At 64.7% G+C, this 104,203-nt stretch carries 102 protein-coding genes, 1 tRNA gene, 1 rRNA gene and 2 pseudogenes (1 of these 106 only partly in view); 75 read left to right on the top strand and 31 right to left on the bottom strand.

Annotated elements, in window-relative coordinates; genetic code table 11:
• Positions 1 to 76 (top strand): 5S ribosomal RNA (gene rrf / locus ACXR2T_RS04320); the annotation flags it as partial.
• Positions 77 to 213: 137 nt separating this feature from the next.
• On the opposite strand, the gene ACXR2T_RS04315 is transcribed toward rrf, so the two are convergent.
• A complete protein-coding gene (locus ACXR2T_RS04315; RefSeq protein WP_489945487.1) occupies positions 214 to 651 on the bottom strand; it encodes a hypothetical protein in 438 nt (145 codons plus the stop codon).
• A gap of 150 nt (positions 652 to 801) precedes the next feature.
• Here ACXR2T_RS04315 and ACXR2T_RS04310 point away from each other — a divergent pair, with 150 nt between their 5' ends.
• The 17 genes and pseudogenes from ACXR2T_RS04310 to der all read left to right on the top strand — a co-directional run bounded on the left by ACXR2T_RS04310 (position 802) and on the right by der (position 19,363).
• Positions 802 to 1,809 carry a hypothetical protein gene (locus ACXR2T_RS04310; protein WP_458838015.1) on the top strand — a complete coding sequence of 336 codons (1,008 nt, stop codon included), beginning with the start codon at positions 802 to 804 and terminating at the stop codon, positions 1,807 to 1,809.
• Positions 1,806 to 2,846 carry an HAD-IIA family hydrolase gene (locus ACXR2T_RS04305; protein ID WP_458813976.1) on the top strand — a complete coding sequence of 347 codons (1,041 nt, stop codon included), beginning with the start codon at positions 1,806 to 1,808 and terminating at the stop codon, positions 2,844 to 2,846. The genes ACXR2T_RS04310 and ACXR2T_RS04305 overlap by 4 nt, the downstream gene beginning before the upstream one ends.
• 147 nt (positions 2,847 to 2,993) lie before the next feature.
• A complete protein-coding gene (locus tag ACXR2T_RS04300) occupies positions 2,994 to 3,194 on the top strand; it encodes a hypothetical protein (RefSeq protein ID WP_458813974.1) in 201 nt (66 codons plus the stop codon).
• Complete coding sequence (locus tag ACXR2T_RS04295) at positions 3,187 to 4,029, top strand: TlyA family RNA methyltransferase (protein ID WP_458838014.1); 843 nt, start codon at positions 3,187 to 3,189, stop codon at positions 4,027 to 4,029. Before ACXR2T_RS04300 ends, ACXR2T_RS04295 begins: the two co-directional genes overlap by 8 nt.
• A complete protein-coding gene (locus ACXR2T_RS04290; RefSeq protein ID WP_458838013.1) occupies positions 4,026 to 4,979 on the top strand; it encodes an NAD kinase in 954 nt (317 codons plus the stop codon). The genes ACXR2T_RS04295 and ACXR2T_RS04290 overlap by 4 nt, the downstream gene beginning before the upstream one ends.
• Positions 4,976 to 6,661, top strand: coding sequence for a DNA repair protein RecN (recN, locus tag ACXR2T_RS04285; protein ID WP_458838012.1), 1,686 nt, complete (start codon positions 4,976 to 4,978; stop codon positions 6,659 to 6,661). The genes ACXR2T_RS04290 and recN overlap by 4 nt, the downstream gene beginning before the upstream one ends.
• Positions 6,662 to 6,685: 24 nt before the next feature.
• Positions 6,686 to 7,945: an AI-2E family transporter gene (locus ACXR2T_RS04280; protein WP_458813966.1), complete on the top strand. Its 1,260-nt coding sequence runs from the start codon at positions 6,686 to 6,688 to the stop codon at positions 7,943 to 7,945.
• Between the two features lie 46 nt (positions 7,946 to 7,991).
• Positions 7,992 to 9,689, top strand: a complete 1,698-nt coding sequence (pyrG, locus tag ACXR2T_RS04275) for a CTP synthase (RefSeq protein ID WP_458813964.1) — start codon at positions 7,992 to 7,994, stop codon at positions 9,687 to 9,689.
• Between the two features lie 64 nt (positions 9,690 to 9,753).
• Positions 9,754 to 10,416, top strand: coding sequence for an NUDIX domain-containing protein (locus tag ACXR2T_RS04270; RefSeq protein ID WP_458838019.1), 663 nt, complete (start codon positions 9,754 to 9,756; stop codon positions 10,414 to 10,416).
• A complete protein-coding gene (locus ACXR2T_RS04265; protein WP_458838011.1) occupies positions 10,413 to 11,417 on the top strand; it encodes a site-specific tyrosine recombinase XerD in 1,005 nt (334 codons plus the stop codon). Before ACXR2T_RS04270 ends, ACXR2T_RS04265 begins: the two co-directional genes overlap by 4 nt.
• Positions 11,418 to 11,590: 173 nt before the next feature.
• Positions 11,591 to 12,445 (top strand): ParA family protein, encoded by an 855-nt coding sequence (locus ACXR2T_RS04260; protein WP_458838010.1) that lies wholly within the window; start codon positions 11,591 to 11,593, stop codon positions 12,443 to 12,445.
• Positions 12,446 to 12,456: 11 nt separating this feature from the next.
• A complete protein-coding gene (locus ACXR2T_RS04255; protein WP_458813958.1) occupies positions 12,457 to 13,296 on the top strand; it encodes a segregation and condensation protein A in 840 nt (279 codons plus the stop codon).
• A complete protein-coding gene (gene scpB, locus ACXR2T_RS04250) occupies positions 13,289 to 14,050 on the top strand; it encodes an SMC-Scp complex subunit ScpB (RefSeq protein WP_458838009.1) in 762 nt (253 codons plus the stop codon). Before ACXR2T_RS04255 ends, scpB begins: the two co-directional genes overlap by 8 nt.
• A 201-nt stretch (positions 14,051 to 14,251) precedes the next feature.
• Positions 14,252 to 14,989 (top strand): annotated as a pseudogene (locus ACXR2T_RS04245) (pseudouridine synthase); the annotation flags it as partial.
• A 959-nt stretch (positions 14,990 to 15,948) separates the two neighbouring features.
• Positions 15,949 to 17,043 (top strand): prephenate dehydrogenase, encoded by a 1,095-nt coding sequence (locus ACXR2T_RS04240; RefSeq protein WP_458813954.1) that lies wholly within the window; start codon positions 15,949 to 15,951, stop codon positions 17,041 to 17,043.
• Positions 17,028 to 17,786, top strand: coding sequence for a (d)CMP kinase (cmk, locus tag ACXR2T_RS04235; protein WP_458813952.1), 759 nt, complete (start codon positions 17,028 to 17,030; stop codon positions 17,784 to 17,786). Before ACXR2T_RS04240 ends, cmk begins: the two co-directional genes overlap by 16 nt.
• A 101-nt stretch (positions 17,787 to 17,887) precedes the next feature.
• Positions 17,888 to 19,363, top strand: coding sequence for a ribosome biogenesis GTPase Der (gene der, locus ACXR2T_RS04230; protein ID WP_458838018.1), 1,476 nt, complete (start codon positions 17,888 to 17,890; stop codon positions 19,361 to 19,363).
• 110 nt (positions 19,364 to 19,473) lie between these two features.
• On the opposite strand, the gene ACXR2T_RS04225 is transcribed toward der, so the two are convergent.
• From ACXR2T_RS04225 to ACXR2T_RS04215, 3 genes are all read right to left on the bottom strand, one after another.
• A complete protein-coding gene (locus tag ACXR2T_RS04225; protein ID WP_458838008.1) occupies positions 19,474 to 19,884 on the bottom strand; it encodes a DUF4190 domain-containing protein in 411 nt (136 codons plus the stop codon).
• A gap of 490 nt (positions 19,885 to 20,374) precedes the next feature.
• A complete protein-coding gene (locus tag ACXR2T_RS04220; protein WP_458838007.1) occupies positions 20,375 to 21,907 on the bottom strand; it encodes an MFS transporter in 1,533 nt (510 codons plus the stop codon).
• A gap of 82 nt (positions 21,908 to 21,989) precedes the next feature.
• Complete coding sequence (locus ACXR2T_RS04215) at positions 21,990 to 22,565, bottom strand: TetR/AcrR family transcriptional regulator (protein ID WP_458838006.1); 576 nt, start codon at positions 22,563 to 22,565, stop codon at positions 21,990 to 21,992.
• Between the two features lie 180 nt (positions 22,566 to 22,745).
• Between ACXR2T_RS04215 and rraA the strand changes: the two genes are divergently transcribed.
• Positions 22,746 to 23,228: a ribonuclease E activity regulator RraA gene (rraA, locus tag ACXR2T_RS04210; protein ID WP_458813945.1), complete on the top strand. Its 483-nt coding sequence runs from the start codon at positions 22,746 to 22,748 to the stop codon at positions 23,226 to 23,228.
• A 107-nt stretch (positions 23,229 to 23,335) separates the two neighbouring features.
• Here rraA and ACXR2T_RS04205 read toward each other — a convergent pair whose 3' ends face one another.
• Positions 23,336 to 24,247 carry an NUDIX domain-containing protein gene (locus ACXR2T_RS04205; protein WP_458838005.1) on the bottom strand — a complete coding sequence of 304 codons (912 nt, stop codon included), beginning with the start codon at positions 24,245 to 24,247 and terminating at the stop codon, positions 23,336 to 23,338.
• A gap of 45 nt (positions 24,248 to 24,292) precedes the next feature.
• On the opposite strand from ACXR2T_RS04205, the gene ACXR2T_RS04200 reads away from it, so the two are divergent.
• The 3 genes from ACXR2T_RS04200 to ACXR2T_RS04190 all read left to right on the top strand — a co-directional run bounded on the left by ACXR2T_RS04200 (position 24,293) and on the right by ACXR2T_RS04190 (position 25,755).
• Complete coding sequence (locus ACXR2T_RS04200) at positions 24,293 to 24,730, top strand: pyridoxamine 5'-phosphate oxidase family protein (RefSeq protein ID WP_458813941.1); 438 nt, start codon at positions 24,293 to 24,295, stop codon at positions 24,728 to 24,730.
• 114 nt (positions 24,731 to 24,844) lie between these two features.
• Positions 24,845 to 24,918 (top strand) — tRNA-Pro (locus ACXR2T_RS04195).
• Positions 24,919 to 25,008: 90 nt separating this feature from the next.
• Positions 25,009 to 25,755 carry a group I intron-associated PD-(D/E)XK endonuclease gene (locus ACXR2T_RS04190; protein ID WP_458838004.1) on the top strand — a complete coding sequence of 249 codons (747 nt, stop codon included), beginning with the start codon at positions 25,009 to 25,011 and terminating at the stop codon, positions 25,753 to 25,755.
• A gap of 59 nt (positions 25,756 to 25,814) precedes the next feature.
• Here ACXR2T_RS04190 and ACXR2T_RS04185 read toward each other — a convergent pair whose 3' ends face one another.
• The 3 genes from ACXR2T_RS04185 to ACXR2T_RS04175 all read right to left on the bottom strand — a co-directional run bounded on the left by ACXR2T_RS04185 (position 25,815) and on the right by ACXR2T_RS04175 (position 28,642).
• Entirely contained in the window at positions 25,815 to 26,675 is an 861-nt protein-coding gene (locus ACXR2T_RS04185) for a Fic family protein (RefSeq protein WP_458838003.1), read from the bottom strand.
• Positions 26,668 to 27,411 carry a helix-turn-helix transcriptional regulator gene (locus ACXR2T_RS04180; RefSeq protein WP_458838002.1) on the bottom strand — a complete coding sequence of 248 codons (744 nt, stop codon included), beginning with the start codon at positions 27,409 to 27,411 and terminating at the stop codon, positions 26,668 to 26,670. Before ACXR2T_RS04180 ends, ACXR2T_RS04185 begins: the two co-directional genes overlap by 8 nt.
• 208 nt (positions 27,412 to 27,619) lie before the next feature.
• Positions 27,620 to 28,642, bottom strand: a complete 1,023-nt coding sequence (locus ACXR2T_RS04175) for a LacI family DNA-binding transcriptional regulator (protein ID WP_458838001.1) — start codon at positions 28,640 to 28,642, stop codon at positions 27,620 to 27,622.
• Between the two features lie 128 nt (positions 28,643 to 28,770).
• Between ACXR2T_RS04175 and ACXR2T_RS04170 the strand changes: the two genes are divergently transcribed.
• From ACXR2T_RS04170 to ACXR2T_RS04130, 9 genes and pseudogenes are all read left to right on the top strand, one after another.
• Positions 28,771 to 30,060 carry a sugar ABC transporter substrate-binding protein gene (locus ACXR2T_RS04170; RefSeq protein ID WP_458838000.1) on the top strand — a complete coding sequence of 430 codons (1,290 nt, stop codon included), beginning with the start codon at positions 28,771 to 28,773 and terminating at the stop codon, positions 30,058 to 30,060.
• Positions 30,057 to 30,971 (top strand): carbohydrate ABC transporter permease, encoded by a 915-nt coding sequence (locus tag ACXR2T_RS04165; protein ID WP_458837999.1) that lies wholly within the window; start codon positions 30,057 to 30,059, stop codon positions 30,969 to 30,971. Before ACXR2T_RS04170 ends, ACXR2T_RS04165 begins: the two co-directional genes overlap by 4 nt.
• Positions 30,972 to 31,036: 65 nt before the next feature.
• Positions 31,037 to 31,831 (top strand): carbohydrate ABC transporter permease, encoded by a 795-nt coding sequence (locus ACXR2T_RS04160; RefSeq protein WP_458837998.1) that lies wholly within the window; start codon positions 31,037 to 31,039, stop codon positions 31,829 to 31,831.
• 33 nt (positions 31,832 to 31,864) lie between these two features.
• Positions 31,865 to 32,797: a nucleoside hydrolase gene (locus tag ACXR2T_RS04155; RefSeq protein WP_458837997.1), complete on the top strand. Its 933-nt coding sequence runs from the start codon at positions 31,865 to 31,867 to the stop codon at positions 32,795 to 32,797.
• Entirely contained in the window at positions 32,794 to 33,078 is a 285-nt protein-coding gene (locus ACXR2T_RS04150; protein WP_458837996.1) for a hypothetical protein, read from the top strand. Before ACXR2T_RS04155 ends, ACXR2T_RS04150 begins: the two co-directional genes overlap by 4 nt.
• Before the next feature lie 366 nt (positions 33,079 to 33,444).
• The gene (locus ACXR2T_RS04145) at positions 33,445 to 35,079 is read left to right on the top strand and encodes a BCCT family transporter (protein ID WP_458837995.1); all 1,635 of its coding nucleotides are present in this window, start codon (positions 33,445 to 33,447) and stop codon (positions 35,077 to 35,079) included.
• A gap of 32 nt (positions 35,080 to 35,111) precedes the next feature.
• Complete coding sequence (locus ACXR2T_RS04140; RefSeq protein WP_458837994.1) at positions 35,112 to 35,762, top strand: TMEM175 family protein; 651 nt, start codon at positions 35,112 to 35,114, stop codon at positions 35,760 to 35,762.
• Between the two features lie 225 nt (positions 35,763 to 35,987).
• Positions 35,988 to 37,397, top strand: a pseudogene (locus ACXR2T_RS04135) (MBL fold metallo-hydrolase); the annotation flags it as partial.
• 39 nt (positions 37,398 to 37,436) lie between these two features.
• Entirely contained in the window at positions 37,437 to 37,694 is a 258-nt protein-coding gene (locus ACXR2T_RS04130) for a rhodanese-like domain-containing protein (RefSeq protein ID WP_458838017.1), read from the top strand.
• Positions 37,695 to 37,793: 99 nt separating this feature from the next.
• On the opposite strand, the gene ACXR2T_RS04125 is transcribed toward ACXR2T_RS04130, so the two are convergent.
• Positions 37,794 to 38,252, bottom strand: a complete 459-nt coding sequence (locus ACXR2T_RS04125; protein WP_458837993.1) for a MarR family winged helix-turn-helix transcriptional regulator — start codon at positions 38,250 to 38,252, stop codon at positions 37,794 to 37,796.
• A gap of 44 nt (positions 38,253 to 38,296) precedes the next feature.
• Here ACXR2T_RS04125 and ACXR2T_RS04120 point away from each other — a divergent pair, with 44 nt between their 5' ends.
• A complete protein-coding gene (locus tag ACXR2T_RS04120; protein WP_458837992.1) occupies positions 38,297 to 38,584 on the top strand; it encodes a hypothetical protein in 288 nt (95 codons plus the stop codon).
• A 140-nt stretch (positions 38,585 to 38,724) separates the two neighbouring features.
• Here the strand turns inward: ACXR2T_RS04120 and ACXR2T_RS04115 are convergent, their stop codons facing one another.
• Positions 38,725 to 39,867 carry an FAD-dependent oxidoreductase gene (locus ACXR2T_RS04115; protein ID WP_458837991.1) on the bottom strand — a complete coding sequence of 381 codons (1,143 nt, stop codon included), beginning with the start codon at positions 39,865 to 39,867 and terminating at the stop codon, positions 38,725 to 38,727.
• 106 nt (positions 39,868 to 39,973) lie between these two features.
• On the opposite strand from ACXR2T_RS04115, the gene arfB reads away from it, so the two are divergent.
• Entirely contained in the window at positions 39,974 to 40,396 is a 423-nt protein-coding gene (gene arfB / locus ACXR2T_RS04110; RefSeq protein ID WP_458837990.1) for an alternative ribosome rescue aminoacyl-tRNA hydrolase ArfB, read from the top strand.
• A 57-nt stretch (positions 40,397 to 40,453) separates the two neighbouring features.
• Here the strand turns inward: arfB and ACXR2T_RS04105 are convergent, their stop codons facing one another.
• Entirely contained in the window at positions 40,454 to 41,143 is a 690-nt protein-coding gene (locus tag ACXR2T_RS04105) for a DsbA family protein (RefSeq protein ID WP_458813907.1), read from the bottom strand.
• A gap of 209 nt (positions 41,144 to 41,352) precedes the next feature.
• Here ACXR2T_RS04105 and ACXR2T_RS04100 point away from each other — a divergent pair, with 209 nt between their 5' ends.
• Complete coding sequence (locus tag ACXR2T_RS04100; protein ID WP_458813905.1) at positions 41,353 to 41,880, top strand: carboxymuconolactone decarboxylase family protein; 528 nt, start codon at positions 41,353 to 41,355, stop codon at positions 41,878 to 41,880.
• 91 nt (positions 41,881 to 41,971) lie between these two features.
• Positions 41,972 to 42,967: a pirin family protein gene (locus tag ACXR2T_RS04095; RefSeq protein ID WP_458837989.1), complete on the top strand. Its 996-nt coding sequence runs from the start codon at positions 41,972 to 41,974 to the stop codon at positions 42,965 to 42,967.
• A 31-nt stretch (positions 42,968 to 42,998) separates the two neighbouring features.
• On the opposite strand, the gene ACXR2T_RS04090 is transcribed toward ACXR2T_RS04095, so the two are convergent.
• A complete protein-coding gene (locus ACXR2T_RS04090) occupies positions 42,999 to 44,570 on the bottom strand; it encodes an SDR family NAD(P)-dependent oxidoreductase (protein WP_458837988.1) in 1,572 nt (523 codons plus the stop codon).
• A 95-nt stretch (positions 44,571 to 44,665) separates the two neighbouring features.
• Here ACXR2T_RS04090 and ACXR2T_RS04085 point away from each other — a divergent pair, with 95 nt between their 5' ends.
• The 3 genes from ACXR2T_RS04085 to ACXR2T_RS04075 all read left to right on the top strand — a co-directional run bounded on the left by ACXR2T_RS04085 (position 44,666) and on the right by ACXR2T_RS04075 (position 47,142).
• A complete protein-coding gene (locus ACXR2T_RS04085) occupies positions 44,666 to 45,403 on the top strand; it encodes an HAD family hydrolase (RefSeq protein WP_458837987.1) in 738 nt (245 codons plus the stop codon).
• 198 nt (positions 45,404 to 45,601) lie between these two features.
• Positions 45,602 to 46,561 carry an NADP-dependent oxidoreductase gene (locus ACXR2T_RS04080; RefSeq protein WP_458837986.1) on the top strand — a complete coding sequence of 320 codons (960 nt, stop codon included), beginning with the start codon at positions 45,602 to 45,604 and terminating at the stop codon, positions 46,559 to 46,561.
• 5 nt (positions 46,562 to 46,566) lie between these two features.
• A complete protein-coding gene (locus tag ACXR2T_RS04075) occupies positions 46,567 to 47,142 on the top strand; it encodes an NADPH-dependent FMN reductase (RefSeq protein WP_458837985.1) in 576 nt (191 codons plus the stop codon).
• Between the two features lie 87 nt (positions 47,143 to 47,229).
• Here the strand turns inward: ACXR2T_RS04075 and ACXR2T_RS04070 are convergent, their stop codons facing one another.
• From ACXR2T_RS04070 to ACXR2T_RS04060, 3 genes are read right to left on the bottom strand one after another with little or no spacing between them, the layout of a single operon-like run.
• Positions 47,230 to 48,120 carry a nucleotidyl transferase AbiEii/AbiGii toxin family protein gene (locus ACXR2T_RS04070; protein WP_458837984.1) on the bottom strand — a complete coding sequence of 297 codons (891 nt, stop codon included), beginning with the start codon at positions 48,118 to 48,120 and terminating at the stop codon, positions 47,230 to 47,232.
• Between the two features lie 11 nt (positions 48,121 to 48,131).
• Positions 48,132 to 48,665 carry a type IV toxin-antitoxin system AbiEi family antitoxin domain-containing protein gene (locus tag ACXR2T_RS04065; RefSeq protein WP_458837983.1) on the bottom strand — a complete coding sequence of 178 codons (534 nt, stop codon included), beginning with the start codon at positions 48,663 to 48,665 and terminating at the stop codon, positions 48,132 to 48,134.
• A 60-nt stretch (positions 48,666 to 48,725) separates the two neighbouring features.
• A complete protein-coding gene (locus tag ACXR2T_RS04060; protein ID WP_458837982.1) occupies positions 48,726 to 49,430 on the bottom strand; it encodes a FadR/GntR family transcriptional regulator in 705 nt (234 codons plus the stop codon).
• A gap of 134 nt (positions 49,431 to 49,564) precedes the next feature.
• Between ACXR2T_RS04060 and ACXR2T_RS04055 the strand changes: the two genes are divergently transcribed.
• The 8 genes from ACXR2T_RS04055 to ACXR2T_RS04020 all read left to right on the top strand — a co-directional run bounded on the left by ACXR2T_RS04055 (position 49,565) and on the right by ACXR2T_RS04020 (position 58,962).
• Positions 49,565 to 51,166 carry an ABC transporter substrate-binding protein gene (locus ACXR2T_RS04055; RefSeq protein ID WP_458813891.1) on the top strand — a complete coding sequence of 534 codons (1,602 nt, stop codon included), beginning with the start codon at positions 49,565 to 49,567 and terminating at the stop codon, positions 51,164 to 51,166.
• Positions 51,167 to 51,228: 62 nt separating this feature from the next.
• On the top strand, positions 51,229 to 52,185 hold the full coding sequence (locus ACXR2T_RS04050) for an ABC transporter permease (protein WP_458837981.1): 957 nt from the start codon (positions 51,229 to 51,231) through the stop codon (positions 52,183 to 52,185).
• A gap of 1 nt (position 52,186) precedes the next feature.
• Positions 52,187 to 54,238 (top strand): dipeptide/oligopeptide/nickel ABC transporter permease/ATP-binding protein, encoded by a 2,052-nt coding sequence (locus tag ACXR2T_RS04045; protein ID WP_458837980.1) that lies wholly within the window; start codon positions 52,187 to 52,189, stop codon positions 54,236 to 54,238.
• Entirely contained in the window at positions 54,235 to 55,080 is an 846-nt protein-coding gene (locus ACXR2T_RS04040; RefSeq protein WP_458837979.1) for an ABC transporter ATP-binding protein, read from the top strand. The genes ACXR2T_RS04045 and ACXR2T_RS04040 overlap by 4 nt, the downstream gene beginning before the upstream one ends.
• 127 nt (positions 55,081 to 55,207) lie before the next feature.
• Entirely contained in the window at positions 55,208 to 56,158 is a 951-nt protein-coding gene (locus ACXR2T_RS04035; protein ID WP_458837978.1) for a dihydrodipicolinate synthase family protein, read from the top strand.
• Positions 56,159 to 56,160: 2 nt separating this feature from the next.
• Positions 56,161 to 57,246 (top strand): ROK family protein, encoded by a 1,086-nt coding sequence (locus tag ACXR2T_RS04030; RefSeq protein WP_458837977.1) that lies wholly within the window; start codon positions 56,161 to 56,163, stop codon positions 57,244 to 57,246.
• Between the two features lie 55 nt (positions 57,247 to 57,301).
• The gene (locus ACXR2T_RS04025; RefSeq protein WP_458837976.1) at positions 57,302 to 58,021 is read left to right on the top strand and encodes an N-acetylmannosamine-6-phosphate 2-epimerase; all 720 of its coding nucleotides are present in this window, start codon (positions 57,302 to 57,304) and stop codon (positions 58,019 to 58,021) included.
• Positions 58,018 to 58,962 (top strand): alpha/beta hydrolase, encoded by a 945-nt coding sequence (locus ACXR2T_RS04020; protein ID WP_458837975.1) that lies wholly within the window; start codon positions 58,018 to 58,020, stop codon positions 58,960 to 58,962. Before ACXR2T_RS04025 ends, ACXR2T_RS04020 begins: the two co-directional genes overlap by 4 nt.
• Positions 58,963 to 58,978: 16 nt before the next feature.
• Here ACXR2T_RS04020 and ACXR2T_RS04015 read toward each other — a convergent pair whose 3' ends face one another.
• The gene (locus ACXR2T_RS04015; RefSeq protein ID WP_489945486.1) at positions 58,979 to 59,941 is read right to left on the bottom strand and encodes a formylglycine-generating enzyme family protein; all 963 of its coding nucleotides are present in this window, start codon (positions 59,939 to 59,941) and stop codon (positions 58,979 to 58,981) included.
• Positions 59,942 to 59,994: 53 nt separating this feature from the next.
• On the opposite strand from ACXR2T_RS04015, the gene ACXR2T_RS04010 reads away from it, so the two are divergent.
• Positions 59,995 to 60,429 (top strand): VOC family protein, encoded by a 435-nt coding sequence (locus ACXR2T_RS04010; RefSeq protein ID WP_458837974.1) that lies wholly within the window; start codon positions 59,995 to 59,997, stop codon positions 60,427 to 60,429.
• 48 nt (positions 60,430 to 60,477) lie between these two features.
• Here ACXR2T_RS04010 and ACXR2T_RS04005 read toward each other — a convergent pair whose 3' ends face one another.
• The 3 genes from ACXR2T_RS04005 to ACXR2T_RS03995 are packed head-to-tail and all read right to left on the bottom strand — an operon-like array spanning position 60,478 to position 62,894.
• Positions 60,478 to 61,167: a methylated-DNA--[protein]-cysteine S-methyltransferase gene (locus tag ACXR2T_RS04005; protein ID WP_458837973.1), complete on the bottom strand. Its 690-nt coding sequence runs from the start codon at positions 61,165 to 61,167 to the stop codon at positions 60,478 to 60,480.
• Positions 61,154 to 62,251 (bottom strand): AlkA N-terminal domain-containing protein, encoded by a 1,098-nt coding sequence (locus ACXR2T_RS04000; RefSeq protein WP_458837972.1) that lies wholly within the window; start codon positions 62,249 to 62,251, stop codon positions 61,154 to 61,156. Before ACXR2T_RS04000 ends, ACXR2T_RS04005 begins: the two co-directional genes overlap by 14 nt.
• A 25-nt stretch (positions 62,252 to 62,276) precedes the next feature.
• Positions 62,277 to 62,894, bottom strand: a complete 618-nt coding sequence (locus tag ACXR2T_RS03995; protein WP_458813868.1) for a dihydrofolate reductase family protein — start codon at positions 62,892 to 62,894, stop codon at positions 62,277 to 62,279.
• Between the two features lie 240 nt (positions 62,895 to 63,134).
• On the opposite strand from ACXR2T_RS03995, the gene ACXR2T_RS03990 reads away from it, so the two are divergent.
• The 3 genes from ACXR2T_RS03990 to ACXR2T_RS03980 are packed head-to-tail and all read left to right on the top strand — an operon-like array spanning position 63,135 to position 66,023.
• Positions 63,135 to 63,743, top strand: a complete 609-nt coding sequence (locus ACXR2T_RS03990; RefSeq protein WP_458813864.1) for a helix-turn-helix domain-containing protein — start codon at positions 63,135 to 63,137, stop codon at positions 63,741 to 63,743.
• Positions 63,740 to 64,618, top strand: coding sequence for an EamA family transporter (locus tag ACXR2T_RS03985; protein ID WP_458813862.1), 879 nt, complete (start codon positions 63,740 to 63,742; stop codon positions 64,616 to 64,618). The genes ACXR2T_RS03990 and ACXR2T_RS03985 overlap by 4 nt, the downstream gene beginning before the upstream one ends.
• Before the next feature lie 34 nt (positions 64,619 to 64,652).
• On the top strand, positions 64,653 to 66,023 hold the full coding sequence (locus ACXR2T_RS03980; protein ID WP_458837971.1) for a methyltransferase: 1,371 nt from the start codon (positions 64,653 to 64,655) through the stop codon (positions 66,021 to 66,023).
• Positions 66,024 to 66,188: 165 nt separating this feature from the next.
• Here ACXR2T_RS03980 and ACXR2T_RS03975 read toward each other — a convergent pair whose 3' ends face one another.
• Positions 66,189 to 66,812 carry a Fic family protein gene (locus ACXR2T_RS03975; protein WP_458837970.1) on the bottom strand — a complete coding sequence of 208 codons (624 nt, stop codon included), beginning with the start codon at positions 66,810 to 66,812 and terminating at the stop codon, positions 66,189 to 66,191.
• A 280-nt stretch (positions 66,813 to 67,092) separates the two neighbouring features.
• Between ACXR2T_RS03975 and ACXR2T_RS03970 the strand changes: the two genes are divergently transcribed.
• Positions 67,093 to 68,238: a carboxylate-amine ligase gene (locus tag ACXR2T_RS03970; protein WP_458837969.1), complete on the top strand. Its 1,146-nt coding sequence runs from the start codon at positions 67,093 to 67,095 to the stop codon at positions 68,236 to 68,238.
• A gap of 72 nt (positions 68,239 to 68,310) precedes the next feature.
• On the opposite strand, the gene ACXR2T_RS03965 is transcribed toward ACXR2T_RS03970, so the two are convergent.
• Positions 68,311 to 68,583 carry a hypothetical protein gene (locus ACXR2T_RS03965; RefSeq protein ID WP_458837968.1) on the bottom strand — a complete coding sequence of 91 codons (273 nt, stop codon included), beginning with the start codon at positions 68,581 to 68,583 and terminating at the stop codon, positions 68,311 to 68,313.
• 776 nt (positions 68,584 to 69,359) lie between these two features.
• Here ACXR2T_RS03965 and ACXR2T_RS03960 point away from each other — a divergent pair.
• The 10 genes from ACXR2T_RS03960 to ACXR2T_RS03915 all read left to right on the top strand — a co-directional run bounded on the left by ACXR2T_RS03960 (position 69,360) and on the right by ACXR2T_RS03915 (position 80,457).
• Positions 69,360 to 70,937: a hypothetical protein gene (locus ACXR2T_RS03960; protein ID WP_458837967.1), complete on the top strand. Its 1,578-nt coding sequence runs from the start codon at positions 69,360 to 69,362 to the stop codon at positions 70,935 to 70,937.
• Positions 70,938 to 70,971: 34 nt separating this feature from the next.
• Positions 70,972 to 71,196, top strand: coding sequence for a hypothetical protein (locus ACXR2T_RS03955; RefSeq protein WP_458837966.1), 225 nt, complete (start codon positions 70,972 to 70,974; stop codon positions 71,194 to 71,196).
• A gap of 18 nt (positions 71,197 to 71,214) precedes the next feature.
• The gene (locus tag ACXR2T_RS03950) at positions 71,215 to 71,550 is read left to right on the top strand and encodes a helix-turn-helix domain-containing protein (RefSeq protein WP_458837965.1); all 336 of its coding nucleotides are present in this window, start codon (positions 71,215 to 71,217) and stop codon (positions 71,548 to 71,550) included.
• Positions 71,551 to 71,562: 12 nt separating this feature from the next.
• A complete protein-coding gene (locus ACXR2T_RS03945) occupies positions 71,563 to 72,351 on the top strand; it encodes an ImmA/IrrE family metallo-endopeptidase (protein WP_458837964.1) in 789 nt (262 codons plus the stop codon).
• Positions 72,352 to 72,365: 14 nt separating this feature from the next.
• Positions 72,366 to 72,995 carry a PIN domain-containing protein gene (locus ACXR2T_RS03940; protein ID WP_458813844.1) on the top strand — a complete coding sequence of 210 codons (630 nt, stop codon included), beginning with the start codon at positions 72,366 to 72,368 and terminating at the stop codon, positions 72,993 to 72,995.
• A 36-nt stretch (positions 72,996 to 73,031) separates the two neighbouring features.
• Positions 73,032 to 73,226: a hypothetical protein gene (locus ACXR2T_RS03935; RefSeq protein WP_458837963.1), complete on the top strand. Its 195-nt coding sequence runs from the start codon at positions 73,032 to 73,034 to the stop codon at positions 73,224 to 73,226.
• Positions 73,227 to 73,327: 101 nt separating this feature from the next.
• Positions 73,328 to 74,113 carry a GIY-YIG nuclease family protein gene (locus tag ACXR2T_RS03930; protein ID WP_458837962.1) on the top strand — a complete coding sequence of 262 codons (786 nt, stop codon included), beginning with the start codon at positions 73,328 to 73,330 and terminating at the stop codon, positions 74,111 to 74,113.
• Between the two features lie 35 nt (positions 74,114 to 74,148).
• On the top strand, positions 74,149 to 75,363 hold the full coding sequence (locus tag ACXR2T_RS03925; RefSeq protein WP_458837961.1) for a DUF6361 family protein: 1,215 nt from the start codon (positions 74,149 to 74,151) through the stop codon (positions 75,361 to 75,363).
• On the top strand, positions 75,356 to 77,230 hold the full coding sequence (locus ACXR2T_RS03920; protein ID WP_458837960.1) for a phospholipase D family protein: 1,875 nt from the start codon (positions 75,356 to 75,358) through the stop codon (positions 77,228 to 77,230). Before ACXR2T_RS03925 ends, ACXR2T_RS03920 begins: the two co-directional genes overlap by 8 nt.
• Positions 77,227 to 80,457 carry a helicase-related protein gene (locus ACXR2T_RS03915; protein WP_458837959.1) on the top strand — a complete coding sequence of 1,077 codons (3,231 nt, stop codon included), beginning with the start codon at positions 77,227 to 77,229 and terminating at the stop codon, positions 80,455 to 80,457. Before ACXR2T_RS03920 ends, ACXR2T_RS03915 begins: the two co-directional genes overlap by 4 nt.
• 94 nt (positions 80,458 to 80,551) lie before the next feature.
• Here the strand turns inward: ACXR2T_RS03915 and ACXR2T_RS03910 are convergent, their stop codons facing one another.
• A complete protein-coding gene (locus tag ACXR2T_RS03910) occupies positions 80,552 to 80,923 on the bottom strand; it encodes a DUF2695 domain-containing protein (protein WP_458813832.1) in 372 nt (123 codons plus the stop codon).
• 610 nt (positions 80,924 to 81,533) lie between these two features.
• Between ACXR2T_RS03910 and ACXR2T_RS03905 the strand changes: the two genes are divergently transcribed.
• The 4 genes from ACXR2T_RS03905 (at position 81,534) to ACXR2T_RS03890 (ending at position 84,750) form a co-directional block, all read left to right on the top strand.
• Positions 81,534 to 82,688 (top strand): DUF998 domain-containing protein, encoded by a 1,155-nt coding sequence (locus ACXR2T_RS03905; protein WP_458837958.1) that lies wholly within the window; start codon positions 81,534 to 81,536, stop codon positions 82,686 to 82,688.
• Between the two features lie 34 nt (positions 82,689 to 82,722).
• Positions 82,723 to 83,082 carry a metallopeptidase family protein gene (locus ACXR2T_RS03900; protein WP_458813828.1) on the top strand — a complete coding sequence of 120 codons (360 nt, stop codon included), beginning with the start codon at positions 82,723 to 82,725 and terminating at the stop codon, positions 83,080 to 83,082.
• Positions 83,083 to 83,181: 99 nt separating this feature from the next.
• Positions 83,182 to 84,474, top strand: coding sequence for a Fic family protein (locus ACXR2T_RS03895; protein ID WP_458837957.1), 1,293 nt, complete (start codon positions 83,182 to 83,184; stop codon positions 84,472 to 84,474).
• 108 nt (positions 84,475 to 84,582) lie between these two features.
• Positions 84,583 to 84,750 (top strand): oxidoreductase, encoded by a 168-nt coding sequence (locus ACXR2T_RS03890; RefSeq protein WP_458837955.1) that lies wholly within the window; start codon positions 84,583 to 84,585, stop codon positions 84,748 to 84,750.
• A gap of 226 nt (positions 84,751 to 84,976) precedes the next feature.
• Here ACXR2T_RS03890 and ACXR2T_RS03885 read toward each other — a convergent pair whose 3' ends face one another.
• Complete coding sequence (locus ACXR2T_RS03885) at positions 84,977 to 85,951, bottom strand: LacI family DNA-binding transcriptional regulator (protein WP_458837954.1); 975 nt, start codon at positions 85,949 to 85,951, stop codon at positions 84,977 to 84,979.
• A 117-nt stretch (positions 85,952 to 86,068) separates the two neighbouring features.
• On the opposite strand from ACXR2T_RS03885, the gene ACXR2T_RS03880 reads away from it, so the two are divergent.
• The gene (locus ACXR2T_RS03880) at positions 86,069 to 87,085 is read left to right on the top strand and encodes a zinc-dependent alcohol dehydrogenase (RefSeq protein WP_458837953.1); all 1,017 of its coding nucleotides are present in this window, start codon (positions 86,069 to 86,071) and stop codon (positions 87,083 to 87,085) included.
• 16 nt (positions 87,086 to 87,101) lie between these two features.
• Here ACXR2T_RS03880 and ACXR2T_RS03875 read toward each other — a convergent pair whose 3' ends face one another.
• On the bottom strand, positions 87,102 to 87,812 hold the full coding sequence (locus tag ACXR2T_RS03875) for a GNAT family N-acetyltransferase (RefSeq protein WP_458837952.1): 711 nt from the start codon (positions 87,810 to 87,812) through the stop codon (positions 87,102 to 87,104).
• A gap of 147 nt (positions 87,813 to 87,959) precedes the next feature.
• Entirely contained in the window at positions 87,960 to 89,036 is a 1,077-nt protein-coding gene (locus ACXR2T_RS03870; protein ID WP_458837951.1) for an AI-2E family transporter, read from the bottom strand.
• A 165-nt stretch (positions 89,037 to 89,201) separates the two neighbouring features.
• On the opposite strand from ACXR2T_RS03870, the gene ACXR2T_RS03865 reads away from it, so the two are divergent.
• A complete protein-coding gene (locus tag ACXR2T_RS03865) occupies positions 89,202 to 91,079 on the top strand; it encodes a hypothetical protein (protein WP_458837950.1) in 1,878 nt (625 codons plus the stop codon).
• 4 nt (positions 91,080 to 91,083) lie between these two features.
• On the opposite strand, the gene ACXR2T_RS03860 is transcribed toward ACXR2T_RS03865, so the two are convergent.
• Positions 91,084 to 92,082, bottom strand: a complete 999-nt coding sequence (locus ACXR2T_RS03860) for a DUF4031 domain-containing protein (protein WP_458837949.1) — start codon at positions 92,080 to 92,082, stop codon at positions 91,084 to 91,086.
• Between the two features lie 106 nt (positions 92,083 to 92,188).
• Between ACXR2T_RS03860 and ACXR2T_RS03855 the strand changes: the two genes are divergently transcribed.
• Positions 92,189 to 92,311 (top strand): hypothetical protein, encoded by a 123-nt coding sequence (locus ACXR2T_RS03855; protein WP_458813812.1) that lies wholly within the window; start codon positions 92,189 to 92,191, stop codon positions 92,309 to 92,311.
• 436 nt (positions 92,312 to 92,747) lie between these two features.
• Here the strand turns inward: ACXR2T_RS03855 and ACXR2T_RS03850 are convergent, their stop codons facing one another.
• The 3 genes from ACXR2T_RS03850 to ACXR2T_RS03840 all read right to left on the bottom strand — a co-directional run bounded on the left by ACXR2T_RS03850 (position 92,748) and on the right by ACXR2T_RS03840 (position 96,083).
• Positions 92,748 to 93,467 (bottom strand): PIG-L deacetylase family protein, encoded by a 720-nt coding sequence (locus ACXR2T_RS03850; RefSeq protein ID WP_458837948.1) that lies wholly within the window; start codon positions 93,465 to 93,467, stop codon positions 92,748 to 92,750.
• 166 nt (positions 93,468 to 93,633) lie between these two features.
• A complete protein-coding gene (locus ACXR2T_RS03845) occupies positions 93,634 to 95,034 on the bottom strand; it encodes an MFS transporter (RefSeq protein WP_458837947.1) in 1,401 nt (466 codons plus the stop codon).
• A 50-nt stretch (positions 95,035 to 95,084) separates the two neighbouring features.
• Complete coding sequence (locus tag ACXR2T_RS03840; protein ID WP_458837946.1) at positions 95,085 to 96,083, bottom strand: MBL fold metallo-hydrolase; 999 nt, start codon at positions 96,081 to 96,083, stop codon at positions 95,085 to 95,087.
• Positions 96,084 to 96,176: 93 nt separating this feature from the next.
• Here ACXR2T_RS03840 and ACXR2T_RS03835 point away from each other — a divergent pair, with 93 nt between their 5' ends.
• Both ACXR2T_RS03835 and ACXR2T_RS03830 read left to right on the top strand, forming a co-directional pair.
• Positions 96,177 to 97,088: a LysR family transcriptional regulator gene (locus tag ACXR2T_RS03835; protein ID WP_458837945.1), complete on the top strand. Its 912-nt coding sequence runs from the start codon at positions 96,177 to 96,179 to the stop codon at positions 97,086 to 97,088.
• Positions 97,089 to 97,140: 52 nt separating this feature from the next.
• The gene (locus ACXR2T_RS03830; protein WP_458837944.1) at positions 97,141 to 97,848 is read left to right on the top strand and encodes an HAD-IA family hydrolase; all 708 of its coding nucleotides are present in this window, start codon (positions 97,141 to 97,143) and stop codon (positions 97,846 to 97,848) included.
• Positions 97,849 to 97,857: 9 nt separating this feature from the next.
• On the opposite strand, the gene ACXR2T_RS03825 is transcribed toward ACXR2T_RS03830, so the two are convergent.
• The gene (locus tag ACXR2T_RS03825; RefSeq protein WP_458813800.1) at positions 97,858 to 98,202 is read right to left on the bottom strand and encodes a DUF2200 domain-containing protein; all 345 of its coding nucleotides are present in this window, start codon (positions 98,200 to 98,202) and stop codon (positions 97,858 to 97,860) included.
• A gap of 49 nt (positions 98,203 to 98,251) precedes the next feature.
• Between ACXR2T_RS03825 and ACXR2T_RS03820 the strand changes: the two genes are divergently transcribed.
• Positions 98,252 to 98,953, top strand: coding sequence for a cyclase family protein (locus ACXR2T_RS03820; RefSeq protein ID WP_458837943.1), 702 nt, complete (start codon positions 98,252 to 98,254; stop codon positions 98,951 to 98,953).
• A gap of 227 nt (positions 98,954 to 99,180) precedes the next feature.
• Here the strand turns inward: ACXR2T_RS03820 and ACXR2T_RS03815 are convergent, their stop codons facing one another.
• Positions 99,181 to 100,641: an MFS transporter gene (locus ACXR2T_RS03815; RefSeq protein WP_458837942.1), complete on the bottom strand. Its 1,461-nt coding sequence runs from the start codon at positions 100,639 to 100,641 to the stop codon at positions 99,181 to 99,183.
• A 63-nt stretch (positions 100,642 to 100,704) separates the two neighbouring features.
• On the opposite strand from ACXR2T_RS03815, the gene ACXR2T_RS03810 reads away from it, so the two are divergent.
• The 4 genes from ACXR2T_RS03810 to ACXR2T_RS03795 all read left to right on the top strand — a co-directional run.
• A complete protein-coding gene (locus ACXR2T_RS03810) occupies positions 100,705 to 101,169 on the top strand; it encodes a MarR family winged helix-turn-helix transcriptional regulator (protein ID WP_458813794.1) in 465 nt (154 codons plus the stop codon).
• Between the two features lie 75 nt (positions 101,170 to 101,244).
• A complete protein-coding gene (locus ACXR2T_RS03805; protein WP_458837941.1) occupies positions 101,245 to 102,780 on the top strand; it encodes a class I adenylate-forming enzyme family protein in 1,536 nt (511 codons plus the stop codon).
• A complete protein-coding gene (locus tag ACXR2T_RS03800; RefSeq protein ID WP_458837940.1) occupies positions 102,777 to 104,126 on the top strand; it encodes a beta-ketoacyl-[acyl-carrier-protein] synthase family protein in 1,350 nt (449 codons plus the stop codon). Before ACXR2T_RS03805 ends, ACXR2T_RS03800 begins: the two co-directional genes overlap by 4 nt.
• 39 nt (positions 104,127 to 104,165) lie before the next feature.
• On the top strand, positions 104,166 to 104,203 hold the beginning of the coding sequence (locus ACXR2T_RS03795) for an acyl-CoA dehydrogenase family protein (RefSeq protein WP_458837939.1). It continues 1,228 nt past the right edge of the window; only the first 38 of its 1,266 coding nucleotides appear in the window; it begins with the start codon at positions 104,166 to 104,168; its stop codon lies beyond the right edge, outside the window.

Genomic DNA, 104,203 nt, shown 5'->3' with positions numbered 1-104,203 from the left:
GAACCCGGAAGCTAAGACTGACTGCGCCGATGGTACTGCACTCGGGAGGGTGTGGGAGAGTAGGTCACCGCCGGACACCTTTTTATAAGGGGTCGTGGGGTTTTGCACTATGATCGTGCAGAGCCCTACGGCCCCTTTTGTATTTTGCAAGACCAAACTAAACAGTGTTTTCGGGAGGCACCCATGAACGAACGTCCAGACAGGCGAGATCACTCAGATCGCGGCCCCCGGAAACCCTATAACTCGGGTGGGAGTGGCGACCAACGGCGCGGTAACAGCGATCGTGGACCGCGCCGCGACGGTGAGTTTAAGCCGCGCCGCGATGGCGAGTTTAAGCCGCGCCGCGACGGCGAGTTCAAGCCGCGCCGCGATGGCGAGTTTAAGCCGCGTCGTGATGGTGACGGCGGGCAGCGTCGAGACGACCGCGGGTACGCTCCGCGCCGCAATGACGGTGACCGCGGTCCCCGCCGCGAGGGCGAGTTTAAGCCGCGCAATGACGACCGCGGGTACGCTCCCCGTCGTGACGATCGTGGCCCGCGCCGCGAAGGTGACTTTAAGCCGCGTCGCGATGGTGACTTTAAGCCCCGTCGCGATGGTGACTTCAAGCCCCGCCGCGATGGTGACTTCAAGCCCCGCCGTGACGGAGCCCAAGGTCCCCGACAGTACGACCGTAACGACCGTAACGACCGCGGACCCAAGGAGTACGGCCGCGGGGGCACCCGAGGTGGCGGCCGCAGCGACCGAGGCGGCGCTGGTCGCGAGTTCACCGAGGCAGAGCGTCTACAGCACCAGCTGCGCCCGGTGCGCAGTGAGCATGCTGATCCGGTGCTGCCCGAAGAGATCCAGGCGAACGACCTGCACCCCTCGGCGCGCAATGAACTCAAGACGCTGCAGCCCGATGTGCAAGATCGCGTTGCAAAGCACCTTGCCATGGTTGCGTACCTGATTGACGAGGATCCCGAGCTCGCACACCAGCACGCGCTGTCGGCGAGCCGCCGGGCAGGCCGCATTCCGGTCGCGCGCGAGACCCTCGCGATCACCGCGTACCGCACGGGCGACTTTGCACTTGCGCTGCGCGAGCTGCGCACCTACCGGCGCCTCAGCGGCCGCAACGATCACGTTGCGCTGATGGTCGATTGCGAGCGCGGTCTCGGTCGCCCCGAGAAAGCTATCGAGACGGCCCAGGGCATCGACGTCGCGTCGCTCGAGACGCAGGACCGCGTGCTGCTCGCGATCGCGGTCTCAGGCGCGCGGCTCGACCTCGGTCAGACTCAGCAGGCCCTGTTTGAGCTCGAGATTCCCGAGCTCAACCCTAAGAAGGCGTTTTCGTGGAGCCCCGACCTGTTCGGCGCATACGCTGCCGTGCTTGAAGATCTCGGCCGCGAGTCTGAGGCGAAGCGCTGGTACGCTCGCGCCGACCAGGCAGCCAACGCGCTCGACTCGCTGACGGCAGGCTTCGATGAGGTTGAGGTCTTCGAGATCTTCGAAGAACACTACGACGAAGAGCCCGAAGCCCCCGCTACAGTCGGCGAGGCCACCGAGGCTGCGCCGCAGCATGATCCGGATCAAAACCCGGCAGACGAGGGCGCCGAAACCGCCGAGGCGAGTGCGCCCGCAGCAACAGCGGTGTCAGCCCAGGCTGCCGCCGAGGCGGCGGGTGCATCGGCCGATACGCCCGATGCATCGCTCGATGCGATGTCCGTGGAGGACGAGGTCGCTCAGATTCTCGCCGATGCTGGCATTACAGACACTAGCGACGATGATGCGAGCGACGACGACGCTGCGGGCAGCGAGGAGGCCGCAAAGTGAAGCTGTTTGGCGCCAAGCGCACCCCCTTGGGGGCCGCGCCAATTGCGGGCCACAAGCTGCTGCTGACCGACCTCGACGGCGTCGTGTACCGCGGGCACCTTGCGGTCGATGGCGCTGTCGAGTCGCTGACCCTCGCCGCTGATTCGGCCCAGGTCGCCTACCTCACGAACAACGCGTCGCGCACAGACGAGACCGTGGCCGCACAGCTGCGCGGTTTTGGGCTGCCAGTGACGGCGAACGATATCGTGACGTCGCCGCAGGCTGCCGTGGCGCTGCTCGCACAGACCGTCGCCCCAGGCGCGCGCGTGCTCGTGATCGGCGGTGACGGCCTGGTCGATGAGCTAACCAAGGCCGGCTACGAGGTGACGCGCAGCGCAGACGATAGCCCGGCCGCTGTGCTGCAGGGATTCGCACCCGATATTGGGTGGAAGCACCTCGCAGAGGCAGCGTACGCGCTCGCCGAGCGCGCTGACGGCAGCGCGCTACCCTGGATCGCCACCAACACCGACTGGACGATGCCCACCGATCGCGGGCTCGCGCCGGGTAACGGCACCCTCGTGTCGGCGGTGCACACGGCGGTGCAGCGGCTGCCCGAGTTCGCGGGCAAACCCGAGACGCCCATTTATGAGGCGGCGTTTGCGCGCTTCGGCACGCGCGAGGCGCTCATGCTGGGCGACAGGCTCGACACCGACACGAAGGGTGCGCGCGCCGCCGGCATCTCGGCGCTGCACGTGCTCACAGGCGTTGACCGCCCCAAGCAGCTGGTGGCGGCCTCCAAAGACATGCAGCCGAACTACATCGTCGAGAATCTTGCGGGGCTGCACGAGCCGTACCCCGAGACCGTGACGCTGAAGGACGGCACCGCTCAGGTGGGCACCGCCAAAGTACGCATGGACGGCCACGTCGCAAAGGTGGTGTCTGAGGGTGACTCAGCGCTCAACCTGCTGCGCGCAGGTTGCGCCGCGATCTGGGGCTCGGGGCTTGCGATCTACGGCCTCAAAGTGCCCGAGATTCTCTATGAGGATCACTGGCGGTAACGCCGAACGCCGCACTGAACGCCGCACTGAACGCCGCACTGAACGCCGCGCTGATCGCACTGATCAGTGCGGCGTTCTATATGACATTGGTCCCGAGATATCTCGCCCGGTCAGCGCGGCGTCGGTGGTGCTCGTTAGGCTAAGGGCATGACAGTTTTAGACGACGCCGCGCAACCGGCCGGTGAGCTTCAAGAACCGGTAGTTACCGGTCAGCTCGAGCTCATCGGTGCGTTGGCGCTCGCACAGCGGGCGGCGGGCTTCTTGCAGCTGCACGATGAACTGCTCGCAGAGCTTGAGCGCAGCGATCAGCCCGTCGTCGCATCAGATACGGAGGCCGCGCATGCCTAACTCAGTCTGGGGCGGGGAGCCTGCGCGGCTCGACCGTGTGCTCCCTGAGCTTGGTCTTGCACGCTCGCGCACGCAGGCGCAGGAACTCATCGAGCGTGGCGAGGTGCGCATCAACGGTGTGACCGCGGGTAAGCCCAGCGTGCGCGTCGGCGCGGGCGACGACGTCGCGATCGCTGAGGTAGCGCGCTATGTGAGTCGGGCTGCGCACAAGCTCGTCACGGGTCTCGAAGCGTTTGGTATCGATCCTGCGGGCCGCACCGCGCTCGATCTCGGTGCCTCGACCGGTGGGTTTACGCAGGTGCTGCTTGAGCGCGGCGCCGCTGTTGTGCAGGCTATCGACGTGGGTCACGACCAACTCGCGCCAGAACTGCGGGGCGATCCGAGGGTTCGGCTCGTGGAGGGACGCAACGCGCGCGACCTCGACCCCACAAACCTGGCCGCCGATACCGGGGTGCAAGCGGCGCCTACGCTCGTTGTCGCCGATCTGTCATTCATTTCACTGCGTCTTATTTTTCCGGCGATCGCGCGCTGCGCGGCGCCCGACGCAGACCTTGTGCTGCTCGTCAAACCGCAGTTCGAAGTGGGGCGGGTGCGCGACGGGGTCGTCACCAACCCCGCACAGTGGGCCCAGGCGCTCAAGATCGCGGCGGCAGCGGCCGCCGAGAACGGCTATGAGGTGCGCGGGCTCGCCCGTTCACCGATTGCGGGCGGACACGGCAACCGCGAGTTTCTCGCCCATTTCGTGCGCGATGCAGGTCAGTCACTCGCAGATCAGTCACAATGGGACGCGCGCATCGCGGCGCTGTGTCAAGCCGAAGGAGACGAAACCGCATGAGCAGCACAGCGAACCAGGCGGGGGCAGCTGCGAGCAAATCGGCTGCTGAGCGCCGCATCTTGATCGTGTCGCACACTCACCGCGACGAGGCTGTCGCGGCGACGGTGCAGGCGGTGCAGGCGCTCATGGATGCCGGTGTGATTCCCGTAATGGACGGGCAAGACCTCGACGAGTTCTCGCCCCACATCGATGTTGAGCAGATTGAACGGCTCGGCGCCATCACGCCGATCGGGTCGCTCGAAGTCGCGATCGTGCTGGGTGGCGATGGCACGATTTTGCGTGCAGCCGAACTGTTGCGCGGCTCGCGCTGCCCCATCGTGGGCGTCAACCTCGGCCATGTTGGCTTTCTCGCCGAAATGGAGAGCTACGATCTCACCACCACGATTGAGCGGGTGCTGGCGCGCGATTACACCGTCGAAGAGCGGCTCACGCTGGATGTGACGGCCACGTGCGACGGCGTGGTCATCGCCGACACATGGGCGCTCAACGAAGCGAGCGTTGAGAAGCGGCGGCGCATGCTCGAGGTCGAGATCGGTGTTGATGGGCTGCCCGTATCGACGTTCGCCTGCGATGGCATGGTGCTTGCGACCCCCACCGGCTCGACCGCATACGCGTTCTCGGCAGGCGGGCCGGTCGTGTGGCCGACGGTGCAAGCGATGCTCATGGTGCCAATCGCGGCCCACGCGCTGTTCGACCGGCCGCTCATGACCGGCACCGATTCAGAGCTGAGCGTGCGCATCTTGCCCGAGAACATCGGCCCTGGCGTGCTGTGGTGTGACGGCCGACGCCGCACAGAACTGCCCGCCGGATCAATCGTGCGTGCCCGCACATCGAGTGAGTCGGTACGGCTCGCGCGGCTCAACGCCGCCGAATTCTCGCACCGGCTGGTACAAAAGTTTCACCTACCGGTGTCGGGTTGGCGCGGCGCGCGACGTGAGGAGACAGCATGATCGAGCAACTGCAGATTCGCGATCTGGGCGTCATCGCAGACACGACGCTGCCGCTCGGGCCAGGCTTCACCGCTATCACCGGTGAGACGGGCGCCGGTAAAACAATGGTTGTGAGCGCACTGGGGCTGCTCATGGGGGAGCGCTCCGACGCGGGCGCGGTGCGTTCGGGCACGAAGCAGGCCCGAGTCAGCGGCATCGTACGCACAGGTGACGCTGCCGTAGAACAAATCGTCTTCGACCTCGGCGGTGATGTCGAAGACGGCGAGCTCGTGCTCACGCGTACGGTGAGCGCCGAGGGGCGCAGCCGGGTGAGCGTCGGCGGCGCAAGCGCCCCGGTCGGTGGGCTCGTACGGCTTGCCGAGCGGCTATTCGCAGTCCACGGGCAGTCAGAGCAACTGCGACTCAAATCGCAGGCAGCCCAGCGCGACACACTCGACAGGTTCGGCGGCGAGAAAGTCGCGAAAACCCGTGCCGCATATGAGACTGTGCACGCGCGCTGCCGAGATCTCGCCGCCCAACTCGAGTCGCTGCGTGACGCCCGAGACGAGCGGGCAGCCGAAGCAGCACGCACACGCGCCGAGCTCGAAGAAATCGAAGCGGCAGACCCGCAGCCCGGGGAAGAGACCGACCTCACCGAGCGCATCGAACGGCTCAGCAATATTGAACTGCTGCGTGCGGCGACGTCGGCCGCGCACGAGGCGCTCGCGAGCGAGTCCGACGACCCGATGGCACGAGACGCGGCCGGGCTCGTCGATGACGCAGTACGCGAAGCCCTACGCGCCGCGGCATACGATGCCCGCCTTACTCCCATCGCAGAGACGCTGCAGAGCGTCAGCTTTCAGCTCGCCGACGCGGCCCGCGAGCTGGCAGCCTACGCGGGTGACCTCGACCAGGAGGGACCGGGCGAACTCGCGGCTGCGAACGAACGCCTCGCCGCGTTAAACGCGCTATTTCGGCTCTACGGCGTCGACACCGTCGCCGTCATCGCGTACGCGCAGCAGGCAGCCGAACGGCTCACCGAACTCGAGGGTGACGACGACCGTATCGACTCGCTTTCCGCTGAACTGACCGACGCCGCAGCACGCGAGGCGAAGCTCGCCGCAGAGCTCACCAAGCTGCGCACGGCGGCAGCAAAACGCATCTCCAAACTCGTCAGTGTCGAGTTGAAACAGCTCGCCCTACCCGACGCCGAATTTGTCGCGAGCGTGCTGCCGCTCGAGACGCTCACCGCGTCGGGCGCCGACGAGGTTCAGTTCTTGCTCGCCCCGCACCCCGGTTCAGAGCCCAGGCCTGTCGCAAAAACGGCCTCGGGAGGCGAGCTTTCGCGGGTCATGCTCGCGCTCGAAGTGGTCGTTGCAGGTGTTGACCCGGTGCCCACGTTCGTGTTCGACGAGGTCGACTCGGGCGTGGGCGGGGCCGCCGCGATTGAGATCGGGCGCAGGCTCGCGCAGCTCTCGAAAACGTCGCAGGTGATCGTCGTGACCCACCTAGCGCAGGTCGCGGCGTTCGCGAACAACCACCTGCGCGTGCAAAAAGACTCGAGCGGCGGGTTCACTGAGAGCAGTTGTGTACGCCTTGAAGGGCCCGCGCGACTCGGCGAGATGGCCAGGCTACTGTCTGGCCTTGCCGACTCCGACAGCGCGCTCGAGCACGCCGCCGAGCTTCTTGCGCTCCGCGGGTAGCTCCCAGGTGCTACGCTCCCAACCATGAACAAGTTGTTCGGACGGAGCGCACTGCGCAAGAGGCAGCCCGACGTGACTAGTCCCGCCGAAGAAAAAGCGGCGTACCTCGAGAGTCACCCCGACGTGGTGCACGCGGATATCGAGCAGATGGACGCCGACACGCGCAAGATGTACCGCGAAGCGCGTGAAGCAAGTCGTGACGCTCAAGCCGAACAAGCGCAGTCGCGCACGCGCGAATTTGTGATCCGATCACCGTTCCAGCTGGGCTTCACGGTCACGCTGGGGGTGCTCGTCGCGATCCTCTTCGGTTCGATGGTGGGAAAGCTGAGCACCATCATCATGTATGTTGCCGCCGCTTTGTTCATTTCGCTCGGCCTCGACCCGGTCGTGCGTATGCTCGAACGGCGCCACATTAAGCGCGGGTTGGGTATTGGCATCGTGTTTGGTGGCTTCGTCGTGGTGATCGCAGGGCTGCTCGCGATTATCATCCCGATGATCGCCAACCAGGTGTCGCAGCTCATCAAGAGTGCGCCGACCCTGTTTACCGACATCACCAAACAGCCCTGGTTTCACGACATCAATACCAGGTTTGGTACGTTCATCGATTTCGATGGTCTGCTCGACATGGGGCGCAACCTGGTAAGCAAACCCGAAAACTGGGCGCAGCTTGCAGGCGGCGTATGGCAGGCGGGCATCGGTATCGCCAACGGGCTCACCGCCACGCTCATCATTTTGATCCTGTCGCTCTACTTCCTGTCGTCCCTGCGCGGCATCAAACGGGCTTTCTACCAGGTCGTGCCCAAAACGGGGCGAGCAAAAGTGATCGACATTACCGAGCAGGTCACCAAATCGGTCGGTGGCTATGTCAACGGAATGGTTGTGCTGGCGTTCATCAACGCGACACTCGGGTTCATCATGATGACAATAGTCGGGGTGCCGTTCGCGGGGCTGGTTGCCGTGGGTGTGTTCCTGCTCGCGTTGATTCCGCTGATCGGCTCGGTGCTCGCCACCGTGCTCGTGTCAGTTGTGGCGCTCTTTAACTCACCGATGACCGCGCTCATCGCCGCGGGGTACTACCTCGTCTACATGCAGATCGAGTCATATTTGCTCACTCCAAAGGTGATGAACCGTGTCGTGTCGGTGCCAGGATCCCTCGTCGTGATCGGTGCGCTCGCTGGCGGCACGTTGCTGGGCCTGCTCGGCGCGCTGATCTCGATTCCCGTGACGGCGGCCGTTCTCATGATCATTAAACAGGTTTGGGTGCCCCGACAAGAGCTGCGGTAGCTCTCTCACCGCAACCTAACGAAATCAACTGATAGGATCGAAGCCCGTGGGAACGAAGCAGAGCGCGGCACAGCCGAAAACGACCAAGCACATCTTTGTTACCGGGGGCGTGATCTCGTCACTCGGTAAAGGCCTGACGGCCGCCAGCCTGGGTAACCTGCTCACCGCACGTGGTTTGCACGTGGTGATGCAGAAGCTCGATCCCTATCTGAATGTGGATCCGGGCACTATGAACCCGTTCGAGCACGGCGAGGTCTTCGTGACCGACGACGGCGCCGAAACCGACCTCGACATCGGTCACTACGAACGTTTCCTCGGCATCAACCTGTCGCAGGCCGCCAACGTAACGACCGGCCAGATCTACTCGACTGTGATCGCTAAGGAGCGCCGTGGCGATTACCTCGGCGCGACCGTGCAGGTGATTCCGCACATCACGAACGAGATCAAGCGTCGCATGCGCCTGCAGGCATCGGAAGACCCGCAGCCCGACGTGATCATCACCGAGGTGGGCGGCACCGTCGGCGATATCGAGTCGCAGCCGTTCCTTGAAGCGGCACGCCAGGTGCGCCATGAGCTCGGCCGCGGCAACGTGTTCTTCGTGCACGTGTCGCTCGTACCGTTCATGGGTGCCTCGGGTGAACAGAAGACGAAGCCGACCCAGCACTCGGTGGCGGCGCTGCGCTCGATCGGTATCCAGCCCGACGCGCTCGTGCTGCGCAGTGATCGTCCGGTCACCGACGACAACATGCGCAAGATCGCGCTCATGTGTGACGTCGAAGAGAACGCCGTGATCAACGCGATCGACGTGCCCAGCATTTACGACCTGCCGACGCTGCTCAACACGCAGGGACTCGACGGCGTGATTGTCGAACACCTGGGGCTGTCTGAGCGATCCAACGACGTCGACTGGACCGAGTGGCAGCCGGTGCTCGACGCCGTACACGAGCCGAAGGGTGAGGTGACGATCGCGCTCGTCGGCAAGTACATCAACCTCCCCGACGCCTACCTGTCGGTCACCGAAGCGCTGCGCGCGGGCGGCTTCGCGCACGCCCAGAAGGTGAACCTGAAGTGGGTGCCCGCAGATGACTGCGAAACCCACGATGGCGCGAAGGCCGCTCTCGGTGATGTGCACGGCATCTGCGTGCCCGGCGGTTTTGGCGTGCGCGGCATCGAGGGCAAGCTCGGTGCGCTGCGCTTCGCCCGCGAGAACGGTATTCCCACACTCGGCCTGTGCCTCGGCATGCAGTGCATGGTCATCGAGTACGCGCGCAACGTCGCAGGGCTCGAGGGTGCATCGTCGACCGAGTTCGACCCCGAGACCAGCGTGCCCGTCGTGGCGACGATGGCCGAGCAGGTTGAGATTATTGACGGCGGCGACATGGGCGGCACCATGCGCCTCGGCCTGTACGAGGCGCAGTTCGCTGCGGGCTCCCTCGCCGAGCGCCTCTACGGCGCGAAGAGCGCGAGCGAGCGCCACCGCCACCGCTACGAGGTCAACAACGCCTACCGCGACGAGATCGCCGCGGCCGGCCTGTCGTTCTCGGGCATGAGCCCCGACGGCTCGCTCGTCGAGTACGTCGAGCTGCCCGCCGATCAGCACCCGTTCTACATCGCCACCCAGGCGCACCCCGAGCTGCGGTCGCGCCCCGGCCACCCGCACCCGCTGTTCGCGGGGCTCGTGTCGGCCGCGATCGGCCGCCGCGAGGCTGCCCGCCTCTTCGAGGTCGAGGGTGACGACAACTAACGATCGCGAGAAGGGCGCGGGGGCCGAGGCTCCCGCGCCCTTCGGCGCATCCGACGCAAATGGGCTGGGCGATCCGGCTCAAAAGGCGCCCGCCCATTTGCTCGCCGATGCGGCCGCGCGCGTGCACGTGCTGGAGAGCGAGTTGATCGTGCGTGGCCGGGTGTGGGACGTGCGCCGCGATCGGTTCGAGTTTGGCGGCGCCGAGCTCGTGCGCGACTACGTCGATCACACGGGCGCGGTCGCCGTGCTGGCGCTCGACGAGGCGGGGCGCGTGCTGCTGATCAAGCAGTACAGGCACCCGATCGCGCGCAGGGACGTCGAGATTCCGGCGGGATTGATGGACGCACCAGGCGAGTCGGGGCTGGCGGGCGCTCAGCGAGAGCTGGCCGAAGAAGCCGATCTCGCGGCGGGCCGCTGGGACCTGCTGCTCGACCTGTTCTTGTCGCCCGGCGGATCGAGCGAGGCCATGCGCATCTTCCTGGCGCGCGATTTACACCCGGTCGCGCACGACTTCGTGCGCGAGGGTGAGGAGGCCGAGCTCGAACCCGTGTGGGTGCCGCTCGATGACGCGGTCGCTGCGGCGCTTCAGGGCCGGATCGGCAATGCCGTGACCGTGAGCGCGGTGTTGGCGGCACACGCCGCGCGCGGTGCGGGCTGGGCGTCGCTGCGCGACCCCGAAACGCCGTGGGAGTTTCGTGCGGGCGTGCAGGGCGAACGGTCGCGATGAGCGGGCTCGCGGTCGACGCAGGCATCGATCGGTTCTTGCGGCACGTTGCGATCGAGCGCGGCCTCGCCGCAAACAGCCTGGCGGCGTATCGGCGCGATCTCGCGGCATACGCCGATTGGCTGGTAGGGCAAGACATTACCGATTTAGCCCACGTCGGCCCAGATACGCTCTCGGCGTTCGTGGCCGACCTCGCCGCGCCGGCCGGGGAGCGGGCGCCACTCGCGGCAGCGTCGATTACTCGCCGCGCGTCGACCGTGCGCGGCATGCACCGCTACCTGTTTGAAGAAGACCTGCTCGACGGGTATGCGGGGCGGGGGCTGCGCACGCCCAAGAAGCAGCTGCGCCTGCCGCAGGCGTTGTCTGTGGATGAGGTTGAAGCGCTGCTCGCGCACGCGGGCGGCGACGACCCCGTAGGGCTACGTGACCGTGCGCTTCTCGAGCTGCTGTACGGCAGCGGGGCGCGGGTCAGTGAGGCGTGCGGCATCGACATCGACGACCTGCTGCTCGAGGGCGGCCGCAGCGATGCGCTGGCTGGAGGCGCTGGCGGTGCGGGTGAGGCGAACGCCGCTGCCGAGCAGGCGCTCGCGGGCGGCGGGCTGCTGCGTGTGCTCGGTAAGGGGTCGAAGCAGCGCATTGTGCCGTATGGCAGCTACGCGGGTACGGCGATCGCGGCCTACCTGGTGCGTGCCCGCCCCAGCATGGTGGCGAAGGGCAGGGGAACCCCCGCCCTGTTTGTAGGGCCGCGTGGTTCCCGCATTTCGCGTCAGAGCGCGTGGCTCGTGATCCAGGCAGCGGCGGGGCGCGCAGGCATCACCCGTCATGTGTCGCCGCACACGCTGCGGCACTCGTTCGCGACGCACCTGCTATCGGGGGGCGCAGACGTGCGCACGGTGCAGGAGCTGCTCGGCCACTCGTCGGTGACCACCACGCAGATCTACACCCAGGTCACGGCCGACACGCTGCGCGAGCACTACCTCTCCTCGCACCCGCGCGCGAAGTAGCGGTTCACCGTCATTCTGCGGGACGCACCACCACCGTCATTCTGCGGGACGCTCCGCCACCGTCATTCTGCGGGAGCGTGCGACTCGCAGAATCCACACACCGTTGCCGACTGGGCCGCGACCAGCCCAGACAACGATAGGATGAATCGTTAGTGACACGGGAGGAGGCCCACGTGGCGAACGCGCAGGAGAAGATCGGCCCGACCGGCAGGCCGGAGCGACACATTCCGCCACCCTCATTTCTCGCCAGTCACGGCCCCGCCCGCATCATCGCGATGTGCAACCAGAAGGGCGGCGTTGGCAAGACGACCAGCGCAATTAACCTTGCGGCGGCGCTCGCGCGCTACGGCCGCAGGGTGCTCGCGATCGACTTTGACCCGCAGGGTGCGCTCTCGGCTGGTCTGGGCGTGCCAGCACACGACGTGCCCACGATCTACGATCTGATGCTCGGCAAGGTGAAAGACCCGCGCGAAGCGATTCAGCAGACCGCCACGCTCGGACTCGACGTGATTCCCGCCAACATCGATCTGTCAGCGGCAGAGGTGCACCTCGTTACCGAGGTCGCGCGCGAGCAGATTCTAGCCGGCGTGCTGCGCAAGATCGCCGATGACTACGACGTGATCTTGATCGACTGCCAGCCATCGCTGGGGCTACTCACCGTGAACGCGCTCACCGCGAGCCACGGGGTACTGATTCCGCTGGCGTGCGAGTACTTCGCGCTGCGCGGTGTTGCGCTGCTCGTTGAGACGATCGACAAGGTTAAAGAACGGCTCAACCCCGCGCTCGAGCTCGACGGCATTCTCGCCACCATGTTTGACCCGCGCACGCTGCACGCCCGCGAGGTGCTCGAACGCGTCGTCGATACGTTTGGAGACAGCGTCTTTGACACTGTCATTGGGCGTACGGTGAAGCTGCCCGACGCGCAGATCGCGGCGAAGCCGGTGCTCGACTACGCGCCAGCGAACCCTGCCTCAGAGGCCTACCTGAAACTCGCCCGCGAGCTCGTGCAACGCGGCGTCGTCGCCTAAGCGAAGCCCCCGTGACCCGCACGAGCGAAGCCGCAGGCGATCGCGACGTCGAGTTTCGGGTGAGCCTCGACGTGTTCGATGGCCCGTTTGACCTGCTGCTCAGCCTGATCGGCAAACACGAACTCGACATCACTGAGGTGTCGCTGAGTCTTGTCACCGATGAGTTCATCAGTTACCTCGCAGGGCGCGACGCTACCGGGTCTGAAGAGGGCCGCTTTGAGGCTGCCCAGCTCGATCAAGCGAGCGAGTTTCTGGTGGTGGCGGCAACGCTCCTCGACCTGAAGATCGCGAGCCTGTTGCCGCAGGGCGAAGCCGTCGACGCCGAAGACATTGCGCTGCTCGAAGCGCGTGACCTGCTCTTTGCACGGTTACTGCAGTACCGCGCGTTTAAACAGGCGAGTGCCTGGTTTCGTGAGCGGCTCGTGGTTGAGGGCGGCAGGCACCCGCGCCAGGTGCCACTCGATGTTAGGTTTCGCGAGGCGGGCCCCGCACTCGAACTACAACTTTCTCCGCATGATTTCGCGGCCATCGCCCAGTTCGCGTTTACCCCGCGTGAGATTCCCACCGTCGGGCTTGCGCACCTACACGCCCCGCTCGTGTCACTTCGAGAGCAAGCGGCGATCATCGTGACGCTGCTGCGCGAGGGAAGCGCGAAGACGTTTCGTGAGCTCATTCTCGGCGCCACCGAGCGCGGCATCATCGTCGCAAGATTTCTCGCAATCCTCGAACTGTACCGTCGCGACGCAGTGAGTTTCACACAGGTCGAACCCCTGGGAGAATTGATTGTGCAGTGGACCGGCGCAGGCTGGTCTGACGACGATCTAACGACACTGGGGAGCGACTATGAGTGAGCACGCGCCGACCGCGCACGCGCAGGCGGGGGCCACCCGCGCTGGCGAGACTCACGGCGAAGAACTCGAGGTCGCGCGCGCAGCGCACTCGCTCACCCAGCAGCTCGAAGCGCTCTTGATCGTCGCCGAAGAACCCCTCGACGCGCAGACCCTCGCCGCAGCGGTCGCACGGCCCGTACCCGACGTGCGCGCGGCGCTCGCCCGGCTGCAAGCCGAATACGACGGCGTAATTGACCCCGGAGTGACCGGCCCAGGCGCGAGCGCTGGCCCGGGCCTTGAGGGCTCGGGCGAGGCAGGATCCGGATCAAATGCGGGCGGAGGGGCCGAGCGCGTAGAAGGAGCGCAGGGCAGCTTCGCGCCGCGGGGATTTGAGCTGCGCGAGGTGCCCACGGGCTTCAGGTTCTACGTACGGGCTTCTCTCGACGCAGTTGTGGCAGACTTTGTGAGGCAGGAGCGCAGTGCGCGGCTGTCGCAGGCGGCTCTCGAGACGCTCGCCGTGATCGCGTATCGGCAGCCGGTCACGCGGGGGCAGGTCGCCCAGATTCGTGCGGTGAACGTCGATTCGGTCGTGCGGACGCTGCTCAGTCACAGCCTGGTGGCAGAGGTTGGCCGGCATGAAGAGACGGGCGCGACGCTCTACGGCACCACCGCGGTGCTGCTCGACAAGCTCGGCATCAGCGATATTGCCGAGCTGCCACACATTTCGCCGTTGCTTGATGACGGCGCCCAGGGTTTTGAACATGAAGTTTTGTAGGCGCGCTTTCGCGCCAGGGTGGAAGGTAATCACATGAATCGCGATAGCGAAGGCCTCGGCGGCTCGTTCTCAGTCGACGGCGAAAACGTCGAGGTAGACCTCGCAGAGTTCGGTTGGGAGGGGGGCGCGGCTGGCGCTGACGGCACCGATGGTGCTGCTGGTGCTGACGGCACCGATGGTGCCGACCCAGACGACGGGCGCGTGAGGCTGCAGAAGGCGCTCGCGCACGCGGGCATCGCTTCGCGTCGCGCCTGCGAGTCGCTCATCACGACCGGCCGAGTGCGCGTCAACGGCAAGGTCGAACACGAGCTGGGATCGCGCGTCGATCCTGAGGCAGACGAGGTGCGCGTCGACGGTGTCGTCGTGCAGCTCGACGTGTCGAAGCGTTACTTCGTGCTCAACAAGCCGCAGGGTGTCGTGTCGACCATGAGTGACGAGCACGACCGCCCCGATCTGCGCGAATTCACCGACAAGATCAAGGACCGGCTCTACAACGTGGGGCGCCTCGACACCGACACGAGCGGCCTGCTGATCCTCACCAACGACGGCGAGCTCGCACACAAGCTCGCGCACCCGAGCTTTGGTGTCTCGAAGACGTACGTGGCGCGCGTGCGCGGCCGCATCACCGGTGCCGTGATTCAGCAGCTCAAGTACGGAGTCGAGCTGAAGGACGGCCCGATCCACGCCGACCGCGCCCGCATTCTCTCTGACGGCGGTGGCGGTAAGTACTCACTCGTCGAGCTGACACTGCACTCGGGCCGCAACCGCATCGTGCGTCGCATGCTCGCAGAGGTCGGATTTCCCGTCATCGATCTCGTGCGACGCCAGTTTGGCCCGCTCAGCCTCGGCACGCTCGGCATCGGCGAGATGCGCGAGCTGTCTGCCGGCGAGCGCGGGGCCCTCCTGTCGGTGACGAGCGAAGACGGATCTGTCGCGGACGGTGGCGCCTCGGGCGGTTCTGCGTCAGGCGGCACCGCAGAGAATCCGACTAGGCGTGGCTGGGCTAAGAGCGCGCGCGTAAAGAACGCAGGTGCGAAGGCTGGCGCTAAGGGCGGGCGCGGTGCCGGTGGTGCCGGCGGCGCCGGTAAGCGTCGCGACGAAATCACGGCCGGGCGCCCCGGTGACGGTAAGGGCGCACGCGGCCTGCGCGGAATCGCGGCACGCGGTAACCCGCACGGCCGCCGCACGGCAGATGATGCGCGTGAGTGGCAGAGCCGCGGCGAAGCAGAAGCGCAGGAGCGTCGTGCAGGCGGTGCTGGTCGCGGTGCTGGTCGCGGTGCTGGTCGCGGTGCTGGCGCTGCCCGGGGTGCTGGTGCTAGCCGCGGTGCTGGCCGCGGTGGTTTCGAACGCAACGATCGCGATGGTCGTGGGTTCGATCGCAATGACCGCAATGACCGCAACGGCCGCAATGAACGCAGCGACCGTTCAGAACGCCCTGGTCAGGGTGCTGGCCGCGCGCGCGTCTGGTCAGATCGTGATGACCGCAGCGATCGCTCGCCCCGGGCAGATCGCAGCGACTACTCTGGCCGCGATAACTTCCGCGGTAGCAACGAGCGCAACGAGCGCAACGAGCGCCGTAATGATCGCAACGACCGCGGTGGCAGCGAGTACCGCGGCCGCACCGACCGCAACGACCGTGGCGAGCGTGGCGGCGAGCACCGCGGCCACGGCAGAGGCGACTCGGCGCGAGGCGGATCCGGCGCTGGATACAGCCGCGGCAGCCAGAGTCGCGGGCCCCAGCACGGTGGCCAAGAGCGTAACGACCGCAACGATCGTGGATACCGCGGCGGCAGCGAGTACCGCGGCGGTAACGACCGTGGTGGCAGCGACCACCGCGGACGTAACGACCGCAACGACCGTGGATACCGCGGCGGACGTGATCAGCGGGGCGGGGCGCGATGAGCGACGCGCAGCTGAGCGCGCGCACGCGCGGCACCGTACACATCATCGGATCGGGCCTGCTCGGGGCGAGCGTGGGCCTCGGCCTGCGCGAACTCGGCGTCGACGTGACGCTCGAAGACCTGTCGCCCACGACCGTTGCGCTCGCCGCAGACTACGGCGCAGGGCGGGTGCGCACAAGCGCCGATGACGAGCCCGCGCTCGTAGTCGTCGCGACCCCGCCCGACGTGACGGCAGACGTCGTCGAGGGGGCGCTCACCCGCTTTCCGGGCGCGGTCGTCACCGATGTCGCGAGCGTGAAGCTGGCACCGTTCGAAGAGCTGAAGCGCCGCGGCCTTGACCTCACCAACTACGTAGGTTCGCACCCGATGGCCGGCCGCGAACGCGGCGGCGCCACCATGGCCCGCGCCGACCTGTTCGCGGCGCGCCCCTGGGTGATCTGCCGCGACACCGAGACGCCCGCCGCGGCGCTCGCGCTCGTCGAAGCGATCGCGCTCGACCTCGGCGGTGTGCTCATCGAAATGACGCCCGAGCAGCACGACCGCTCGGTGGGGCTCGTATCGCACCTGCCGCAGGTCATTTCGAGCCTCACCGCCGCGCGCCTCGCGCCCGCGAGCGACCTTGCGATCGGCCTCGCGGGAGGCGGTCTGCGTGACACGACGCGTATCGCTCAGAGCGACCCCGAGCTGTGGGTGCAGATCCTCGGCGCGAACCGGGGCCCGGTCGTCGAGCTGCTCGAAGCGTTTGCCGCCGATCTGGCCGAGTTCGCTGAGGCTTTGCGCGATCCGGATCAGCCTGGAGCCAAGCGCCGCATCGCCGACCTCTTGGCAGCGGGCAACACCGGTGTCGCAAGGATTCCCGGCAAACACGGATCTGCCGAGCGATTCACGACGATCACAGTGCTGATCGATGACCAGCCGGGCCAGCTGGGCCTGCTGCTCACCGAACTCGGAGAACTGGGCATTAATATGGAAGACTTGCGCCTGGAACACTCTCCCGGGGCACAAATTGGTTTTGCAGAGATCGCCGTGCTGCCCGAGGTAGCTGAGCGTGCGGTGTCAGACCTGGTTGAGCGCGGATGGAGGACGCTGTGACAGAAACTGTGACGACGGTAGAAGCCGAGACGGTAACGAACGCGGTGGCGGCGCCCCTGCTGGTAGCTATTGACGGCCCCGCCGGCAGTGGCAAGTCGAGCGTCTCTCGCGCCGCCTCAGACCGGCTCGGGTTCGGCATTCTCGACACGGGCGCCGCATACCGCGCGCTCGCGTGGATCGCTCTGCAGGCCGGCGTCGACCTCGACCAAGAGGCCGCGGTGCTGCGTCTGATGGACGCGTGGGAGTACACGATCACGATGCGCGGCGAACAGCGGGTGACCGTGGGGCTTGCGGGCGCAGACCCGATCGATGCGACCGCGGCGATTCGTGAGCACGCCGTGAGTGGCCAGGTGAGCCGGGTCTCGAAGCATCCCGTGGTGCGCGAGCGGCTCAACCGCATGTTTCGTGAGCTTGTCGCCACATCGGGGCTTCCTGGCGTGGTGATCGAGGGCCGCGACATTACGACCGTTGTAGCGCCCGACGCCCCCGTGCGCATTCTCATGACCGCGTCGGCCGAGGCGCGCGCCACGCGCCGGGCGGGCGAGCTTGAGGGGCTCACACACGAGCAAGTGCTCGCAGACATCGCCGCGCGCGATGCCAAAGACGCGCTCGTGGTCGACTTTTTTAACCCCGCCCCGGGGGTGACGCTCGTGGATACGAGCGACCTGAACTTCGAGCAGTCGGTGCAGGCTGTCATCGACATCGTAGAAGCGGCGCGAGTGCCCGCAGAGAAGAGCAACTAATGACGATCGAACGAGCAGGCGACGAGTTCGCCGCCGCCCAAGAAGCCGAGGTGTTTGACGCTTCGAACGTGCCGGCTGACGAAGTTATCGAGGGCTTTGGCATGTCTGAAGACGGCGATGAATTCGACGGAGTAGTCACCGACGAAGAGCGCCTGCGTGCGATGCGCTCAAACCTCGACAGCTTCTCGCTCGAAGACGACGACATCGCGATTATCGGCGATGACGGTGAGTTCTTGGGCTTCAAGGAGCAGGCTTCTGAGACGCTGCCCGTTGTTGCGATCGTGGGCCGCCCCAACGTGGGCAAGTCGGCGCTCGTCAACCGTATTCTGGGTCGCCGCGAGGCCGTCGTTGAAGACAAGCCCGGTGTGACACGCGACCGCGTGAGCTACCAGGCCGACTGGAACGACACCCGCTTCACGCTCGTCGACACCGGCGGTTGGGAGCCCGACGCGAAGGGCATCGACGCTTCAGTCGCGCTGCAGGCCGAGGTGGCGATTGAGCTGTGTGACGTCGTCATGTTTGTGGTCGACTCACGCGTGGGCCCGACCGCGACCGACGAGCACGTCGTACAGCTGCTGCGCCGCACCAAGAAGCCCGTGTTTCTTGTCGCCAACAAGGTCGACGACGCTGTGCTCGAGCCCGAAGCAGCTCAGCTGTGGTCGCTCGGCCTCGGTGAACCGCACCCCGTCTCTGCCCTGCACGGCCGCGGTGTGGCAGACCTGCTCGACCTCGTCGTAGGCTCGCTGCCCGAAGAGTCGACGGTTGCCCAGCCCAAGCTGCTGGGCCCGCGCCGCGTCGCCCTCATCGGCCGCCCGAACGTGGGCAAGTCGAGCCTGCTTAACAAGGCCGCCGGCGAAGAGCGCGCTGTCGTGAACGAGCTCGCTGGCACCACCCGCGACCCCATTGACGAGCAGATTGAGCTGGCCGGGCGGGTGTGGACGTTTGTCGACACCGCCGGTATTCGCCGCCGCGTGCACATGCACAAGGGCGCCGACTTCTACGCTTCGCTGCGCACAACTGCCGCGCTCGAAAAGGCCGAGGTCGCCGTCGTGCTCATCGACGTGACGCAAGAGATCAGTGACCAGGATCTGCGCATCATCGACCTGGTGCTCGAGTCGGGCCGCGCGCTCGTGCTCGCGTTCAACAAATGGGACCTGCTCGACGACGATCGCCGTCGCTACCTCGAGCGCGAGATCGAGAAGGATCTCTCACACGTGGAGTGGGCGCCTCGCGTCAACATCTCGGCACGCACCGGCCGCCACCTCGAGAAGCTGGTGCCCGCGCTCGACGCTGCACTTGAGTCGTGGGACACCCGCATTCCGACCGCGAAGTTCAACGCGTTCGTGGCCGAGCTGGTGCAGGAGCACCCGCACCCGCTGCGTGGCGGCAAGCAGCCGCGCATTCTGTTTGGTACGCAGGTGCAGAACCGTCCGCCCACGTTCGTGCTCTTCACCACCGGGTTCCTGGACCCGCAGTACCGTCGCTTCATTCAGCGCAGGCTGCGCGAAACCTACGGTTTCGAGGGCTCACCGATCGTGCTGAACATGCGCATTCGCGAGCGTCGCCCGCGCACGTAACCGCGCATATGATTGTGGCCGCGTCCCCCTTAGGGGGCGCGGCCACAGTCATTTGCGCGGGCTTTTCCTTCCGTCATTCTGCGCGACGAAGGAGTCGCTGAATCCACAACCTACGCAACAAACGGTAGGGCAATCAGGCCCGCGCTCACGATGAGCACGAACACCAGCACGGCGAGGGCGGCGAGCCCAAGCATCACCCCGTTGAGCCACACGCCCCACAGAGCGAGCGTGCGTTCAGAGGTCTCGCGACGTAGCGCTTTCACTCCGAGCACGAGTCCAATGACGGGCGCGATCACCGTCCAGCCCGACACCACCGACACGATGCCCAACACGAAGCTCGCGATAGCGAAGCCGCGCTCCCGGTCTGACGAACCCGCTGTGGGCTGTGCGTTTGGCTGCTGTGCGTTTGGCTGCTGTGCGAACTGGGCGGTCGCCTGCGCGGTGCCCTGCTCGGTGGCCTGGGGTGCGCTGACACCCGCGGTGACCTGTTCTGCTGCGGGTAACTGAGCTGTGCTGTTCATGGAGGTTCCTCTCTGCGCGGTACGCAACTGTCGGTGCAAACCTGCGACCGATCTATTGGTTCCTACGCTACGCGCGTGAGCTCTGCCCCGGATCGCCCGCCGGTACCAACCTCCGGCCGCGGCACGGTACCGCAGTACCACGGTGCTCGCGGCACCGCCGCCAGTGTTTGCCGATGCTGCCGCTAGCGTCCGCCGCCCGCCCAGGCGGTCGCGGAGGCCAGCGGCTATGGCCACTGGTGCCTATGGTTTCGACCGGCGCCTATGGTTTCGTCAGCGTTACAACGCACGATCTCATAGGCGCCAGTCGAAACCATAGGCGTAGGTGGACGGGGAGGCCACGTGCACGGGCGGGCCAGCCGGCGCTGACGGGCCCGTCAGCGCGCCGCCTGTCAGCGCCGCCCGTCAGCGCCGCCCGTCAGCGCCGCCCGCCAGCGCCGTTGCCGCTAGCGCGGCCGGGCCGGTCGCGCCGACCACGGCCGGTACCTACCTCCTAGTGTTCGGCAGCCGAGATGTCGGTGCCCTTGGGGGTCATCAAGAACACGGCGACGCCGGCAGCAAACATGATCAAGCCGCCGGTGATACCCGTGACCTGCAGCGAATGCGTGAAGGCCTCGCCTGCGGCGTGGGCGAGATCCGGCACTGCAGCCTCTTCAGAGATTGCGACCGCAGCGCCCAGCGACTCGTGCGCTTGCCACGAAAGCTTGTCGGTGAGCGGTTTAAGGGCCGGGCTGAGGGTGAGCTCAGCGCGGTAGATCAGCGCCGAAACGCTGCCGAGAATCGCGACACCCAGCACCGCGCCCAGCTCGTACGAGGTCTCTTCGAGCGCTCCGGCGCTGCCGGCCTTCTCTTCGGGGGAGCCCATCATGATCATGGCCGACCCGATCGCGAGCGAGCCCATGCCCACACCGATGAGTGCGAGCGCGAGAATGATCACGCCGATGTCGAGCCCGCCGGGAGCGACCCCCAGAATGAGCATGCCGAGGCCCGCGATCGCGATGCCGCCGGCGAGCACCGCGCGCGTGCCGATGAGGCGCGTGGCGGCGGGGGCGAGCAGCGATGAGATCGCGCTCGTGACCGCGATGGGCAGCATTTGTACGCCCGCTTCGATGGGGGAGGCGCCGTTGACGAGCTGCAGCCACTGCGCGAGCAGCAGCATCGCCGCGGCCATCGCGAACATCGAGCCGAGGGCGGCGATGATGCCGGCCGAGAAGACTCGGCTGCGAAACAGTTGCAGGTCGAGCAGCGGGTGCGTGCTGCGCACCGAGCGCGCGCCGAACCAGGCGAGCAGTGCGAGGCCCGCGAGCAGCGCGATCCAGGCGTCGATTGCGGTGAGGCTCGCGGTCTTGCCAAACATTTTGATTGCCCAGATCGTGAGCGTCATGCCCACGAGCGCGAGCACAGCGGCGAGGAAGTCGAGACGGCCGGGGTTCTTGACGCGCGACTCGGGCAGGATCAGCACGCCAGCGATGAACGCAAGGACCATGAGCGGCACGTTCACGAGGAACGCGGCGTGCCATGAGAAGTGCTCGAGCAGGAATCCGCCAAGCAGCGGGCCGATTGCGGCGCCCAGGCCTGAGACGGCGGCCCAGATCGCGAGCGCGGTCGCGCGCTCCTTGGGATCCTGGAAGATCACGCGAATGAGCGACAGCGTCGTGGGCATGATCATCGCGCCGCCGATGCCGAGCAGCGCGCGCACGCCAATCACCGCGTCAGCGGTCGGCGCCCACAGAATTAGTAGCGACGCGGCACCAAAGATCAGGTAGCCCAGCAGCAGCATGCGCTTGCGGCCCCAGCGATCGGCGATCGCGGCGAACGGTACGAGCAGGCCCGCGAGCACGAGGGAGTAGACGTCGATGATCCACAGCTGCTGGTCGGAGTCGGGGTGCAGTTCGGCCGACATTTCGGGCAGCGCGATGTTGAGGATCGTCATGTCCATCATGATCACGAGCAGGCTCGCGGTGAGAACCGCGACGGCCGCCCATCGGCGCGTGCGTGAAAGTGATTGGACTGTGGCGGAGGGCATGTGCCTGGGAGCCTTTCGGGGTTAGGGCTTGGTGCTTTGGTGCTTTGTGCTTAGAAGCTTGGTGGCTTAGAAGCTTGGTGGCTTAGTTCTCAGCCGGATCGGGCATGTTGATGAGCGCTTGCACCGTGCGCTTGATCGTCTCGCGATCGAGCGGGTGCTCGTGGAGGCCCGCGTGCAGCGTGACGCCGTCGTAGTAGGTGGCGATCGCGGTCGCGCGCTCGCGGCCGATGGTGCGGGCGAGCATATCGATGAGCCGGTTTGACCAGCGCAGCGCGAGCTCGCGCAGGTGCGGGTCGGTTGACGCGGTGGTCATGAGTGCAATGTCGGCATTGACCACGCGTTCGTCTTGTAAAAACGAGCAGAACTCGTCGACGAGTGGATCGGGGTTGTGCGCGACCTCGTCAATGAACACTGCCATGCGGGCAAGTGACTCGTCGATCTCGTCGGCGAGGAGCTGCAGGGCGGCTTCGCGAATTTCGTCAATCGAGGTGAAGTGCTGCGTCGTTGAGCCGAGCGGCACTTTGGCCTGGGCGGCGATGGCTCGGTGGGTGAGCTTGGAGACGCCGTGCTCGACGACCAGCTGTGACGCGGCGGCGATGATCTCGCGGCGGCGGCCCTCGGGGTCGCGGCGCCGGGGGGCCTGGGGCTGCTCGTTCATGGGGCCTTTCTGGTGTGAGGACGAGTACGTTCTCACAGTGTACATCTGTACATGTACGTTTGTACACTTTTCAAAGTGTTGCATTTTGTTGTTGCTTGTCTGCCCGTTTGTCGTTCGTTGCGGGTAGCGTGGGGGCTAACTCGCCGCGAAGTCGCGGCGCGAACAAGGAGGACACCCGCAATGGCCGAAATCAGCACGGCTGATCTCTACGACGAGCGCGGCGCGCAGCTGCAGTCGCTCGCGCTGCAGATGCAAGACATTGGCGGCATCGTCGGATTCACGGGCGCCGTGCGTACCGTGCGCTGCTTCCAAGACAACCTGCTCGTGCGCGAGACGCTGCAGAGTCCGGGGGAGGGGTGCGTGTTGGTGATCGACGGCGCGGGCTCGCTCTCGACCGCGCTCGTGGGTGACGTGATCGCGAGCGCCGCGGCAGACAACGGCTGGGCTGGCATCATCGTGAACGGTGCGATTCGCGACCGCATGTCGCTGGGTACGCTGCCGATTGGCGTCAAGGCGCTCGGGTCGAACCCGGCACGATCGTCGAAGACCGGCGCGGGTGAGGTCGACGTGACGGTCGAGTTTGGAGGGGTGCGGTTCGAGCCCGGCGCCCAGGTGTGGTGCGACGAAGACGGGGTGCTGGTCGCCAAGCCCGCCGCGGCGTAGCACCGCGACTTGTCATTCTGCGCGAGCGTGGCTTCATGTTTTGTCATTCTGCGCGAGCGTAGCGAGTCGCAGAATCCAGCACACCGCCGCTGTTGCCGTTGCCGCTACTACGGCAGCGGCGGCAGTATGCGCAGCAGCATCTGCGCACCGTGAATACTTGCTGCGCCCACTGCGCCCACCCGCACTTTGAGCTCGGCGTCGCTCGTGGCGACAGCGACGAGGGCGCCAGCGGCGGCGCGCTGGTCGGTTTCGTGCACAATCGCGTCATCGCCCAGGAGCTCGGCGTCGATGATCTGCACGTGCTGGCCGCGGTCGATGCCGCGGGCGACGCCCTCGGTCACCATCACCCAGTCGGGAAACGCGCGGTCGAGACCGGGCACGCGGGCATCGGGCACGCCCACAAAGCCAGCGCGAATGCCTGCGGGTGACGCGGCGAGCAGCTCGAGGCGGTCGCGCAGCTTCTCGGCTGCGCCGCGGCGATCCTTCCACCAACCGTCGGGAACGCTGCCGATCACGTTCGCGGCGTCAACGATCACGGCGGGAGCAGCGGCGAGCAGCGGTCGCAGAATCTCCCAGCTCGCGGCGAAGGCCGGGTGCAGTGGCAGGCTCGTCACCTCGTCGAGCGGCACCCACGCAAGCGCGTGGCTCTCGGGGTCGGTGATCTCGGGCTCAAACGGCGAAGTCACCTCGGCGATGAGCGTGGTGTAGGCCCAGCCGCCACGGTCGAGCACATGCGTAAAGCGCGGGCGCAGGCAATTATCTGGCACGCCCGCTTCTTCTTGAGACTCCCGGATCGCGGCAGCGATGGGTGGCTCACCCTCGTGCCGAGCGCCACCCGGGATTCCCCAGGTGTCGCCGTGGTCACTCCACGTGACGCGGTGCTGCATGAGAATGGCGCCGCGGCCCTCATCGCGGTCGCGGTCAATCACGAGAAGGCCGGCGGCGCCAAAGCGGCCCCAGTAGCGCCCGCCGTCGGCGGCTGTGATCCAGGCATCGCCAGTGTTTCGGAGGTCGCTCATGTCTTCAGCGTAGCGGGCTGGCCCGGTTTGGGTAAGAATGAGGGTATGGACAGCAACGAAGTGCCCGTCATTGTGCTCGCAGAAGAAGAGTGCTGGAAACTGCTGGGTATGGAAGACGTGGGGCGGCTCGTTACCCATGTCGGTGACATTGTCGACATTGTGCCGCTGAACTTTGTGGTTGACCGCGGTTCACTCGTGTTTCGTACCGCGCCAGGCAGCAAACTCTCGGGGCTTACGGTCAATAGCTCGGTCGCGCTTGAGGTTGACCGGTTTAACTCAGAGCGCGGGTGGAGTGTTGTGGTGCACGGCCGTGCCGAGGCGCTTACCCAATCTGCCGATATTGAAGCGGCCGAGCAGCTGCCGCTCACGCCAATGGTGGCGACGGTGAAGCCCGTGTTTGTGCGCATTCACGTTGATTCGATTCGCGGTCGCCGGTTTAGATTTGGGCCCGAACCGAAGGCTGCCGATCAGCAAGAAGGCTGAGTGATTTCACCTGATGTGGCGGTTTCGACGCGCCGGGCGTCCCCGATTTCGCGTGCGCGCACGAAATGGGTAATATTAAAGGGTTGCCTCGGGCGGTTAGCCACTCGGGAACAACGGGTTGTGGCGCAGCTTGGTAGCGCACCTGACTGGGGGTCAGGGGGTCGCAGGTTCAAATCCTGTCAACCCGACAGCTAAGCCTCGGCGAGAGTTTCTCGCCGAGGCTTTTGTCGTATGTGCGCGGGTGAGTGCCTCGTGGTCCGCAGCATGTCTGAGGCTCAATGTACCGTCGAAATATGACTGGACGACGAAGTTACACCGATGCGGCACTTACGGCGGCAATCGCGGAGAGTGACTCTTGGCGCGGCGTCTTGCGTACACTTGGGCTAACCTCGCGATCGGCAGGCACCATGAGGTCCGTTCGCAGTCATGCTGAGCGCCTCGCGCTCGACTTTGAACACTTCAGAGGTCAACGCAAATGGAAAGAAGCGCAGCTTCGCGAAGCAGTTCAAACAGAAGCTAGTTGGTGTCAGGTCGTGGCGGCGCTTGGCGTAGGCATCGAGGATGTAGCCACGCTGAAGGGGCACGCGCTCCGTTTAGGTTTGGATACAGGACATCTGACCAGCCATATGGAGGCCCCCAGCGCCGCCGGTCTCCCAAATTTATCGCGTTTAGATCGTGCCGGGCCGCTTGTCGCGGCAGCGTGGTACACGTTAGCCGGCTACGACGTGTCATGGCCGCTGGAGCCCTGTAGATACGACTTGCTGGTTGTGAGCGGTGCGACGGTGCGCCGGGTACAGGTGAAAACTACTACGGTGAGGGCTGGGAGAACGTGGAAAGTGTATTTGTCATCCAGCTCGGGGCAAGGACGTCGGCGAACATATGACCCTGATCAAATAGACGAGTTCTTTATCGTTGACGGTGATCTCCGGTGTTATTTGATCCCTGTCGGAGAGGTAGGCGGACTACACGCGATTCATCTGGTCCAGTATCGGAAATTTGAATGTGAGGAGTGGTTATCGCGATGAAGTAAGGAGGTGCTGGGGTTGCTATGCTCCGAGGGTCGTCAAAGCATCACAATTTAGGCTTACCGCTGCGCGTCCGGTGGGGTACATGTGGTGAGAAAGGCCATGATCGAGGTGGCGTCCGAGTCCCTGAAGAGAGACTCCAACCCCTGATTAAATTCAAGCCTTCGAGCAACAGGGACGCTTACCGCTTCGTAACCAGAGGCGATGAGATGGCCCGTCATCATAATTCGTGCCGTTCGCTTGTTCCCGTCGTAATAGAACTGTGATCGTGTGGCCGATGCAAAGTACGCGAGTGCGCGCTCTCTGGGGTCGATGACACTCTCCAGCGCAGCGAGCAAGTTTGCGTAGTCGACCACCATCTGCTCGCCGCCCTTGCCGGGGTCGTCACCGTCGATGTCGCTGCCATCAGTGAGCCGAACGGTACCGCCACCTCCCATGACCGTGCCCTGCCCGCGAAACACCCCAGGGTCGATGATTTCGTACTGCGCTACAGCGCCGTTGATGCTCTGCGAGGTTTCGGCAGACAGATTGAAGCTACCGTCTCTCACCATCTCAATCATGGTGTTCATAGCCTCGCTGAGTGCGATGATCTGATTCGCGTCCTCAACGCGCTTTCCTCCGACGGTTACTCCGTCGAGTAATGTGCGCACCTCTGGCAGCGTGAAAAGGTTCCCTTCAAGGGCTGCTGTGTTCCAAATGAACTCTGGAAGGGTGTTCCTGAGTCGTTCGAGGGACCGTTCGATAGGTGATTCGCGAATGAGGTCAAACTCTATCTGCGACGCATCCCAGATGACGCGTCCCGAATCACCAATCTTCTGTGGTGTGACTTTCTCATGGCGGCGGAGGTAACCTGAGTGCTCGTTTACTTGGGGACGAAGGTGGTAATGGTCGCTCCCGAGACCCCACTTCTTCTTAGTCATTCTTGCCCCACTCCTTAGTGATCTCACGGGCTAGGTGCACCATGCCGAGTCCGTGAAGGTCCAGGACCGTTTGGATGGGTGACGCAAAACGCTGTTGCTGAACCACTAACGGGTCGATGAGTGTCTCACGCGGGGCTGGCGCAATAACGACTCCGGCTGGTTGGAACCGACTCGTCTCCACAAGTGTTTGCCTCATTGCTTCTGAAGCGCCGTCGGGGTCGGTCGACCACAAGATGGTTGCTCCACGGACCTCTCTATCAAGTAGTAAGGCAGCAGCCGGGGCGCCCGAAACAACGGAGTCGCTTCCCCCTGCTGAAGCCGCGTTCACCCCCAACGCAAAAGAATCTAGCCCGCGCCTGGGGGCGAAGAATCTTGCGTCCGGATGGTGCTGCGGTGCACTAAGTCTTCCGGCGGTTTCAACAAGGTGCTCAGGATCTTTGGCGATACCGTATCGCTCAAACCGCTTCAGCCATTTCAAGACTGCAGGTCTCACTACAGCATCCATTTCGGGATCCAGGAGCACTCTCGCCGCTATTGCCGCGTAAGGGTCCCCGCTCGGGTTCACGCGTACTTCGACCGCTAGGCCGAGTGCTGCAGCAAGCTCACTCAGTGTGCCCAAGGATGGCTCACCGTCACCTTTGCGAAGGCGGTTAATGGTCGCTCGAGACACGCCAGATCTTCGCGATGTGGCTGTCGGGTGCTTTGCAGCCAGCTCGAGTAGATCTTGAACATCCATGATGCGATTGTATCATTTTTAGTACAATGTACTGTTTGTAATACATCGTATTGTTTGTGGTGCCTGAGGTTGTTGCCCGGAGCTAGCCAGAGCGCCATGAGGCTGGGGCGCCGCATTGGAAGAGAGTGCTTCGGTGAGAGCATTCTCCTCATGGGCAAAGCGACACTTACGCGACACCTTCTCGAGTGGAGATGCTGATTGTGCGCGCCTAGTCGTGGTCGGAGGCCCCAAAGTAGGCACTCCGCGGCACCCGCGCGACAGAGGATTCCCGCACGATCAACTTTGGCTGGAAGATCTCGTGCACGGGCGCGCTCGTTGGCGTGGCTTCGAGGAGTATCGCTGTGATGCTCGCCGCCATTTCGGTGACCGGTTGACGTACAGATGTGAGGCTCGGCACTGTATATCTGCCCGCCGCTGTGCCGTCCACGCTCACCACAGCAAGATCGTCGGGGATGCTGAGCCCGGCGTGGTGCGCGGCCGACAGCACACCGATTGCTTGTTCGTCGCTGATCACGAAAATGGCGTCGGGCAGTTCGCCAGATTCCCACCAATTAGTAAACGCTGCGGCCGCCGCTGCCCGCGTGTAGTTCGAGGAGCGTTCGGAGGTTGAGAGCGAGAGCTCTTGGGTTGCGCGGCGAAAGCCAGCGACTCGTCCTGTGCTCGTTGATGTCTCGCCAGGGCCACTGAGTAAGCCGATACGAGTGTGGCCTTGATCCGCGAGGTGGCGTGTCGCAAGGTACGCCGCTTGTTCATAATCGATCGCGACGGAAGATGCGTCGCTATCTGGTCCCACCGCGCGCAGTGAGACCACGGGAATCCCTAACTTCTGGCAGATCTTGTCTTCGGGGTTGCTGCGCATGGATGCGTAGACGAGCGCGTCCACGCGACGCTCCACGAACGTCTCGACGAGACGCGTCTCGCGGTGCTCATCCATCGCTGCGTCTCCGATGAGGAGCAGATAGCCTTGGTCGCCCAGGGGTGCTTCGAGCTCTCGAGCCAGCTCAGCAAAGAAGGGGTTCGTGATGTCGGGCACAATGAGCCCTATCGAGCGGGACTTGCCGCCGCTCAGCGCTGCTGCGGTGCTATCTGGTCGATAGTTGAGTTTCGCGGCCGCATCAAGCACACGGCGTCGAGTTTCGGCCGCCACGGGGCGAGGGCCGTTGTTGAACACGTAGCTGACGACCGCGTTAGAGCAGCCCGCTAGACGCGCAACGTCTCTTGCTGTCGCCATGATTCTCCCTGCTATCCGGATAGAACGAACACTATCGCACCTTGCTTGTCACCAATCAAAAGTTGACGAACGGACGCAAGGCTCGTAATCTATCCGGTTAGATACCTGATACGACAGATTGGCTTCCAATGAAGAAGAACCTGCTCGCCGCGGCCGCCGCCGCTATGGCCGCTGTGCTTGCCCTCGCTGGTTGCTCTGGACAGGATGGCGCGGCGCCTTCAGAAGCAGCATCGGGCACTGTCCGATTCGTGGCCACCGATGACCCGTCGAGCTACGACGCGGTGATCGCGGCTTTCGAGAAGGCTCACCCTGACGTCAAAATCGAGTACTCGCAGATTCCGTTCGACCAGTACAGCTCGACGATTCAGCAGCGCATCGGCGCTAAGGATGAGACGATCGATATTTACGCGGTTGATCAGCCGCGCTTGGCGCAACTGGCTGCGCAGGGATACCTTGAAGACTTGTCGGCGCTCGACGAATCGACCAAGAGCGCGGTCAGCGACGTGGCTTACAACGTCAGCGTGTACGACGGCAAGCTGTACGCCCTGCCGATCACGACTTCCACGCAGCTGCTCTTCTACAACAAAGACCTGCTGGACGCCGCGAATCTCTCATACCCATCGTCAGACGTCGATGCGCGCGCGACATGGGAAGAGATCGCCGAGAACGGTGCGGCAGTGCAGCAGACCGGTGCGAAGTATGGCCTGTTGCTTGAGCAGCCCGACTCGTACTACCAGATCCAGCCCCTAGTGGAGTCGGCCGGTGGTGGCTCGGGCTTCACCGGTGATGACAACCTGGGCGTTGACGTGACCAACAAGGAGTGGGTCGAAGCGATGGACTGGTTCGCCGATATCTTTGACTCCGGTCTCTCCGCTCGCGGCATTGGCATCTTCCAGACCAACGCCGTGTTTGCAGATGGCAACGTGGCCTACTTCGTGGGTGGCACTTGGAACCTCGCCAACTTCGACGCTTCTGAGGTGAACTGGGGCGTCGCTCCGATGCCGTACTTCAACGGTGGGACCGTTGCGACGCCTACCGGATCATGGTCGTTGGGCCTCAACCCCGCTTCGCCGAACAAGGCGGCAGCGCAAGAGTTCATGGAATACATGGCGCTCGACGCCGAGGGCAGCTACCTGACGAGCGAGTCCGTCGCGAACCTGCCCGCCAACACGGCCGCGCTCGAGCAGACTCTGCCCAACCTTGACGCACTTGCGGGTGAGCGCAGTGCGGGCGCCGGTGACATTGTCGGCTATGAGGCGAACACGACTGCCGTACCGCGCCCGGTGAGTGTCGGCTTCCCCCAGTTCGAGGATGCGATCAACAAGGCAATCGCAGACATTCGCAACGGCTCAGACGTTACAGCTCGGCTTGGTCAAGCGCAGCAAGAGATCACTGATGTGTGGGCGCGGCTGAAGTGACGCACACAGCGCTGAAACGCCGTGTGAGGGTGGGGCGTACCCGCCCTCGCACGGCCCGCGGCAATCTGTGGGTGGCGCTCGGGTTTCTTGCCCCCGCCCTCATTGCGCTCGCGCTGCTGCGGCTCTTGCCCGCAGGCGTTTCTCTGGTCGAGAGTCTCTACCGCACCAGCATCCTTAACCCCACCCCGACGTTCGTGGGGCTCCAAAACTACACCGAGCTGTTCACCAATGCTGGCTTTCAACAGTCCATCTTGGTGACGCTTATTTTTTCAATCATCATCAACCCGCTGCAGGTCGTTGCCTCATTCCTGCTTGCGGTGCTGTTCACGCGCCGTACGGCAGGGTCCCGGATCTGGCGATCGCTCGTGATCGTTCCCATTGCAGTACCTCCCGCGGTTTCTGCTGTTGTCTGGAGCGTGATCTATCGCCCAGACGGTCTAGCCAACTCGTTCCTCTCGCTGTTTGGAATTCCGGATCAGCCCTTCCTGTCTTCGGCGCAGCAAGCGCTACCCGCCGTTATTGTGCTGCTGTGTTGGGTGGGTGTCGGGTACTGGATGCTGTTTCTCTGTGCAGGGATCAACGACATCCCACAGGAAATCTTTGAAGCCGCAGACCTCGACGGTGCGAGCGGTTGGCGCAAGACCTGGGCAATCACGCTGCCCATGGTGCGTCGTCCTCTCGGGTTCGTGCTTGTCGCAACGACGGTCGCAAACTTCACCGTATTCGCGCCGATTCAAATCCTCACCAAGGGTGGACCCAGCGGTTCGACGAACCTGCTCATGTACGACCTGTACAACCGTGCCTACTCCTTAGGCGACCTCAACACGGCCCAGGCTGAGGTGCTCGTTCTCGTGCTCATAACCCTGGCCGTAGTTGCGATCCAGTTCCGCATGATGAGGAGCGCAGACTAGTGGCACAAACGAATATTCGACGCGGCCCGCGGTCTCGCACCATCACATACGTCCTACTGTCAGCGTTGGCCGCCGCGGTGGGGCTGCTGTTTCTGGCACCACTGTGGTGGGCCTTCATTAATTCGCTCAGGCCTTCTGTCGAGACCTTCAGCTACCTCGACCCGCTGCAGTGGCAAACCTTCTTCACGCTGACACCTACGACACAGAACTACGGCGCGCTGCTGTCGAGCGACCTGGGTCGTGCCACCGTCAACTCGCTCCTGGTGAGCGGGCTAACGGTCATCGGGGGACTGGTGGTCTGCTCGATGGCGGCCTTCGCTCTCGCAGCAATTCCCTTCCGGGGGCGCGGCGTTGTTTTCGTCATCGTGCTGGTGAGCTTTTTGATCCCGTTCGATGCGATTGCCATCCCGCTCGCAAACATCTTCCGGGATTGGAACCTCGTCAACACTTTTGTCGGGCTCATCCTTCCCGGGATCGGCAACGGCATGGCCATTCTGCTGATACGCACGTTCTTCCTCGCGATCCCCAAGGAGCTCGTGGAGGCGGCACGACTGGATGGACTGGGGTGGTGGGGAATCTTCCTCCGGGTGTACCTGCCGCTATCGGTGCCCGCTCTCATTGGTGCGGGCTTGACTCTCTTCTTGTTCCAATGGCAGGCCTACGTCTGGCCGCTGCTGATGGGAACCGATAAGGGGCACATCCTCGCTCCGATCGCACTGGCGAATCTGCAGGGGCAGCACACGGTCGACTATGGTGTGCTCTTTGCCGGCGCGATCGTGCTCACACTCATCCCGCTCGCGCTCGTGCTCGCTTTCCAGCGTTACTTTGTGCAATCGACAGCCACCACGGGCATCAAGTAACACTCACTGCTGCGCTGCAGCACACTTCCTTCCATGAACAGGACCTTCGTCATGCCGCGACCTTTCCAAATTATTCTTGACACCGACCTGGGATCAGACGTCGACGATGCTATGGCGCTCTCCGTCATACTCGGCAGCGACGATATCGACCTCGTCGCGGCAACTACCGTCTACGGTGACGCTTTACTGCGGGCACGCATGGTGAAACGGTATGCGGCCCTGGCTGGCGTCTCGGTGCCCACCTACGTGGGTGAATCGACGCCGCTCTCGGGTAGAGACGTTTGGTGGGCGGGGGTCGAGGGCACGCTCCACACGGGGCTTGAAACCGAGACTCCGGACCAGGGGTCGGCGGTGCAGAAGATGGTCGAAGCGGTCAACGGTCGGCCGGGGGAGATCGACATCGTTGCGATCGGGCCGCTCACGAACATCGCTTCAGCAATCGCCGCATCACCACAGTTCGCCGGTAACGTCAGGCACCTGTGGATCATGGGAGGTTCATTCGACGGTGGCCCTGGCGTCGATGGGACAGGTATCGAACACAACCTGCGCAGTGATGACGTTGCCGCGGCGCGCGTGTTCGCCGCAGAAATTCCGACCACTGTGACCGGGCTTGAAGTCACCGAGCAGATTGAGATCGCGGCCGATCAGCTCGACCGCATCCGTCAAGCTGGGCCCGTCGGGGCGGCACTCGGTGCAGATATCGCCCAGTGGTGGGAGTATTGGAACCGTGACAAGAACGTCCCTCACGATCCCATCACGGTGCTCACCATGACGCGCCCTGAGCTGTTCACATTTAGCGCCAGTGGGCGCGTAGAAATTCAGGTGGGCGGTGCAGGTGGTGGCCGAAGCGATTTTCATGCCGACCAGGCAGGCACAGTCAGACTGGTTACCGGCGTGAACATTCCCGCCGTGACCGAAGCGATCGTTTCTCACATCGAACGTCTGGCGCAGCTGAACAGCAAATGAACCGCAATTTGAAGCCTGTCTGGGGGTGCGTAGGGTTTGGCGTCTTCCTGGGGTTGTTGCTGCTCACCTACGTCTTGGTGGCGACTAACGTGCTCCACGGAGGCTGGTGGATGCCGTGTCTCTTGGCGACCATGACCGCCGGGATTGCGCTCGCGACCACCTCTCTAGTTAGGCGTGAGCGCAAAGGCTTCGCGGTCGCGACACTCATCCTCGCGCTCGCCCTGCCGGCGGTGATTTTTCTAGGACTCGTGGTGTTCTTCAGTTTCATTTACGTCGGGTAGCTAGGCGTTCTGCGGTTATGACCGCGCTCCCATGGACCACATATTTCGTGGCTGCTGCGGCGCAAACGCCCCACAATGTTCGTCGCGAATACTACATGACTATCCATGCGCAAACAGGTTCACTGTCTCACGATGATGCAAACTTGGTGACGCGTATTTTTACGCCCACGCCCTCGTGCTCTATCGCGCGCAACAGCGAAGGCGAAGCCTGGGCCCTCTATGCTTCCGTGTTCATTTCTCACTGATCTGAACCAAACATCAACAATCTGACGTTGGACTGAATGATTCCGACGCGGTATTGCGTCGTTTTCATGTTCGACGACAGCACCGCAGGGGCTGCGCGCCCTCACTCAGAATGGATCTTAGTTGACTTCTCCCTCTCCTCTCACATCGAGTTCGAGAGCAGGCTTGAGCGCAGGCTTGAGCGCAGGCGCGAGCGCAGCCTCAGCTCCCGCCACTGAGCCTGATGCCAAACCAGGGGCCGCTGCGGCTCGTAATATTGATTGGCATGTTGCGGGCTGGAGCTTAGGCATTCTCGCGGCCTTCGTCATAGCCGCGCTAATCGTTCCTGACGTAGTCTCCGACGCTGTCAACGTGGGATTCACCAAGGCTGCCGCGTGGTTCGGGCTGTACTGGCAGTACCTGCTCCTTTTCACCTTCTTCGTAGCCGTAGCCTTGATCTTCACGCCGTGGTCGAAAGCGCGCTTGGGAGAGCTGAAGAGCCCCGAGTACAGTCGGTTCAAGTGGGTGGCCATGATCATGACCACGTTGCTTGCCGGTGGCGGTGTGTTCTGGGCCGCGGCCGAGCCGCTTTACCATTACATGTCGGTGCCGCCGTTCTTCGAAAACCTCGAGCAGACCCCTATGGCTGGTGTGTTTGCGGCGTTAGCGACGAGCTTTGCCGACTGGGGGTTTCTCGCTTGGGCGATTCTTGGCTCCCTCGGCGCGATCGTCATGATGATCGCCTCCGAAAAGGGACTCCCGATGCGGCCGCGCAGCTTGCTGTACCCGATTCTTGGTCAGAAAGCGGCGACCAGTCGGATCGGCGCCATCGTAGATATCGTGTGCATCATCTCGGTCGCGGCAGGCACGATCGGCCCGATCGGGTTTCTGGGGCTGCAGATCTCTTACGGGCTGAACTTTCTCTTCGGGGTCCCTGACGTCTACTGGGTGCAGCTCGCGATCATCGCCGTTCTCACCGCGGTCGCAGGGGTGAGTGTGTTCTCTGGAATTAACAAGGGCATTCAAATCCTGAGTCGTGTGAATGTGTGGATGGCGCTCGGGCTTATGGCGCTCGTGGTCATGCTCGGCTCGGCTTGGTACCTGCTCGAAGCCTTTGTGGGTGGGTTTGGCATGTACCTTTCGAATTTCGTTCCGCTGTCTCTGTACCATGGCGACAGTGCATGGCTCGCGAGCTGGACGGTCTTCTTCTTTGGCTGGTTCCTCGGCTACGCGCCGCTGATGGCTATCTTTGTGGCCCGGATCTCACGCGGACGCACGGCTCGCGACCTGCTGCTCGGCACCGCGGTGCTCCCGCCGATCGCGACCGCCGTCTGGTTTAGCGTCTTGGGCGGCACAGGAATCTATCTTGACCAACAAAATCCCGGATCAATCACCGGGGCGCTTGCAGAAGCCGGGCTCCCGGCCGCCATTATGGCCATCACCTCAGAGCTTCCGCTGTCGATGTTCCTCGCGATTACCTTCCTTGTGCTCACCATGACGTTTGTGGCGACCACGGCCGACTCAATGTCGTTCGCGATCTCCCAGTCTTGCGTGAAGGGCGACGCGCCTTCACCGAAGCTGCGTCTTACATGGGCGATCTTGCTGGGTGCCGCGGCTGCGGTTCTTATCTCGATCGGTGATGGGGGCATCGGTGCGTTGCAGTCGGCGATTGTGATCACCGCGGTACCCGTGGGGTTCGTGATGCTACCGTCGCTCATTGGAGCCCCGTTCTTGTTGCGCAAGCTTGCCATCGAACAAGGTGTTGCGGGGCGCGCGTAGACGCTCGTACGATGAGCGGTGAGGTTCTCACCATGACTCGTAATGAAATGCTCCCGCCGAGTCGCATTGAAGCGTTCTCCGACGGCGTGATTGCCGTCGCAATCACGCTGCTTGTGCTTGATCTCACGGTGCCTGACCCGAATAGCGCGGGCGCTCTGGGGGAGCGTCTTCTTGCTGAATGGCCCAGCTTTGTGGCTTATGTCGTCTCGTTCGTGGCGATCGGCATCTTCTGGATCAATCACCACACGATGGTGCGCCGGCTCGCCAGTGTGGACCACTCTGTTCTCGTGCTGAACGTGTTTCTCCTGTTGAGCATTGTGGTTCTCCCGTTCACGACCTCACTACTCGCCACCTATTTGAACAGGCCCGCGGGTGGCCATCTCGCTGCTGTGGTGTATGCGTTGTCGTTGTTCGTGGCATCATCGCTGTTCTTCCTCATGCAGTGTCACCTTCTGCTGCGACGCAGGTATTTGCTGCGATATCCCCCCACAGCTCTGCAGGTACGTTTCATATTGGTTCGTGCCGCGTTGGCCTTGCCCGCCTACCTCGTTGCGGGTGGTCTGGGGTTGGTGTCGCCCTATCTCACGCTCGCTGTTTGCATCTTGCTGGGTGTCTTCTACCTGCTGGCACCACCGTCAAGTGGGTATCCCGAGGCGCCGCCAACAGGCACGACAAGCGGCTAATGGCGAGGGCTCGCCGAAGAGCGGGCGCGGCCCCGACTTGACAGGTTGGATACCCCTGTGGGTATAGTGAGGGCGTGTAAACAGATACCCCTAGGGGTATCTGTCTTGCCGTGAATCTGTGTGTCTCACAGCATTCGCTCCCTGTGCGGCTAGCGGCCCCGCGGTACTCGCGCGTAGCCTGACTGCATCCAAACATGTTTCACCGAGAGAGTTGGAGACCCGACCATGCTGCTTGAACGCATCTATGACGAAGACCTGGCGCAAGCGAGCTACTTCATTGGATGCCAGGTGAACGGCGAAGCCATTGTGGTCGACCCGCGCCGCGACACCGATGTCTACCTCGACCTCGCCGCGAAGAACGGCATGTCGATCGTCGCCGTCACCGAGACTCACATTCACGCCGACTACCTTTCGGGCACCCGCGAGCTCGCCGCCCGCACTGGTGCACAGATATACGTTTCTGACGAGGGAGGCCCAGCTTGGATGTACGGCGCAGACTTCGACGGCGCCACCCGCATGAAGCACGGTCACCGCATCACCCTCGGTAACATCACCGTCGAAGCTTCACATACGCCCGGTCACACCCCCGAGCACATGTCGTTTCTTGTTACCGACGGGGCGCAGGCGACCGAGCCCGGGTTTATGCTCACTGGTGACTTCGTCTTCGTAGGCGACGTCGGCCGTCCCGACCTGCTCGACGAGGCCGCGGGCTTCGTTGACACCAGGTTTCAGGGGGCTAAAGACCTCTTCGCGAGCCTGCGCGACAGGTTTCTCACACTGCCCGACTATGTGCAGGTGCTGCCCGCCCACGGCTCGGGGTCTGCCTGCGGCAAAGCCCTCGGCGCGATCGCGGCCTCCACCGTCGGCTACGAGCGCAACTTCTCGTGGTGGGGTGCGTTCCTCAAAAACAATGACGAACAAGGCTTCGTCGACGAACTACTGAGCGGGCAACCCGACGCCCACGCCTACTTCGCGCGCATGAAGCTCGAAAACAAGACCGGCCCGGCCGTCATCGGTGAGACCCCCGAACTCATCGAATACACCGCGAACGACCTCAAGGATGCGCTCGCCGCAGGGACCGTGATTCTCGTCGACACGCGCCACAACAGTGAGGTCCACGAGGGCACCGTCGCGGGCGCACTCAACATTCCCGGCCCCGCGAAGGCCGCAAGTTACGGTGCGTGGGTTGTCGACCCGCAGCGCGAAGCACGCCCAATGGTGCTGCTCGCAGACTCCAGAGAAGCAGCGCAAGAACTGCGCGACCACCTGGTGCGCGTGGGCATCGACACGGTGCGCGGGTTCGTCACCTCCTTTGACGGGCTCGAGCTGGTGCAACCCGAGCTCATCGCGCCAGCAGAGCTCGACGGGTTAGACCGCGCGCTGCTGCTCGACGTGCGCAACCGCACCGAGTACCAGGCGGGTCACCTGCCCGGCGCGCACCAGCTCTCGGGTGGTCGCGTGCTGTGGCATCTCGATGAGCTGCCACAGGCGGGCGCGGGCACGATCGTGTCGTACTGCCAAAGTGGCGTGCGTAACAGCGTCGTCGCGAGCGCCCTGCGCGCCCGCGGCTACGATGTCGCCGAGCTCGACGGCAGCTACGCAGCCTGGGTTGCTCAGCCGGGCAACACCCCAGCTGAGGGCAGCTCGCCAGGTGCAATCGCGACCGGTGCGATCGTGCTCGATGTGCGCACCCCCGAGGAGTATGCGTCGGGGCATCTCGAGGGCGCCCAGGTGCTTGACTTCAACGGCGGAGACCTCGCCGCCGCGATCCCCACCCTTGACCCCGAGGCTGAGTACGTCGTCTACTGCCGCTCGGGCAACCGCTCGGGCCAGGCCATCGAGCTCATGGCGCAGGCCGGGTTCGAGCACCTCACCAACCTCGGCTCGCTCGACCAGGCCGCGGCCGCGACGGGCCTGCCCGTCGCGCGCTGAGTCGCTGCGGGCTGAGCCGGGGCACCTCGCGCTGGGCTGCCTTTCGCCCCGCTGGGCTCGGGCGGCTGAGTGGCTACGGCGTGCGGGGGCGCGGGCGTTCTATGATCCGGATCCCTCGACCGCAGCGATCACCGTGCCCAGCTCGTCGCGCAGCGCGACGAGCCGTTCGAGCGGCAGGCCGAGCCGCTTGATGACCGCGGGCGGCACACCCAAAGCTTGTTCGCGCAGTGCCTGGCCAGCCTCGGTTGTGACGAGGGCAAACGTGCGCTCGTCGCCCGCGACGGGCACGCGCTCGATGAGGCCGGCGTGCTCGAGCCGTTTGATGATCGGCGACAGTGACGCCCGGTCGAAGTGGAGGGCCTGGGCGATGTCGCCAAAACGCATGGGGGCGCGCTCCCAGAGGGCGAGCATGACCAGGTACTGCGGGTGTGTGAGTCCGAGGGGCTCGAGGATGGGGCGGTATGCGCCGATCACGCTGCGACTGGCGATCGCGAGGGCGAAGCACACCTGCTGATCGAGTTTGAGCAGGTCGTCGGGGAGGTCATCCATGTTCACCATGCTATCTCGTTAGTGCGCAAACGAACTGTGTTAGGGTTTCGTTTGTGCGCGAACGAAAAAGACGATTGTGGCATGAGACTCGCTGGGACGGGCTGCCCGGGTTTGGTAATGCGCTGCGCCGACTGCTGTACCAGTTTGAGGGTGCCGCGCAGTTGGGGGACCCCAACGAGCCGCCGTATGTGCCGCCGGCGAACCCCAAGTGCCCGGTGTGCAACGAACTGATGGCGGACCACCGGGTTGACCGTGGCGGGCCTGGCGAGCGAACGCATTTGCGGTGCCCGAAGCCCGGCGCGGCGGCGGCCAGTGCCGGCGACGGTGCTGACTCCGCTTAAATCGGTGCGGGGCCGCCGGTGCCACCACGAGGCAGCATCGAAATGACGAGTCGGCCCGATAAATGCGTACTTATCGGGCCGACTCGTCATTTCGATGCCGACTCGTCAGTGCGAGGTTGCGCTGGGCGCTGGACTGGGCGCTATGCGCGGTGTGACGCAAAGCTGAACGCTGCGGGGGCTACGCCCGCACCCACACTGAGGTCTGCGAGCACGCGGCCCACCGCGGGCACGAACTTGAAGCCCTGGCCCGAGAACCCGGCTCCCACCGTCACGCGGCCCGCGCGGTCGAGCACAAACCGCTCTGACGGAGTCATCGTGTAAGTGCAGCTCACCTCGATGGCCGAGTCTGCGTCGAGGTCGGGAAACCACTCGTCGACGTATGCGCGCAGTTGGGCACGCGCAGCATCGGGTGCCCGAAACTGGCGCTGATCGGGGTCGACGGTGTTGCCCGTCGCGTGAAACCCTACCTTGATGCCTTCGCCGGGCGTGAGCATGCCGTAGACGTTGCCCGCGTATCCGGTGAGCTCTGTGGCACGCCGAAAGTGGTTAAATGACGGCCACCCAGCGCCGTCGAAACGTTCGCGCACGGCGAAGTGCGCGGGATGCTCTTCGGTGACCCGCAGCGGCGGCAGCTGATCGGCCACCGCGAGCCCGCCGAGCACCGGCTCGCTCCACGCACCGGTCGTCACAACGACCCCGGGTGCCTCAAACTGCGCGGTCTCGCCGCCCGGCAGGGAGGCTGTTACGGTGACGCGATCCGGAGCTTCATTGATCGACGTGACCCGGTGCTCGTAGCGCAGATCGGCGCCGTCAGCGGTCGCGAGCGCGCCGATCACCTCGAGCGCGGTGCGCGCGTGAATGCGGCCCGCGTCGCGATTCACGAGCACCTCACCCTCGAAGCGCATGCCCGGCCAACGGGCGGCAGCGGCCGCGGGCGTGATGAGCTCGGTGGCGGCGTCGCGGGCAGTGAGGGCAGCGTGGGCGGCGCGCACGCGGGCGGGGTCGCCGTGCGTGACGAGCCCGCACATGGTGAGCAGCTGCTTGCCCGAGCGGCGCTCGAGCGCGCGCCAGAGCGTGAGTGCCTCGTCGTAGAGGTCGAGGTAGTGGGGCTCGGCGTAGGCGTTGTTCATGTTGCGGGTGGCGCCGTGCGAGGCGCCGCGCTCGTGGCCGGGCGTGAAGCGCTCGAGCATGAGCACGCGCAGGCCACGCACCGCGAGTTGCCAGGTGGTCGCAAGTCCCATCGCGCCGCCGCCGATCACGATGCGGTCGAAGTGTTCGGTCATGGCCCCCAGCCTAGCGAGCGCGTGCGTGGTGGGTTGCGCATTGCGCGGCGGGCGTTCGGCGGGCGTTCCGCGGGCGCGCATGCGGGATTCGTGGGATTCTTGGGGTATGGATCTTACGGTGTCGCGGGCGCTCACGATTCCGGCGGGCGAGCTGGGGTGGCGATTTTCGCGCTCTTCGGGGCCGGGCGGGCAGCACGTCAACACGTCAGACAGCAGGGTTGAACTGACATGGAGCGTTGCGGGGTCGGCCGTGCTCACCGGAGGGCAGCGGCAGCGACTGCTTGAAAAGCTAGCGCCCAGGCTTGTCGCGGGGGCCATCACGGTAGCGGCGTCTGCCGAGCGCTCGCAGTTGCGTAATCGCGAGATCGCGCTCGAAAAACTGGCTGCGCTTGTGCGCGAGGCGCTGGCCCCAGATGCTCCGACTAGGCGCGCGACCAAGCCCACGCGCGGGTCGAAGCGTCGCCACCTGGCGGCAAAAACGCGCCGGTCAGAGACGAAGAAGCTGCGGCAGCGGCCGCGCGGGGAATAGTTCGCGCCCGGAGGCTTTGCAGCCGCTTGGCGCGCGTGCTGCTTGGCGCGCGTGCTGCTACTTGTCGAGCGCTGCCTCGATCGCGTTCGGTAGATCGTTGGGATCGGTGAGCGTGAGCTGCTTGCCGTCGAGGAAGAACGTGGGGGTGCTGTTCACACCGAGGGCCGTGCCGGCGTCGAGGTCTTGTTGCACGCGCGCCTCGGTGGCGGGGTCTGCGACCGCCTTGTCGTACGCGCTCATGTCGAGTCCGAGCTCTTCGGCGTAGCCGCGAAACCGCGCTGCCTCTGAGGTCTGTTGCTCGCCCCACTCGGCCTGCGACTGCAGCATCTGGTGAAACATCTCTTCGAACTTACCTTGCTGTGCGGCCGCCTCGACCGCAACGGCAGCGTTCATCGAGTTGAAGTGCCCGCCGAGCGGAAAGTAGCGCACCACGTAGTTGATCTTGCCGTCGTAGTACTCGCGCACGTCTTCAACGTAGGGGTAGAGCGCGCCACACGCCTCACACTCGAAGTCGAGAAATTCGACCAGGGTGGGCGCATCTTTACCCGCGTCATCGAGCACGTGCGAGTTGTCGGCCACGGTCACAGCGGGCTTCGAAGGGCTCGTCACCACCTGGGTGGGCCGCGACGCAATCGACATTGAGATGACGAGACCCACCACGATGAGCACCACCGGCACGGTCACAAGCATCGCTCGCATCGACGTGCTGAGACGCCGCTTCTGGGGGCCCGCAGTTGGCTGTGTCATTGTGGTCGTCTCCTCGTGTGGGGCAGGCAACAGTAGGTTCAGCCATCAGCCTAAGCGAGGTGCAGCTGAATAAACGCGGGGGCGGCGGTGAGCAGTGAGTGGCAAGATGGGGCACAGGTTGATTCAACGGCGGGGCGACCGAGGCTTCGCGACCTTGGATGGCAGCAGCAGAAGCAACAGCCGAAGCTGACGCAGAGTAGAGGAGCACCGTGCGTCCATATATCGACAAAGTTATTCCTAAAGCGTGGAAGGCTGCCCAGCGCTTCTCAACCGAGGTTCGCGAAGCCGCACTCGAGCACGGTCTCAGCGCACAAGAGTTCGAGCTCATTAACGTGCGGGCTTCACAGCTCAACGGTTGCGCTTTCTGCCTGGACATGCACTCGCGGCAGGCGCGCGATAGCGAGCTGCCGCAGCAAAAACTCGACCTGCTGCCTGCCTGGCGAGAGCCGACAGGCACAGGCACAGGCACAGGCTCGGGAACTAGCGACACGAGCCACCCTGCGGGCGTCTTCTCTGAGCGCGAAGCGGCGCTGCTCGCGATCGCCGAGGCGGCGACTCAGCTGCCGCTCACCGAAGACGCGCGCGCAGATCTTTCGGGCGCGCTCGTTGTGCTCGGGGAAGAGACGTTTGCGGCTGCCGAGTGGGTGGCGGTGTCGATCAACGCGTTTAACCGAGTCTCGATCTTGAGCGAGCACCCGGTGCGCCCGCGCGACGGAGCGGGCAAGCTCATGCGCTAGCAGCGCCCAGCACCCAGCACCAAGCAGTACGGGCAAACGCCCAACGAACCCGGCATCGCCCAGCGAACCACCCACCGAAAGGGAGCCCACTGTGAGTAACCTCGAGCAGCACCCCACCGAAACCCTGCTCGCGCAGGGGGCGCCCTGCACCGACGTCGAAACGCTCGAAGCCCGGCCCGTTCCGCTTGGTGGGCTGCGCGCCATGACCGTGTACCGCACGCTCCCGCAGCGTCAGCGCTCCCTCGTGGGCGCCTGGTGTTTTCTCGATCACTACGGCCCCGACGACGTAGCCGCGACGGGCGGCATGGAGGTGCCGCGGCACCCGCACACGGGGCTCGCGACCGTGTCATGGCTGTTCTCGGGCCGCATCGACCACCTCGACTCGGGCGGCAACGCTGCAGCGGTGCTGCCGGGCGAACTCAACCTGATGATCGCGGGCCGTGGGATCACGCACCAAGAGATCAGCAGCCCCCAAACGTCCACACTGCACGGCGTGCAGCTGTGGTACGCGCTGCCCGAAGCGACGAGGCACAGCGAAAACCACTTCGTGCACTACGCGCCCGAGCCTGTCGATCTGGGGTCAGGCACCGCGCGCGTCTTCATCGGCGAGCTCGCGGGCGCCAGCTCACCTGTCGACACGCGCACGCCCCCGCTGCTCGGGGCCGAGCTGCTCATCAACGCCGGCGCGAGCGTGCGGCTTAAGATCCGGCCCGATTTTGAGCACGCCGCGCTCGCCGAGAACAGCGCGCTCACCGTGAACGGTCACGAGCTCGCGCACCGCGAGCTCGGGTACGTGCCGCCGGGGGCAGACACACTCGAGCTGCGCGCGGGCGAGCATGGCGCGCGCGTGATCTTGCTGGGCGGCGTGCCGCTCGGCGAGCAGATCGTGATGTGGTGGAACTTCATCGGCCGCGACCACGACGAGATTCTCGAGTACCGCAGGCGCTACCAAGCTGAGCTGGGTTTTGAAGCTCCGGATCAGCGCGACGCGGGCAAGCGCCCCCTGTTTGGCGACTTCGCGCCGGGCCAGCGGCCGCCGCTGCCCGCGCCGCCGACCCCCATCGCGCGGCTCAAACCGCGCGGGTAGCGGGGCGTGCGCCGCGGGCCGGCGCCACCCGCTACCAGGGGCTCGGCTCGTAGTCCTTCAAGAACTTGCCAAACAGGTCTTCGCCGGCCTCACCGCGCACGATCGGGTCGTAGACGCGGGCCGCGCCGTCGACGAGGTCGAGCGGGGCGTGAAAGCCCTCTTCGGCGAGCCGCAGCTTGGTGAAGTGGGGGCGCTCGTCGGTGATCCAGCCTGTGTCGACGGCGGTCATCAAGATGCCATCGGCCTCGAGCATCTCACCCGCGCTCGTGCGCGTGAGCATGTTGAGCGCGGCCTTCGCCATGTTGGTGTGCGGGTGGCCCGGGCCCTTGTAGCGGCGCGAGAACTGGCCCTCCATCGCCGACACGTTCACGATGTATGTGCGGCGCGCGGGCGACGACGCCATCGACGCGCGCAGCCGACTGATCAGCAAGAACGGCGCCGTCGTGTTACACAGCTGCACCTCGAGCATCTCGAGCGGATCAACCTCTTGCACGTGCTGCACCCAACTGTTCACGTGCGTCACATCGGGTACGAGCCCGCCCGCGTCGATCGCAGTGCCGTCGGCGTGCTTCTCGATCGACGACGAGCCCGCCTTCATTGCGGCCTCGGTCAGATCGCCCGCCGTGAGGTGCTGCGCAAACCCCTCGGCGACCGTGCCCGCGAGGCCCGCGGTCGACAGCGCGGCGGTCGAGAGCGCGGCTTCGGCCAGCGCCGGATCAGCATCGACCGATGCCTGCAGCGCCTTCGGATGCAGCTGCGCGGTGCGCCCAAACGTTTCGAGCTCGGGCATGGGCCCGTCGGGGAGCGGCTGCAGCTCGGCGTCGGTGAGCAGCGAGTACGAGCCGGGCGAGCGACGCACGGTCTGCGCGGCGTTGTTGATCAGAATGTCGAGCGGGCCCTCGGCCGCGACAGACTCTGCCAGCGCGATCACCTGCGACGGGTCGCGCAGGTCGATGCCTACGACTTTGAGGCGGTGCAGCCAGTCGGCCGAGTCAGGCAGCGACGCGAACCGGCGCGCAGCGTCTTTCGGAAACCTGGTGGTGATCGTCGTGTGGGCGCCGTCGCGCAAGAGCCGCAGCGCAATGTGCATGCCGATCTTGGCGCGGCCGCCCGTGAGCAGCGCGCGCTTTCCGGTGAGGTCGGTGCGCGCATTACGCTTGCCGTGGCTGAACGCAGCGCAGCTGGGGCACAGCTGGTGGTAGAACGCGTCGACCCGCGTGTACGGCTGCTTACAGATGTAGCAGTTGTGCGGCTTGAGCAGTTCCCCCGCAGTGGGCGCATCGGTCGACGCCTGTAGGTCGAGCCCGCGAGTCTCATCGTCGATGCGGTCGGGCGCACCCGTCGCAGTGCCTGCGATCACAGCCTGGTCTGCGCGGCGGATCGCGTCGCGTTCACGCTTGCGACGTTCACGCCTTGCCACCTTGTACATGCCCGAGGTTGCGTCGCGCACCGTCAAATAGTCGGGGTGATCCTCGGGCAGCCAGGCCGCCGCGCTGAGCACCCGCAGCGCGACCTCGAGGTCGGCCGGGTCGATGGAGGCGTGCTGGCCGGTGTCTGTAGCAGAGCTGGTCGCCTGAGCTGAATCGCTCGAAGAATCGATCATTGGGCCCATTTTACGCGAGCCACCTGCGCCAAACGTTCAGCCCCCGTTCACGCGCCGGTTTGGGCCCGGCCACACGCGCACGCCGTAATAGGGAGGTGACTATTCTTACCGCCCTCGCCGCCACGCCCGCCACCGACGACACAGCCGACGCAAGCGCTGCCAGCGTTCGCCTGGCATCGGCCCCGCTCGCCGTGATGTTCGACCTCGACGGCACGCTCGTTGACACCGAGCGCAGCTGGCTCGAGGCGGTACGCCGCACCGTGCACGGGCTCGGTGGCGCGATCGACGACGCAGCACTGCTGTCGTACGAGGGCGCCACTCTCGAACAAGCCAGCAGCCGGATCATTGCTGCGTACGAGGTTTCGCTGCCCGCCTCAGAGGTGGCGCGGCTGCTCGAAGACACCACGCTCGAAGCGCTCGAGGGTGAGGTGGCCTGGCGCGAAGGAGCGGGCGAACTGCTGCGCGCACTAGGGGCGGCCGGGGCATCGCTCGCGCTCGTCACGAGTTCAACGAAGCGGTGGGTGGACACGGTCGCCCGGCACGTCGACCTCACCTCGTTTGATCACATTGTGACGGCCGACGACGTGGAGCATACGAAGCCGCACCCTGAGCCGTACCTGCGAGGGGCGGCGCTGCTCGGCGTAGACCCGACGCTTTGTGTCGTCTTCGAAGACTCGCGCGTGGGCACGGAGGCCGCGCTCGCCGCAGGCTGCGTGAGTGTGCTGGTGCAGCCGACTGCCGCAGGGTGGGGCGAGCGCGTGCATGCGACGGCGCCGACGTTTACGGGCATTGATCCGGCATGGATAGTGAGTGTGCAAAGCAGCGCGCGCTGATTTTTATGGCGGTCACCGTCGCGCCGTGGGTGGACCCTGCGACTCCTTCGTCGCGCAGGGTGACAAGGAAGGGGGCGCCTTACCACTACCGTCATGCTGCGGCGACGGAGTCGATCGCAGTATCCACGCGACCTACAGTTGCACTCGCGCAGGGCGTCGTGGGGTTGACTGAGCGAGGAATGTTACTAGCGTGGGCGTATGAAGGCCTTTGTGATCGCCGATCAATCTGCAGGGCATGTGCAACTGGCAGAGGTGCCGGTGCCGCGCGAAGGGCAGGGCGAGCTGCTCGTGCGCATGAGAGCAATTGGCGTGGGAGTCCATGACGCCTACTATTTGCCGCCCGAGTCACGCCCCTGCCTTCCGGTTGGAATTGAGGGGGCAGGTGAGATTCAACGGGTCGGCGACGGTGTCGCGAACTATCGTGCGGGGGACCGCATCGCCTTCGTGAGCTCGATGCAAGCCAAGGGAGGAACCTGGGCCGAGTACGCGGTCGTAGATGCCGAGGCGCTCATTGTGCAGATGCCGCCAGGCATGAGTTTTGTGGAGGCGGCAGCGCTTCCTGTCGCGGCCAACACTGCGCTGCGAGCGCTGGCGAGGCTGAGCGATTTGCCCAGCGGTGCACACGTGTTTATTGCTGGTGGGTCGGGTGCTATTGGTACGCTGGCGATTCAGCTGGCCGCGAGGCGAGGGTGGCGGGTCGCTGCTTCTGCCTCTGCCCAGAACCACAATTTCATGCGTGCGCTTGGCGCCGAGCTGACGGTCGATTACCGAGATGCCGGGTGGGTGTCGCAGGTGAGGGAGTGGAGCGCCCGAGGCGTTGACGCCGCGATTGCCGTGCAACCGGCGACGACGGCCGACAGCATGCGGGCTGTGAAAAACGGGGGTGCAGTGGTGACTGTCTCGGGCGATACCGTGACGCCCGAACGAAACATAACTGTGGCCATGATCGACTACGGCGTCGATGTTCGTAGTGACCTCACGCAGTTGGTGGCCGATGCGGTGCGTGGTCAACTGCGGCTTGAGATTGAGCGCGTGTTTCGGTTTGCTGACGCGCCCGACGCGCTCAGCAAGGTGCAGACACGACACGCACGTGGAAAGGTCGTGGTGAGTTTGGAAGGCGCGACCCCTGTCGCGCCACGCGCGTCAGTCGTACAGTGAGAAGCATGATCCGGATCATGATGATCGTGGCGAGTGTGCGAGAGGGGCGCATCGGCCTGCCGATCGCCCGGTGGGTGCGCGAGGTAGCGGCGAGCGACACGCGTTTCGAGATTGACTGGGTCGATCTGAAAGAGGTCGCGTTGCCGTTCATGGATGAGCCGAGGCATCCGCGGCTTCGTGAGTACACGCACCCGCACACGAAGAGCTGGAGCGCCCGCGTCGAAGCGGCAGAGGCGTTCATCTTTGTGCAGCCCGAGTACAACTACAGCTTTGCGCCGACCCTCAAGAACGCACTCGATTATCTGTGGCATGAGTGGGGCCGCAAAGCGCTTGGCACCGTGAGCTACGGCGGCATTTCGGGTGGCACCCGCGGCGTCGTTGCGCTGCGGCCCGTCGTAGTTGAACTCGGTCTCGTGCCGGCTCAGACGAATGTTGAGCTTGCCTGGGCCGCCAAACAGATCACAGAAACGGGAGCGTTTGATCCGCGCGCCTCGCAGGAGACGACGCTGCGCGCGATGCTCGATGAAATTGCACTGCTCGAGGGGGCGCTGCGCACGCTCCGGCACTCGTCGCCCTCGTGATGCATGCACCTGCGCGGCGGCTTGGAGCTGGACCCCGCGACTCCTTCGTTGCGCAGGGAGACGTGTGGGGAGAGTCGCCAACCGTGCTTAGACGGTTAGCGACTTGATGCGTTCTGCAAGCCAGGTTCGCGCTTCGTTGAGGTCTGAAAGAACTGATGTGCTCCCATTGACTTCTGTTTCCTTACGCGCATCAGCGTAGGCCAGAGTCCAACCATCCATTGGACGCACCGGTAACGGTGGCCATGGTTGCTGATTTCGCCAAGCAAATGTGCGCACGCATAGGTCATGAAGCTTGGGTATGTCGGGCCCGACCGTCCACAGCAGCTGCAGGTCGACGAGATCGTGCGCACGCGCATAGGAAGGGTCGGTGACGGCATGGATCTTTTGTGCGATTTGGTACTCGAGATCGACAAGCTCGACCGGCTGTAGTTCATCGAATCCGAAGTGCGCTCCGAATGCGACAAGCGCTCCATCGAGCTGGCGCTGTCCATGCGCACCCATGTCGATCTCGGGGTCTGAGACCTCAACGTCGAGCGCGCCCCACGCTACGCTGAGAAAAGAAATCGTGACCCGATATGGGTGCATTACGTACTCGGGTCGCGCGAGTCCTGGATCATGAGTCTTCACAGCGCGAACGTTCGCGGTGAAAGCTACGCGCGCTGGGGCGTTCGGATCCCGCTTGAGTGCGCCTCGTGAAGGCGGAACCTTGCCCCATCCGGCTGCGAGGCGAGTAGCGAACTCTGCTTCAAAGGCATGACCGCGCGAATGCGTGGACACATCGAGGTCGGAGGTTGCTCGTGTTCCAAGTTCTCCGAGTCGGAGCTTGACGCCCATGCCACCTTTCACTGCAGCAGCGTCGGGTAACATCTGCGAAACGATCAAGGTGCAAAGCATGACGCGTGCACGAGCGGCCGGGATTCCGAGCCCCGTTGCGACTTGGGCCAGTCGTTCGTTTAGCTGGGTGACGTTGAGCGGCACACTGATGTCGTTCATGCGACCCCCTGCTCTTTCAGTACGTTGTCAAAGTCATTCAGGAGCCCGCGCTCGCGTGCTTGATCCCGTACATCGGCCCATCGATCAGGCGGTATTCGGCGCTCCATATCTATGAGCGCACGTCTGACCGTAGTGGAGAGAATCCCTTCGTGCATCTCCAGATCGCTATCAATTACGTCTGGTCGGTAATCAAGTTCCATCCACTCGGGGAGTGCCCTGCGTACTCGCCGACGTGTGCCCACCCGGATCTTTCGTGGATTGAACTGCCCTAGATCGAAAAGGTCTAATACTGACTCGCGCTCGAGAAAAGCGCCGGCGCCAGCTAGCGCAACCGCGATCGCGGGTTGAGTGAAAGGTGTCGCGGGAATGTCGCGGTGAGTGTAGACGCCCTGCCCGTGTGACTGCAATGCGCCGCGTGAAGCAAGCTTTCTCAGTTCCACCGCAGGTACGCCAGCGTCATCAGCGGATGCTACCGTCACCACACCATGATGCGTCGCGGCCACTTCCCAAAGGTCTCGTCGATATCCCATCGCATACCTCCATGTCAGAATAGTACCATAAGTCGTACTCTTTTGACATGACTGGAAGTGCTAGCGAGCGAGCGAGCGCTGCAGGGGGGCGTAGTGGTTGATTACCGCGGCGCGATACGCCTCGACATCGCCGGCCAGCGCGGCGGTGAGCATGTCGCCGTGAGCCTTTGCCGTGTCGGTTATGTCGGTCGGCTGTGCGATGCCCAGCTGCGGTAGCACGGCGGTGTGTACGTCCCAGAACGCGCCGACGAGCTGCTGTGCGAGCCCGTTTTGGGTGAGCTCAAACAGGCGCGTGTGAAACTCGCGGTCTGCTTCGAGAAAGAACTCGCCGCGCCCGGCCTTATCGACCATCTCGGCGACAAGCTCGTGCATGCGCGCAAGTTCGGCCCCCTGTGCCTCGGCCACGATCCGGTCGGCCATCGAGAGATCGAGAGCGAGACGCACTTCGACGACCTCGCGCAGGGCATCGATCGAGCCTTCGGGCGAGATAACGCCACGAAACACGAGCGTCTGTACGAGCGGGTCAAGTGACATCTCGCCGACGTAGGTACCGTGCCCGTGCCGCACGTCGACGATGTCGAGCGTCGACAGTGACCTGATTGCCTCGCGCACCGAAGATCGCGACACCTCGAGCTCTTCGCACAGCTCGGCTTCAGTGGGAAGCGGGTCGCCGGGCATGAGGCGTTCGCGCAGAATGAGCCGTTTGATTTCGTCGGCGGTTGTTGCCCGGCGGGTGCGGCCACCCCGGGGTAATGGCGCATTCATAGCTCACTCCTTAAAAACCTGTAGTCACTACATCGTGATCTTCTCACGCTTGTAATTCATCGTTCGATATGTTTATAGTACGTCAGACGTCTGATCTCCTCAAGGCGTTTGCCCACAACAACTTGGAGCAATACATGTACCGAATCACATCCCGCCGCGCGGGACGTTTTGCGACTGTCGCAGCGGGCACGTTGGCCGCCGCGCTCGCACTCACGGCGTGCAGTGCAGCCGCCCCCGCCAAGACCGAAGGTGGCGACGCAGCCTCAGCGGCCGAGGTCGACCCCAACGGCATTATCGAAGCCGGCATCTCGTACGCGCTCAGCGGTAGCTTCGATCCGATGGTCGCATCGGGCGCCGTTACGGTCGCAGCAAACTGGCACGTCTTCGAGGGCCTCGTCGACCTCAACCCCGTCACGAACGTGCCCGCACCGGCGCTGGCGGCCGACATGCCCAAGCAGGTTGACGACACCACCTACGAGGTCGACCTGCGCGAGGGGGCCACCTTCCAGGACGGCACGCCCGTCACCGCAGACGACGTCGTCTTCAGTTACGAGCGCGTGCTTGACCCCGAGTCGGGTAGCCTCTTCACCCCGTTCGTTGACTTCATCGACACGGTCACCGCGGTCGACGAAGACACCGTGCAGATCACCACCGACTTCCCGTTCTCGCTCATCGAGCAGCGCCTGGGCATCGTCAAGATCGTGCCGAAGGCGCTCGTCGAAAAGGACGCAGAGGCGTTTGGTGCGAACCCCGTCGGCTCAGGCCCCTACAAGCTCGTCTCGGCTACCCCCGACGACGCGGTTGTCTTCGAGCGCTACGACGATTACAACGGTCCGCACAAGGCACTCGCAGCCGGCATGAACTGGAGTCTGCTCTCAGACGCCGCCGCCCGCACCACCGCCCTCACGAGCGGCACCATCCAGGCGATGGAAGACGTGCCCTACATCGACGTTGACACGATCGCGCAGAGCGCGACCGTCGAGAGCGTGCAGTCGTTCGGCCTGCTGTTCATGATGTTCAACATGAAGCAGGCACCGTTTGATGACGTGCGCGTGCGCCAGGCGCTGTTCTACGCGCTCGACATGGACAAGATCATCGAGACCGGCATGCTCGGCAACGCCGAGGCCGCCACCTCGTTCTTGCAGAAGGGCCACCCGAACTACCACGAGGCGTCGACGGTCTACACCTACGACGCTGAGAAGGCGAAGTCGCTGCTCAAGGAAGCTGGCGTCGAGAACCTCGAGCTGAACATTCTTATGACCGACACCGGTTGGGTGAAGGAGCTTGCTCCGCTCATCAAGGAATCGCTTGACGCCGTGGGCATCAAGACCACGCTCGACATCGCGCAGAGCGCCGCACAGTACGGCAAGGTTGACCAGGGCGACTACCAGGTCATGATCGCCCCCGGCGACCCCTCGGTATTCGGCAACGACGCAGACCTGCTGATGCAGTGGTGGTACGGCGACAACGTGTGGCCGCAGACCCGCTACAACTGGACCGGTTCTGAGGACTTCACGAAGCTCCAGGGCCTGCTCAAGGACGGTCAGCAGAAGACCGGTGACGAGCAGCAGCAGGCGTGGAACGATGCGTTCGACCTCGTCAGCGAGCAGGTGCCGCTCTACCCGCTGCTGCACCGCAAGCTTCCCACCGCGTGGGACAGCGAGTCCCTCGTCGACTTCAAGCCGGTTCCCACCACCGGCCTGTCGTTCCTCGACGTAGGCGTCGCAGCCAAGTAATTCCACTCGCGGGGGCACGATCCATTCGTGCCCCCGCGGTGTGTCACGAGTAAGGAACCACCGTGCAACACGTGCTTCAGCTGATCGGGCGCAGGCTGCTCCAGCTGCCGCTGATGCTTCTTGGCATCACACTCCTAGTTTTCTTCGTCATGTCGTTCTCGCCGGTCGACCCGGCCATTACGGCGCTTGGCGAATCTGCATCACCCGCCGACCGCGAGGCATATCGCGATGCGCACGGGCTTAACGACCCAATCTTCGTGCGCTACTTCAGTTTTCTGGTGGGCCTCTTCCAGGGCGATCTGGGCACGTACTCTGCCCGCCAGCTGCCGGTCATCGACGAACTGCAGCGCGCTTTTCCTATCACCCTCCAGCTCACATTCCTCGGCCTCATCATCGCCGTTATCGGCGCTACAGTGCTCGGCGTCGTCGCCGCGATCAAGCGCGACAAATGGCCCGATCAGGTGATCCGCGTGGTGTCTGTGGCGTCGCTGTCGACGCCCTCGTTCTGGCTCGCGATCCTCTTGATCCAGGTGGTTACGCTGCAGTTCGGCCTGCTTCCCGGATCAGGCAAACTGCCGCCGCTCACCGAAGACCCCGCGGGCTGGCTTGCGCGTATGACGCTGCCAGCGATTGCGCTCGCTGTGCCGGTGATCGGGCAGCTGTCGCGCGTGGTGCGTACCGCTATGGTCGAAGAGCTCGACCGTGACTACGTGCGTACGGCGCTCGGGTTCGGTATTCCCCGCGCGGTCGTCGTGGGCCGCAACGTGCTGCGCAACGCACTCATCACCCCCGTTACCGTGCTCGGTTTGCGCGTGGGCTACCTGCTCGGCGGTGCCGTCGTGATCGAGATCATTTTCGCGATTCCCGGCATGGGCATGCTCATCTTGAACGGCGTGACCAACAACGAGCCCAACCTGGTGCAGGCGGTGACGCTCGCCGTAGCGGTAGCGTTCGTCGTGGTGAACATCATCGTCGACCTGCTCTACGTCCTTATCAATCCGCGTATTAGGTCGGTGTGACATGCGACGCAAACTCACAGAACGTCTCTCTCGCCCGGGCCTCGCGCTCGGCCAGCTCGGTCTCGGCGCCAAGATCGCACTCGCGCTCGTCGCACTTGTCGCGCTCGTGGCAGTGTTCGCGCCGCTCGTGGCCCCCTACGACCCGCTCGCTTCGGGCTCCCCGGTGCAGCCTCCGAGCGCCGAGCACCTGTTCGGCACCGACCGTCAGGGCCGCGACATCCTGTCGCGCCTGATCTACGGTGCACGCTACTCGCTCGTCATTGGCCTCGGCGCGACCGCGGTCGCACTCGCAGCCTCCGCCGTGCTCGGCACCATCGCGGCGACCGCGCCCAAAGCCATATCTGAGACGCTCATGCGCGTGCTCGACGTGATCATGTCATTCCCGGGCATCGCGCTCGCGATCGTGTTCGTGGCCGTGTTTGGACAGTCTCTGCCGATCCTGGTGCTGATCATCGCGTTCCTCTACACCCCGCAGCTCACCCGTGTGGTGCGCGCCAACATCCTCGATCAGTACGGCGAAGACTACGTGTCAGCGGTGCGTGTCATGGGTGCGCCCACGGCCCGCATCATCGTCAAGCACGTGATGCGCAACTCGATCGCCCCGGTGCTCGTGTTTGCGACGGTGCTCGTCGCCGACGCGATCGTGTTTGAGGCCTCGCTGTCGTTCATTCAGGCGGGCGTGCCTGCCCCCGAGCCGTCGTGGGGCAACGTGATCGCCGAGGGCCGCAACCTGGTCATGAGCGGTGCCTGGTGGGCCACGTTCTTTGCCGGTGCGCTGATTCTCGTGACGGTGCTCAGCCTCAACATTCTGTCTGAGGCGATGACCGACGCGATGGTCTCGCCGCGTGCTCGCCGCATCACGTCTGACGCTGCGAACACCGAGGAGTCGACCAGCGACCTCGAGCACGAGCAGGCTGCCTTCACCGGCGTCATTACTACGGTCGATACCGCGGTCAATGTTGCTGTGCCCGGCGGTGTCTCTGATCCGGATCTTGCCCCGCTCACCCCGCTCGTTCCGCTCGCGGATCGCCTCGCGCAGCTACGCGAGGTTGAGCTCGCCCGCCATGACCGGCTGGTCTTCGAGGGCGACGCAGCGCCGCTGATCTCGGTCGAGAACCTGAGCATCAAGTTTCCGCGCCACGGCGACGTGGGCGTTGTCGATCGGGTCAGCTTTGACGTGCGCCCCGGCGAGACCATGTCGCTCGTGGGCGAGTCGGGCTGTGGCAAGTCAATCACGTCGCTCGCGATCATGGGACTGCTCGACGCGAAGGCCGAAGTTTCTGGCCGCGTCATGTTTGACGGCAAGGACCTGCTCGCGATGAGCGAGAAGGAGCGCAACGAGCTGCGCGGCCACGACATTGCCATGATCTACCAAGACGCGCTCAGCTCGCTGAACCCGGCCATGAAGATCAAGGCGCAGATGAAGCAGCTGACGAGCCGCGGCGGCACCCGCAGCGCCGAGGATCTGCTCGAGCTCGTGGGCCTCGACCCGCAGCGTACGCTCGCCAGCTACCCGCACGAGCTCTCGGGCGGTCAGCGACAGCGCGTGCTCATCGCGATGGCGCTCACCCGCAACCCGCGCCTCGTGATCGCCGACGAGCCGACCACCGCGCTCGACGTGACCGTGCAGAAGCAGGTCGTAGACCTTTTGCGCAGACTGCAGCAGGAGCTCGGGTTCGCGATGATCTTCGTGTCACACGACCTCGCACTCGTCGCCGAGCTGACGCACAAGATCACCGTGATGTACGCCGGCCAGGTCGTCGAGCAGGCGACCACGCGCGAGCTACTCACCCAGCCCGTGCACGAGTACACCCGCGGCCTTCTGGGCGCTGTGCTCTCGATCGAAGCGGGCAGCGACCGACTGCACCAGGTGCCGGGCATCGTGCCCTCGCCGAGCGAGTTCCCAGACGGCGACCGCTTCGCGCCGCGATCGAGCGATCCGGCACGATATGCGGGCGTGACCCCTGTGCGCCGCCAGATTCCCGGCACCGCGCACACCTATTCCGCGCATCCAGACGATGCGCCCGTCACCGCAATTGAGGTACTGGCATGAGCGAGAACGTGAAGACCTCTGAGCACGGGGTCGGCGTGAGCGACGCGCGCCGGCCAGTGATCGAGCTGCGCGACGTCGAGATGCGCTACCGCGCACGCAACTCGACACTGTTGAACAAGCAGTATGTTGACGCGCTCGCCGGCGTATCGCTGCAGGTGATGCCCGGGCGCACGCTCGGCATCGTGGGCGAATCGGGCTCGGGCAAGTCGACGTCGGCGAAGGTGCTGCTGGGGCTCGAACAGCCCACAGCGGGCCAGGTCGTGTTCGACGGCGAGGTTGTCACCAAGTTCACGACGCCCGTGCGCCGCCGCATTGGCCGCATCATCTCGGCCGTGTTTCAAGACCCGGCGACGGCGCTCAACGCGCGTATGACGGTGCGCGAAGCCCTCATCGACCCGATGCAGGTGCACGGCCTCGGCTCGCCCCGCGATCGTGAGCGCAAGACCCGCGACCTGCTGACTCAGGTTGGTTTACCGCAGTCGGCACTCGAGGCGATGCCGGGGCAGCTGTCGGGCGGCCAGCGCCAGCGCGTCGCCATCGCGCGTGCGCTTGCGCTCGACCCGCAGGTGATCGTGGCCGACGAGCCGACGAGCGCGCTCGACGTGTCGGTGCGCGCGCAGATCCTCAACCTGCTCACCGACCTGAAAGACGAGCTGGGGCTCGCGATGGTGTTCATCTCGCACGACATTCAGACCGTGCGCTACCTGTCAGACGAGATCGCCGTGATGAACCGCGGCAGGGTCGTCGAGTACGGGCCCGCGGCCGAGGTGTTCGATAACCCGAGCGATGACTACACGCGCACCCTGCTGGGGGCGGCGCCGTCGCTGCTCGAGCTGCACTAACGCACACCGTCATCCTGCGCGGACGCGCTCCGTCATCCTGCGCGAGCGAAGCGAGTCGCAGGATCCACCCGCAAGCGCACCACACACGTTTTATTCGCATCACAACACAGATAAAGAAGACACACCAATGACTGCTACACCCGTAACTTCACCCGTTTTCGCAGGCGTTGTGCCCCCCGTGGCCACGCCGCTCACCCCCGCGGGCGACGTCGACCACGTTTCGCTCGAGCGTCTCATCAACTACCTCGTTGACGGCGGCGTCGCGGGCCTGTTCGCGCTCGGATCGACCGGCGAGACCGCCTACTTCACCGACTCGCAGCGCGTCGAGATTCTCGAGACGATTGTGCGCGTAAACGCGGGCCGCGTGCCCGTGATTGCCGGCGCGATCGAACTGACCGCCCCCCGCATCATTGAAACGGCACAGAAGCTCATCGCCGCTGGCGCCGACGCCATCGTGACGACGGCGCCGCTGTACACGTTCAACTCGCAGGGTGAGATCGGCCGTCACTTCCGCACTATCGCCGCCGCCATCGACGCACCGCTGTGGGCATACGATGTGCCCGTGCGTGTGCACTCGAAGCTCAGCCTTGAGCTGATCATGGAGCTCGCCCGTGACGGCGTGATTCACGGCATCAAAGACTCGTCGGGCGACGACGTCGGGTTTCGCCGCCTCGTGGCCGCGAACCGCGCCGCCGGCCACCCGCTGCAGCTGCTCACCGGTCACGAGGTCGTCGTTGACGCGATGCTGCTCGCCGGGGCCGACGGCGTGGTGCCCGGCTTCGGCAACGTCGAGGTCGAAGGCTACGTGCGCATGTTCGAGGCAGCGAAGCGCGGTGACTTCGCCACCGCCGCCACCGAGCAGGAGCGCATCAACGAGCTCTTCGAGATCGTGTTTCAGCCCAAGGGCTACTCGGGCGACGCGACGGGCGTGGCAGCGTTCAAGGAGGCCATGGCGGCCCGCGGCATCATCGCTAGCGCGCAGATGAACCTTGCGCTTGACCCGTTGAACGCGAGCGACCGCGCCGCCGTGCGCGAGGTGCTCGCTGCCGCTGGCGTCGGCCCCATCGCCCAGGCGTAACCGTGCAGACCGGGGTGGGAGCGAACGCCGCTGAAGCTGTGGCCGCTGAGTACGTCATCGCCGTCGATATCGGCGGCACCAAGACGGTCGTCGCGCTCGTCGACCGTGCTCTACGCGTGACGCATGCGCAGACTGCCCCCACCCCCGCCCGCGAGGGCGCGGCCGCTGTCGTCGCGACGGTTGCTCGCCTCGCGGCGGCCGCGCTCGACGCGGCGACGCTCGCACCGGCCGCGCTCGATTCTGCCGCTGGCTCCGACCAAGTTGAGGGCTCTAGCCCGAACCCCGCACCGTTCACCGTGTGCGGGGTTGGCATTGGCACCGCCGGCACGGTTGACCCCGAGCGCGGTGTGATCGTCGCATCAACCGACACGATGGTCGGTTGGGCGGGCACCGAGCTCGCCCGCGACGTGCGCGCCGATCTCACCAAGGTGCTCGCGGTGCGCGGCGTCGCGGTGCGTGACGCTGTGCAGCCGACCACTCCGCTGCCCGTCACCGTGCGCAACGACGTCGACGCGCACGCGGCGGGCGAGTTCGCGGCGGGGGCCGCACGCGGCGACCAGAGCGTGCTCGTCGTCGCGGTCGGCACCGGAATCGGCGCGGGCATCATCTTAGCAGGCACCCCGCTCACGGGCGCTCACCACTCGGGCGGCGACCTCGCCCACGTGCCCGTACCCGGCGCAGAGCACCTCACCTGCACCTGCGGCAGGCCCGGACACCTCGAGGCCATCGCCTCGGGGCTCGGCATCCTCGCCCACTACCGCTCGCTCGGCGGCGACCAGGCCGTGCCCGACACCCGCGAGGTCGCGGCGCGGGCGAGGGCCGGAGACCCGCTCGCGGCGCAGGCGATCACCGACGCGGCCCGGGCCCTCGGGCGCGCGCTGGCTGGTGCGGTCGCGATTCTCGATCCGGATCGTGTCGTGCTCACCGGCAGCGTGACCGGCATCGGCGCAACGCTGTGGGACGCCGCCGAGGCAGCGTTTCGCGCCGAGCTCACGGGCGCCGTCGCGGGCACGCCGCTGGTGGCGGGCGAGCTGGGCGGGGACGCGCCGCTCGTGGGCGCAGCGGCGGCCGTGTGGGCCCAGGCGTAGCCCGCGGCACTTCGTTTGAGACCGCGGCGATGCGCCGCGAAGAACAGGATTCAACATGAGATTTACCTCCGAACAGATTCTTGACGCGCTCGCGGGCGGCCTCGTCGTGTCGTGCCAGGCGTACCCGGGCGAAGCGATGCGCGACCCGCGCACGACCGCGCAGGTCGCTGACGCCGCGGTCGTGGGCGGGGCCGCGGGCATTCGTGTGCAGGGCCTCGCCGACGTGGCCGCGGTGCGGGGCCTCAGCGACGACCGCGCGCGCGAGGGCGGTGTGCCCGTGCCCGTCGTAGGGCTGTGGAAAGATGGCGACGGCGGGGTATTTATCACTCCGACGCTCGCGCACGCGAAGGCCGTGGCCGATGCCGGCGCCGACATCGTCGCGATCGACGGCACGCGTCGCGCCCGCCCCGACGGCCTCACCCTCGCCGAGACGGTGGCCGGGCTGCGCGCACACTGCGATGCGCTCGTGATGGCCGACTGCGGCTCGCTCGAAGACGCGATCGCGGCCGAGCAGGCGGGCGTCGACATTCTAGGTACGACCCTCTCGGGGTACACCGGGGAGCGCGAGAAGAGCGCGGGGCCCGACCTCGAACTTATCGCGCAGATCGTAGCGTCGAGCACGTTACCGGTGCTCGCCGAGGGGCGGGTGCATGCGCCTGCGCAGGCAGCGGCCGCGCGCGCTGCGGGTGCGTTTTCAGTGTGTGTGGGTACCGCGATCACGCACCCGGCCACAATCACTTCGTGGTTTGTTGACGCCGTGAAGGGGCAACAATGACCGGGGCTGCGGCTGCTGCTGGCGTTGTGGCCGGCGAGCGGCCCGCGGTGGCGGCCGAGCTGCGCGATGGGTACACCCTGCTTGCACAAGTGCAGCCGCGCGGGGTGGCCCACGAGGGCGAAATCGCTGCGTACCGGGCGGCCGCCGTGGTGCGTGCGCAGAACCCGGCCCGACGCGTGCGTGAACTGCGGCTCGTGCAGCGCGAACACAACGCGGCAGTGACGGTGTTTACCGACGTGTCGGTGGCCGAGTCTGGCGAGAGGCCCAGTCTGCGGGTCGTACACTTGCACGGCGGCGGGCTCATCGCGGGCGACAGGTTTGCGGGCTTCGATATGACCGCACGCTTTGCGAAGCAGCTGCGACTTGAGGTGTGGGCGGTGGAGTATCCGCTGAGCCCCGCGGCGTCGTTCACCGACATGGTTGACGCAGTCGTGTCAGTGCTGCGCGAGGCCGTCACAGACGGTGTGCCGGTTGTGCTGGCCGGGCAAAGTGCGGGCGGCGGCCTCGCCGCGGCGGTCGCTTTTGAGTGCCGCGACCTGGGCATCGTGCTCGCCGGGCACCTGCTTGCGTGCCCCATGCTCGATGCGCGCGCGACCGTTTCTGCCGCCCAGTTTGACGACGATGAGTCGTGGAACGGGCCCTCAAACCGCACTGCGTGGACGGCCGCGCTGCGTGGCACGAACGCGCTGCCGCCGGGCGAGCGCACCGACCTGGCCGGGCTTGCCCCCGTGTTTGTTGACACGGGGTCGGCCGAGCTGTTTCGGTCGTCAATCACGGGGTTCGCCGGGCGCCTGTGGGAGGCCGGGGTGACGGCCGAACTGCACGTGTGGTCGGGCGCGTTTCACGCCTCAGACTTTGCGGTCGAAGAGGCGATTGTGTCGCAGGAGGCGCATCGCGCGCGCGGCCGCTGGCTCGAAAGGCTCATTGAGGGGCGCCTGTAGCTGTTGAGCCCGAGAACTACTTGGCGATGCGAAAGCCCAGGTGGGAGGTGGCAGAGTCCTCTGTCTGCGCCGAGCGCGCGGCGGGCCGGTACCGCTGACAGTAGTCGGGGGAGCACAGGTGCGACCCACCCTTGGTGACCCGGCTCACCGCTGGGTTAGGTGCGGCTGGGTGGGCAACAGCATCAGGCGCCTGCGGGCTGCAGCCGCAGCAAGTCGTGGCCCCGGCACCCGCTGAGCTCGCTGCTGAGCTCGCTGCTGCGGTCGCTGCTGCGGTCGCTGCCGGAGCGTCTGACGCCGCCGCGCGGTGATTCGGCGTCGACACCGTCGTCGTCCATTCCCACACGTTGCCAATCATGTCGAACAGCCCGTAACCGTTGGGCGCAAACGTGCCCACGGGCGACGTGCCGCCCCAGCCGCGGTTCTCGTACGGAAACCGTCCGAGCCAGGTGTTCGCGAGCACCTCGCCGGCCGGGTGGAGCTCGTCGCCCCAAGCGAACTCAGTGTCGGTGCCACCGCGAGCTGCGTGCTCCCACTCGGCCTCGGTGGGTAGCCTCCCCCCTGCCCATTCGGCGTACGCCGTCGCGTCGGCAAAACACACCTGAGTCACGGGGTGCTGATCCTTGCCGGTGAGGTCTGAGTCGGGCCCGAGCGGAGCACGCCAGCTTGCACCCGGCACCCACGCCCACCACTGCCGCCAGTCACGTAGGTCGACGGGACCGGGTGTCTCATGAAATACGAGGCTTCCGGGGGCCCTGTCGGCGTCGCTCAGCGCGGCGTAAGCCGGGCCGGTGAGCTCTCGTTCAGCCACGGTGACGTAGCCGGTCTGCGAGGCAAACTCCCGAAACTCGAGGTTGGTGACGGGCCGCTGAGCAATCTGAAACCCGGTTCCCATCGCGGTGTGTGCGGGGCGCTCCTCAGGGTAGAACCGATCGGAGCCCATGCTGAACTGGCCACCGGGAATGGAAATCATATTGCTCACACGTTCGATCCTATTGTTGTTGTCTCGATTCAACAGCAGAAGTACGCTGGAGTATGGCTACCGTCAGAACCGTACAGGTCACATTTGATTGTGCAGACCCGCGCGCAGTTGCAGCGTTCTGGAAACGGGTGCTCGGCTATGTTGACCCGCCCACACCGCCCGGTTTTGCGACCTGGGACGAAGTCGATGCCGCCCAACCGGCCGCCGATCAAGGAGCGAAATGGGCTTGTCAAGACCCTGAGGGCGTGGGCCCGCGACTCTTCTTTCAGCGTGTGCCCGAACCCAAACGCCTGAAAAATCGAGTACACCTTGACGTGCGGGTGGGTGTCGGGCTGCGGGGCGACGAACGTGTGGCGGCACTCGAAGCAGAGGCGGCACGGTTGATCGAGATCGGTGCGACTCGTCTTTACCTCCTCGAAGCAGACGGGGTCAACGAATCCTGCCTGGTCATGCAAGACATTGAGGGTAATGAGTTCTGCCTCGACTGATCGGCGCGGTGTAGAGCGCAGCGGTGCTGAGCACCCGCCGCCGCTCCATCAAAATAGCGGTACTGACCTCGAACGATTGCCGCCGCGCTCTTCGGCGCCGCCGCCTGAAGCTGCCGCGGCCTCACGCGCAAGCAACCGCTCCTTCACCGGTAACCCATACCTGAACCCGCCCAGCGTTCCGTCTGAGCGCATCACCCGATGGCACGGAACAAACAGCGCCGCTGCGTTCTTCGCACACGCGCTCGCCGCAGCGCGCGCGGCGTCGGGGTTTCCGGTGCGGGCCGCATACTCGGCGTAGGTGAGCACCTCGCCGGGTGCGACGTCGCGCAGCACCTCCCACGCGCGCTCGCGGTACGGGCCAGACTCCTGCACGACAGGCACAGTGCCCGGCGCCGCGACGTCGCCCGCGTAGTATGCGTCTACCGCTGCCGCAGCCTCGCGCGCGATCCGCTCGGCCGATCCGGAGCCCGCAGAAGAACCGGAGCTCGCAGAAGAACCGGAGCCCGCAGCCGGGCTAGCACCAGCACCAGCACCAGCAGCGGCACCGGCATCGCCAGTGGGGTCGAGCTCTTGCACGTCGCTCTCGGCGGGGCGCAGTGACTCGTGAATGAGCGGCAGCAGGTAATTGGTGTCATCGGTCCAGCCCGATGCGAGCACGCCCAGTGCTCCCGCGATGAGTGTGAACGGCCCGTCGGGGGTCTCGAGCGTCACGCAGACGGCGGGGCTATCTTGTGACATCTTCTGACTCCTTCGACTGCGGTGTAGGTTGCGCCGCGGGTTGCGCCGCGGGTTGCGCCGCGGGTTGCGCCGCGGGTTGGGCCGCCGCCGCCCGCCACAGGTGCATCGACGCGTATGAACGCCAGGGTGCCCACTCTACGGCGCGGGCCGCGAGCGCGCGATGCTCGGCCTGCCTGCTGCCCACGCGCGTCTGGGGCAGCGCACCGAGCGCCCGCGCTCCCGCTACGAGGGCGACATCTCCGATGAGCCACGCATCGGGGTCGCGCTGCACGCGCATCGCGACATACGCGGCGGTCCACGGCCCCACCCCGGGCAACGCGGCGAGCTGCTTCGTCAGCGTGCCAGCGCCCGCAGCACCCTCGAGGTCGAACTCGCCCGCCGCGAGCGCGACCGCCGCCGCCCGCACTGCATTGCTCTGCCGCCTAGGAAGCCTCAGCGGCCGCTCGGGGTCGAGCTCGTCTGCCGGCCCGATGTGCGGCACGGCCGCGACGATCTGCGCGGGGGTCGGAAACAGGGTCGTGAGCCCCGGCGCGATGCCGGGGGCGGTGGGCGCGGGGGATCCGGCACGCTGCGCCAAGCGCGCGAGGTGGCCGCGGGCCGCGGCGACCGTGATCTGCTGGCCTATGATCGCCCTGATGATGAGCTCGGCGGGGTCGAGCGCGCCCGGCACGCGAGTGCCTGGGCGCGCGTGCACGAGCGGGGCGAGTGCCGGATCGTTCGCGAGCGCGGCATCGATGCTCGGCGCGTGAGCATCGAGGTCGAAGAGGGCGGCGATGCTGGCCGCGACCGTGTCGACGTCGTGCTGGTCTGCGGCATGGACGGTGGCGTGCAGGGTCACCGCGGCGGCCTCCGCGCGCGGTGCGGCGTGCTGCTCGGTGTAGCGCAGTGCGATCGCCGCGGGGCCGCTCGGCCCGCGCAGGGTACGCGCGTAGGTGTAGGTCGTTCCGTGGGCGGTGTCGTGTTCGGCGGTCGCGTGTTTGACGGTCGCGTGTTCGACGCCCGTGACCGCTCGCGCCGCGAGAAACTCAAATACGCCCCGGGCGTCGAACGGTGGCCGCGGGGTGAATTCGAGCTCGCAGATCATGGTGCGACGCTAACATGACCGGGCGTTAGTGCTGTGCTGCCATGTCGCCCACGTGAGGGGCTTCGAGGGAGCGCATGTAGCGCAGCATCACGGCACCGTTGGGGGAGGTGACGGCGGGCTGCGTGAGGCGCAGACTTGTAGGCATCGCCCCGTGCGCGAACACTTTCTTGCCGTGGCCGAGCACGATGGGGTACACCCAGAGCGTGAGAATATCGAACAGCTTGTGCGCAATGAGGGTCTGCACGAGGTCGAGGCTGCCGATCACGTGAATGTGGTTGTGCTGGTCGCGCAGCTTGCGTATTTCGGCCTCGGTATTGGGGCCGAGCTGCCGCGAGTTGTGCCACTCGAGCGTGCGCGGCTGGCGCGACGCGACGTATTTGGGCAGCCGATTAAGCTTCTCGGTGATCGGGCCCTCCTCGGCGGTGGGCCAGTAGCCAGCAAAGATGTCGTAGGTGCGGCGCCCGAGCAATAGAGCATCCATCTTGGCCATGCCCGCGTCAACCTGCTCGCCGACGAGGTCGTCGATGAGGGGTGCTTGCCAGCCGCCGTACTTGAAGTCTTGATCGGTATCTTCGTTTGGCCCGCCGGGAGCCTGAGCGACACCGTCGAGCGTGGTGAAGAGATCGATGTAGATGAGTCCCATGATGAACCGTCCCAACGGCCCGACAGCAGCATCGGGCCTACCGCGAGTGTCTCACCAGTGCGGCGCGTGCACAACGGGGTTGACGGGGGAGAGACCACGTTTGAGGCATGAACTATAAAGACTATAAAAGTACCGCGAACTATAAAGACTATAAAGATCACGACGACTATAAAGACTATAAAGGGGCATTGACGCAACAGTGTGCAAAGTAGTGCACATAAAGTGCAGTATGCTGCACAGGTGGATGAACATGCAGCCGAACTGGCCCGAGCCATCGGGTCGCGGGTGAGAGACGAACGTAAACGGCACGACTGGACCCTCGAACACCTCGCCGCCGCGGCGGGAGTGAGCCGCCGCATGCTTGTCAGCGTCGAACAGGGCACCGTAAACCCCAGCGTGGGCAGCCTGCTGCGTATCGCAAGTGCGCTTGGCGTGGGGCTGCCAGCGCTCGTCGAACCGCCCGCCGAAAGTGCCTCGCAAGTGACCCGCAGCGGTGACGGCGCCACACTGTGGTTGGGGGAGCACGGCGGTCGCGGCGTGCTGCTCGCCGGCACCGCCCCGCCAGACGTGATCGAGCTGTGGGACTGGACGTTTGAACCGGGCGATAGCCGTGCGAGCGAGCCGCACACCGACGGCACCCGCGAGGTGCTGCAAGTGCAGCGCGGCACACTCACCGTCACGGTCGACGGCGAAACCCATCAGCTTACGGAAGGCGACTCCCTCAGTTTTAGGGGCGACGTTGACCACGAGTACGCCAATAATCACGACGGCACCCTGCACTTCTTACTCTCGGTGTTTGAGCCCGCGATGGGACGCGCACACCACCTGCAGAACGGAGCACACGCATGAACCGGTTGACATCGAAGCCCAGCGGCGCGGGGATTCCACCATGGTCGATCGCGGTCGCGGCGATGCTGCTGATTCAGCTGTCAAACGCGCTCTCGGTCACCGTCATTGAACAGGTGGGCCCCGCGGGCACCGCGTGGCTGCGCATGTGCTTTGGGTCCGTATTGCTGCTGCTCATCGTGCGCCCCAAGCTTCGGTCGATTCGGGTCAAAGATATTCCCGCCCTGCTCGTGCTGGGGCTCGTCACCGGGTTCATGACCACGTTCTTCTTGATGGCGGTCGCCCGAATTCCGCTCGGCACCGCCGTCGCGATCGAGTTTCTCGGCCCCTTGGCCGTCGCCGCGATCACCAACAAGAAGCGCAGCGCCTACGCCTGGCCAGCCCTCGCGCTCGTCGGAGTGGTGCTGCTCACCGAGCCCTGGCACGGGGCGGTCGATATTCTAGGTGTCGTGTTCGCGCTGCTCGCCGGTGTCTGCTGGGGCCTCTACAACGTGTTCACGCAGTTTGTTGGCGACCGTTACGCGGGTATCAGCGGGCTCGCGCTCACGATTCCAATCGCCGCGGTGTTCACCGCAGTCTTGGGACTGCCGCAGGTGCTGAACGGTAACCCCGAGCTGTGGGTGCTGCTGCTCGCGGCGGGAATCGCGCTGATTTCACCGGTCGTCTCGTTTGGGCTCGAGATGCTCGCACTACGCCGCATGACACACACCGCGTTTGGCACGCTACTGTCGATCGAGCCGGCGTTTGGCGTCATCATGGGCATCCTCGTGCTCGCTCAGTCACCATCGGTGCTGCAGCTCGTGGGCATCGCGATCGTGGTGCTCGCAGGTGCGGCCGCCCAGCGCGGCGGCCGGCGCGAGGGCCAGCCTTCCTTGTAACCAGGCGCTTGTAGACTGTGACCCTACGCACGCCATGGTCAATCGGCACGTTCGCGCCTCTCATTTGAGGCGCGGGCTGGCCCGGGCCGCTATCGAACGAGGTCGATCTCTTATCGCTCCGGATCAGCCAGCAGCCGGCCTGCCCGCCGCCGTCCCCTCGGTGACCTGGCAGGGTGACGGTACAACCCACTCGGCCGTGTGGCTCTCTGCAAACGACCGGCCAGCGCCTAAGCGCGTGGTGGCGGTAGACGATCGGCTCACCGCCGACCAAGCGATCAAGCATGCCGCCCAGGGCACGGCAATGCTGTGGCTCGGCGACTTTCACGGCGCCAAGCAAATTCTGAGCGCGATCGACCGCCGGGTGTCATCTGGCAAGAAGACCGCGCGCGGTAAGAATCGGCCCGCGCGCGGTGCTCGAGATCAAGCGAGCGCGCGCGGCGATGCGCCTGCCGATACCCTCAGCGACGCCGAAGAGTTCTACCGGATCCGGCAGGCGCGTGCTGGCCGCTCACGCATCATGTCACTCATCTTGATGCCGCTCGAAGTGGACGTCGAAAGTGGCCTCGCCGAGATCCCGCTCCCGCGTGCGCCAAAGATCGGGCCCGCGATCAAGTTTGGGTACGGCGGCTGGCCGGGATCCGGATCGAAGCCAGCAGATGGCACTGGCCGCGCAGGGGCGCGCCGAGCCGTTGTGAGCCTGCAGGAGCTTACGGGCGTGCAGGGTGCGCACCAGTGGTTCGTGAGCGGCGTCGATGTGCCGAGCTTAGGGGCCAAGATTCACCCGCACTACGGCACGTTCTTGCCGACGCGGCACGAGTATGTTGACCTGGTGGCCGGGGCGCCGCTCGCTGAGGGCGCCCTGCGCGCGTTCGATATTGGTACCGGCACCGGCGTGCTCGCCGCGGTGCTTGCGCAGCGGGGGGTGCAGCAGGTGGTGGGCACCGACCTGCATCAGCGGGCCGTTGATTGCGCGAATGACAACTTTGCGCGGCTCGGCATTTCCGCGGTTGCATCGGCTGAGCGTACGAGTATGTTTCCAGAAGGGCGGGCGCAGCTCATCGTGTGTAATCCGCCGTGGCTGCCGGGCAGCGCCGCGACCACCCTCGACGCCGCGATCTATGACCCGGGTAGCAAGATGCTGCTGCAGTTCTTGAACGGGCTGCCGGCGCATCTGACCGAGGATGGCGAGGGGTGGCTGATCATCTCGGACCTTGCCGAGCTGCTCGGGCTGCGCACCCGAGAGATGCTGCTCGAAGCGATCGAGCGGGCGGGGCTCACTGTTGTGGAGAGGCTCGACACGGTGCCGACCCACGGTCGCGCGCGCGACACCAGCGATGTGCTGCACGCCGCGCGCTCGCGTGAGGTGACGAGCTTGTGGCGGCTGCGGGTGAGGGCGCGGGCGTAGCTGCGCGGTGCCGGGCCCGTGCTCGCACGAGTCGGCATCGAAATGACGAGACGGTATCGAAAATGCGTACTTTCCATACCGGCTCGTCATTTCGATGCCGTCTCGTCACTGAGACGTGAACGTCGTTGCGGGCGTAGCTGCCTCCGTGTGGACGCTTCACGCGGTCTATTGGTTGATGCCCACTAATCCGTACGAGCGCAGGTACTCGATGATCGCGGTATGCTCATCAAAAATATACGCTCGTGCCATGAGGTCGTTAAACCTGTCGCTTACCGCAGGGTCTTCATCATCGAGTGGAATCGTGAGCAGCATATTGGTTTCGGCCGTGATCAGCAGCCGGTTGGCAGCAAAGATCGCAGTGCGTTTGTTTCCATCTTCAAAGGCTTGAGCCTTTGCGAGCAAGACGAAAAGCCAGAGCGCGGCTTCGACGGTATCGCTCCGTTCAAGGGCCGCATCGATTGTGAGCTGCAAGCCAGCGAGATCAAGCGCGGGAGGTTCGTGTCGCCCGTAGCGCGTGCGCACACCGATCTGTTGATGCGCGGTGCGAAGCTCGCCGGGATGAAGTGGCCCGCTTCGGGTGATGGTGGCATTGATGCGGCACACATAGCGCGCATCGAATTGCGTGTCGTCAGGCGCAAGGATGAAGGTCGCCGCATCGCGTAGATCTTCAAGCAGTGCGAGATCAGCGCGCGAAGAAATGCCCTCGAGTGACCCCGTGCGTAGAAAGTTTTCAGTGTCGAGCCGGCCAGTCTGTAGCCCGTCGAGCACCTTGCCTGACGAATAGATCACACGAGCGAGTTTTGATACATTAAGCACCGTTTCGCCTGTGACTGGTTCTTGTATGTGCTCCACCGCGCCAGTCTACTTGAGGGGTGTGCAGCGCGAATAGATACCTTGAGGGCGGTACGAAACGGAGTCAACTACTGTCAACTACTGTCAACCCCTTTCACGTGACGTACGATCGTGCGTACTCTCGTGCCAGCAGGTGCTGTTGCTGCACATGCGGTGCTGCCGACGCCTCGCGGTAGTCCGCACACGCGGCGCGTCACCTGCTAGAAGGGAGAACGCGATGACCACCGCGCACCGGAGCAGCGGCGACGAACCCCGGCACGAACCCCGGCACGAACCCCGGCACGAACACAATCGCACCTTCGGTATCGAAGAAGAGTTTCTGCTGCTCGACGCGCGCACCCTCACCCCGGTGAACTGTGCAGCAGAGGTGATTCTCGCGGCCCCCAAGACGCACCGGCTGCCCGAGCGCGAGTTTTTGTCGAGCGAGCTCGAAGTCTCCACCCCCATCTGCCGCACCGCGGCCGAGGCAGAAGACGCGCTCCGCGGGTTTCGTACGGCCTACGCCGGGGTCGCCGAAAGCTGCGGGGTGGTGCTCGCCAGCTGCGGGCTGCCGCCGCTGGGCGGTGAAACCACCTGCACCGTCACGCCCAAGTCGAGGTACCAGCGGCTGCGCGACGAGATGCGGGGCGTCGCTGGCCACCACTACGCGATCGGCACACACGTGCACGTCGCGGTGCCCTCGCGTGACGCGGGCGTCGACGTGCTCGCCCGCCTGGCGCGCTGGGCGCCGGCGCTGCTTGCGCTCACGGCTAACTCGCCGCTGTGGTGCGGGGAGGCCACGGGATTCGCCAGCTGGCGTTACGTGCAAGAGCTCGCCTGGGCGACCGCGGGTTACCCGCCCAGCTTCAGGGACGGGGCAGAATATGCGCGCGCAGTCGCCAGCCTCATCAACACCGGAATCATCATCGACGAGGGGCACGTCACCTGGATGGCCCGGCTCTCGCACCGGTACCCGACGCTCGAGCTACGCATCGCAGACGCACAGCTCGAGGCGGGCGAAGCCGTCGCTTACGCGGTGATCGTGCGGGCGCTCGTCGAGCACGCGCTGCGCGAGGGCGAGGCAGGCCAGCCGCGACCGCGCTATGTGCCGGGTCTCGTCGACGGCGCTACATGGCTCGCGGCCCGCAACGGGCTCGCGACCGATCTCACCGACCCGCTCACGGCAGAAACGATGCCCGCATTCGACCTGGTCGGGTGCATGATCGCGACGGTCGAAGACGAGCTCGACCGCTTCGGCGACCGCGGCCGCGTCGCCCGGTATCTGAGCCGGATCAAGCGCAGCGGCAGCCCCGCCGCGCGCCAGGCCGCCGCCTTCGCCGCGGGCGGTGTCAGCTCCCTGCTAAGCCTTTACCGTGCCCGGTAGCCGTGCGCGCCCGCTCCCGTCATGCTGCGGGAGCCCAGCGACTCGCAGCAATTGCCTACTGCTGTCGAGCCGTCAGAAGTTTGCGTAATCCATGTCAGATGAACTTAGGTTTCCACCTACTTGCAAGATCAGCTCGACGGTCCAGCAGCTTTCATAGTCAAACGTGAACGTTTCACGAGTCTCGGTGTAGGCGCCCTCAGGGCCGAACGCGTAGGTCCACCCATACCATTCATAACCAGCACCGTAAGTGAGGTCGTAGGTGCCAATAGGCACCCCAAAGGATTCACTGGTGCCGGGGGCAAGGTAAGCGTCCCAGACCGTGGTGGGACCGCTCTTTAGTTTCACATAGTAGCTACGGTCACCAGAGGGCACAGTGACAGTTAGACAGCCTTCGCCCCCACCTCCGGAGGCGCCGTAACGGTGAGTCGGGGCGGGGACGCTGGGCTGGCTAAAAGCGGGCTCAGGAGGGGGGAGGTCAATTTCTGCCGGAGGCTCTGAACTCGATGATGTGTTCTGGTTGCTGCTGTTGCTGTTGCTGCTGTTGCCTTCGCCGTTTGAAAACTCTAAGAACACAGCCAATAGAACAATGACAGCGACACTGATGAACAGCCCCCAGAAAAAACGACCGGAAGCTGACGCACGATCGTCGCTAGCAGCGGTAGGGGGTCGGGAGGCCGTGGAAGTTGTTGGGGGTTTCGGGCCGATTAATAGATAGGCCTTGGGTTTGGAGTCTTGCTCGTGTGCAGGCAACAAGAAACACCATTCAGCGGTGACGAGCATGACGCTCAAACACCTCCGGCGTGTGGCACACTCAACGCGCCGGGTTTCGGGGCACGCTAGGCTAATGAGTTGTGCCGCTGATTAGATCACTATTCGAGTCGGTAGTTCTCGCAGCTATTGGCGTGCTGCTCCTAGCGTGGGCTGCGGCGCAGAACCAAATAGGGGGCGGAGCTAGCGGCAGCTTCGAGAAGTGCAGCCTCGCCACGGGGCTCCTCTACTTATTCTTTGCAGCGCTGGTAGCTGGCTTGGTGCTGTGGCACGCTTACAGGCGCAAAACCGCGAGGGAAAAGCAGGCTGCGGCGGAACGGGGCGGGCGCTTCGGCGCGCATCAGCCGATGCACGTGAGTCGAGAAACCACGAAAGGTGCGCCAACAGCCCCCAACCAGTTGATTCTACGCGGTGACCTGTGGTTTAGAGTACGAAGCCTGCCCGCCATTTGTACCGATCTGTTGCTTGCTGCCTTGGTTGTCGTTGGGTTCGTGTACGCGGGCCCTGCCCGGCTCAGCTTCACCGTTTTTGCGTTTACCGTGGGGGTGTGGCTCGGCTATCGCTTCCACCGAAAACGTGGTCGCGGTGTCGCAGCGCAGCGCGTGCTTTCGACCACGGTGCCGCTTGCCATCACCGTTTTCTTCTGGATGATGATGCGCACGACAGAGATTCCGTATGCTGCGCTCATGTTCTTACCAGCGGCCGGGCTTGGTGCGGGGCTAGCGATGGCGGTGGAGCGATGGGTCGGCCCGAAGCGCTATGCGCTTGCCCGCGCCTGGGAAGGCATTGACCGGGTGATTGGAGCGAGGCCGGGTGCGTCAGTAGCGACTCCAGCACTGAGTCGTGGGCAAATATCGTTCAAGATCGCAGCCCTCACTGCTCGGATTTCAAAACGCGAGGTGCGTGCATTTCTGAGGCAGTTTATTGCTCAGTTTCCGCGAGTTAGCCGTTCCGATATTCTGGGGCGCAGGGTCGTGATGACCGTAGGCGTCATTGCTTTTGCTATCGGGATGCTCGCGTTTCTCACCGGCATCGTGGAAATTGCGAGTGAGGGGGCAGAGGACGCGGCGGCCCAGCTGCTCGGGATGAGCGCGGTTCTGTTGCTCTTCATGTTCGCCGGCGCAGTGTTCATCTGGTTTCTGGTGCGCACACGCACCAGAGTGCCGTACGGCGAAGATTATCTGCGGCTCTCGCGCTTCGCAGCAGACAACGGTTTCGGTTTTGATCCGGGACCCTGCGTGCTGAATGACGGTGCGATTGAAACAAACATCATGCAGACCGTTCATGCAGTCGAGGCTGCCCCTCGGCTGAGAACCAGCAACCTCGAGCACCGTCAAGGGGTAGCGCTCGCCCGAACGACCCACTTCAGCGGCAAATGCGTGATCGAGCTTAGTACCGAACTGCCGCACGTCATGCTGTTCAGCCAGGATCATCTGACGCCCTCATTCGCAGCGTTCACGGCCCCGGCAGCGAATCAACGGTTGTCGCTTGAGGGCGATTTCGATGACCACTTCGCGCTCTTCTGCCCTCGGGGCTATGAACGCGACGCGCTCTACCTCTTCACACCAGACATCATGGCGCGACTCATCGATGGGGCGCGCAGCTTCGATATCGAGCTCGTCGGCAATCTGCTCATACTGCGTTCGCGGCGTGATCTCGTGACGGTAGACCCCGCAGTCTGGGCCGAGCTCGCGACAGCCCTCACCGCACTCACCGACAAGCTGGCTCAGTGGGAACGCTGGCGTGACGAGCGACTGCTTCTGCAACGAACGGTGCAACCGTTTGCAGAAGGAGTAATCGCCGGGTCGTCAGGTGCACGAGTAGCAATACAAGGGAGGCGGCTGAGACGGGGGATTGGACCTGGCACCTGGTTCGCGATGGGGTTTGTTTCTCTGTACCTCACGCTGACCGCGCTCGCGAACCTGATCTAGGCGGACGGCGCGCGCCAACGAGCATCGCGACAACGTGACAAATCATGAAGCCTTCGAGGGGCTCGATCAACCGCGCCAGGTGACCGCCACCGACGCCACCCTCCGCACAGATAACGCCGAGGTCGCGGCAATGATCGGGGTGCGTGCTGAGGGCGCTGCGAAAGAGCCCGCGCGCGCACGCAGTCTGAGTGCGCGGCGTGATCCGGATCGCTCGTGGCTGCTGCCCACTTACCGCCTGAATCAAATAATGCTATTCTGATTCAGTTAAGGAGGGGTCATGGAATCTATGCCCAATCGCATCACTCGACTGCGTGTCGAGCTGGGGCTCGATCAGCGTGCTGCGGCAGCGCAGTCGGGGCTATCGCAGTCGACCTGGAACCGCATCGAAACGGGCAAGAAAGATCCGACGCTCGCCGAGCTCGTGGGCATTGCACACGCGCTTGGAGTGCTGCTGAGCACCGTTCTCGGACACAGCGAATTTCGTGATCGCCTGCAAACCGCCGCGCGCGCTGAGCACCCCAATGCCGATGTTGCCCGAGCAGTAGAACGCCTCGACTTTTGGTTTGAGCTCGACAACGACCTGCGCGCGGCAGGCATCGGAACCCATCGGTAGGGGTGAGGGCGCATGAACGCTGAACTCGAAGGGCAGCAAAAGGCCGCGACGTTTCGCCACGATAACGACCTTGGGATGTCGCCCATTCGTGACGTGCAAGAACTGATCGAAGGGCTGCTCGGTATCGATGTTGCAGTGATGACGATGCCGGGCGATCTTGACGCGGTGATGCGCCGTGACCCAGAAAGCGGTCGCGTGCTGATCGGGGTGGGTACGAGCAGGTCGCCAGAGCGGCAGAGGTTCACGACAGCGCACGAACTCGGGCACGTTCTGTTTGGTGAATTTCGTGACGAGGTAGCCAACGGCTTGCACCGTGATGCTGCAGAACAACGGGCGGACTCGTTTGCGCGCCACTTACTTGCACCGCAGCAGGGGGTGCGCCGCCTCGTTGAGAAGATTCCAGACGAGTTGACGATGTTCGCCAAAATATCTGCGATTGTGCGCCACTTTGGTGTCTCGCCCTATGTTGCGGCGATTCAGCTACGCGACATTGAAGTGCTTACCGTTGAGGAGTTTGACGCGGTAAAAGCAAAACCTGCGAGCTGGTATGCACGCCGATTTGGCTGGGCTGCTGAGCGAGAATCACTCGTCGTAGACGCGTTGCGCGAGCAAGCGCCGCAGCGCATCACAACGAACGCGATCGAGGCGTACCTACTGGGGCAGCTATCGCTCAGACAGCTGGCCCGCGTACACGGCGTCAACGATGTCGACGAGTTCGAGCGCGAACTCGTGGGCGAAGGGATTGTGCCGCCGACTGCGGCCGATCCCCACAGCGAGGTGTCATTCGGAGATGAATGGTGACTGATCCGCGGGCAGTGATCATTGATGCCGGGCCAGCTTTGAATTTCATTGCGGCGGGGTATCAACAGCTGCTGTTGGACGTCATATCGGCAAAATCTGCCTTCATGTGTGCACCGCAGTCGGTGGCAGATGAGGTACAGCGCAAGTCTCACCAGCCGCACGGATCACATGCAGGCACCGCCCGGTTTCACAGCAGACACTGGCACGTGTTTGAAGCGCTTGTCAGCAACGGGCTAGTGAAGCTTCTCATCGATGATGTGCGAGATAAAGCGTTAGTGGCGGCGACGGTGTCAGTATCAAAGCAAACCGTCATGCAACGTGCACTCACGTCAAAAGACTTGGGTGAGACGATGGTGGTGGCACACGCTCTCAAAATGGCGCGCATCGGCAAAGCGGTGATCGTGCTGGTCGACGATGGCGGCGGCCAGCGGCTTGCCCGGCAGCATGGGTTAAAGGTGACGTCGACGCTCGGCATTCTTCGAGATGCCGCAAGGCTTGGAATGGTCGAGACGCGCGGCGACATGAAACTGATCTACGCGAGAATCGCGCAGTATGACGATGGGCTACCTCACTGGGATACCAGCGTCGTGAGCGTGCTGCATGACCGCGAGTTGTACATCGGTCGGCGAGCGGCCCCGCTCTGATAGATACGGCGCCGCAAAGTGCGCCAAGATAGAGACATGGCTGTCTCTTTCTCTGCCTTGCACGCCGACGTCGGCACAATCAACGGCCCAGTAGCGAACGAATACTCGGTGGCCAATCCGTCATCGAAGTTATTGGTGAAAAGCGTGGTGCACGATGGCGAGTACCCAAAACTGACGTTGAATGAACACTCGAATAAAGCCATCTATTTTGACCTGACCTGCGATTTTTGATTATAGGAGTTTTGGGTTTGAGGCTTTGTGATTTCCAAATAGGCCCCTAAAGAATCCATAACTGCTTGAGCTTGAGGCACATGAGATGCGTGATTTGAACGATGAACCGAGGAGAAATCTTGCACGACGACGAGTTCGTCTACGACAGAGCTGCTGAGGCCGAGGCGGTTCTACTCACAGACCAGAGCCGCCTGGGTGACACCTTTCGAGGCGACCGAGAGGGCCTCACTCGGGAAGAACAAGCAGAGATGGTCGGCGCTAAAACCGTAAACTACGGTTACAACAACGGCGTGACTATCAAAGCGCTGGTGCACGGAACCCTGCCGTCAGGCCCGACGCTTGCGCTGCAAGCTGCGCGCCGATTGCGTACCCTGCTTAAGCGCGATGATCTTTCTCAAGAGTTGCGTGCTGATTGGGCCTTGCTCGAAGAGCAGTTGACACTACGGGCAGAAGACCGGCTCGCAGCAGAAGCAGAAGACACCGCAACGGCGAAGGCTACGACTGAGGCGGAGTCAGTTGGAACTTCAGGCATCTACGTCTACACGTTGCCGCACTACCTCAAGTATCCAGTCGATGCCGAGACCGGTAAGACATATCTTAAGGTCGGGCACTCATCGCGTGACGTGCTGCACAGGGCGGGGTCGCAGGGGCGTTTAACCGCGCTGCCAGAGGACCCAATCCTGTTGCGCATTTACCCGTCACCGGCATCAGGTGAGACTGAACGAAAGTTTCACGAGTGGCTTCGCATGGCAGACCATCACGGTGCGCGCACTCGTCGCGGTGGCACCGAATGGTTCTTGACCTCGACGAAGTTTCTCGATCACATCGCCACAGAACTCGGCCTAGAGCGGCAGACCATCAACGACCTTGAAGTCGGCGACGACTAACCCAAGTACCCACCCACCTCAGAAGCGAGACATGAATGGCGTCGTCGATTACTTGGCTCGATAGCTCTAGCGTCGAGCAACGGCGCATACGCGAAATCTTGGGGCTCTTCACCAGCAAAGAAAGTCTTGAAGAGCTCGGGCTTGGGCAAGTGCGCGACGCGCTGGCTGACGCGCTCTTTCCAGGCACTTCAACGCTGCACACCCGCGCACGATACCTCCTGTTTATCCCGTGGATCTTTCAGCAGGTGTCACAGGAGCGAGGGTCGCTCGCGCAAGCGCAGGCGAAAGAAATCGAGCTCATTGGCGCCCTCAAGTCTTATGACGCGCGCGCTCGCGGCATCATTGGCGCCGAGGCAGGTGCCGCGCTCAAGACGATGCCGTCCACTATCTACTGGTCTGCGCTAGGCTCCTACGGCATATTGACCGACCCCAAACTCAATAGGGGTCAGGCGATCAGCGCCGAGGGGACAAGACTGCAACAAGACGATCCCGAGCACAGGTCACTCACCCTCCGTGCTTGGCGACCAGAGATGCCACCTGTCCCAGAGGGCTTCCCAGCGCAGGCCATCGGAGGCATGCAGCTCACAGCAGACGAGGCAGCCTGGCTGCGCGAACGCTTCATCGCGAGTGCCCCGGGCTCAATGCTGGCGCACCTGGTGTCGCATCTCGAAAGGCAACAGCTCACCAAAGACAGCGGCGCACCCTGGGAAGACCTCGCCACGAGCACCGCGGCGGGAGACGCTCAGCACGCCCTGCACCATGCGCGGCTGTTTTCAGAGACCATGCACGGTGCGCAACTGCTGTACAACCTGCTGATTGCAGAGAGCTATGAGGCCCACGGGCTTACGCGTCAGGCGGGCGCACGTGAGAAATTCGCTGCACGTCTGAGCGACTGGGCAGAGCAGTACGAAAATGTGACACGCGAGCAGCCCTGGAGCCTGAACAGTTTCTTCACCCTCATCACCCGCACGCGAGGTAGGTCACCGGTGGGAACGTCCACCGAACGGTTTGTGCGCGAATGGGTGCAGACCCTCGCAACTGCTAACGCGCACGAAATTGCGTCTCATGCCGCGGCGCGCGAGTTAGTGCGCACGCGCGAACGCCGCAACAAAGGCCCCATGGCACGCATCGACAATAGGCCGCGACTCGAAACGTGGGGTGGCAGCTCAGGCGCGGGCCGCTACGTATACCGCTGGTCGTATGTGCGCACGATCCTCACCGACATCGCAGACGGGCTGGCGCATGTTTGAACCACAAAACAGGTCGCTTCTCACCGATAGCCTGCAGCCTCCGCGCGGCTATGAGCTTGTCCAAGCGGTCGGCACAACGTTTACGCTCGACCTGGCCACGGCGCTGGCGGTGCCGCTCGCGTTCGCGTCGAAGAACCTCGCTGGCCATGACGACCTCGGCATCATCGCCGCGCTCACCCGCTTCACCGACCGCATCACGATCTTCACGCAGGCCGGCGAGATTCGCCCAGGAGTACGCACCGACCTCGTCACGCTGCTCGAACCGATGCTGCACACTGTGCACCCGGGCGGCGGCATCTTCCACCCCAAAGTCTGGCTGCTCGAGTACGCCGCGGGCGACGACCGCCGGTATCGACTGCTGTGCTTGAGCCGTAATCTGACTGAAGACCGCAGCTGGGATCTTTCGATCCGGATCGATGGGGCAGCGGCCAGTGAGGCCGCGGCCGAGACGGCACGCGCACGCAATCTGCCACTGCGGCGGCTTCTTCACGGACTGTGTGCGTTGGGCGCAGACACGCTCGATGACGCCCGGGTCGCGAACCTTCGTGGGCTGGGAGAACGGCTCCTGCGTGTGGAATGGGAGCTGCCGCCTGGGGTGACGGACCTCACATTCCATGTGCTCTCGGGCGCCGCACACGAGCAGTTCGGGGCGGAGGATAGCGACAGCGATGTGGAAGCCGGCTTGGTCACCCCTGAAACACAGATCGCCGAAATGCTCTCATACGATGCAGCTGAGGCCCTCGTGATCTCACCTTTTTTGTCGGAGGAAGGGTTGAATCTCGTGCGCAGCCAGGTTTCGCGCAAGACGGCCGTGATCTCACGGGTCGAAGCGCTCGATCGCCTACCAGGCACGGTTACAGGGATCGACCTGCCGACCTACGTGCTCGATGCGCAATTGAGCGAAGTCGACGATGAATCACCCGAAACTCTGACGGGGCTACACGCCAAAGCGATCTTCTACAAGCACCGCCGATACAGCAGTCAGTCACGCGCACTTATTGGGTCAGCGAACGTCACGGGCGGCGGGCTGCGCAGAAACGTCGAAGTGATGCTTGAGCTCACAGGGCACTCCCGCGATTTCGCCCCCGAGAGTGTGCTGAAGGAACTCGAGCCCATGCTCGAACAACACACTTCGGTCGGCGGAGTGGAAGAAACGGTGGCAGACGCCGCCAGGCACCGGCTCGAAGCAAAGCTCAGGGGGCTCGCCGGGCAGCGGTTTCACGCGCGAGTGGTCGCTGGTGAAGCGTATGCGATGCGCGTGTGGTGTGATGCGCCCGCCGCTAGGCTCCTCTCGAAGCTCGAATCCGACGGGATTGACGTGTCATGGGGCCTGCACTCTGGCGCAGGGAGTGGATCGGGCACGCCTATCGGGGCGAGCGAACAAGCAGCAGCTACACTCGACCATCTCACGCTCACCCAGGTGTCTCCGTTCTTGAAAATCACCTTGAAGCAGCGTATCGACGGAGAAGAAGTTTCGGCAACGACCATCGTGCTGGCCACCCTGCACGATGACATCACAGCGCGCCGTGACACAATCTTGGCGCAGGGGATTCGTAGCGGCGATGAATTCTTACGGCTGCTTGCACTGCTGCTTGACCCCGACGGGCTCCGGTTTGACCTGCGGGCTGGAGTGGGTGGCGGAGGAAACGGGAGCTGGTCGCCCGCTGGGCTCAGCCGCGGCCTCTTCGAAGCGATGCTCACATCCCTTGCGAGGGGGGACGACGGGCTCGAGGTCGTACACCGCATTTATGCGGAGCTGGCTGCCAACAGTGACACAGAAATGGACCTGCCGCCGGGTTTTGCAGAGCTCTGGCAGAGTGTGTGGAACGCACGCAGTGGGCACGGGCAGAGAGGCCAGAAGCGATGAGCGCGGTAAACCGTGAAGACGTGTTGAACGGGCTGCGCAGCTTTCAACGCGATGCCGTGGCCCACGTTATTGACCAGTTCTACGGGCCTGCCTCGGCCCGCCATGCCGGCAGATTCTTGATTGCCGATGAGACGGGTCTCGGCAAGAGTGTCATCGCACGCGGCATCGTCGCAGAAGCCATCACCGCGCTCGAGCAGGACGACAGTGTGAGCCGCATTGACGTGGTCTACATCTGCAGCAACCGCGACCTCGCCGGTCAAAACCTCAAACGGCTCAACGTCACGGGTCAAGAAGAAGTCGCTATGGCGACCAGGCTGTCGCTGCTCGCGCTCGAATCGAGCCGACTGTCGAAGCCTTCGGCCTCACCCTCAGGCAAGCCCATCAACCTCGTGTCGTTTACGCCGGGCACATCATTCTCTGTCGCATCGTCGAATCAGGGCAGCGGTGATGAACGTGCACTGCTCGTACTGCTACTCGATGACCTACTACAGCATGATGAGGCGCAGCAGCACGCGATACGTGTGATGCTGCGCGGCCATGTCGAATCGGTGCAGCGATTTTCACGCCACTACGTTGACAACGTTGCCGCTCGCTTAGCGGGGCCGATCGACCCCGGCATACGAGACGGGTTTGCCGCCGAAGCGCGCTCGAGCGGCAGCCTCGCCGAGTGTGCACGGTTGCGTGACCGCGTCGCCGAATTCTTGACTCATAGCCAGGCCACACAGCCCGAAGCGAGAACTGAGCGCTTACCCGATGACCTCTACTGGCAGGTTGTCAGATTGATAGCCAAGCTGCGCGCGCACCTCGCTCTCGCAAGCGTCGTGTCTCTCGAAGCAGACCTCATAATCCTCGACGAGTTTCAGCGCTTTAAAGCGCTCCTTGACCCGCAACAGGGAGGCGATGCGGCCGAACTCGTAGAGGCTCTGTTTCGCTCGCGGGGTGTAAAAGTGCTGTTGCTCTCGGCGACACCCTACGAGCCCTTCACACAAGCAGACGATAGCGACGCAAACCATTATGAAGACTTTCTCGCAATCGTAAACTTTTTGTGCGACGGTGACGCTGCGCAGGTACAGGACGTGCAGCATGCGCTGCAGCGGTACCGCGACATCTTGGTAGCAGGTGGCGACGCGGAGGTGGCGGCCGATACGGTGCGCCGGTGCCTCAGCCCGATCATGTCGCGCTCTGAACGCCCGAATACCATGGACGGCGCCGACCTAGTGAAAGTGCAGCGACTCGAAGTGCCAGTGCCGACGGCGAAGGACCTGGAACGCTGGGTAGCGCTGAGCGATCTCGGCCATGAAGTGGGCAGCCCCGTGAATCTGGAGTACTGGAAATCGGTACCGCACTTCGCCAACTTCATGGAGCACTACAAGATCGCGCGCATGGTCGACCAGGCAGCAACCGGAGCCCAAGCCAAACGTGTTGCTCGAGCGATCGAGCGCACCGGAGCCATCACCCGCGATACCGTCGAACGGCGGGCCCAGATCGACGTGGGCGGAGGGCCGTTACGTGCACTGATGGATCACACCGTTGACGCAGGGTGGTGGCGACTCTTATGGCTTCCCCCGTCGATGCCGTACCTGAAGCCGGGGTACGTGTATGCGCCGTTTGCTGACGCCGGGGTCACCAAGCAGGTGCTGTTCTCAGCCTGGTCGGCCGCCCCTACCGCAATCGCGGCAATCATGAGCCACGAAGCCGAGCGACGCATGCGCGATATTGGAGAGCAGGGCGTAGGAGCTGCTGACCGGGAGTCTCGCGCCCAGCTGCTGACCTATCGACAGGCTGAAAACCAGGCCGCTAGTTTGTCGACTCTTGCGCTTTTTTGGCCACACCCCCGGCTGCTCGCCGCGGCCGATCAACTCGCCGACGTGCGCGCTGCCAGTGGACTCCTTGAAAGCACAGCGCTCGCCGAAGAAGTTGCTAAGCGGCTGCCGCAGGGGGCCGCCACGCAGCACGCTTGGGAAGCGTTTTTCGGTAACGCCGGGGCGTTTGACCCCGACGGCACCGACGCCGCGTTCGCTGTCGACCGTGAAGAAGCGACGCAGCGCGCCACCAAAGTCGACGATCGTGAGGCTTCTGACCTGGCTGCGCAACCCCGCGGCACAGTGGGGCTGCGGGCCAACATCGCCGCAGCCGAGCAGCACGCGCAGACGATGGGGGCAGAGGGATCCGGCGCGCGCGGCCTGACACACCCAGACCTTGCGCGCATCGTCGCGTTCTCGCCGGGCAGCGTCGCCTACCGCTCGCTGGCCGCGCTAGCGAGCGAGGCGTGCACGCCGCAGGGAATCTGGCGGGCCGCGTTCACGATCGCTGAGGGCGTGCGAGCCCTGTTTAACAGGCCCGAGAGCAGAGAGCTGCTCGACCTGCTTGCTCGTGAGCAGGGCAACAACGCGCCCTATTGGAGCCGCGTGCTCGACTATTGCGCCGACGGTAACCTGCGCGCGGTGCTTGATGAGTATGTGTTCCAGCTGTGGTGCGAGACCGGGCAGCAGCCGTTGACCGACAAGATGCTGGGCGATATTGCGGCGCAGGTGGCGGCGGCGCTCGGTATGCGCCCGGCGACATATCACGCGCACGAGGCCACGATTGGACGCGAACGGATCTCGATGAATGCGCGGTTTGCGGTGCGCTATGGCGGCGGAGACCAGTCGCGCAGCGAGGGCGATGCTGACGTGGCGAGGCAGTCAGCGGTACGCGCCGCCTTCAACAGCCCCTTTGCGCCGTTTGTGCTGGCATCGACGAGCGTGGGGCAAGAAGGCATCGATTTTCACTGGTGGAGCCACTCGGTAGTGCACTGGAACTTGCCGAGTAACCCCGTGGATTTTGAGCAGAGGGAGGGGCGAGTGAATCGATACGGCGGTCACGCCGTGCGCAAGAACGTCGCTGAAGCTCACTGGGCTGAGGTGCTTTCCTCCGAGGATCCTTGTGCGTGGCGGGCAGCGTTTGAAGCGGCCGCGCGTGAGGTGACCGAGGCAGGGGAGTTTTCGCCCTGGTGGGTATACCCGGGCCGCGCGCAGATTCAACGGACCCTGGTGCAGTATCCGTTGAGCCGCGACATCGAACGCTACGACAGACTGCGGTCTGCCCTCACCCTGTACCGACTCACACTTGGCCAGCCCCGGCAAGAGGACATGGTCGAGATGCTGGAACGACGCGGCGTCGACGGCGCCGCTGCAGCGATGATTGATCTGAGGCCGCCGGTGCGCAGCGGTGAGGGCACGGCTTAAGAAATATTTAGTTGTGCACAACTCAATAGTGTTTCAGGTCATGTCGGCGCTGGCATCTTCTCGTTCGACGAGATCGGCGAGGCTGCCACGGTCGTCAGTAGTAGCTCACATATCGCGCCCAGAGCGCACAGGGTTGAGTCGAGCCACGGCGCACCCCTGCGCACGGCAGCTTCGAAGCGAAGTCGTCGCAGTAGTAGGTATGGACGAGTCCGTACACTTTTGTGAAGATTTCACAGTCGCAGTGGCAGGCGCCCATGCGGGCGAGACGCTCACCGAGAGCGGTCGCACGAGGCGCGGTGAGGTCACGAAACGTTCGTGCGAACCGATGGGTGTGGTTGCACCCAAACGAGTTGGCCTGACGTAGGACATAGCAGGCAAGGCATTCGCCCGCCTGGGGCAGGAGTAGCGCCAACGCAGTATCTTGAACGATCTGCTCGGCGACATCGGCGATAGATTTGGTGTTCATGCCAGCATGGTTGCACGAGCCTCCGACATCGCAACTGAAGATTTATTACGGAGCGACGAGATCGAGAGTCGTTCGGGAGCTTCTACGAACTTTCTGAAGAGGGTGGCAGGGGTCGGGTGACAGCCGAAAATCATGCAGCGTTTCGGCAGCCCGGTGGACTGCGATTTTTCGTCAGTCTCAGATAGATAGGTCTGATGCTCAGTGGGCTGAACCAAAATTGCCCCGGCGCGGCGACCATATAACTGGCCTCGTCCGGGGCTTACGAAGTAGAGCCTACCGTGTCGATGAAGGGACTACGTCAGACGTAGTCGCATGGTAGCGAAGAATCAAATCCCTAAAAGGATCGATCGCGAATCCCAAACAGGTAAAGGCGCGTCAAGGTCAATGGATGTGTTTACCTGGAGTTTTCGAGAAGGCCGTATTTGGAACTGGTAAGCAGGGATTCCAAATGGTCCCTAATCATCTCTAAATTGAGCATGTCGGTGACCGGGAGCGCGTAGCAAACAACGCAGTTGGAGGCTCCGCCGCCGGTGGAGCGATCGAACAATCAAGAGCAACGATTTCAACATTTGTCGGCGACAACTGACTTTCGGCGTGCTTTGATGGGCGCATGGCCCCCAATGATGCGGCGCCCCGCGGTCCGGAGCACAGCGCGCGCAAACCGCGCAAGCCGCGCACCCCAGTTGCGCCGACGCCCCAAGCCCAGAGCGCAACACGCGACCAAGCCGATCAGCTGCGCGAGCAGACCCGGCTCTTGTGGGCGACCGTCGCGGGTTTCGTGCTGGGCGCGATCGGCGGGGCGGCCGTGCTGCACGGTGGCCCGCGGCCGTTTGCGGGCGCGGGAGGCGCGACCGTACCCATCGCACTCATCGCCGCAGCGCTCGCCGCCGCCGCGTTCATCGCAAGCACGCGGCTGCACCGCGCCCACGAAACGACCCCCATGCCGCCGTGGCAGACCGCCGTCTCGCACCTGTCGGCGGCCGCGGTGACCATCGCGCTCGCCGCTGTCACCGGCCTCGGCGTGCTGCTCACCGGGCAGGTGCTCGAAACGAGCCTCCAGGGGCTCGCCCTGCAGACCTCAGGCGGCGCAGTGCTCGCGGGCGTCGCCGCCGCCCTCGGCGCACGGTTCGCGTTTCGCGCAGGAGCCGCGCTCACCGCGACCGACCTCGTGGGGCTGCTCGCCGCGTTCCTCGTGATCGGCACGTTTCTCGCGATGGTGACCGCGACCGAACCAGACTGGTGGCGGCGCAACTTCTCGCAGCTCGGCATGGGCCCCGGCGGCTGGGCGTTCAACGGCACGCTCATCGTCGCGGGCCTGCTGATCGCCACCGTCGGCTCGTACATCGGCCGAGACCTGCACCGGCTGCTCGGCGACCGCGCCCTCGCGCGCATCGCCCCCGCGGTGCTCGCATGGGCGCTCGCGGGCACCGCGCTCGCCGCGGTCGGGCTGCTGCCGCTCAACCGCGCCCCGGTGCCGCACCTGATCGCGGCGTTCGCGGCCGCCGCTCTGGTCGCGATCGCGGCTGGCTTCTCGCTGCGTGCAGTGCCGGATCCGCCGCGCGTGCTCCTCGCTGCCACAGGCGGCTTCATTGTCTTGGTCGTCGCGGTCGTCGGCGCAGCTTTACTCTTCCATTTGCCGATGGCGGCCGTGGAGGGAGTGGTTGTCGGGCTCGCGATCTTGTGGCTCACGACCTTCGTGCGGGTGCTGGGCATCTTGAGCCCGAGCGTCTCTATGCCGTCGGCGGTGCGGCACTTGATTCGGTAGGCAGCGGTGCCGCCGCGCATGCCAGACTGTACCTATGAAGCCAGTCACAGAAGACCAGTTCATTGACCTCGTCGCATCTCTCATGGACGAACTACCTGACGACCTCGCGCAGGTGCTAAACAACGTCGCGATCACAGTGCAGGACGCGCCCGACGATGGCAACCTCAACGTGCTCGCGGTCTACCGGGGTACGCCGCTTACCGTGCGCGGCAACTTTGGTGCAGAGGCGATTCCCGACAATGTCGTTCTCTATCGTGAATCGATGCTGGCGCATGCGCACGACGAAGAACAGTTGAAGCGAGAAGTTTGGAACACGCTCATTCGTGAAATCGGCGCACACTTGGGAATGACCGAGGCGCAACTGCACGAGCTGCATGAGACACACAAGCGCTAATGAGCACACTTTAGTGGTCTAAAGTTTCTTCAGTTGGTGTTCGAGCGTAGGTTAATGCGTTAGCGTGTGCTCACTGGCATATTGAGCAAAGGTTAGACGATGGGTGAATGGGTCACGCGGGCTTGGGCTCCTTCTAATACCTTCGGGCTGTCGCGTCGGCAGCAGGGGGGAGGCAGCTATCGCGCATATATTCCAGATTTGCTGGGAAGCGAAGGCCCCCAAGTCAGCGTTCATGCGATGTCGCGCATTGCTGATGCCCAGAGCGCGGTCACCCGTGCCGACGGAATGGTGGGGGAGTCAGGGCTTTACCTAAATCACTTGCTGCTGCGATCCGAGAGCATATCTTCTTCGTATATCGAGGGGCATGTTATCTCCGCGAGACGGCTCGCTCTCGCGGATGCGTTAGGCCGAGGCAAGCCCAACGCCCTGGCTGTGATACATAATCTCCGAGCAACCGAGTACGCCATTGATGTGATGTCGCAGAAGTGGGATTTTGATGCGAGTGATCTCGTGCTCTTGCAGCAGACGATCGCCCCGCAACTGACGGCAGGGTTTCGAGCAGAGCAGAACTGGATCGGAGGAACGGGGCACAGCCCACTGACTGCGACCTTTGTGCCGCCGCCAGAAGAGCACGTGGCTCGCCTGATTGACGATCTCTTGCTCTATATCAATCGGTCCGAGCATCCACCGCTGCTGAAAGCTGCTGTTGCGCACGCGCAATTTGAAACCATCCACCCGTTCGTTGATGGCAACGGGCGTACAGGTCGGGCACTTATTCACGCAATTCTCAAACGTGACGGTGTCACCGAAAATGCCCTGCTGCCCATCAGCACCGTGTTCTCCACTGACCAAGATGGGTACATTGCGGGGCTCACTTCGTTTCGATCTGAACCACAAAACCTAGGTGAATGGGTCGTAGGGTTTGCTGACGCGGCGACGCGAGCAGCTCAAAATGTGGTGCAGCTCAAAGAGCGAGCCACAGCGCTTGATGATCTGCTGGCGGCACGGTTTCGGCGATGGAGAGAACAACAGGGCCTACCAGGTGAGCCGCGCCAGGGATCGACCGCGTCGCGACTGCTCAAATCGTTGATGTCTGCTCCCGTGCTGACGGTGGGCGCGGTGCAAGAGAAGTTCTCGGTCTCGCAGACCGCTGCAGAACGTGCGCTCGGCGAACTCGCGGACGCCGGGGTGCTGTCACGCCATAAGGATCATCGGGGAGCGCTGGCTGCATATGTGTCAGACGAGCACCTGGGGCTTGTGACGCTAGCCGAGCGCAGTAATCAGGCCGGCGGGTGGGACACCGCAGACAGGGTTTCACAGTCGGGGCTCCAACTGCCACAAACCACCCTCCGATGGGACCAATCTTTGAATGAATCGGATGAACAAGCATAGAGGCCGCGGCGCGAACGTCGACCACATTAGCCACGCAGACACCGATTCGGGAGCCGCGAAGATGAGCTGCGAGGTCGTGATTCTTGCTTTACCTCACTCGGCTCCCGCGTGCTGAAAGCCACGCTTATTGAGGCTGTCGCTGCGGGCGGGCTCGCTGCGGTCGATGCGGGGTCGCTGAAACGCGCACGCGAGCTCGAAGTGCTTGGCTTCTTGCATCTGACGCTCCCCGAAAGCGAGAAATTCGCGTGGACCAGCGGGTTCACGCTCAACCGGTAACGCTGCAGAGACGAACGAAGGCAAGCCCCCTGACCGCGCAAGATCCTCCGGTGCGCACCTTGACGAGCAGGTGGGTGCTTTTGCCGGTCGGCGATGTTGCTACGGCGCGCGGATTCTACGTCGACGCGCGTGACGCTCTCGCTCCTCGACGCCCGATCCGACGACTTGTTGGTGGGCGAGTAACCGTGATGAGCGCTTGAACCGTGGTTGCGCTGTGTGCGGCGGCTTAAGCCGAATCGCGGGCGATGACGACTGATCCGGGGGTGATCGGAGCGAGGACGCCGAGCTCTTCGCCGACGGCACGTCTTGCTGCGCGGCGGCCGTAGTCTTTGGCGTTGATACGCAACGTCGTGAGGCTCGGAGTCCAGAGAGCGCCGTGGGGGCCAGCGTCGAAGCCCATCACTGCGAGGTTTTGGGGTACCGGTACGCCGGCGAGTGCGAGTGCGCTGAGAGCCAGAAGCGCCGTATCGTCATTGAACGCCGCAATAGCCGTCACGCCGGGGTGCTCACTGCGCAGGCGCGCGAGGTCTGCCGCGGCCGCTTTGCTCGTGGGTCCAATCTCGACGGGAACAGGCTCGGAAAGGCCGAGTGATTGCAGCGCCAGCTGGGCGTGCCTGAAGCGCATCGCGATGAAGCGCGAGTTTTCGGAGCCCTTGGGGGAGACGAACGCGATGTGTTCGTGGCCGCGCTCAGCGAGATAGGTGAGCTGGGTCAAACAGTGCGCGGCCATGCCGTCGACCCAACCTCCCTCCCAGCTGTCTGGTATCGCTACGCCGGAGGTAGCTCTCGATTCTGCGTCGTAGATCTCACCGAGGTCCAGGACAGCGCGGGGCGCAAAGGCTTCGATGATGTCGTTGGGCACTGAGCGATCGCTATGCCTGTGCGTAACGAGGAGCGTGAAGCCGAGGTTGCGCAGTTCGTCGTCGAGCCCGTCGATAAAGCTCGACAGGCTGTGGCCGGTGGGAGCGTCGGCGGTATGAAGTAGAACTGTGCGCGAAGAGCCTTCGCGCAGGGCGCGGGCGATCCGGTGCGGCACATAGCCGAGCCGAGCCGCGGCAGCGTGCACCCGGTCACGAGTCTCCGGCGGAATCACCTGGCCAGGGGTGTCGTTGAGTACGAAACTCACCGTGGTGGGTGAGACATGGCTTGCGCGGGCGACATCTTTGAGCGTGACCCGCGACCCAGCTGAAGTCGCTCGCATGCTCTCAGCGTAGTCGGTCACTTCGCGCGCGGTAAACACTGGTACTAATTCGATTTAGTAAATAAGATGATGGCGCGTCACTGTTGACGCACCGAGCGTGGCAATAAGGAGTCAGAGATGAAATCTGTGTACGTGACTGGAAACGGTGAAAATTCGTGGGTCGACATTGAGGCCCCAGTGGCGGGGCCAAATGACGTGCTGCTCAAAATTCGGGCGTGCGGCATCTGCGGTTCAGACGCGTTCTATTCGCACAGCGGAGGCATCCCGCCGCGTATCGGTGCGACTCCGCTCGGGCATGAGCCTGCGGCAGAGGTGGTCGAGGTGGGTGACAATGTGACCGGGGTCGAGCTGGGCGATCACGTGGTGATTGACACGATGGCCTTTAGCGACGGCCTGCTGGGGTCTGGTGGAGCGCAGGGTGCGTTGAGCGAGTTCGTCGTAGTGAAGGACTATCAACCTGGCAAACAACTCAAGGTGATTCCTAAAGAGGTGCCCTGGCACGTGGCTGCCCTCAACGAACCGATGGCAGTGGCGTACCACGCGGTCAACCGCACGAAACCTCAAGTGGGTGACAAAGTCGTGATCTTTGGAGCCGGGCCTATTGGGCTCGGTGCGCTGCTTGGGTACCGTCGCCGAGGAGCTAAACACATTGTTGTGATCGACATTATCGCGTCGCGGCTTGAAAAGGCGCTCCAGATTGGCGCAGACGCGGTCATCAATTCAGCCGAAGAAGACGTCGCCGCCCGCCTCGTCGAACTGCACGGTGACGGGCAAAGCGCCCTGGTACACGGCACACGTTCAGGCACCGACATCTTTTTGGATGCGGCTGGCGTGGCGAGTGTGATTCAAACGGCGACGTCGGTCGCCAAACACGGCGCCACTTTGGGCATTGTGGCGGTGCACAAGAAGCCCGTCGAGCTCGACTTTCCGAGCCTGTTGGTAACTGAGCTCACCATCGTGTGGTCCGTGGGATACCCGACCGAGATTTTCGAAGTGACCGATGACATCGTGAAGAACTGGCAGAAGTACGCACTGATTGTGAGCGACACGCTGCCGTTCGACAAAGCACTTGAAGCGCTGGAACTAGCGCAGACTCCGGGCGCCGCAGATAAGGTCGTCGTCACGTTTGATTAGGCGCACGGTACGGGGGCTAGCTGAAGCTAGCCTCGGTGTCTTTTGAGTGTTTTACATTGAGGTCGAGCCGCATGCCGTAGGTGGTGTCGGCGCCGTCGGTCGCGAGAAACCTGAAACCGAGCCGCTCGTAGAACGCGCCCGCCGGGGTGTTCTTGGCATTCATCGTGAGGTGTAAGCCAGGCACGCCCCGGCGCACGAGCTCGTCGCACAGCGTATCGATCAGCCGGCGGCCGAGGCCTGATCCCTGAGCCTCGGGCAGAAGATTAATGTGCAGATGTGCGGGGTAGTCACGCGTCAGCGCGCTCGCCGCCGCCGACTGGGCCTCGGGCGAAATACCGTCGCCGTACGTCAAGAACTCGTCTTGAAGCGCCCCGCCCGGCGCCCCACGCAGGTACCGGCTGGCCCGCGACGCCCACCACTCGGCACGAAACCAGCGGGCAAACGCGCGGGTGTCTGCGGTGCCGACGACGTAACCGACGACCCGCCCGGCAGCAGGCCACGCAGCCGGCCCGCCTACAGCCTCGACCACCCAGCACAGGCTCGGGTCGTGCACCCCGTACGGCACCGCAAACAGGTCGCCCCACAGCGCGTCATCGCAGAGCATGCCGGTGGCGTCGGCGCCCACGTTCGCGGTGCGGGTGCAGACATCGGCAAGACCCGCGCTGTCTACCGAGACAAACGGTCGCACTCGATACGCTGGGGGCTGCGGTGTTTCGTCGTCACACATGCACTCATAACACCACACACAGGACGCGATGCCCCACTCAGCTTCTTCACCGTGGCTGCACCGCTTTGACCTTCAGCTAGTAATCGACCTTTGCACACATGAATTACCGCGGATTTCTGTGTGTAAAGGTCGATCGATGTAATTAGGTCAATGCACGAGACCCTCACGGTACTTGCGCACCGCGGCCAGCGCCTTCTGCAGCGCCGACATGACGGGCGGGCCGAGCACCATGCCCAGGATCCCCGCGACCACGCCGCCGATGATCGTCGACAGCAGCACCATCACGGGGTGAATGTTGAGCGACGAGCCGAGCGCCCACGACAGTACTGCGTTTTGCACGGGCCCGTTTGAGACGAGCAGCGCGAGACCCACGATCAGGGCGGCGGGCGCCCCACCAAACCCAAACGCGATGAGCACGGCGAACGCGCCCGTCACCCAGGCGCCAATGTAGGGCACAAATGACAAGAAGAAGTAGAGCACGATCATGGGAATGACGAGCGGAATGCCCAGCAAGATGAGTGGCAGCACGAAGATGGGGCCCGTGATCACGGCGGTGAGCGCGGTGCCCTTAAAGTAGCCGCGCACCGAGAACCGCACCTGCTCGTCGATTTCGGTGATGAGCGCGTCGTCTTGCGAGATGACCCGTGCGAGCCAGTGTGGAAACAGCTGACCGTCACGCAACACGAAGAACAAAAAGTAGAGCGCGAAGAAGATACCCACGCTCAGCATCACCGTGCTGTAGACAGCGCCCGCCGCCATGCCAAAGGCGCCGTGGCCGAGCTTGTTCAGCAGGTCGTCGCCGGCGGCACGCAACTGCTCGAGCCATGACGGGTCGATGTCGAGTGAGTGCAACCAGTTTAGGGCGATCGTCCAGCCGTGAATCAGCTGTTTCGAGATGTCGGGAATCTGCTGCACGAACCCAACCACGGCGACCACGATCACGCCCGTCGCCACGGCGATCGCCACGAGCAGCACCAGTGTCGCCGCGAGCGCGCGCGGCATGCGATGGCCCACGAGCCAGGTGACGATCGGCTCGAGCACCGTGCCCAAGATCACGGCAATCACGAGCGGTACGAGGATTCCGCTGAGCGCGCTCACCCCGCCCGCGATGAGCACCGCGAGCACGATCACGCCTATCGCCGACCAGCTGGCAAGCCCCACTCGGCGCAACCGCGCATAACCCATCTGGTTCTGGCCCGGTGCGCCGTCGTTCGTCATTGACATGCCGCTCCTGTGTACTCTGCACGCCGCGCCGCCGCGGCTCTTACTTAAGTAACCTAGCGGTTTTCGTGGTAGCTCGGGCTCAAGCCCGGCAGAGATGTAGCACAAAGCAATTGAATAGCAGAGTATGTACTACAGCAGGTGTGAGTGACAGGCGAAGGAGCAGCAGTGTACGAACAGCCATCGGGCCAGGGCCCAGCCCACTACACGCCTCGAAACGATAATCAGTTCAAGCAGCGACCTCCGCGTCGCGGTCTAGCCGTGGCCATCATCGCGGTCGCGGCATTCATCGCGCTCGGGGGAGCCTCGGCGGTGCTGGCCGCGACGGGTGTGCTCGGCACCTGGTTTGGTGGCGCAGATACGCAGGCCACAGTCAAGAACTCCCAGAGCGCGACCGGCGGCAACGCGGGCGCGGCAGAACCCGAGCCCTACGAGTTTGGCATCGCCCAGAAGTGGTCGACCGATCTGAAGCCCGGCATGAGGCTGAGCAAGGTGCCAGTGCAGTTTGCGGGCGGCGTGGTGGTCGAGCGGCAGGCTGTAGCGGGCGATGGCGCGCGCGCCACGCTTTACCGTACGAGCGACGGCGAGCAGTTGTGGGATGAGGCCACAACGATCACCACCTGCGAGCTCGACCCGCTCACCTCGGGTGCCGCATGCTCCCTGCAGCATATGCTCGGCGCGGGTCCCACCGAGGTCGTATTTCTTGATGCACAGGGCGAAACTTCGCGTTTCGAGGTGCCCGGCTTTCGTGCGCTCAAATTCGCTGACGACGGTGAGAGCCTCTGGCTCTCCAATCACGACGGTGCCATTCATGTCGACCGCGAGGGCAACGAGCTGCCCAGCAATGATCCGGATCAAAAACCAGCCGCGCCCGTAACGTCGCTCGCCGCGCCTGAATCGAACCTCACCGTGCCGCTGGGCGTAGACACCGCGCAGTTTGATGAGTCGTTTCGCACGATTGAGGTGCGCCAGACTAACTCTGAGAAGGTGCTGCTGAGCCAAGCGATCGACCCGATCGCGGGTGCGACGGCAGCCTGGGGCGGGCCCGACGGGGTGCTTATTACCTCTACCTGCGTCGACTGCGTTGACTCCACAACGGGCAGCCTGTCGCGGCTCACGTTTCTCGCGGAGGGAGACGAAGTGAGCAGTGCCGTGAGAAAAGTCGCGACCGAGGTGCCGGCCGAGATTCCAGACTGCCCCGAACCGACGGTGCTGCTCGCGTGGGCCCAGTTTACGAAGGGATGGGTGCTGATTTGTGGGTACGACGGGCAGCCGAGCTACCTGGCCGTGCAACTGCCGGGCGAAACCTCACCGCGGTACTCAGCCGGGCAAAGCGACCCGACGTCGCAGGGCGCGCGCGACGCGGTGAAGTGGGATGAGCACCTCGAGCGGTACACCGCGGTGATGGAGAGCGGCGACTTCTTTGTGCTCGAAAACGACACGGGCACGACCACTCTCTGGCCGTCAGAGACGATGTCGGGGGAGCCGAGCTGGACCGAATGGGTGGTGCGTATCTTCGTGCCGCTTCACGACCGCGCGCCGCGCACTCTGCGCGTGGACGCCCGCGGCACCGATCCGGGGCAGAGCTCAGGCCCGCAAGTCCCGGCTGAAGAGTTCGCGATTCCCGCCTGCGACGTGCTGAACCCGGCTGCGACTCGGGCAACGGGGGTCGCGCCACACACTGTGCCGCGCGACGCCGCGAAGATGTATGGTCCGGTCGTGCGCGGTGCACTGCAGCAGGCGTCGCGGGTGGCCGGCTGCGCCTGGGAAGGCAAAGGCACCGTGATGCAGTGGGTGGCTGAGGTGACGCCAGAGCAGAAGAACGCGCTCATCGACGGCATGCTCGACTTTGGTTATCGCGCCGAGGCCGACGGGCCGCTGCTGCGGGTATCGTTCAGCGAACCGACGAGCGAGGGGCTCGAAACACACACGCACGTGTTCGACGGCGATGCGTGGTTGTTCATCTATCAGCTGGGCAGTGAAGGCGACTTCGAAGAAGCGGCCAAGCTGACGCTGGCCGCCGCAAACCCCGGCCGGTTTGAGTGACGCTCTACGGGTGGCCGCTGAGCCCCGCAAGCTCGGCGGTCACGTTGCTGCGTGCGCGAGCCTCCCAGCGTGCGCGCGCGAAGTCTGTTTCGTACAGCGCCGGACGCTCGAGGTAGGCGGTGAGAATCTGTGCGCGGCCGGAGCGAAACCGCGGCTCGGCCACGCTCGCGTACTCCGCACGCACGTCGAGTGTGTAGCGCTCGTAGCGGCTGGGTGGCGCCGCAAAGATCCACAGGTCTGAGTCGAGCAGCTGCGCGAGCGAGGCGCGGTCGGGGCGCATGCGCGAGTTCACGGCGTACGTGCCGTTCGTGCTGCTTGCGCCGCCCGTGCTGCTTGCGGCGGCAGTGTCGCTTGCGCCGGGCGGGATCGTGGCGACGATGAGGTCGTGCACGCCCGCTATCGTCTCTGAGTGCACCCCCGCGCTGCTGAGCTCGCGCACCGCGAGTTCGGCGCAGGCGCGCTCGTCGGCGCCCGCCCTGCCCGTATAGATAGCGTCGTGAAACCACGCCGCCAAAAGCACCGCTGGCGTAACGGCTTCGCCCCCGACGGTGAGCTGGTCGAGTGCCAGCAGCACGTCTTCGAGGTGGCGCTCGTCGTGGTAGCGACGGTGTGGCTCTCGCCAGCGGGTGAGTAACTGTGCCGCTAACCGTGCGCCCGCGGCAGGTGCAATGCCTGTCGCTTCGGCCAGGAGTTGCCACTCCTCGCGCAGATAGGCGTTTCGGCGCGTGCGCCGCAGCGCTTCTTTCTCGCTCTGGCGCACGCGCAGCCCCGATCGTTGCAGCGCAAACAACAGTTCGCGGCCGCTCACGGGGGTGGCGCCGAGCGCAACCGCATCACGGTAGAGCCGTTCGGGCAGGTCGTAGTGGTCGAGGTCGAAGCCGCGGCGGGGCACCCCGAGTGCCCGCGCAAACTCGTGCAGCTCGGCGTAGCTTGAGTCAGACACGAGGTGGCTCCACACCTGCCCGTGTGCGGGCCACACCGGGGGATCGATGAGAACGGCCATGCCTCCATCGTACGGCTGCCCGGTGTGTGACGCGGCGCAGGAAAGCGCCCGCGATTACGATTTCAACATCGCGAAGCTCTGACTACGGTTTCGTAGTCTGAGAGACATGATTACGCAGCGCTGGTTGTCAGAACTCGAGCAGGGTCGAGGTAAGCAGCTCAATGCGCGCTACTTCGAAGTCCTCTCGATGATGGGCATTCAACTCATGGGCGAAATTGAAGATGTCTGAGCATGCCTTCGAAGTGCGTCTGTCGGGAGTTCCCGTTAGGGATTCAAAGGCTCGACGCTGGGCCCTTCTTCGGTGGGCTGCTTCCAGAATTTGATGCGGTGCTGGCGCGTGTTCGACCGCACTAAAACGAGGGGCTTGATCACGCACTGACTCGCGATGTGAGGCTCCGAGCAGCAACTAGGAAGACCATTTCTGACCGGTGCCCGTTACTAGAGGAGCTGCCTGTGGGCATTCACGCGGCACGAACCCGGTCGCACACGGGCGCCAAGACATCGTGCGGCCAAAAGTGGGTGTTATTGGTCCTGATAACACCCACTTTTGGCCGCACGGCATCGGCGGCTTCAGGAGGCCAGCGCATCACCATGCACTTTGGAAGACGCATGGGAAAGCATCACACCCGCGCTGTCGCCCCATAAGTAGGCGGCAGGCCGCCCCGCTACAGCGCGTACGCGTGGATCGGAAGCGCGTAGGGCACGCCCGCCGCCTCGCCGCCGCCCGTGAGGATCCCGGTAATGAGGTCGCGCGGAGCGGCATGATCCGGCAGTGCAGCCAGGTACTCGCGGTGCGCCTCGAGCGAGGCGACCCCATGCTCGAGCGCCTCAGCCGAAACCTCGATCGCGTGCTCGGGCCGGTGCATCGTGACGCACAGCCAGTCGGCCTTCCACGCCGCAAGCTCCCCGCTCGCGAGCTGCTCAGGGAACAACCACGGGTTATCGGCGTCGCGTGCCGCATCAACGACGCTCAGGCCGGTTGCCCTGTGGTCCGCGTGATTGAGGCCCCAACCCGCCTCGAGCTCCCACGACATCGTGACGAGCACCTGCGGGCGCACCGCGCGAATCTCGCGGCAAATGGCCTCTCGCAATGCGAGCCCGGGTTCAAGCAGCCCGTCTGGGAAGTTCAGGATCGTGAGCCGCGCGACCCCCACGATGTCGCAGGCTGCGCGCTGTTCGGCCGCTCGCAGTGGCCGCACCCGGCCGGGCGTCATGCCGCGAATACCGGCCTCGCCGGCGGTGAGCAGCAGGTAGGAGACCTCGATACCGCGCGCAGTCCACTCGGCCATTGCGGCCGAGCCGCCGTACTCCATGTCGTCGGGGTGCGCGACAATGCACAGCACCCGCTCGATATCGGTCGGGTCAAACAACTCGAGAGCAGCCATGCCAGCAGCCTACGCCCTCGCGAGGTCGCGCGGATAGACCCGGGCGCAGCTTGGAATGATCCGGAGCCGGCGGTAGATGCCCTGAACAGTTGGGAGCTGCAGGCAGCGCGAAAGCGGGTGACTCATCCCCCCGGTGAGCCACCCGCCTTCGCGGGTCTGGTGCGCGCTAGCCGAGGTCCTTGGACTCTGCGACGGTGACCTTGCGCGTGTGAATATCGAGGTTCTTGCCCTCGGGGGCGATCAGTACTGCTGTGAGGCTTGCGAGCAGCACGATGATCCAGATCGCGGCCACGGGCCAGGTCGCCGCAAAGCCGAGCACGAGGCCCGTCGCGATGAGCGGCGAGAAACCAGCGCCGATGGTCGACGCGGTCTGGTAGGCGGCCGATGCGCCCGAGAAGCGCAGCGCGGTGGGAAACTGTTCGGCCACAAACGCGGCCATGGGGCCGTAGACGAGGCCCTGTACGAGGCCGTTGCCCAGCACGATCGCGACGGCGAAGCCCCATACGGTGCCCGTGCCGAGCAGCGAAATGATGGGAAACGCGAGTACGACCCCCGTCACGCAGCCGATCGCGATCATGCGGCGGCGGCCGACCTTGTCGCACAGCCGGGCCGAGATCAGTGACACGATTACGGTGGCGATTGCGGCCGCAGCCTTCCAAGCGAGCACGCCGGTGGCGTCGGCACCGTTGCTCACCGCCTGGGCGACACCCCACACGGTCATGAGCCCCTGCGTGAACGTGAACGCGAGCACCGCGACGAGCGAGATCAGCACAGCACGCCAGTGGTTACGCAGCACCTGCACGATGGGCGTCTTCTTCTTCTCGCTCGCGGCGCGAATCTGCTGAAAGCCGGGCGTCTCAGACACCTTCAGGCGAATGATGAGGCCGATGCCCACCATCACAACGCTGAAGAGAAACGGAATGCGCCAGCCCCACGACATGAACTGCTCCTGGGGCAGCATCGAGAACAGACCCAGCATGACGGTCGCGAGCACCGCGCCGACGGGGCCGCCAGCGTTGGCAAAGCCAGCCGCAAAGCCGCGGTGCTCCTTGGGAGCGTGTTCGAGGGCCATGAGCACCGCGCCGCCCCACTCGCCACCAACTGAGAGGCCCTGAATCACACGTAGCATCACGAGTGCGATGGGGGCGATGATGCCCACCTGGGCGGTCGTGGGCAAGAGCCCAATAAGCGTAGAAGCGATGCCCATGAGCAGCAGCGACAGCACGAGCACGGTCTTGCGGCCGCGCGTGTCACCGAAGTGGCCAAAGAGCAACCCGCCTAGAGGCCGGGCAAGGTAGCCGACAGTGAAGGTTGCGATCGAGGCGAAAAGGGCGAACCCCTCGCCGAGATCGGTGAAGAACACCTGCGCGAACACGATGCTCGCGGCGGTCGCATAGAGGATGAAGTCGTAAAACTCGATCATGCTGCCCATGAAGCTCGACAGCAAAATGCGTTTCATGTCGGTGGTGGTGAGCGAGATTTGTGTGCCGTCGCTCGTGGCAGTGTTGTGCGTAGACATGGTCTCCTGCTTGGTCTCCTGCGTCGTTGGGGAGGTGAGGGCGGTCATCGTCGACCCTTCCTTACTATCTGAGTTGTCACGTGAAGCGCTAGTGCCAGCTAACGCGCGAAAGAGATGACGTCGAGGTCGTCTGGAATGAGCACGTCGCGGCCGTGCGCCTCGCTGCGCCACGCATCGAGCCCGAGGTTGCCCGGCACCAGGTGGTGAATCGCGAGCTTCTTCACGCCCGCCTCCTCAGCAATGTCGGCGGCGTCTTCGACGCTCGAGTGTGAACGACGATGGTGGTCGCGTGATGCGCGCAGCGTCGGGTTGTCGCTCGAGCCATACATTTCTTCGACCCAGCTGAAGCTAATCGCCTCGTGCAGCATCAGCTCGACGCCCTCTGAGATGCGCGCCATGTTGGCCGTCTTCTTGGTGTCACCCGAGATGGACACAGACCCTTCGTCGGTCGTGAAGCGGTAGGCGAAGGCCGGGGCGATCGGCGGGTGCTCCACGAGAATCGCGTCGACGCGCACACGGTCGTCTTCGAACACGGTGAACGGGGCCATATCGGGGTTGGGGTTGTCGTTGGGGTGGTACCCAATGTCGGTGGGCACCGCGATGTCTTGCGCGTCGAACAGGTCGAAGGGCGACGGCCGCAGTGCGTCGAGCACACGGTCGTTGAGGTCGGTCGCGTACGCCTCCATCAACAGCCGAAACATGTCTTTGGTGCCCGGCGTGGGCAGGTGCGGGGCGACGGGCTGCGGGGCTACGAGAGCACGCTGCGACACTGGCGGGGTCATGCCGCGGTCGCCGGGGCCAATGATGGGAATCTTGGGCCCCTCGCCCGACAGTCCGAACAGGCCAAAGAGGGCAATGTTTGCGAGATCGGTGGTGTGATCCGAGTGCAGGTGGGTGAGAAAGACTCCGCCGAGGTTGGCCATTTCGAGGCCCGCCCGCGTGAACTGGCGGCCGGCGCCCATGCCGGTGTCGACCAGGTAGTTGCGGTCGCCCACGACGACGGCCGTCGAAATGCCAAAGCGCGAGCTGGCCATCATGGGGGTCCACCAGCGGGGGCCGCCCGCGGTGCCGAGGGTGATGACGTGGGGTTTGGTCACGGTCGTCTCCGTTCAAAGATGTTTCCTCAATGGTCGGTCACCCCATTTCATTTGTAAAACCAAAAGTATTGATGAACTCAATAGACTGAGCCTATGAATGGGGCTACGCTGCGTCAGATCGAGTACTTTGTGGCCGCCTGCGACACCGGGTCGGTGAGCGCGGCGGCCGACCACTGCCGCGTCACGCAAGCCACCGTGTCTGCCGCGCTCTCAGAGCTCGAGCGCGGCATCGGGGTGCCGCTGCTCGTGCGCACCCCCGCGAAGGGGGTCGAGCTCACCTCGGCGGGGGAGCGGGTGCTGCCGGTCGCCCGGCGCATGCTGCAAGACGCCGACACGCTCGCTCACCTCGCCTGGGAGGAACTCAACGAGGTCGCAGGCCCGCTGCGCATCGCCTGCACGGTCGCCCTGTCACCGCGGGCCCTGCCCGTCATCGCGCACGCCTTCAACGAGCGGTACCCGGGGGTCGACCTGCAGCTGTTCGACGGGCTGTCGAGCGAGGTGCAGCGCATGCTCGCAGACCGCACCGTCGACTGCGCGCTGCTCTATACGCGCCAGGTGACGGGCAGTTTCGAAACCCGGCCGGTGCGGCGGGTGCACCCGTATGCGGTGCTGCCCGCAGACCACCGGTTTGCCCAGGCGCCGCAGGTTGCGCTCGCTGACCTGAGCGCCGAGCGACTCATCGTGGTGCAACCAAGCGGTTCGGGTGACGTGATTCAACACTTGCTGCACGACGCAGGCATCACCCCCAACGTCGGTTGGTCGTTTGTGAACCCCGAGACGGTGCGTGCGATGGTCGCTCGCGGCCTCGGCTACTCGGTCTTCAGCGGCAAACCCAAGGGCACGGTGACTTTCGATGGCCGCGCGGTCACGTACGTGCCCATTTCCGATCTCGTCGCCCCCAACGAGGTCGTGCTCGCGTACCCCCAGGGGCACCACTCGAACGCCCGGCTGCGGGCGCTCGAACTGCTGCTCGCTGAGCCCGATGCGCAGCGCGCTTTTGGCTAACCAGCTCCGGATCGCCCGCCCGGGGGCGCTGCCCGCCCCGTAGGCTGGGCTCATGCGAATCAATGTGGCAGCGCTTTTGTTTGACATCGACGGCACCCTCGTCGGCTCCATCGACACGGTCGAACAGGTGTGGCGGGCGTGGGCGAAACGTCGTGGCATGAACGCAGACGAGATTCTCGCGGTTTGCCACGGCAGGCGCAGTGAGGACACGCTCGCCGAGTTTCTGCCCGCCCAAGAAGTGCCGGCAGCGCTCGCCGAGCTCGACGCCCTCGAGCACGCTTACGCTGGCAACGTCTCGGCACTGCCGGGAACTCACACGCTCCTCACGGGGCTTGCCGCTGAGACGCGGCAGCGCTGGGCCGCAGTCACGTCGGGCGGCCGCCAGGTGATGCTGCCGCGGCTCGTCGCGGCCGGGCTGCCCGTGCCCGACGTGTTCGTGGCGGCAGAAGACGTGTCGCGTGGCAAACCCGATCCCGAGGGGTACCGCATGGCCGCCGCGGCGCTCGGAGTTGCCCCGCAAGACTGCCTGGTGCTTGAAGACGCTCCCGCCGGCATTGGGGCGGGCCTCGCTGCAGGTGCGCACGTGCTGGCGGTCGCCACCTCGCACACTGAGCAAGAGCTGCGCGACGCTGCCGCGTTCTTTGGTGCGCTGCTCGGCGTGAGTTCCGACGGGCCTGCGGCACGGTTCGCAGTGGTGCGCGATCTCGAAGACTGTGAGTTCGCCCTCGATCCGGCGCAGATTCGTGTCGAGACCAAATAGCGCTTAGAGCTACAGCACCCGCAGGATCTTCTCGAGCGGCCGGCCTTTCGCCAGCTCATCGACGACCTTGTCGAGCAGCCGAATCTGTCGCATCAGCGGGTCCTCAACCTCTTGCACTTTCACGCCGCAGACCGACCCCGTGATGAGCGACGCCGCCTCATTGAGGCGAGCGGTGGCAAAGAACTCCCGAAACGTCGTCTCGGCGGTGATCTGCTGCGCAAGTTCTTGGTCAGAGTAGCCGGTCAGCCAGGTGATCACGGTGTCGAGCTCGTCTTTGGTGCGGCCCTTGCGCTCGACCTTGGTGAGGTACAGGGGATAGACCGAAGCGAAGCTCATCTCAAAGATCTTGTGCATGCCGCGAGTGTATCCCCGCAAGATGAACCCGCGGCGATACACTGCGAGCATGATTGATCTGAGTCATCCGATTCGAACGGGCATGACGGTGTACCCGGGCGACCCCGGTGTGCGGTGCGCGCAGACGCTCACCCTTGCGTCTGACGGGGCCGCGGTCACCGCGGTGAACCTCGGTTCGCACACGGGCACCCACGTCGATGCCCCCGCGCACTCCATCGAGGGCGGCCGCAGCATCAACGAGGTGACCCTCGGCGAGCTTGTGGGCGACGCGCTCGTGCTGCACCTGGCAGACCGGGTGGGCCCGGGCACGCGCATCGACGCCGAGATGCTCGAGGCTGAGCTCGAGCGGTTCGTCGCGGTGCCGCGCATCGTGCTCGTGCACACCGGCTGGGACAGGCACTTCACGACCGAGCTCGCTTACGACCATCCGTTCCTCTCGCGTGACGCGGCCGACGCGCTGTGGCAGCGCGGCATGCGGGTGCTGGGGGTCGATACGCTGAGTCCGGATCGCACCAAAGCCGACGTGGCCGGCGGGGGCGCGGGCCTGGGCCGCGGGCTTGAAGCAACCCCGGGGGTGTTTCCCGTGCACGACCTCGTGCTGGGCGGCGACGGCCTCATCGTTGAGAACCTGCGCGGGCTCGAACGGCTCGACACGCTTGCGCGGGTGGGCTTCTTTCCGCTGCCGCTCACCGGCGACGGTGCGCCGGTACGCGCGGTGGCCTGGGGGCCGGGCGAGGCGATGCCGAGGTAGCTTCACTCTGCGGTAGCTTCACTCTGCGGTAGATTCACTCTGCGGTAACTTCACTCTGCGGTGCTCACGAGACGGCATCGAAACGACGAGTCGGCCCGGTAAAAACGTATTTATCGGGCCGACTCGTCGTTTCGATGCATAGTCGTGCCTGTCGGTGCTTGTCGGTGCTTGCCGGTGCTTGCCGGTGCTTTCGACCGCGTGGTGGGGCGACTTGCCGGCCCACGCTCTTACCGGCTGCGCGGTATTGCGGCGGCGAGAGCCGTGCCCGCGAGCGCCGCCCCCACACCCACTGCGAGCGACACGAGAAACCCGCCGAGGGTGGGCACCAGCACGCCGCCCGCCTCGTGCATCATCGACGCGAGAATCACGCCGACGATGGCGGCGGCGCTCGTGGTGCCGAGCGAGCGCATGAGCGCATTAAAGCCGTTGGTCGCGGCCACCTGAGATGCGGGCACCGCCCCCATGACGAGCGCGGGCATCGCGCCAAACGCAAACCCAATTCCGCAGCCCGAGATAGTGCTGCCGATAGCGAGCAACACGAGGGTCGTGATGACCACCGCGGCTGACGCCTCCCCGGGGGTGCGGTTGCCAAGCGTCGCAAGCACCACCGCTATAAGGCCATAGCCCACCGCGATCACGACGCCTGCGAGCATGAGGGTGACGCGCGGGCCACGCGTGCGGCTGATCTCGGCCCCCAGCTTCGACACGGCCATCATGCCGATGCCCAGCGGCATCATCCACAACCCCATGATCACCATCGGCTGCCCGAGCCCATAGCCGAGCGCGACGGGCAGCTGCATCACCTGCGGCAGCACGAGGTTCATCGCGTACATCACAAACCCAAACATGATCGACGCGAGGTTCGTGTACAGCACCGTCGGAATCATCGCGGTGCGCAGGCTGATGAGCGGATGCCGCACACGCAGCTCGTACCAGCCCCAGAGCGGGAGCACCAGGGCGGCAACAGCGAAGGCGCTCAGCGTGAGCGGGCTCGACCAACCCCACTCGCTGCCCTTCGAAACACCGAGCAGCAGCGCAACGAGCCCCACCGCGAGCCCGATCGCCCCCGCGACATCGAAGCTCGCACCAGAGCGGCCCTGCGGCCTGGGTCGAATCACGACCGCGATCGCCGCCCCCACGAGCACCGCGGCGGCGCCGACGCCCCAGAACAAGATGCGCCAGTCGGCAAACTGTGCAACCCCCGCCGCGATCGGTAGACCGAGCGCGCCGCCGATGCCCATCGAAGAACTCATGAGCGCGATACCCGCCCCGGCTCGTTCTGGGGGCAGCAGTTCGTGCAGGATCGAAATCCCGAGCGGCACCATGCCGCTCGCCAAGCCCTGCAGGGTGCGTCCCAGCACCATCACTCCGAGACTGTGTGCGAGGGCGCAGGCGATCGACCCAGCGACGAACGCGCCGACCGCGCTGAGCATCATGAGCTTCTTGCCGTAGAGATCGGCGAGACTGCCAGCAATGGGCGTGGCGACGGCGCCCGCGAGCAGCGTCGACGTGATGATCCATGAGGCGTTGGCCGCTGACGTGTCAAACATGCTTGGCAACTCGCCGATCAGCGGCACGATGAGGGTTTGCGCGAGCGATACCAAGATGCCCGCAGAAGCAAGCACCGCGACGATGACGCCGGGGGTGGGGATGAACGCTGGGCGGGAGGCGCGCGGGGTATGAATCACTTGTGTAGTCTACACACGTTATGTAGTCTGCAATTTTTGGGGTCCGTTTGATAATCTTGTGCCATGACAACTGACCCGATTGCTGCGATTGAGTTTGAGACGCTCGCATTCGCCCGGCACGTCGATGCCGCGGTGGGGCGAACCCGCAGCGACGAACCCGTGCTCGAAGCGAGCGCGTACACGCTGCTCAGCCTGATCTCGGCGGGCGGGCCAGCGTCAATTGGCACGCTGTCGGCGATCACGGGGCTCGACGCTTCGACCCTCAACAGACAGACCGCAGCGCTCGTGCGCGACGGCCACGTCGAGCGCGTGTCGGACCCCGCAGGTGGCATCGCCCGTGTGTTCAAGCTCACGTTTGCGGGGCAGATGGCACTCGAGTTCGAGCAATCGCAGAGCCGATCGGCGCTCGCACGCACCCTGCGCGACTGGACGGGGGCCGAACGTGACGAGTTAGCGCGCGTGCTGCGCCACCTCAATGAGTCGATCGAGCGCGGCTACGACAAACCCTGGCCGCGCGCAAAGCCCTAACCGGCAAGTGCGACCCTCCCTAGAATGGGAGCGGGGTTCAACCAGAACCGACAGCGCAACACACGGAGGTGCCCGGTGCCGATCACAGGAACGATCCTTGCGACGGCTACACAGCACCCGGCACGCGTCGCGCTCGCAGGTTCGCACGCGGGCGAGCGGCTCACCTACGCGCAGCTCGTCGCTGACTCGGCCAAGCTGTTCGCTGCGGTCGACGCGTTACATCGCATACAGCAGCGCCCGCCCACTCCGGCCCCCGAGACCGTTGGTATTCCGATCACGGCGGTGAGCGTCGACAGTGCGTTTCTTGCGGCGCGCATCGTGGCGGGCCTCGCTGGATTTCGCGCGGTCTCGGCGGTCATCGACCCACGCTGGCCGCTCGCGCACCGCATCGGTGTGATCACGGGCACCGGCACGGGGCTCGTGATTTCGGCCGACACCGAGCTCGCCACGGCGCTTGCAGCGCGCGGCTGGGGCGGCACGGTGATCTCGCCCACGGCGTTTGAGCGGCACGTGGCTGCGGCGGATCCGCATCACGTTGCCGGGCCCGCCGTGCGCGACGCAGCCGAGGCGTTCTTGCTGCTGTTTTCGTCGGGCACCACAAGCAACCCGAAGGCGTTTGTGAAGACGCGTGGGCAGTACCGCGCGAACGTTGCGGTGTCTGCCGCGCACCTCGAGCCGCTACCGGGCGTTTCGACGCTCGCGCCGGGACCGGTGTCGTACAGCCTCACCCTCTACGCGGTGATCGAGTGCCTCGCTACCGCGGGCAGCGTACACCTCGCCGACGGGTTTGACCCGTTTGGTCTCGCCGCCCGCGTCGCGCGCGAGGGGATCACTCGCGTCGTCGCTGTGCCCGCGATCGTGCAGGGCATTGCGGCTGCGGCGCAGCGGGGTGCGGGCCCGCGGGGTGCGGGCCTCGAACGGTTGTCTCTCGTGGTGACGGGCGGGGCGAACCTGCCCGCCCACATTCGCGATGCTCTCGCACGCGCACTGCCTGGCACCCGGCTTATTAGCTACTACGGGGCGGCCGAGATCGGGTTTATTGGCGACAGTCGTGATGGTGACGGCACTCGCGTGCGACTGTACGACGGGATCGAAGCGAGCGTGCGAGACTCCCGAGGCCACGAGCTGCCAGCAGGAGACCCGGGCACCCTGTGGATACGCGCGGCTGCCTGCTCTGACGGGTATGTTGCTCGCACCTCGAACGAGCAACTGCGCGGCGGTGACGGTTGGGCGACCGTGCACGACCAGGCCCGCATGATCGACGGGCAACTCGAGCTATTGGGCCGCGCTGGCGATATCGCGATCACCGGCGGCCACAAGGTGTCGCTCATCGAAGTCGAGCGAGCGTTCGCAGGGCTGCCGCAGGGCGCCGTCGCGGTCGCGCTGCCGCACGCTACGCTCGGTAGCGTGATCGGGCTCGTGGTCGAGGGCGATGCCGGGCAGGTGCCGTCGCGTGCACGCCTGCGCGAGATCGCCACCGCGCAGCTTGCGCCACAGTACGTGCCCAGCAGGTGGTACAGGCTCGACGAACTGCCCCGCACGGTCGGGGGCAAAGTACGCCGTATTGAAGCGACCGAGCTTGCCGCTACGGGCCGAGCGGAGCGGCTGTGAACTCGCCAAACCGCGCTGCCGTCGTGCACGCCGCCGTCATCACCGGGCTCGGAGCCATCACGCCGAGCGGGCTGAACGTTGCCGACCTCTGGGACGCGGTGCGTGCCGGCCGCAGCGCGATCACCGAGCTCACGGGCCCCGAGTTCGGTCAGCTCGCCGTGCGCATCGGCGGGCAAGTGCGCGGCTTTGAAGCCGCGCTGGGCGACACGATCGGGTCGCAGCTGGCGCGCCGCATCAGCCCCGTCCAGCAGTGGGCTATTGCTGCCGCAGACCAGGCGCTCGCACAGGCGGGCGTAGCCCGCGATCCGGAACTTGGTGCGGAGAATGGTGCGGAGAATGGCGCAGAGCGTGGCGCGGAGCTTGACCGGCATCGCGTGGCCGTGATCGCAGCGACCGGATCGGGCCCGATCGACGCGATGCAACAGGCCACGCGGGTGCTCGACGCCCGTGGCCCGCGGGCCGTGCCGCTCACCCTGTCGATGCACGGTGCCCCAGACTCGGCTGCCGCTCTCCTCAGCCAGCGGTACGCATTGCAGGGCCCCGCCCAGGGCATCTCGGCGACCTGCGCGAGCGGCACCGTCGCGCTCGGCGAGGCGCTGCGGCGCATTCGCCACGGCTACGCAGACGCCGTGCTGGTGGTGGGCCTGGAGGACTGCCTCAACGCGGTAAACCTGGCGTCGAACGCGAACCTGCGGGCCCTCGCCGCGGGTTATGAAGCGCGGCCCGCTGTCGCCTCGCGCCCGTTCGACCGTGACCGCGCGGGGTTCGTGATGAGCCAGGGTGCGGCCGCGATCCTCGTCGAATCGGCCTCGAGCGCGCGCCGCCGGGGTGTGCCAGTGCTCGCCGAGCTCGCGGGATTCGGCGCGTCGAGCGATGCGCACCATCCGACCGCTCCGCACCCAGCGGGGCGCGGAGCCGCGCAGGCAATCGCGGCGTGCCTGGCAGATGCGGGCCTCGCCCCCGCAGACATCGACCACATTAACGCTCACGGCACGGGCACCCCCGCGGGTGACGCGGCAGAGCTGCGCGCGTTCGAAGCTGCGCTGGGGGAGCGGGCGCGTAAGATCCCGATCAGCGCCACGAAGTCGAGTACAGGGCACCTACTCGGCGCGGGTGGAGTGGTCGAAGCGATCATTACGGTGATGGCGCTGCGCGATCGGGTGCTGCCGCCCACCACCAACCTCGACGTGCCCGAGGAGCCCGGCTGGAACTTCGTGGCCGGGGCCCCGCGAACGCTGGGGGTGACGGCGGCGACTGCGCTCTCGACCTCGTTCGGGTTCGGTGGGCACAACGCCGCGGTGATTCTGCGCGCTCCCGGTGCCATTACAACCCAGCTGACGCAGTAGAAGAGCCACATGGCTCACGCCAAGAATGGAGAACCGAGTATGACCGCGACGTCGCCGAATCATCAGCAAGCACCTCA

It is taken from the genome of Leucobacter faecis (assembly GCF_054456635.2).
The sequence above is the reverse complement of the archived record's forward strand: the minus strand, read 5'-3'. Positions and strand labels throughout refer to the sequence as shown.

Coding starts and splice junctions, on each gene's coding strand:
- ACXR2T_RS04300 (WP_458813974.1), top strand. CDS start 2,994: ATGACAGTTTTAGACGACGCCGCGCAACCGGCCGGTGAGCTTCAAGAA.
- ACXR2T_RS04295 (WP_458838014.1), top strand. CDS start 3,187: ATGCCTAACTCAGTCTGGGGCGGGGAGCCTGCGCGGCTCGACCGTGTG.
- ACXR2T_RS04290 (WP_458838013.1), top strand. CDS start 4,026: ATGAGCAGCACAGCGAACCAGGCGGGGGCAGCTGCGAGCAAATCGGCT.
- recN (WP_458838012.1), top strand. CDS start 4,976: ATGATCGAGCAACTGCAGATTCGCGATCTGGGCGTCATCGCAGACACG.
- ACXR2T_RS04280 (WP_458813966.1), top strand. CDS start 6,686: ATGAACAAGTTGTTCGGACGGAGCGCACTGCGCAAGAGGCAGCCCGAC.
- ACXR2T_RS04265 (WP_458838011.1), top strand. CDS start 10,413: ATGAGCGGGCTCGCGGTCGACGCAGGCATCGATCGGTTCTTGCGGCAC.
- scpB (WP_458838009.1), top strand. CDS start 13,289: ATGAGTGAGCACGCGCCGACCGCGCACGCGCAGGCGGGGGCCACCCGC.
- ACXR2T_RS04240 (WP_458813954.1), top strand. CDS start 15,949: ATGAGCGACGCGCAGCTGAGCGCGCGCACGCGCGGCACCGTACACATC.
- cmk (WP_458813952.1), top strand. CDS start 17,028: ATGGAGGACGCTGTGACAGAAACTGTGACGACGGTAGAAGCCGAGACG.
- der (WP_458838018.1), top strand. CDS start 17,888: ATGTCTGAAGACGGCGATGAATTCGACGGAGTAGTCACCGACGAAGAG.
- ACXR2T_RS04225 (WP_458838008.1), bottom strand. CDS start 19,884: ATGAACAGCACAGCTCAGTTACCCGCAGCAGAACAGGTCACCGCGGGT.
- ACXR2T_RS04220 (WP_458838007.1), bottom strand. CDS start 21,907: ATGCCCTCCGCCACAGTCCAATCACTTTCACGCACGCGCCGATGGGCG.
- ACXR2T_RS04215 (WP_458838006.1), bottom strand. CDS start 22,565: ATGAACGAGCAGCCCCAGGCCCCCCGGCGCCGCGACCCCGAGGGCCGC.
- rraA (WP_458813945.1), top strand. CDS start 22,746: ATGGCCGAAATCAGCACGGCTGATCTCTACGACGAGCGCGGCGCGCAG.
- ACXR2T_RS04205 (WP_458838005.1), bottom strand. CDS start 24,247: ATGAGCGACCTCCGAAACACTGGCGATGCCTGGATCACAGCCGCCGAC.
- ACXR2T_RS04200 (WP_458813941.1), top strand. CDS start 24,293: ATGGACAGCAACGAAGTGCCCGTCATTGTGCTCGCAGAAGAAGAGTGC.
- ACXR2T_RS04190 (WP_458838004.1), top strand. CDS start 25,009: ATGTACCGTCGAAATATGACTGGACGACGAAGTTACACCGATGCGGCA.
- ACXR2T_RS04185 (WP_458838003.1), bottom strand. CDS start 26,675: ATGACTAAGAAGAAGTGGGGTCTCGGGAGCGACCATTACCACCTTCGT.
- ACXR2T_RS04180 (WP_458838002.1), bottom strand. CDS start 27,411: ATGGATGTTCAAGATCTACTCGAGCTGGCTGCAAAGCACCCGACAGCC.
- ACXR2T_RS04175 (WP_458838001.1), bottom strand. CDS start 28,642: ATGGCGACAGCAAGAGACGTTGCGCGTCTAGCGGGCTGCTCTAACGCG.
- ACXR2T_RS04170 (WP_458838000.1), top strand. CDS start 28,771: ATGAAGAAGAACCTGCTCGCCGCGGCCGCCGCCGCTATGGCCGCTGTG.
- ACXR2T_RS04155 (WP_458837997.1), top strand. CDS start 31,865: ATGAACAGGACCTTCGTCATGCCGCGACCTTTCCAAATTATTCTTGAC.
- ACXR2T_RS04150 (WP_458837996.1), top strand. CDS start 32,794: ATGAACCGCAATTTGAAGCCTGTCTGGGGGTGCGTAGGGTTTGGCGTC.
- ACXR2T_RS04140 (WP_458837994.1), top strand. CDS start 35,112: ATGACTCGTAATGAAATGCTCCCGCCGAGTCGCATTGAAGCGTTCTCC.
- ACXR2T_RS04125 (WP_458837993.1), bottom strand. CDS start 38,252: ATGGTGAACATGGATGACCTCCCCGACGACCTGCTCAAACTCGATCAG.
- ACXR2T_RS04115 (WP_458837991.1), bottom strand. CDS start 39,867: ATGACCGAACACTTCGACCGCATCGTGATCGGCGGCGGCGCGATGGGA.
- arfB (WP_458837990.1), top strand. CDS start 39,974: ATGGATCTTACGGTGTCGCGGGCGCTCACGATTCCGGCGGGCGAGCTG.
- ACXR2T_RS04105 (WP_458813907.1), bottom strand. CDS start 41,143: ATGACACAGCCAACTGCGGGCCCCCAGAAGCGGCGTCTCAGCACGTCG.
- ACXR2T_RS04090 (WP_458837988.1), bottom strand. CDS start 44,570: ATGATCGATTCTTCGAGCGATTCAGCTCAGGCGACCAGCTCTGCTACA.
- ACXR2T_RS04080 (WP_458837986.1), top strand. CDS start 45,602: ATGAAGGCCTTTGTGATCGCCGATCAATCTGCAGGGCATGTGCAACTG.
- ACXR2T_RS04075 (WP_458837985.1), top strand. CDS start 46,567: ATGATCCGGATCATGATGATCGTGGCGAGTGTGCGAGAGGGGCGCATC.
- ACXR2T_RS04065 (WP_458837983.1), bottom strand. CDS start 48,665: ATGGGATATCGACGAGACCTTTGGGAAGTGGCCGCGACGCATCATGGT.
- ACXR2T_RS04060 (WP_458837982.1), bottom strand. CDS start 49,430: ATGAATGCGCCATTACCCCGGGGTGGCCGCACCCGCCGGGCAACAACC.
- ACXR2T_RS04055 (WP_458813891.1), top strand. CDS start 49,565: ATGTACCGAATCACATCCCGCCGCGCGGGACGTTTTGCGACTGTCGCA.
- ACXR2T_RS04045 (WP_458837980.1), top strand. CDS start 52,187: ATGCGACGCAAACTCACAGAACGTCTCTCTCGCCCGGGCCTCGCGCTC.
- ACXR2T_RS04040 (WP_458837979.1), top strand. CDS start 54,235: ATGAGCGAGAACGTGAAGACCTCTGAGCACGGGGTCGGCGTGAGCGAC.
- ACXR2T_RS04035 (WP_458837978.1), top strand. CDS start 55,208: ATGACTGCTACACCCGTAACTTCACCCGTTTTCGCAGGCGTTGTGCCC.
- ACXR2T_RS04025 (WP_458837976.1), top strand. CDS start 57,302: ATGAGATTTACCTCCGAACAGATTCTTGACGCGCTCGCGGGCGGCCTC.
- ACXR2T_RS04020 (WP_458837975.1), top strand. CDS start 58,018: ATGACCGGGGCTGCGGCTGCTGCTGGCGTTGTGGCCGGCGAGCGGCCC.
- ACXR2T_RS04010 (WP_458837974.1), top strand. CDS start 59,995: ATGGCTACCGTCAGAACCGTACAGGTCACATTTGATTGTGCAGACCCG.
- ACXR2T_RS04005 (WP_458837973.1), bottom strand. CDS start 61,167: ATGTCACAAGATAGCCCCGCCGTCTGCGTGACGCTCGAGACCCCCGAC.
- ACXR2T_RS04000 (WP_458837972.1), bottom strand. CDS start 62,251: ATGATCTGCGAGCTCGAATTCACCCCGCGGCCACCGTTCGACGCCCGG.
- ACXR2T_RS03995 (WP_458813868.1), bottom strand. CDS start 62,894: ATGGGACTCATCTACATCGATCTCTTCACCACGCTCGACGGTGTCGCT.
- ACXR2T_RS03985 (WP_458813862.1), top strand. CDS start 63,740: ATGAACCGGTTGACATCGAAGCCCAGCGGCGCGGGGATTCCACCATGG.
- ACXR2T_RS03980 (WP_458837971.1), top strand. CDS start 64,653: ATGGTCAATCGGCACGTTCGCGCCTCTCATTTGAGGCGCGGGCTGGCC.
- ACXR2T_RS03970 (WP_458837969.1), top strand. CDS start 67,093: ATGACCACCGCGCACCGGAGCAGCGGCGACGAACCCCGGCACGAACCC.
- ACXR2T_RS03950 (WP_458837965.1), top strand. CDS start 71,215: ATGGAATCTATGCCCAATCGCATCACTCGACTGCGTGTCGAGCTGGGG.
- ACXR2T_RS03945 (WP_458837964.1), top strand. CDS start 71,563: ATGAACGCTGAACTCGAAGGGCAGCAAAAGGCCGCGACGTTTCGCCAC.
- ACXR2T_RS03935 (WP_458837963.1), top strand. CDS start 73,032: ATGGCTGTCTCTTTCTCTGCCTTGCACGCCGACGTCGGCACAATCAAC.
- ACXR2T_RS03930 (WP_458837962.1), top strand. CDS start 73,328: ATGAACCGAGGAGAAATCTTGCACGACGACGAGTTCGTCTACGACAGA.
- ACXR2T_RS03925 (WP_458837961.1), top strand. CDS start 74,149: ATGGCGTCGTCGATTACTTGGCTCGATAGCTCTAGCGTCGAGCAACGG.
- ACXR2T_RS03920 (WP_458837960.1), top strand. CDS start 75,356: ATGTTTGAACCACAAAACAGGTCGCTTCTCACCGATAGCCTGCAGCCT.
- ACXR2T_RS03915 (WP_458837959.1), top strand. CDS start 77,227: ATGAGCGCGGTAAACCGTGAAGACGTGTTGAACGGGCTGCGCAGCTTT.
- ACXR2T_RS03910 (WP_458813832.1), bottom strand. CDS start 80,923: ATGAACACCAAATCTATCGCCGATGTCGCCGAGCAGATCGTTCAAGAT.
- ACXR2T_RS03905 (WP_458837958.1), top strand. CDS start 81,534: ATGGCCCCCAATGATGCGGCGCCCCGCGGTCCGGAGCACAGCGCGCGC.
- ACXR2T_RS03900 (WP_458813828.1), top strand. CDS start 82,723: ATGAAGCCAGTCACAGAAGACCAGTTCATTGACCTCGTCGCATCTCTC.
- ACXR2T_RS03895 (WP_458837957.1), top strand. CDS start 83,182: ATGGGTGAATGGGTCACGCGGGCTTGGGCTCCTTCTAATACCTTCGGG.
- ACXR2T_RS03885 (WP_458837954.1), bottom strand. CDS start 85,951: ATGCGAGCGACTTCAGCTGGGTCGCGGGTCACGCTCAAAGATGTCGCC.
- ACXR2T_RS03880 (WP_458837953.1), top strand. CDS start 86,069: ATGAAATCTGTGTACGTGACTGGAAACGGTGAAAATTCGTGGGTCGAC.
- ACXR2T_RS03875 (WP_458837952.1), bottom strand. CDS start 87,812: ATGTGTGACGACGAAACACCGCAGCCCCCAGCGTATCGAGTGCGACCG.
- ACXR2T_RS03870 (WP_458837951.1), bottom strand. CDS start 89,036: ATGTCAATGACGAACGACGGCGCACCGGGCCAGAACCAGATGGGTTAT.
- ACXR2T_RS03860 (WP_458837949.1), bottom strand. CDS start 92,082: ATGGCCGTTCTCATCGATCCCCCGGTGTGGCCCGCACACGGGCAGGTG.
- ACXR2T_RS03855 (WP_458813812.1), top strand. CDS start 92,189: ATGATTACGCAGCGCTGGTTGTCAGAACTCGAGCAGGGTCGAGGTAAG.
- ACXR2T_RS03850 (WP_458837948.1), bottom strand. CDS start 93,467: ATGGCTGCTCTCGAGTTGTTTGACCCGACCGATATCGAGCGGGTGCTG.
- ACXR2T_RS03845 (WP_458837947.1), bottom strand. CDS start 95,034: ATGACCGCCCTCACCTCCCCAACGACGCAGGAGACCAAGCAGGAGACC.
- ACXR2T_RS03835 (WP_458837945.1), top strand. CDS start 96,177: ATGAATGGGGCTACGCTGCGTCAGATCGAGTACTTTGTGGCCGCCTGC.
- ACXR2T_RS03830 (WP_458837944.1), top strand. CDS start 97,141: ATGCGAATCAATGTGGCAGCGCTTTTGTTTGACATCGACGGCACCCTC.
- ACXR2T_RS03825 (WP_458813800.1), bottom strand. CDS start 98,202: ATGCACAAGATCTTTGAGATGAGCTTCGCTTCGGTCTATCCCCTGTAC.
- ACXR2T_RS03820 (WP_458837943.1), top strand. CDS start 98,252: ATGATTGATCTGAGTCATCCGATTCGAACGGGCATGACGGTGTACCCG.
- ACXR2T_RS03810 (WP_458813794.1), top strand. CDS start 100,705: ATGACAACTGACCCGATTGCTGCGATTGAGTTTGAGACGCTCGCATTC.